Source organism: Sorangium sp. So ce590 (genome assembly GCF_051521365.1).
Taxonomy (GTDB): domain Bacteria; phylum Myxococcota_A; class Polyangia; order Polyangiales; family Polyangiaceae; genus Sorangium.
On the sequence record NZ_CP150346.1, the window covers coordinates 6,695,013 to 6,810,355 of the forward strand.

87 protein-coding genes and 1 tRNA gene (2 of these 88 cut by a window edge) are annotated in these 115,343 nt (G+C 71.3%); 44 read left to right on the top strand and 44 right to left on the bottom strand.

Annotation, left to right across the window (positions count from 1 at the left end):
* The 4 genes from tssM to tssJ form a co-directional block, all read right to left on the bottom strand.
* Positions 1-322, bottom strand: the start of a protein-coding gene (tssM, locus tag WMF28_RS24915) for a type VI secretion system membrane subunit TssM (protein ID WP_437595791.1). Its footprint begins 3,389 nt before the window's first position; only the first 322 of its 3,711 coding nucleotides appear in the window; its start codon is at positions 320-322; the stop codon falls past the left edge of the window.
* A gap of 42 nt (positions 323-364) precedes the next feature.
* Complete coding sequence (locus tag WMF28_RS24920; protein ID WP_437595792.1) at positions 365-1,042, bottom strand: DotU family type IV/VI secretion system protein; 678 nt, start codon at positions 1,040-1,042, stop codon at positions 365-367.
* A 34-nt stretch (positions 1,043-1,076) separates the two neighbouring features.
* The gene (gene tssK / locus WMF28_RS24925; protein ID WP_437595793.1) at positions 1,077-2,438 is read right to left on the bottom strand and encodes a type VI secretion system baseplate subunit TssK; all 1,362 of its coding nucleotides are present in this window, start codon (positions 2,436-2,438) and stop codon (positions 1,077-1,079) included.
* Positions 2,439-2,598: 160 nt separating this feature from the next.
* Positions 2,599-3,387, bottom strand: coding sequence for a type VI secretion system lipoprotein TssJ (gene tssJ / locus WMF28_RS24930; RefSeq protein ID WP_437595794.1), 789 nt, complete (start codon positions 3,385-3,387; stop codon positions 2,599-2,601).
* A 96-nt stretch (positions 3,388-3,483) separates the two neighbouring features.
* Between tssJ and WMF28_RS24935 the strand changes: the two genes are divergently transcribed.
* The 6 genes from WMF28_RS24935 to WMF28_RS24960 all read left to right on the top strand — a co-directional run bounded on the left by WMF28_RS24935 (position 3,484) and on the right by WMF28_RS24960 (position 14,936).
* Positions 3,484-7,299, top strand: a complete 3,816-nt coding sequence (locus WMF28_RS24935) for an RHS repeat-associated core domain-containing protein (protein WP_437595795.1) — start codon at positions 3,484-3,486, stop codon at positions 7,297-7,299.
* Positions 7,296-7,667: a hypothetical protein gene (locus WMF28_RS24940; protein ID WP_437595796.1), complete on the top strand. Its 372-nt coding sequence runs from the start codon at positions 7,296-7,298 to the stop codon at positions 7,665-7,667. Before WMF28_RS24935 ends, WMF28_RS24940 begins: the two co-directional genes overlap by 4 nt.
* 1,483 nt (positions 7,668-9,150) lie before the next feature.
* Entirely contained in the window at positions 9,151-11,457 is a 2,307-nt protein-coding gene (locus tag WMF28_RS24945) for a protein kinase domain-containing protein (RefSeq protein ID WP_437595798.1), read from the top strand.
* A gap of 13 nt (positions 11,458-11,470) precedes the next feature.
* Entirely contained in the window at positions 11,471-12,232 is a 762-nt protein-coding gene (locus WMF28_RS24950; protein ID WP_437595799.1) for a hypothetical protein, read from the top strand.
* A gap of 5 nt (positions 12,233-12,237) precedes the next feature.
* On the top strand, positions 12,238-13,329 hold the full coding sequence (locus tag WMF28_RS24955; RefSeq protein WP_437595800.1) for a hypothetical protein: 1,092 nt from the start codon (positions 12,238-12,240) through the stop codon (positions 13,327-13,329).
* Between the two features lie 62 nt (positions 13,330-13,391).
* Positions 13,392-14,936, top strand: a complete 1,545-nt coding sequence (locus WMF28_RS24960; RefSeq protein WP_437595801.1) for a PGRS family protein — start codon at positions 13,392-13,394, stop codon at positions 14,934-14,936.
* A gap of 451 nt (positions 14,937-15,387) precedes the next feature.
* Here the strand turns inward: WMF28_RS24960 and WMF28_RS24965 are convergent, their stop codons facing one another.
* The 4 genes from WMF28_RS24965 to WMF28_RS24980 are packed head-to-tail and all read right to left on the bottom strand — an operon-like array spanning position 15,388 to position 21,202.
* Positions 15,388-16,194 carry a sigma-70 family RNA polymerase sigma factor gene (locus WMF28_RS24965; RefSeq protein ID WP_437595802.1) on the bottom strand — a complete coding sequence of 269 codons (807 nt, stop codon included), beginning with the start codon at positions 16,192-16,194 and terminating at the stop codon, positions 15,388-15,390.
* Positions 16,191-16,565 carry a hypothetical protein gene (locus WMF28_RS24970; protein ID WP_437595803.1) on the bottom strand — a complete coding sequence of 125 codons (375 nt, stop codon included), beginning with the start codon at positions 16,563-16,565 and terminating at the stop codon, positions 16,191-16,193. The genes WMF28_RS24965 and WMF28_RS24970 overlap by 4 nt, the downstream gene beginning before the upstream one ends.
* Before the next feature lie 43 nt (positions 16,566-16,608).
* A complete protein-coding gene (tssH, locus tag WMF28_RS24975) occupies positions 16,609-19,308 on the bottom strand; it encodes a type VI secretion system ATPase TssH (protein ID WP_437595804.1) in 2,700 nt (899 codons plus the stop codon).
* Between the two features lie 37 nt (positions 19,309-19,345).
* Positions 19,346-21,202, bottom strand: coding sequence for a transglycosylase SLT domain-containing protein (locus WMF28_RS24980; protein WP_437595805.1), 1,857 nt, complete (start codon positions 21,200-21,202; stop codon positions 19,346-19,348).
* 194 nt (positions 21,203-21,396) lie between these two features.
* Between WMF28_RS24980 and WMF28_RS24985 the strand changes: the two genes are divergently transcribed.
* Positions 21,397-22,689, top strand: a complete 1,293-nt coding sequence (locus tag WMF28_RS24985) for a type VI secretion system-associated FHA domain protein (RefSeq protein ID WP_437595806.1) — start codon at positions 21,397-21,399, stop codon at positions 22,687-22,689.
* Between the two features lie 90 nt (positions 22,690-22,779).
* Complete coding sequence (locus tag WMF28_RS24990) at positions 22,780-23,472, top strand: hypothetical protein (protein ID WP_437595807.1); 693 nt, start codon at positions 22,780-22,782, stop codon at positions 23,470-23,472.
* A 96-nt stretch (positions 23,473-23,568) separates the two neighbouring features.
* Here the strand turns inward: WMF28_RS24990 and WMF28_RS24995 are convergent, their stop codons facing one another.
* Both WMF28_RS24995 and WMF28_RS25000 read right to left on the bottom strand, forming a co-directional pair.
* Positions 23,569-24,486, bottom strand: coding sequence for a hypothetical protein (locus WMF28_RS24995; RefSeq protein ID WP_437595808.1), 918 nt, complete (start codon positions 24,484-24,486; stop codon positions 23,569-23,571).
* On the bottom strand, positions 24,483-24,632 hold the full coding sequence (locus WMF28_RS25000) for a hypothetical protein (RefSeq protein ID WP_437595809.1): 150 nt from the start codon (positions 24,630-24,632) through the stop codon (positions 24,483-24,485). Before WMF28_RS25000 ends, WMF28_RS24995 begins: the two co-directional genes overlap by 4 nt.
* 376 nt (positions 24,633-25,008) lie before the next feature.
* Between WMF28_RS25000 and WMF28_RS25005 the strand changes: the two genes are divergently transcribed.
* The 5 genes from WMF28_RS25005 to tssG all read left to right on the top strand — a co-directional run bounded on the left by WMF28_RS25005 (position 25,009) and on the right by tssG (position 29,554).
* Positions 25,009-25,518, top strand: coding sequence for an Hcp family type VI secretion system effector (locus WMF28_RS25005; RefSeq protein ID WP_437595810.1), 510 nt, complete (start codon positions 25,009-25,011; stop codon positions 25,516-25,518).
* Positions 25,519-25,661: 143 nt separating this feature from the next.
* Complete coding sequence (tssD, locus tag WMF28_RS25010; protein ID WP_437595812.1) at positions 25,662-26,147, top strand: type VI secretion system tube protein TssD; 486 nt, start codon at positions 25,662-25,664, stop codon at positions 26,145-26,147.
* 47 nt (positions 26,148-26,194) lie between these two features.
* Complete coding sequence (gene tssE, locus WMF28_RS25015; protein WP_437595813.1) at positions 26,195-26,617, top strand: type VI secretion system baseplate subunit TssE; 423 nt, start codon at positions 26,195-26,197, stop codon at positions 26,615-26,617.
* 34 nt (positions 26,618-26,651) lie between these two features.
* Positions 26,652-28,460, top strand: a complete 1,809-nt coding sequence (tssF, locus tag WMF28_RS25020) for a type VI secretion system baseplate subunit TssF (protein WP_437595814.1) — start codon at positions 26,652-26,654, stop codon at positions 28,458-28,460.
* Positions 28,424-29,554, top strand: coding sequence for a type VI secretion system baseplate subunit TssG (gene tssG / locus WMF28_RS25025; protein WP_437595815.1), 1,131 nt, complete (start codon positions 28,424-28,426; stop codon positions 29,552-29,554). Before tssF ends, tssG begins: the two co-directional genes overlap by 37 nt.
* 92 nt (positions 29,555-29,646) lie before the next feature.
* Here the strand turns inward: tssG and WMF28_RS25030 are convergent, their stop codons facing one another.
* Positions 29,647-30,354 carry a hypothetical protein gene (locus tag WMF28_RS25030; protein WP_437595816.1) on the bottom strand — a complete coding sequence of 236 codons (708 nt, stop codon included), beginning with the start codon at positions 30,352-30,354 and terminating at the stop codon, positions 29,647-29,649.
* A gap of 147 nt (positions 30,355-30,501) precedes the next feature.
* Here WMF28_RS25030 and WMF28_RS25035 point away from each other — a divergent pair, with 147 nt between their 5' ends.
* Both WMF28_RS25035 and WMF28_RS25040 read left to right on the top strand, forming a co-directional pair.
* A complete protein-coding gene (locus tag WMF28_RS25035; protein ID WP_437595817.1) occupies positions 30,502-31,209 on the top strand; it encodes a hypothetical protein in 708 nt (235 codons plus the stop codon).
* An 81-nt stretch (positions 31,210-31,290) separates the two neighbouring features.
* Positions 31,291-32,337 carry a hypothetical protein gene (locus WMF28_RS25040; RefSeq protein WP_437595818.1) on the top strand — a complete coding sequence of 349 codons (1,047 nt, stop codon included), beginning with the start codon at positions 31,291-31,293 and terminating at the stop codon, positions 32,335-32,337.
* Positions 32,338-32,384: 47 nt separating this feature from the next.
* Here WMF28_RS25040 and WMF28_RS25045 read toward each other — a convergent pair whose 3' ends face one another.
* Both WMF28_RS25045 and lon read right to left on the bottom strand, forming a co-directional pair.
* A complete protein-coding gene (locus tag WMF28_RS25045) occupies positions 32,385-33,581 on the bottom strand; it encodes an FHA domain-containing protein (RefSeq protein ID WP_437595819.1) in 1,197 nt (398 codons plus the stop codon).
* Between the two features lie 162 nt (positions 33,582-33,743).
* Positions 33,744-36,197 carry an endopeptidase La gene (gene lon / locus WMF28_RS25050; protein WP_437595820.1) on the bottom strand — a complete coding sequence of 818 codons (2,454 nt, stop codon included), beginning with the start codon at positions 36,195-36,197 and terminating at the stop codon, positions 33,744-33,746.
* Between the two features lie 424 nt (positions 36,198-36,621).
* Between lon and WMF28_RS25055 the strand changes: the two genes are divergently transcribed.
* Both WMF28_RS25055 and fmt read left to right on the top strand, forming a co-directional pair.
* Positions 36,622-37,437: a formylglycine-generating enzyme family protein gene (locus WMF28_RS25055; RefSeq protein ID WP_437595821.1), complete on the top strand. Its 816-nt coding sequence runs from the start codon at positions 36,622-36,624 to the stop codon at positions 37,435-37,437.
* Between the two features lie 87 nt (positions 37,438-37,524).
* A complete protein-coding gene (fmt, locus tag WMF28_RS25060) occupies positions 37,525-38,460 on the top strand; it encodes a methionyl-tRNA formyltransferase (protein WP_437595822.1) in 936 nt (311 codons plus the stop codon).
* Positions 38,461-38,484: 24 nt separating this feature from the next.
* On the opposite strand, the gene WMF28_RS25065 is transcribed toward fmt, so the two are convergent.
* From WMF28_RS25065 to deoC, 3 genes are all read right to left on the bottom strand, one after another.
* Positions 38,485-39,396, bottom strand: a complete 912-nt coding sequence (locus tag WMF28_RS25065; protein ID WP_437595823.1) for an aldehyde dehydrogenase family protein — start codon at positions 39,394-39,396, stop codon at positions 38,485-38,487.
* The gene (locus tag WMF28_RS25070) at positions 39,396-40,934 is read right to left on the bottom strand and encodes an aldehyde dehydrogenase family protein (protein ID WP_437595824.1); all 1,539 of its coding nucleotides are present in this window, start codon (positions 40,932-40,934) and stop codon (positions 39,396-39,398) included. Before WMF28_RS25070 ends, WMF28_RS25065 begins: the two co-directional genes overlap by 1 nt.
* A gap of 84 nt (positions 40,935-41,018) precedes the next feature.
* On the bottom strand, positions 41,019-41,972 hold the full coding sequence (gene deoC / locus WMF28_RS25075) for a deoxyribose-phosphate aldolase (protein ID WP_437595825.1): 954 nt from the start codon (positions 41,970-41,972) through the stop codon (positions 41,019-41,021).
* A 78-nt stretch (positions 41,973-42,050) separates the two neighbouring features.
* Between deoC and WMF28_RS25080 the strand changes: the two genes are divergently transcribed.
* The 4 genes from WMF28_RS25080 (at position 42,051) to WMF28_RS25095 (ending at position 44,778) form a co-directional block, all read left to right on the top strand.
* Positions 42,051-42,815 (top strand): peroxiredoxin, encoded by a 765-nt coding sequence (locus WMF28_RS25080; RefSeq protein ID WP_437595826.1) that lies wholly within the window; start codon positions 42,051-42,053, stop codon positions 42,813-42,815.
* Between the two features lie 75 nt (positions 42,816-42,890).
* Complete coding sequence (locus WMF28_RS25085; protein ID WP_437595827.1) at positions 42,891-43,859, top strand: alpha/beta fold hydrolase; 969 nt, start codon at positions 42,891-42,893, stop codon at positions 43,857-43,859.
* A 48-nt stretch (positions 43,860-43,907) separates the two neighbouring features.
* Positions 43,908-43,979 (top strand) — tRNA-Thr (locus tag WMF28_RS25090).
* Positions 43,980-44,187: 208 nt separating this feature from the next.
* Positions 44,188-44,778 carry a Uma2 family endonuclease gene (locus WMF28_RS25095; RefSeq protein WP_437595828.1) on the top strand — a complete coding sequence of 197 codons (591 nt, stop codon included), beginning with the start codon at positions 44,188-44,190 and terminating at the stop codon, positions 44,776-44,778.
* Positions 44,779-44,941: 163 nt separating this feature from the next.
* On the opposite strand, the gene WMF28_RS25100 is transcribed toward WMF28_RS25095, so the two are convergent.
* Positions 44,942-46,492 carry a serine/threonine-protein kinase gene (locus tag WMF28_RS25100; protein WP_437595829.1) on the bottom strand — a complete coding sequence of 517 codons (1,551 nt, stop codon included), beginning with the start codon at positions 46,490-46,492 and terminating at the stop codon, positions 44,942-44,944.
* Positions 46,493-46,648: 156 nt separating this feature from the next.
* Between WMF28_RS25100 and WMF28_RS25105 the strand changes: the two genes are divergently transcribed.
* Entirely contained in the window at positions 46,649-46,957 is a 309-nt protein-coding gene (locus tag WMF28_RS25105) for a hypothetical protein (RefSeq protein WP_437476568.1), read from the top strand.
* Entirely contained in the window at positions 46,954-47,688 is a 735-nt protein-coding gene (locus tag WMF28_RS25110; RefSeq protein WP_437595830.1) for a sigma-70 family RNA polymerase sigma factor, read from the top strand. Before WMF28_RS25105 ends, WMF28_RS25110 begins: the two co-directional genes overlap by 4 nt.
* Positions 47,689-47,880: 192 nt before the next feature.
* Here the strand turns inward: WMF28_RS25110 and WMF28_RS25115 are convergent, their stop codons facing one another.
* From WMF28_RS25115 to tssI, 6 genes are all read right to left on the bottom strand, one after another.
* On the bottom strand, positions 47,881-48,825 hold the full coding sequence (locus tag WMF28_RS25115) for a hypothetical protein (RefSeq protein ID WP_437595831.1): 945 nt from the start codon (positions 48,823-48,825) through the stop codon (positions 47,881-47,883).
* Between the two features lie 450 nt (positions 48,826-49,275).
* Complete coding sequence (locus tag WMF28_RS25120) at positions 49,276-50,325, bottom strand: synaptic vesicle VAT-1 family membrane protein (protein ID WP_437595832.1); 1,050 nt, start codon at positions 50,323-50,325, stop codon at positions 49,276-49,278.
* A 25-nt stretch (positions 50,326-50,350) separates the two neighbouring features.
* The gene (locus tag WMF28_RS25125) at positions 50,351-50,734 is read right to left on the bottom strand and encodes a hypothetical protein (RefSeq protein ID WP_437595833.1); all 384 of its coding nucleotides are present in this window, start codon (positions 50,732-50,734) and stop codon (positions 50,351-50,353) included.
* Positions 50,731-51,369, bottom strand: a complete 639-nt coding sequence (locus tag WMF28_RS25130) for a DUF6484 domain-containing protein (protein WP_437595834.1) — start codon at positions 51,367-51,369, stop codon at positions 50,731-50,733. The genes WMF28_RS25125 and WMF28_RS25130 overlap by 4 nt, the downstream gene beginning before the upstream one ends.
* A gap of 61 nt (positions 51,370-51,430) precedes the next feature.
* Positions 51,431-51,733, bottom strand: a complete 303-nt coding sequence (locus WMF28_RS25135) for a hypothetical protein (RefSeq protein WP_437595836.1) — start codon at positions 51,731-51,733, stop codon at positions 51,431-51,433.
* A complete protein-coding gene (gene tssI, locus WMF28_RS25140) occupies positions 51,712-52,725 on the bottom strand; it encodes a type VI secretion system tip protein TssI/VgrG (protein ID WP_437595837.1) in 1,014 nt (337 codons plus the stop codon). The genes WMF28_RS25135 and tssI overlap by 22 nt, the downstream gene beginning before the upstream one ends.
* A 301-nt stretch (positions 52,726-53,026) precedes the next feature.
* Between tssI and WMF28_RS25145 the strand changes: the two genes are divergently transcribed.
* From WMF28_RS25145 to WMF28_RS25160, 4 genes are all read left to right on the top strand, one after another.
* Positions 53,027-53,179, top strand: coding sequence for a DUF5615 family PIN-like protein (locus WMF28_RS25145; protein WP_437595838.1), 153 nt, complete (start codon positions 53,027-53,029; stop codon positions 53,177-53,179).
* Positions 53,180-53,371: 192 nt separating this feature from the next.
* Positions 53,372-54,337 (top strand): hypothetical protein, encoded by a 966-nt coding sequence (locus tag WMF28_RS25150; protein ID WP_437595839.1) that lies wholly within the window; start codon positions 53,372-53,374, stop codon positions 54,335-54,337.
* 70 nt (positions 54,338-54,407) lie between these two features.
* Positions 54,408-56,459 (top strand): B12-binding domain-containing radical SAM protein, encoded by a 2,052-nt coding sequence (locus WMF28_RS25155; RefSeq protein WP_437595840.1) that lies wholly within the window; start codon positions 54,408-54,410, stop codon positions 56,457-56,459.
* A 243-nt stretch (positions 56,460-56,702) separates the two neighbouring features.
* Positions 56,703-57,458 (top strand): SDR family NAD(P)-dependent oxidoreductase, encoded by a 756-nt coding sequence (locus tag WMF28_RS25160; protein ID WP_437595841.1) that lies wholly within the window; start codon positions 56,703-56,705, stop codon positions 57,456-57,458.
* 81 nt (positions 57,459-57,539) lie between these two features.
* On the opposite strand, the gene WMF28_RS25165 is transcribed toward WMF28_RS25160, so the two are convergent.
* Positions 57,540-58,847: a DUF362 domain-containing protein gene (locus WMF28_RS25165; RefSeq protein ID WP_437595842.1), complete on the bottom strand. Its 1,308-nt coding sequence runs from the start codon at positions 58,845-58,847 to the stop codon at positions 57,540-57,542.
* A gap of 364 nt (positions 58,848-59,211) precedes the next feature.
* Between WMF28_RS25165 and WMF28_RS25170 the strand changes: the two genes are divergently transcribed.
* The 3 genes from WMF28_RS25170 (at position 59,212) to WMF28_RS25180 (ending at position 64,863) form a co-directional block, all read left to right on the top strand.
* Positions 59,212-59,376, top strand: coding sequence for a DUF1328 domain-containing protein (locus tag WMF28_RS25170; RefSeq protein WP_437595843.1), 165 nt, complete (start codon positions 59,212-59,214; stop codon positions 59,374-59,376).
* Between the two features lie 20 nt (positions 59,377-59,396).
* Positions 59,397-59,681 carry a hypothetical protein gene (locus WMF28_RS25175; RefSeq protein ID WP_437595844.1) on the top strand — a complete coding sequence of 95 codons (285 nt, stop codon included), beginning with the start codon at positions 59,397-59,399 and terminating at the stop codon, positions 59,679-59,681.
* A gap of 256 nt (positions 59,682-59,937) precedes the next feature.
* Positions 59,938-64,863: a translocation/assembly module TamB domain-containing protein gene (locus WMF28_RS25180; RefSeq protein WP_437595845.1), complete on the top strand. Its 4,926-nt coding sequence runs from the start codon at positions 59,938-59,940 to the stop codon at positions 64,861-64,863.
* A gap of 61 nt (positions 64,864-64,924) precedes the next feature.
* On the opposite strand, the gene WMF28_RS25185 is transcribed toward WMF28_RS25180, so the two are convergent.
* The 5 genes from WMF28_RS25185 to WMF28_RS25205 all read right to left on the bottom strand — a co-directional run bounded on the left by WMF28_RS25185 (position 64,925) and on the right by WMF28_RS25205 (position 71,765).
* Complete coding sequence (locus WMF28_RS25185; protein ID WP_437595846.1) at positions 64,925-65,839, bottom strand: hypothetical protein; 915 nt, start codon at positions 65,837-65,839, stop codon at positions 64,925-64,927.
* A 423-nt stretch (positions 65,840-66,262) separates the two neighbouring features.
* Positions 66,263-68,236 (bottom strand): hypothetical protein, encoded by a 1,974-nt coding sequence (locus WMF28_RS25190; RefSeq protein WP_437595847.1) that lies wholly within the window; start codon positions 68,234-68,236, stop codon positions 66,263-66,265.
* 468 nt (positions 68,237-68,704) lie between these two features.
* Positions 68,705-69,850, bottom strand: a complete 1,146-nt coding sequence (locus WMF28_RS25195) for a hypothetical protein (RefSeq protein WP_437595848.1) — start codon at positions 69,848-69,850, stop codon at positions 68,705-68,707.
* On the bottom strand, positions 69,847-70,530 hold the full coding sequence (locus WMF28_RS25200) for an RNA polymerase sigma factor (protein WP_437595849.1): 684 nt from the start codon (positions 70,528-70,530) through the stop codon (positions 69,847-69,849). Before WMF28_RS25200 ends, WMF28_RS25195 begins: the two co-directional genes overlap by 4 nt.
* A gap of 59 nt (positions 70,531-70,589) precedes the next feature.
* Positions 70,590-71,765: a hypothetical protein gene (locus WMF28_RS25205; protein WP_437595850.1), complete on the bottom strand. Its 1,176-nt coding sequence runs from the start codon at positions 71,763-71,765 to the stop codon at positions 70,590-70,592.
* 175 nt (positions 71,766-71,940) lie between these two features.
* On the opposite strand from WMF28_RS25205, the gene WMF28_RS25210 reads away from it, so the two are divergent.
* The 3 genes from WMF28_RS25210 to WMF28_RS25220 all read left to right on the top strand — a co-directional run bounded on the left by WMF28_RS25210 (position 71,941) and on the right by WMF28_RS25220 (position 73,537).
* Positions 71,941-72,318, top strand: coding sequence for a hypothetical protein (locus WMF28_RS25210; protein WP_437476619.1), 378 nt, complete (start codon positions 71,941-71,943; stop codon positions 72,316-72,318).
* Positions 72,319-72,395: 77 nt separating this feature from the next.
* Complete coding sequence (locus tag WMF28_RS25215) at positions 72,396-73,004, top strand: DUF4166 domain-containing protein (protein WP_437595851.1); 609 nt, start codon at positions 72,396-72,398, stop codon at positions 73,002-73,004.
* Complete coding sequence (locus WMF28_RS25220) at positions 73,001-73,537, top strand: hypothetical protein (RefSeq protein WP_437595852.1); 537 nt, start codon at positions 73,001-73,003, stop codon at positions 73,535-73,537. Before WMF28_RS25215 ends, WMF28_RS25220 begins: the two co-directional genes overlap by 4 nt.
* A 28-nt stretch (positions 73,538-73,565) precedes the next feature.
* Here WMF28_RS25220 and WMF28_RS25225 read toward each other — a convergent pair whose 3' ends face one another.
* From WMF28_RS25225 to WMF28_RS25235, 3 genes are all read right to left on the bottom strand, one after another.
* Entirely contained in the window at positions 73,566-74,444 is an 879-nt protein-coding gene (locus tag WMF28_RS25225) for a carbohydrate ABC transporter permease (protein ID WP_437595853.1), read from the bottom strand.
* A gap of 1 nt (position 74,445) precedes the next feature.
* Positions 74,446-75,378: a carbohydrate ABC transporter permease gene (locus WMF28_RS25230; RefSeq protein WP_437595854.1), complete on the bottom strand. Its 933-nt coding sequence runs from the start codon at positions 75,376-75,378 to the stop codon at positions 74,446-74,448.
* Positions 75,379-75,463: 85 nt separating this feature from the next.
* The gene (locus tag WMF28_RS25235) at positions 75,464-76,861 is read right to left on the bottom strand and encodes an ABC transporter substrate-binding protein (protein WP_437595855.1); all 1,398 of its coding nucleotides are present in this window, start codon (positions 76,859-76,861) and stop codon (positions 75,464-75,466) included.
* A gap of 470 nt (positions 76,862-77,331) precedes the next feature.
* Here WMF28_RS25235 and WMF28_RS25240 point away from each other — a divergent pair, with 470 nt between their 5' ends.
* From WMF28_RS25240 to WMF28_RS25250, 3 genes are all read left to right on the top strand, one after another.
* A complete protein-coding gene (locus tag WMF28_RS25240; RefSeq protein ID WP_437595856.1) occupies positions 77,332-78,612 on the top strand; it encodes an isochorismate synthase in 1,281 nt (426 codons plus the stop codon).
* A gap of 82 nt (positions 78,613-78,694) precedes the next feature.
* A complete protein-coding gene (gene pabB / locus WMF28_RS25245) occupies positions 78,695-80,863 on the top strand; it encodes an aminodeoxychorismate synthase component I (RefSeq protein ID WP_437595857.1) in 2,169 nt (722 codons plus the stop codon).
* Between the two features lie 85 nt (positions 80,864-80,948).
* Positions 80,949-83,105: an anthranilate synthase component I gene (locus tag WMF28_RS25250; protein WP_437595858.1), complete on the top strand. Its 2,157-nt coding sequence runs from the start codon at positions 80,949-80,951 to the stop codon at positions 83,103-83,105.
* Between the two features lie 236 nt (positions 83,106-83,341).
* Here WMF28_RS25250 and WMF28_RS25255 read toward each other — a convergent pair whose 3' ends face one another.
* Entirely contained in the window at positions 83,342-83,734 is a 393-nt protein-coding gene (locus tag WMF28_RS25255) for a hypothetical protein (protein ID WP_437595859.1), read from the bottom strand.
* Between the two features lie 280 nt (positions 83,735-84,014).
* On the opposite strand from WMF28_RS25255, the gene argG reads away from it, so the two are divergent.
* The 3 genes from argG to WMF28_RS25270 all read left to right on the top strand — a co-directional run bounded on the left by argG (position 84,015) and on the right by WMF28_RS25270 (position 91,386).
* Positions 84,015-85,367, top strand: a complete 1,353-nt coding sequence (gene argG, locus WMF28_RS25260) for an argininosuccinate synthase (protein ID WP_437595861.1) — start codon at positions 84,015-84,017, stop codon at positions 85,365-85,367.
* 289 nt (positions 85,368-85,656) lie between these two features.
* On the top strand, positions 85,657-86,019 hold the full coding sequence (locus tag WMF28_RS25265; protein WP_437595862.1) for a phage holin family protein: 363 nt from the start codon (positions 85,657-85,659) through the stop codon (positions 86,017-86,019).
* Positions 86,020-86,298: 279 nt separating this feature from the next.
* Positions 86,299-91,386: an AAA family ATPase gene (locus WMF28_RS25270; protein WP_437595863.1), complete on the top strand. Its 5,088-nt coding sequence runs from the start codon at positions 86,299-86,301 to the stop codon at positions 91,384-91,386.
* Between the two features lie 14 nt (positions 91,387-91,400).
* On the opposite strand, the gene WMF28_RS25275 is transcribed toward WMF28_RS25270, so the two are convergent.
* From WMF28_RS25275 to WMF28_RS25285, 3 genes are all read right to left on the bottom strand, one after another.
* Entirely contained in the window at positions 91,401-94,229 is a 2,829-nt protein-coding gene (locus WMF28_RS25275) for a beta-propeller fold lactonase family protein (protein WP_437595864.1), read from the bottom strand.
* Between the two features lie 626 nt (positions 94,230-94,855).
* Entirely contained in the window at positions 94,856-95,839 is a 984-nt protein-coding gene (locus WMF28_RS25280) for an aldo/keto reductase (RefSeq protein WP_437595865.1), read from the bottom strand.
* A 54-nt stretch (positions 95,840-95,893) separates the two neighbouring features.
* Positions 95,894-97,615: a MutS-related protein gene (locus tag WMF28_RS25285; RefSeq protein WP_437595866.1), complete on the bottom strand. Its 1,722-nt coding sequence runs from the start codon at positions 97,613-97,615 to the stop codon at positions 95,894-95,896.
* A 205-nt stretch (positions 97,616-97,820) separates the two neighbouring features.
* Here WMF28_RS25285 and WMF28_RS25290 point away from each other — a divergent pair, with 205 nt between their 5' ends.
* Positions 97,821-98,846, top strand: a complete 1,026-nt coding sequence (locus WMF28_RS25290; RefSeq protein WP_437595867.1) for a BON domain-containing protein — start codon at positions 97,821-97,823, stop codon at positions 98,844-98,846.
* Between the two features lie 266 nt (positions 98,847-99,112).
* Here the strand turns inward: WMF28_RS25290 and WMF28_RS25295 are convergent, their stop codons facing one another.
* From WMF28_RS25295 to WMF28_RS25320, 6 genes are all read right to left on the bottom strand, one after another.
* A complete protein-coding gene (locus WMF28_RS25295; RefSeq protein WP_437595868.1) occupies positions 99,113-100,816 on the bottom strand; it encodes a protein kinase domain-containing protein in 1,704 nt (567 codons plus the stop codon).
* Between the two features lie 540 nt (positions 100,817-101,356).
* Complete coding sequence (locus tag WMF28_RS25300) at positions 101,357-102,166, bottom strand: class I SAM-dependent methyltransferase (RefSeq protein ID WP_437595870.1); 810 nt, start codon at positions 102,164-102,166, stop codon at positions 101,357-101,359.
* A 184-nt stretch (positions 102,167-102,350) separates the two neighbouring features.
* Positions 102,351-103,403, bottom strand: a complete 1,053-nt coding sequence (locus WMF28_RS25305) for a 3-oxoacyl-ACP synthase III family protein (RefSeq protein WP_437595871.1) — start codon at positions 103,401-103,403, stop codon at positions 102,351-102,353.
* A gap of 236 nt (positions 103,404-103,639) precedes the next feature.
* Entirely contained in the window at positions 103,640-104,266 is a 627-nt protein-coding gene (locus WMF28_RS25310; RefSeq protein WP_437595872.1) for an endonuclease III domain-containing protein, read from the bottom strand.
* Positions 104,267-104,274: 8 nt separating this feature from the next.
* Positions 104,275-105,021, bottom strand: coding sequence for a c-type cytochrome (locus WMF28_RS25315; RefSeq protein WP_437595873.1), 747 nt, complete (start codon positions 105,019-105,021; stop codon positions 104,275-104,277).
* Positions 105,018-106,250 carry a YncE family protein gene (locus WMF28_RS25320; RefSeq protein WP_437595875.1) on the bottom strand — a complete coding sequence of 411 codons (1,233 nt, stop codon included), beginning with the start codon at positions 106,248-106,250 and terminating at the stop codon, positions 105,018-105,020. The genes WMF28_RS25315 and WMF28_RS25320 overlap by 4 nt, the downstream gene beginning before the upstream one ends.
* Before the next feature lie 330 nt (positions 106,251-106,580).
* Between WMF28_RS25320 and WMF28_RS25325 the strand changes: the two genes are divergently transcribed.
* Positions 106,581-107,849, top strand: coding sequence for a hypothetical protein (locus tag WMF28_RS25325; RefSeq protein ID WP_437595877.1), 1,269 nt, complete (start codon positions 106,581-106,583; stop codon positions 107,847-107,849).
* Positions 107,750-108,127: a hypothetical protein gene (locus tag WMF28_RS25330; RefSeq protein ID WP_437595878.1), complete on the top strand. Its 378-nt coding sequence runs from the start codon at positions 107,750-107,752 to the stop codon at positions 108,125-108,127. Before WMF28_RS25325 ends, WMF28_RS25330 begins: the two co-directional genes overlap by 100 nt.
* Before the next feature lie 30 nt (positions 108,128-108,157).
* On the opposite strand, the gene WMF28_RS25335 is transcribed toward WMF28_RS25330, so the two are convergent.
* Positions 108,158-108,898 carry a 4'-phosphopantetheinyl transferase family protein gene (locus WMF28_RS25335; RefSeq protein ID WP_437595879.1) on the bottom strand — a complete coding sequence of 247 codons (741 nt, stop codon included), beginning with the start codon at positions 108,896-108,898 and terminating at the stop codon, positions 108,158-108,160.
* A complete protein-coding gene (locus WMF28_RS25340; RefSeq protein ID WP_437595880.1) occupies positions 108,899-109,741 on the bottom strand; it encodes a metallophosphoesterase family protein in 843 nt (280 codons plus the stop codon).
* A gap of 230 nt (positions 109,742-109,971) precedes the next feature.
* On the opposite strand from WMF28_RS25340, the gene gltB reads away from it, so the two are divergent.
* On the top strand, positions 109,972-114,579 hold the full coding sequence (gene gltB / locus WMF28_RS25345) for a glutamate synthase large subunit (RefSeq protein ID WP_437595881.1): 4,608 nt from the start codon (positions 109,972-109,974) through the stop codon (positions 114,577-114,579).
* Positions 114,572-115,343, top strand: the 5' portion of a protein-coding gene (locus tag WMF28_RS25350) for a glutamate synthase subunit beta (protein WP_437595882.1). The gene runs 668 nt beyond the window's last position; the window shows 772 of its 1,440 coding nt (coding positions 1-772); the start codon lies at positions 114,572-114,574; its stop codon lies off the right edge, out of view. Before gltB ends, WMF28_RS25350 begins: the two co-directional genes overlap by 8 nt.

Here is a 115,343-nt window from a genome sequence, read left to right on the forward strand (position 1 = left end):
GCTTCGAGGTCTTGAGCGCGGCGATGCCCTCCTGCATCTGCCGGCTCAGCTCCTGGATCTCCGCGCGCCGCTCCGGCTTCGCGTTGATCACCTGCTCCTGCGCCTGCTGCGCGATCGCCTTCTCGAGCGCCCGCGCCGCCCGCGCGGCCCGGATGCGCCGGTAGACCGCGAGCCCCACGAGCAGCGCGAGGACGGCCACCGTCGCCGCGATCGGGATCTCGATCGGCAACGCCTCGGCCCCCTCCCCTGCCGCGGGGCGCAGCATGAACCACACTCCCCACACGGCGGTGAGGAACAGGGCGCTCAGGATCCACAGCCACATCGGAAGTCTCCCTCGGAAACAGCAGAGAACGGGCGGAGCCGCCTAGGTCCCTGTACTGATCAGCTTCTTGATCTGGTCGGCCACGCCCTCCGCGTCCGAGGCCACGACGAGCCGGAGCACGATGACCACGAGGACGGCCAGCACGAGCAGGCCGAGCGCGATCGCCAGAAAGGGCAGCTCGCGGCGCACCGCGCCGGCGCCCCCGTCCTTGCGCTCCGCGTTCGGCGCGAGGACGTCCCCGCCCCCCTCGGCGACGGCGACGTGGTTGCCTACGCCCTCGATGACCGCGCCGAGGCCCTCCTGCTGCCGGATACGGTATTTCCCCTGGAAGCCGAGGGCCAAGCACAGGAAGTAGATTTGCGCGACGTGGTTCCTGCCGCGCTGGCCGTAGAGGTTGTCGAGGTTCGTGAAGAACCCGTCGCCGGCCGTGTTCAGCTGGAAGAACTGGAACTGCAGCGGGTTCTGGAGCCACTGCGTCCTGCCGGGCCAGTTCGAGCTGAAGATCACCTCGTCGGCGAAGGCCGCGAGCGCGAACTTCGCGTCGATCATGTCCTGCTCGGGGATGCGGGCCTCCCGCCCGTTCTGCATCATCGTGTCGAACAGGCCGAGGACGCGCCGCTGGAGGATGTCCGGCGCCGGAAGGTCGCGCGAGTTCCTGAGCTGCAGGATCAGCGACAGCACGTCGGAGCAAACAAAGTACATCGTCTGCGAGAGGCTCATGGGCTCCTCACCCCGAAGGGACGGCCTGGCACGGTCACTTCGCCGCCGGGACCGCGATCAACCGGAGGTCGACCTTCTGCGGTTCGATCGGCTGGTAGATGGCGATCGTGCCAGAGCCGAGGATGTCGTTCCAGTAATCGCCGGTCTGGTTGACGCGGAGGTAGACGAGCCCCGGCCTGACCGGGATGGCGCCCGGCGGCCGGTACTCGATGGCGACGGCCACGCCGGGCGTCGCGGAGTGCAAGATGTGCCCGATCTGCGTCCACGAGCCGATCTTGAGCAGGCGCGGGAGCCGCTCGCGCAGCGTACCCTCGTCCGCCCCCTTCGCCTCGAGGAACATCTCGTGGCTGCGCGGCAGCTTCGGGTCCTCGAACCTGCCGAGGTACATGCCGTCCTCGCGCTTCTCCAGCGGCACGATGACGAACTGATCCGTGGCGATCCCGCTGATGAGCGTGACCGCCCGGTCGAACATCGGGTCGAAGACGCCCTCCAGCTCGAGGTAGTTGAACTTCGGGAGCGTCGTCGGGTCGCTGTCGGCCGCCGAGAAGGTGCAGAGCTCGCCGATGAGCGAGCCGAGGACGACGAAGCACTGCTCCGGGTGCGCGCCGCCGTGATCGACGAGGTGCGACACGACCGGGATGTACGAGTTCACGGTGTGGAGCAGCCAGAACTTCGTGAGGTCGGAGGCCTGGAAGTCGACCGAGGCCGCGGTGCGCATGCGCCGCCCCTCGACGAGCGACTTCTGCTTGCCGACCAGGGCCGAGAGCACCCGCCGGAGGCCGGACATCATGTGGTCGGACGTGTTGATGCGGAGGACCGACGGGATGAAGCTCTTCCGCAGGACGATGGCGCCGGAGCGGTCGCGGACGAGCTGCGCGACGCGCACGGTCTGGTAGGCGTCGCGCGGCTCGGTGCCGAAGATGAGCCGCAGGTTGGTGCGCGCCCAGGTGACCGACGTGTCGTTGCGCCCGGAGTTCACGTCCGGCACCGTCGTCTGGGCCGCCACGAAGCGCTGGGCGGGCCCCGCCTTGGCCGGGTCGAGGCTGATGTTCGCGGCGGTCTCGCGCAGGTTCGGGATGCCGAGGTGGACGTCGAGCGCCTCCAGCGCGGCCGGGAAGGCGCCCTCGAGCGGCCGCGCCTCGACCTGGTCCTCGCCGCGATCGCCGATGAAGAACGGCGTCCCGTCGGGGAAGATGCCGTGGCATTTGACCACCTTGAACTGCCCGGAGGAGAGCGCGCGCTCATCGAACTGCGCGGACGAGATGCCCCAGTCGTAGCCCACGACCGCGTGGAGGCGCGCGTGGAGCAGCGTCTCGTGGTACTGGTCCGACTGCTGCAGATGCTGAGGGGTCATGAAGAGCCCCTCGGTCCAGACAGGCTTACGCGGGTGGATCATGTCGCCCGTCCACTTCTACCAGATGTGCTGCGCAGCGCGGCGCGAAAGCTGGACGCGCGCGCGGAGCCATGACGCCGCGCGCGTCCAGCTTTCGCGCCGCGCGCGTGTCCTGCGACCGCGCGAGCACAGCATCGAGGACGATCGGGGCGCGCCATGACCGCTACTTCCCCCGAGCGGCTGGCGCCTCCGGCGCGGCCACCTTCTTCGGCAGGCTGAGCCGGCGGACGGCGCTCGCGTTGGGGAACATCGACTCGTCGAACTCGACCCCGTTGTCGATCTTTGTCGAGTCGATGAAGAACGCGACCCGCGGGTCGGCCACGGGCGGCCCCGCGTCGGTCTCGCGCCCGCCGCACTGGGCCTCTCCGGGCGGGAGCGGGAACTCGTAGAACGTCTTCCAGCTGCTGCCCTTCGGGCTGTGGAACAGGGCGGCGCCGACGAGGTGGCTCGCGTCCGGCAGGCGCTCGAACTTCACCTCGACGAGGTCGTTCGGGAAGACCTCGACCTCGTCGACCTTGGCGAGGTCGTCCTCGAGCGTCTCCTTGTCCCGGAGCAGGATCTGATCGTACGTCGCGTTCTCCATGCGCGCGCTGCTCTTCAGCTGGTAGAGCCGCACCACGACGGGCCTCGGGTTCCCGTTCTCGTTGGGGTTGATGTTGTCGGACGCGTAGATCGACAGCGTCACGATCTGCACGTCGCACGGCTCGGGGGCCGCGGGCGGCGGCGCGGCGGACGTGCAGCCCGAGAGCGCGGCCGGCAGGGCGACGCCGAGGAAGGCGGCGAAGGTCGCGGCGGCGAAAGCCGCGGCGACGCGGACCGCGCGCGGTCCGGGGGGAGACGGGGGCTTCCGGCGGCAGCCGGCCGGACACGCCGTTCGCTCCCCGGATGGGGGAGGCGAGCGCGGATCCCCGGCCGCCGTCGAAGCTTGGCGGACCATTTCTAGCGCGACCATGCCCCACCGTTGTAGGCGGAGTCGCGGCGGACGTGCAACTTTCGGGGCGAGCGTGGCGGATTGCAGCGCTGTGAGGGCGCGGGTACCGGTGGTGTCATGGCCCGCACCGCGCCCGCCCCCAACGTCCCCGCGATCCCCGGCATGAATCCCGGCGTCTTCATCCTGGGAGGAGGCGGCGGGGGCGGCGGCAGCGGTGGCCCGGGCGGCGGGGGCGGCGCCGGTGGGCATGGGGCCGGCGGCGGGAGCGGCGGCAGCAGCGCGGGCGGCGGGAGCAAGGCGGCGCCGGATCCGAACAGGTATCCGGAGTGCGGCACGGTCTCGCACCCGATCGATGTCGTCACCGGCCGGGTGTTCACGCACGCGATCACGATCTGCGCCCTGCCCGGCCCGCTGCCGCTCGTCTGGGAGCGATCGTACAGCGCCGCGATGGCGGACCGCGATGCGGGGCTGGGCTACGGCTGGGGCCACAGCCTGGGCTGGGAGCTCGAGGTGCGGAGCCATCGGGTCCGGGTGTGGACGGGGCTGGGCACGGCGGTGGAGCTCCCGAAGCCCGCCGAGGGCGCGGAGGTGCTCGGCAAGTGGGGCTATTCGCTGTGCCGCGAGGCGGAGGGGTGGGTCGTCGATACCGGCGACGGGGTGAAGCGGCGTTTCTCGTGCTTGCAGGACGGCGGACGACGCGCGCGGCTCACGGCCGTGGAGGACCGCAACGGCAACCGGATCGCGCTGGCCTATGACGAGAAGGATGGCCGGCTGGTCGAGGTGACGGACAGCGGGGGGCGGCGGATACGGCTCCGCGACAGTACCTCGGGCGAGCAGCGGGTCACGACGATCGAGGTGCAGCTCGATCGGGAGCGTGGCGAGTGGCTCGCGCTCGGCGCGCTGACGTGCGACGGCCGCGGCGACCTCGTGGCCGCGACGGACGCGGACGGCCACGCGTGGCGGTATGCCTATGAAGAACGCCACCTCCTTGTCGAGGACACTGACCGCAAAGGGCTGACGTGGCACTTCGTCTTCGACGGCCAGCGCCGCGGCATCGAGGCATGGGGCGACTACCCCGGCGAGGTGGATCCGAGCCTGGCCGGCGAGCCGCCGAAGGTTCTTCACGACGAAGAGACCCGGTGGAAGGGGATCCATCACTGCAAGGTCAACTACTGGGACATCGGCTTCACCGAGGTGGCCGACTTCAGCCAGACGCAGCGGTTCCACGGCAACGAGCACGGCACGCTCGACAAGCAGGTGATCGGTGGCGCCGTCGTGACGGCGACGTACCGCGAGGACGGCTGGATGACCTCGCGCAACAACGAGCGCAACGGGACCGAGCTGTTTGAACGCAATGCTCGGGGGAGCGTCGTGCGATACACCGACCCGCTCGGGCATGTCACGTCGATCGAGCGCGACGCCAACGACCTGCCGGTCGAGATCGTCGACGCGAAAGGCGGCGTGCACCGGTTCGAGCGCGACGCGCGTGGGAACGTCACGGTGTACGTCGACCCCACGGGCGCGGCGACCTCTCGGCGATATGACGCGCGCGGGCTCGTCATCGAGGAGATCTCGCCGAACGGCGAGCGAACGGCGTTCTCCTACGACGCGCACGGCGACTGCACCGAGGTGACGTTGGCCAGCGGCGCCACGTGGCGCTTCCGGCACGATGGGCTCGGCCGGCGCATCGCGGTGATCGACCCGTTCGGCGCGGAGACGCGCTACCGCTGGTCGGCGCGAGGCGATCTGCGCGAGGTCATCGACCCGACCGGCGCGACGACGCGCTACGCCTACGACGGCGAGCATCACCTGATCGAGATCGTCGACGCGAACGGCGGCGTCACCACCTTCCTCTGGGGCGGCTATCACAAGCTCTGCCTGCGCCGCGACGCGAACGGCCACGAGGTCCGCCTCGGCTACAACCCGGAAGGCGAGCTCATCGAGGTGCGCAACGAGACGGGCGAGGTGTACACGCTCAAGCGCGACGGCAGCGGCAAGGTGCGCGAGGAGGTCACCTTCGACGGTCGGACGTTCCGTTACAACTACGACGCAGCGGGCGACCTGACACGGCGGTCGCACGGCGAGCGGGACCAGGTGCGCCTCGCGTACGACCTCAGCGGCAGGGTGATCCAGCGGGAGTACTGGGATGATACGGCCGAGCTCTTCGAGTACGACGAGCTCGGCGATTGGGTCAGCGCGACGTGGCCGGGGGGCGAGATCCGGCTCGACCGCGACGCAACTGGACGCGTGGTGCGGGAGAGCCAGATCGTCGACGGCGTGGAGCATCGGGTCGAGAGCGCCTATGACCGGGAGGGCGAGCGTGTCCTGCGCAAGACGTCGCTGAGGCACACCGAGGCGATCGAGCGCGGGCTGTTCGGCGCGCGGCGGCGGACGGTGCTCGACGGGCACGTCGTCGTCGAGCACGCGAGCGATCTGCTGGGGCGCGAGGTGGCGCGCGCACTGCCGGGCGGCGGGCGCGTCGAGAGCTCCTATGACCTGCTGGGCCGGATCGAGCGGCGGCGCGCGGTGGGCCTGCCGCGCGAGGTGCGCGTGGGGCCCGGCGAGCCCGCGTGGGTCGGGCCGCGGCCGGAGAACGTCACCGTGGACATGGCGTATCGCTATGATCCTGTGGGCGAGCTGAGCGCCTCCTGGGACCAGCGGCGAGGGTGGACTTCGTATCAGTACGACCCTGTGGGCCAGCTGCTCGCCAGGGTGCCGGAGCAGGCCCGGGCCGAGGTGTTCCGGGTTGATCCGGCAGGCAATAGCTATGAGGGCGGGCCGGATGCGGCGCCGCGGGAGTACGGGCACGGAAACCGGCTCGTCCGCAAGGGGAACACGCATTACCGGTGGAATGCCGAGGGGCGGCTCGCGGAGAAGTGGGTGGAGGACCCGGCCACCGGCGCGCGGCGAGCCTGGAAGTACACGTGGAACCTCGCGGGGCTCCTGGAGAGCGTGACCACACCGGAGGGCGAGCGGATCGAGTTTCGGTACGACCCCTTCGGCCGGCGCGTGGAGAAGCGTGTGGGCGAGGCGCCGGCGTCGTTCCTGCAGGCCTTCAGGCCGCACACGGTGACGCGGTTCGTGTGGGATGGCGACGTGCTCGTCCACGAGATCTCCCGGCGGATGCAGGCGAACGGCGAGCCGGTGGTGCAGGTCAAGACCTACTGCTTCGAGGATGATGGGTTCGCGCCGGTCGCCCATTGCGATGACGGCGGGTGGTTCCACTATGTGAACGACCCCATCGGGACGCCGGAGCGGCTCGTCGACGAGCGCGGCGAGGTGGCGTGCGAGCTCCGGCGCGAGGCGTGGGGGCGCACGGAAACGGCGCCGGGGCCGAGGACCACGACGGCGATCAGGTTCCAGGGACAGTACGAGGACCCGGAGACGGGGCTTTGCTACAACAGGTTCAGGTACTACGATCCGGAGGCGGGGAGGTTCATCAGCAGCGATCCAATTGGGCTCGATGGCGGGACAAACTACTGGACGTATGCTCCAAATCCCTTCGGTTGGATTGATGCACTAGGACTAATTTCCGCAGATCACGATCGAATTTCTCACAGTGGTTATTACACACGCAAAGCCAAACGAAGGGCGGCGTACACAGCGAAAGTAGCGACATACCCGAAGCACAAGAAAGCGAGGAGCTGCACGGAAGCCGCCCAGATGAGTGAGGGCGGAGGGCCGGCGCAGTTCGACCCGTCCGTTGATGCCGACGCGCTGACTCGCGAAGCGCTCCGGCGGGGCACGATTACTCGAGGCAACCCAATCCACGACCCGAACTTCCATACACTGCACCGATTCGACGAGCCCATTGGCTATGCCGATGGTGAACCGACCCGCTGGCTCCGAGCGGAGTACGCCGGCCGCGAGATCCATGGCCATCCGAGACCCTTGAGCGAAGTACGCAAAAAGATTCCAAAGGCCAAACCATGAATTCGACACCCCCTGGACCTCTCCGCTCGCTGCGCATTCCTTCGGGCTGGTGCGTTCGCACCAATGGACTTCACGAGATCGATCCGGCGTCCCTCACCGACGACGATCCTCGATGGGAGTACTTTGAGGAGGATCTTCTGGTGATCGCCCACGCGCACGAGCAAGCGACGCTGGATCTTGGTTGGTACCCAGCGATGCAGGCCGCAGGGCAGTACCGCGCCGAGCTGATTGTGGGAGAAGACTGGAAAAACCCTGTGACTACGCGGTCAACGAGGAACCTGGACGAGATTGTCGCGTGGATTGAAGAACAACTGGCTCAAGCCCATAGGCTCAACCCGCCGCTTCGCAAGTGGCGCCCCAAGTGGTGAGCGAACGGTCGTCCAGAAGCTCGATCCCATCGCTCCGGCGGATCTCGGGCCTTTGCTCGGCCTGACGACGGTCCACGACCCGAGCGCGCGCGACTCTCGCCGCGCCTCGATCCGGAGCAGATCGCGCGGCTGCGCAAGGCGCTGCGCGGCTACACCGGCATCCTGGACGACGTGGCGGCGCTGCTCGAGGAGGACGCGGGCGCGCTCAACCTACCGGACGTCACCCCCGAGGCGCTGCTCGAGACGCAGGCCGAGCAGAAGTACCTCAGCCGCGCGCGAGGCCGTCGCGCACGCCGTCTACCCGCCCTGCCGTCCGCTTCCCGGGACGGTGCACGCGTAGGCGGAGTCGTCTCGCGCATGCAGCAACCCGAAGAGGGTGCGCGGGAGGCCGCCGAGGCTTGCGCAGGAGGACACCGAGTCTGCGCAGGCGTCGACCAATGGTAACATAGGACACCAACATGGGTGCACAGGAGGGCGCTGGGGCTGCGCAGGAGGGGTACCGGCGCTGCTCAGGAGGGGTGCCGGCGCTGCTCAGGAGGGGTGCCGGCGCTGCTCAGGAGGGGTGCCGGGGCGCGCAGGAGGGGTGCCGGGGCTGCGCAGGAGGGGTGCCGGCGCTGCTCAGAAGAGGCGCCTGGGCCGCGCAGGAGGGCGCTGGGGCCGCGCAGGAGGGCGCCGGAGCTGCGCAGGCGAGGCGTCGGCGCTGCTCAGGAGGGTGCCGGGGCCGCACAGGAGGGTGCCGGGGCTGCGCAGGAGAGGCGGCGGCGCTGCTCAGGAGGCGCGCCGGGGCCGCGCAGGAGTGTGCCGGGGCCGCGCAGGAGGGCGCCGGGGCTGCGCAGGCGAGGCGGCGGCGCTGCTCAGGAGGCGCGCCGGGGCCGCGCAGGAGTGTGCCGGGGCCGCGCAGGAGGGCGCCGGGGCTGCGCAGGCGAGGCGGCGGCGCTGCTCAGGAGGCGCGCCGGGGCCGCGCAGGAGGGCGCCGGGGCCGCGCAGGAGGGTGCCGTGGCTGCGCAGGAGGGACGGCGGCGCTGCTCAGGAGGCGCGCCGGGGCCGCGCAGGAGGGCGCCGGGACTGCGCAGGAGAGGCGGCGGCGCTGCTCAGGAGGCGCGCCGGGGCCGCGCAGGAGGGCGCGGGCGCCGCGCCGCCGGCGCGAAGCGCGCGCGGGGCGCCGGGCAGCCGCCTTCGCGGCGCGCTCTCCGCCCCGCGCCGTCCCCTCCCCTGTCGCCCGCGGTCCCCTCCCCCGCGCCCGCCGTCCCCTCTCCCCCGCGCCCCGCCGGCCTTTCGACCGGCGCCGGTTCATTTTCTTGAGCCGATCCGCTCCCTGGGACCGATTGATCTCACAGGGGCTGCTGCACACGTCGCCCGGCGAGAGATCCGTGCCCACTGCGCTGAACATCCAACCAGAACTGGACCCGAGGGGACCGAGGGCACGTCGCGCGCCGCGCTCCATTGACCCGCAACGAGCGCGCTGCCTAGAAGGCGGGCTGCCATGAGCCGAGCGGAGGGGACCCCCTCGGAAGCACCGCCGCCGCCTTCCGGCGACCGGGCCTACGCGACCGGCGACCGCTGCGAGAAGTACCGCATCGTGAAGCTCCTCGGCGAGGGCGGCATGGGGCAGGTCTACGTCGCGGAGGACGATTACCTGAGGCGGCGCGTCGCGCTCAAGGTCGTGCGGCGGAAGTACATGCAGGGCGGCAGCTTCGCGCAGGGCCAGCGCAAGGAGGCTCGGGTCCTGGCGGAGCTCGACCACCCGAACATCGTCAAGGTCTACGACGCCGGGATCACGCGCGGCGGCGTGATGTACATCGTGATGGAGCTCATCGACGGGATCTCGCTCCGGGAGCTGATCCGGCGCCTCGGGGCGCTGGACGTCCCGAGCGCGCTCTCGATCACCGCGCAGATCGCGGACGCCGTCCGCGTGGCCCACCGCGCGGGCATCGTGCACCGCGATCTCAAGCCCGAGAACGCCCTCGTCACGCGCGCCGGGCAGGTCAAGGTCGTCGACTTCGGCATCGCCAAGCGGATCCGGCGGCACCCGGAGGGGCCCACGTCGACCGATCCGTTCGCGAACATCGGGACGGTGCACTACATGGCGCCCGAGCAGGCGCTCGGGGACGGCGCCACCAAGGCGTCCGACGTCTATGCCATCGGCATGATCCTGTACGAGCTGATCGCCGGCAGGCACACGTTCGCGGCGTCGTCGCGCGAGATGCCGACCCGGGGCGAGGTGATGCTCCACCAGGTCCACGCCGTCCCGAGGCCGCTCGTGGAGGCCGTGCCGGGGTTCGATGCCCGCGAGATCAGCGACCTCGTCGAGAGGATGCTCTCCAAGATCCCGCGCGAGCGACCCCGGGCGGCGGAGGTGCAGCGCGCGCTGGGGCGGGAGGTCCGCCGCCGGCGGGAGGAGCATCCCTACGAAGAGGCGCGCTTCTCGCTCGCGCCGCAGCACCGGCGCGACGCGCCGATCGCGCCGCTGCCCCGGGGCGGCCGGGCGAGCATGGCGGAGCTGGGCGCGGGCGCAGGCGACGGTCCGGAGAGCGGCAGCGGGCGCGCCGCGTGGCCGGGGTCGGACGAAGCGCCGCCCGGGCCGCAGCTCGTGACGGCGCCGCTCGACGGCGCGTTCCGGCCGCCGGAGGCGGCGCTGCCGTTCCAGCCCACGGGCGCCGCCCCGCCCGTGCTCCGGGGCCGCGGCTGGACGATGCGGATGCACGGCGCGCCGGGTGGGCCAGGGCCGGCGGCGACAACGGCCGCTGGGGCGCCGCTGCCGTCCGAGGGCGCGGCGGGGCTCCCCGCGGCCCGGTCTCCGCTGAACCCGCGGCAGGTCATCACGCAAAGGATGCTGCCGGTGGCCGTGCCTCCCGCGACGGCGCCGCTCGCCGGCCACAACGGGGTTCCCGCGAGCGCGGCAGGGCCCGCGACACAGGCCGGGCCGGCGACAGCGCCGCTGGGGGGCTACGCGGGCGCGCGAGCGAGCGGGCCGCCTTCGCTCGCGGCCCCGGCGGGTTCGAGTGCGTCGCGACCGGCCGGGCTCGACCCGCCGCCGGCCGCGTCGATGCGACCGGCCGAGCTCGCCGTGCCGTCGAGCGCGTCGACGCCGCCGATCGGGTTCGGCCCGCCGCCGGACGCGGGGCCGCGAGCGGTAGGGATCGGCCTGCCGCGAGGCACGGCGCTGCGCCCGGTGGGGCTCGGTCCACGGCCCGCCGGCCGGCGCATGAGGGCGTGGCAGTGGCTGGCCGTCTCCGTCGCGTCGTTGCTGACGTCGGGGCTCGCGACGGCGATCGTGCTCGCCTGGTGGTCGTCTCGCGACGCCGCGACGCCGGAGACCGCTGTGCTCGGTCCCCTGCCGGCGGAGAGAGAGACAGCGGACCCGCCGGGCGCGGCCGCGAGCGCGGACCTCTCGGCGGCCGGCGCGAGCGCCCCGGCGGCGGTCAGCGCGAGCGCTTCGGCGGCGGCCGGCGCGAGCGCTTCGGCGGCGGTCAGCGCGAGCGCTTCGGCGGCACCGATCCCGGAGCCGGGCTCGCCGGAGGAGCCCGCGCCGCCGTCGGCCGCGGTGCCTGTACTCGCCGGGGTGCCGGACCCCGCCTCGGCAGCCAGCACGCGCTCGGCTGTGGCGGCGCAGACGCCGCGTCCCGCCGCAGCGGCGCCGAAGCCGCGAGCGACGGAGACGTCCGGTTCGCCATGGGACAAGCCGATCTTCTCGGACGAGGACGACGACTTCTATGGCATGCCAGCGCCTGACCGGCGGCGCGCGGTCCCGGCGCCCTCTGCACGCAAGGCTCCTTCACGCCCGTTCTGATCGAGGTCCCCGCATGAGCCAAGACGTCAAGAAGTACCTGCCCAACGACGAGACGTTGCGCCGCGTCGCGGATCAGGACGCGTCGGACGAGAACATGCGTCGCGCGCTCGAGAACCCGCGCCTCCGGGAGGCGCTGGCACAGCCGGAGGCGTCGCGCGACGCGCGTCCCCCGGCCGGGACCAAGCCCGCGGCGGGGTCCGCGGCTCGGCCGCCGGGGAGCGCCGCCGCCGTCGCTGCCCCGGAGCGTCCCTCCGCGCGCAAGTGGATCGGGTACGTGGTATGGGCCGCGCTCGCCGTGCTGATCCCGACGACGCTCGCCTTCGCGCTCGGGAGGCGGAGCGGCCTGAAGGAGGGCGCGGCCGCCTCGCCGGCGCTCTCTGGAGCGCTGCCCGCAGGGGCGCTCCCGGGCGCCGCGAGCGCGGTCCGCCACGCCGCTCCGGCATCGGCCCCTTCCACCGCCGCGAGCGCGCCGGCATCGGCCCCTGCCGCCCCGAGCGCTTCGATCTCGGCCTCTGCCGCCCCGAGCGCGCCGCCCCTGGCCCCCGCCGCCCCGAGCGCCCCGGCCTCGGCCCCGGCCACCGCCGCGAGCGCGCCGGCATCGGCACGTGCCCCCGCGAGCGCGCCGACCGCAACACCGCGCGGCGGCGCGCCTCCGGCGCTGCCGAACGCGCGGCGCGCTCCGGCGCCGCGCTCCGCCGCGTCGACCGCGCCCGCCCCGGCGGCGACCGCGCCCGTGCACGCCCCTCTTCCCTTCGGAAATAAGCCGGAGTTCTAACGCCCATGAAGACCCATCGATCGATCGCCGCCCCGCTCCTCGCCGCCCTCGTGCTGTCGCCCGCAGCAGGGAGCGCCGCCCCGCCCGCGCCGCCGCAGGCCCCTTCGCCCGCGCCGCCGCAGGCCACCTCGCCGGCGCCGCCGCAAGTCGACGCCATGTCGCGGGCGGCGCGCGACCTGTTCGCGAAGGGCGAGGAGGCGTGGATGCAGGGGAAGTACGACCAGTGCCACGCGTGGTTCCTCGCGGCGTGGAGCCTCCGGCCGCACCGGCAGATCGCGGGCAACCTGGCGGCCTGCGAGATCAAGGTCGGGCGCTACAGGGACGCCGCCGAACACCTGGCGTTCCTGATGCGGCCGACCCCCGACGGCAAGACGGCCCCGCTGAGCCAGGAGCACCGCGCCCTGCTCGACAACGCGCTGGCGAAGATCGCGGTGGTCCAGATCGAAGCCGAGCCCGGCACGACGGTGGTCCTCGACGGCAAGATCGTGGGGCAGGCGCCGCTCTCGACGCCGCTGTACCTGGTGCCGGGCGAGCACACGCTCGAGGGGCGGTCGGCCTCGGGCCCCGTGGAGAAGCACTCGACGCGGTTCGACCCGGGGACGCAGCGGACCATCGCGCTGCAGCCGCGGGCGCCGCGGGCGGCGGCACCGCCCCAGGCGGCACCGCCGCCGGTCGCGCCGGTCGCGCCGCCGCCGCCGGACACGCGGGTGCGCGACGGCGTGGTGATCGGCGGCCTCGCGCTCGGGGGCGCGGCGATCGCGGCGGGCGTGGTGCTGGCGATCGTGTCGAGCAGTAAGAGCGAAGACGCGAACGACGCGCGCCATTCGATCGCGAAGGACGGCGGCATCAACGCGTGCAACGATCCGGCGTTCAGGGCGCGCTGCGACGCGCTCACCGACGCGAAATTCGCCGAGCGGACGACGAGGAACCTCGCGGTCGCCAGCTTCGTGACCGCGAGCGCCGCGCTGGGCGGCGCGGCGATCGCATCCGTGCTGTGGCCGGTCGGGACGCCGCGGGCAGAAGCTTCACGCGGCGTGCACATCGCCCCGGCGGTCACAGCGCAGAGCGCTGGGCTCACGATTGGAGGTGCGTTTTGAGTGAGCACGCGGCGGAGCGAGAGACGACTCGGCATGGCCAAAGGAAGAGGGTGATGCGACGCATGAACTGGAACGGTGTCGTTGTCGCGCTGGCTGGCCTCGCTGCCGCCGCCGGCGCAGGGTGCTTGACGCCGTCGGAGGGCTGCTTGGACGAGCTGCGGTGCGGCTTTGGGGAAGCAGGCGGGGGCGGTGGTGGAGGGAGCACGCCGGCAGGGTGCGTGCCGAACAAGAGCAGGGGGGCGGTGGACGAGGCGTGCGGGGTGTTCGTCGCGGCCAGCGGGGACGACGCCGCGCCGGGGACGAAGGGGGCGCCCGTCAAGACGATCCAGCAGGCCGTCGCGCGGGCGCAGCAGGACGGCGCCACGCGGCGGGTGTACGCGTGCGCGGAGGAGATCGAGGGCGCGATCGAGCTGCCCGGCAGCGTCGCCCTCTTCGGAGGGCTCGACTGCACCAACGGGTGGGGCTGGATCGGCGAGACCAAGAAGACGGAGATCACCGCAGCAGAAGGGGAGATCCCGCTCGTGATGCGCGGCGGCGACGGCTCGGTGCGCGTCGAGGATGTCCATGTTTCCGCGCGCGCCATCGACCCGAGCAACGCGGCGGCGCGGGGGATGTCGTCCATCGCCGCTCTCGCGGAGAGCGTCGCCGTCGAGATGGCGCGCTGCACGCTCGAGGCGGGCGATGCCGCCGACGGCGTCGACGGCGAGCCGTACGCAGAACCGGCGCTCGCCGGCGAGACGGGCAACCCGGGCATGGAGGCGTGCTCGGCGGAAATCGTCGTGCCCGGCGGTGTCAAGCGGAATGAGTGCGGCACGCCGGACGACCCGAGCGACGATTCCACGGGCGGAACCGGAGGCATCGGGCAGCTGACCGAAGGTGGAGCTGGTTCGCCTGGTAAACCAATCGGTGCCGGCGGTCTGGGTGGCATGGGTGAGAGTCCACTGGAGTGCACCGCCGGCACCGCTGGCGATCCTGGCGCCGCGGGCGAGCCCGGCGCTGGCGCCACCGGCCTCGGCGCGCTCTCCTCCTCCGGCTACGCCGGTGTCTCCGGCACCCCCGGCACCCCCGGCACCCCCGCGCAAGGCGGGGGCGGCGGCGGCGGCGCCAAGGGCGGCACCGCCGCGAATCAGTGCATGCCCGAGTCCGCCGGCGGCGCCAGCGGCGGCTCCGGCGGACCCGGCGGCTGTGGCGGCAAGGGCGGAAGTCCCGGCGGTCCCGGCGGCGCCAGCATCGCCCTCGTCAGCCTCGACACCGAGCTCACCTTCGACGACGTCTCCCTCAAGACAGGCCGCGGCGGCCGCGGCGGCAACGGTGCGCCCGGCCAAGACGGCGGCCCCGGCGGCCTCGGCGGGCCGGGCGGCACCGTGCCGGATGGCATCGACCTCCTCAAGGCCGGCTGCTCCGGCGGACCGGGGGGCAACGGCGGCAGCGGCGGCCTCGGCGGCGGCGGCCTCGGTGGCCACTCCCTCGGCATCGCCTTCCGCGGCACACCGCCGCCCGCCGGCGGCTTCACCATCGCCACCGGCGAGGCCGGTCCCGGCGGCAACGGCGCCGGCGACAGCGGTGCCGCCGGGGTCACGGCGGATACGCAGGCGTTTGCGCAGTAGCGTCCCGGCAGCCCGATAAAAACTCACCCACCCTCAACAAAATCAGGCAATGAACGACGCCTATCCGGAATGACTCCTGGTGCGGAGATTTCGCTCGTGGACAGCCGTATCGGTCTTCCCTCCTCTCGTTCACAGCGGCAGGTCCTTCCCTGCACCCTGCGTGCAGAAGGTCGCACTCCACGCGAATGCGACTCGGCGGGTCAGCCGGCAGCCCTGATGCCGGTTGGTGGCCGATGGGCAGCCGGAGCAACTCTCCACCCACGGAAGTGGCCCGAGACCGGCTCAGCCCCGACATCATCACATCAACGTCGCGTTCACCGCGCGGACCGGAGCCGCCCTTCCCTCACGCGCACGACACAGGAGCTCCTGGACCGCGCAGCTCACGATGATGCCAGCGACCGCGCGCCGCCCGGCGCGCCACGAGGGCGCCGGCGGATCCCCCTCGCAGCGGCTATGCCTCCTCCAGCGGCCAAGACAGCTCCGCCGCCGGCGGAGACGAGATCCCCCTCGCGGCGAGCACCTTCTGCAGGCGATCGAGCATTTCCCGGCACCGGCGCTTGACCGTGGCCTCGCTCAACGACACGTGGGCCGCGGCCTCAGCGATCGTCAGCCCCTGCTCGTAACGCAGATCGAGCAGCAGCCGCCACTCCGGAGATAGCGTCGCGCGCGCCTCGTCGAGCGCGCGGATCGCGCGCACGTAGTCCTCCCGCCGGATCAGCGCCTCCTCCCCCGAAGTCGCTCCGCCGCCGCCCAGCGCGACGGCCATGCCGGTCGCCACGTCGTCGCACGTATCACCCAGACGCCGGTCGACGTCGCTGTCCGCGTCGGCGAACACGTCGGTCTCGTCACGCAACGTCGCCGCCAGATCGAAGCCGGCCTTGCGCATCGCCTCGACGAGCGAGCGCGCGGAGGGACGCACCTGCCGCGCACAGTCGATCATCGCCCCGAAGACGCGCCGCCATGCATACGTCGTGAACCGCTCTCCCAGGCGCGCATCGTACGACTGGACCGTCAGCACGAGCGCCTCGTAACCGGCAGAGCGCAGCTCATCGCGCATCCCCGGAAACCGCCGAAGCGCGAGCGCCCAGGCGAGGCGATTCACCATCGGAATCGCGCCCTCGACGAGCTTGCGCTGGCGCGGCGTCAGCGGAGTAGACGGCGCCGTTGGCGCCCTCGCCCCCTCGGCGCTCGCCGTCCCCTCGGCGCTCGCCGTCCCCTCGGCACACGACGCGCTCGGCTGCCCGAGCCCGTCCGTCATGCGGCTCCCCTGCCCGAACGCGCCCCCTTCGCAACCGCAGGCTCGGCACGCCCGCCTTCCTCGACAGGCACCGCCTCGCCGCCCGCCGAGGAGGCACGACGGGCGGACGATGGACGCGCGCCGCTCCGCTCGACGCGCGCCGACCGGCGCAACCTGTCGACCATCGGCCGGACCTCGGGATGCGTCGTGAGCACCACGAACAAGAGGTCGTCCATGGCCGCGATCGCCTCGGCCGGGAGCAGGTCGCGGTACGGCGACAGCGCGCGCTCGATGTGCCGCACCACCACCGGATCGTCGAGCAACGCCTCGTCGTCCTCGGCCTCGAGGCCAACCTCCTCGAGGTAAACCTCCTCCTCGAGCTCATCGGCCATCGAGCCACCTCCCGAGCTGGCAACGATCTGCGGCGCGCGTCGTTCAGTCCGAGAACGAGACCGTGAAGTTCTTCTCGGCGTCGACCCCGATCTGGAGCCGCTTGGGGAGCGCCCCCTCCGCCATCTTCTCCAGCACGGCGACCGAGAGCTGCGGCAGGAGCGACGCCCGGAGGATGTGATCGATGTTGCGCGCCCCCGTGTCGACCTCGGTGCAGCGCGCCGCGATCGTCTCGACGAGCGCGTCCGAGTACGACGCCTCGATCCGCTGGCTCTTGCGCAGGCGGTCGACGAGCGCGTCGAGCTTGAGCCGCGTGATCTCGCCGAGCGCGTCGGGCGAGATCGGCAGGTACGGCACCGTCGTCATGCGGGCGAGCAACGCCGGCTTGAAATGCGCGGAGAGCGTCGGCTTGATGGCCTCGACGATCTCCTTGATGAACCCGCCGTCCGCGTCGAGCTGCCGCGCCGGGTCCTCCTCGCGCGCCGCGATCGTCATGTTCGTGATCTTGTCGGTCGCGAGGTTGCTCGTCAGGATGATGACCGTGTTCTTGAAGTCGACGAGCCGCCCCTCGCCGTCGCTGAGCATGCCCTTGTCGAACACCTGGTAGAACAGGTTCAGCACGTCGGGATCGGCCTTCTCGACCTCGTCGAGGAGCACGACCGTGTAGGGCCGCTGGCGCACGGCCTCGGTGAGCATGCCGCCCTCGCCGTAGCCGACGTAGCCGGGGGGCGAGCCGATGAGCCGGGAGACGGTGTGCTTCTCCTGGAACTCGGACATGTTGATGACCGTCATCATCCGCTCGCCGCCGAACATGAGGTCGGCGATCCCGAGCGCGGTCTCCGTCTTGCCGACGCCGCTCGGCCCGACGAGCAGGAACACGCCCTGCGGCGTGCTCAGCGGCTTCAGGCCCGCCCGCGCGCTCCGGAGCTCCTTGGAGATGGTCACGATGCCGTTCGTCTGCCCCTTGATCCGCCGGGTCAGCCGGCCCTCCATCTCGAGGAGCGCCTTCACGTCGTCCTGGACCATCTTGCCGACGGGGATGCCCGTCCACGCCGCCACGACGCTCGCGACCATGGCCTCGTCGACGTCCGGCCGGATCAGCGGCACCTCGCCCTGGCTCTGCTTGAGCTCGTCGAGGGCCTTCACCACCTCGCGGCGCTCGGCGTCCCGCTCCTCGCTCGTCTTCGCCTCGTCCATCTTCTTGCGGGCGTCGATGACCCGCTGCGTGCCGGCCGTCTCCTTCGCGTAGGCGGCGCGCACCGTCTCGAGCTCGGTCTTCGCCTTGACGAGCCTGTCCTTCAGCTGGGCGACCCGCTCGCCGTCGACGTGCACGCCCTTGTCCCGGTCGCGCTCGAGCGCCGCGAGCTCGGCCTCGGTGTTCACGATGAGGATCTCGGCGTCCTCGACCGCGGCGGGGCGCTGCTGCAGCGCGACCTTCACCCGGGCCGAGCAGGTGTCGAGCAGGTCGACCGCCTTGTCCGGCAGCTGCCTGCCGGTCAGATAGCGCGCCGAGAGCCGCACGGCGGCGGTCACCGCCTCGTCCTGGATGACGACGTTGTGGGCCTGCTCGAACTTCGGCCGGAGCCCGCGGAGCATCACGACGGCCGCCGGCTCGCTCGGCTCGTCGACCTTGACGGGCTGGAAGCGCCGCTCCAGCGCCGCGTCCTTCTCGATGTACTTCTTGTATTCGCTCCACGTCGTGGCCGCGATCGTCCGGAGCTCGCCGCGGGCGAGCGCTGGCTTGAGCAGGTTGGCCGCGTCGCCGCCGCCCTGCTGGCCGCCCGCGCCGATCAGCGTGTGCGCCTCGTCGATGAAGAGGATGATCGGCTTCGACGACCCCTTCACCTCGGCGATCACCTGCTTCATCCGGTTCTCGAACTCGCCCTTCACGCCGGCGCCTGCCTGGAGCAGCCCCATGTCGAGCCCGAGGATGTCGACCCCTTGCAGGAGCGGCGGCACCTTCGGGTTCTCCGGCGTGCTCTCGACGATGAGCAGCGCGAGCCCCTCGACGAGCGCCGTCTTCCCGACGCCCGCGTCGCCGACGATGATCGGGTTATTCTTGCGCCGCCGCGCGAGGATGTCGATCACCTGCCGGATCTCCCGCTCGCGGCCGAAGATCGGATCGATCTGCCCCGCGCGCGCCTTCCCCGTGTAGTCGACGCAGAACTTCGCCAGGGCCGAGTCGGCTCCGGCGCTCGCCATCCCTGCCGGCAGCTTCCCCGCCCCGGGCGCGCCCGCGGACGCCGCGGCGGCCTCGGCCTCTTCCTTCGAGCCGGAGACGATCTTGGAGAGGTTGGTCTTGAGATCGTCTTTCGAGATGCCCTCGAGGTAAGCGCCGATGCCGCTCACCGAGTACCGGGTCGGCTGCTGGACGAGGCGCTGGAAGAGCACGCCGCTCCGCACCCGCTGGTAGCCGTACTCCATGGATCCGACGAGATACGCGTCCTGCATCCACTCGAGCATCGTCGGCGAGAGCACTGGCCTCCCGGCGTTGCCCTTCCTCAGCTCTTCCAGGCTGCGCTGGAGCGCGGCGCGGAGGTGCGACGGGTCGAGATCATAGTGGGATACGAGAAACGCGATGTCGGAGTTCGCGTCGTCGAGCAGCGCGAGGAGCAGGTGCTCGAGCGTGACCTCGTAGTGGCGCGCGTTGACACACTGGCCAATCGCCGCCTCGAGGGCAGAGGTGCAGTTCTTTGTGAGTCGCTTGACGATGGCCTTGGTGTCGACGAGCTGCATGCGAGGCATGCTAACCGAGGCGCGCCCTCGTCCGGAAGCGCCGTCGTCAGCCTCGCCCCTTGGGCTTCTTCGCCGCGGCCTCGGGGGCGCGGCCCTCGGCTCCGCCGGCCTCCCGCGCGAGCGGCTTGGCTCCGCCGCGGGCCGCCTCACCGCGCGGCGCCGCGCCACCCGATGCCGGCGCCGCGGCGTCTTGGGCCTTGTTGTCCGTTGCCTGCGCGACGAGCGCCTCGCTCGAGGCGATGCGGTCCACCATGTCGGGCCGTATTCGCAGCTTCAACAGGGCGCCGACGCGGAGCTTCTGGTCCGGATCGATCCTGTTATCTCGCGCGACATCCTCGACGTCTATGACGAATTGCCGCGCCACGCCGATCAGCGTATCGCCGGGCCCGACGCGGTAGAGCATCACCTCACGCGCAGGCCTCGCCGCCAGGCCGCGCGCGGGCTGCGATCGCGGCGGGGCGTACTGCGCGTCGTCGTCGGACGGGCCCTCCGCGTCGCCGTCGAGCGAGGCGACGGGGTCGCGCATCGAGCGCCGCTTGCTGATCCCGGGTCGGTCGTCGTCGTCCACCGTGTCCACCGCCCGCTTCCGCTTGGGCTTCGGGAGGAGCGAGAGCAGGCTCCCGTCCTCGCGGCCCCCCCGCCGCGGCCTGAAGTCGCGTCCGCCGAGCAGGTCGACCGGATCGAGGACCGACGCGTCGTCCGGGGCGAGCTGCTCCGCGGAGAGCATCGCGGGCAGGGCCGCCTGCGCCCGCGCGAGCGTATCGGGCGGGAGCATCACGATGAAGTCTCCCCGCCCCGGCGGCACGCGCTCACCGAGGATGTCGGGGTTCAGCGTCCGGAGCGTCGACGTCGCGACGCCCGCCGCCTTCGCCAGCGTCTTGAGCGGCGTCCCCGGGGGCGCCGCGATCTCGGCGGCGTCGACCGGCCGGTTCACCTCGACCTGATCGAACCCGAACCGCTCCAGGTTGTTCGCCACGATCGCCGCCGCCCCGATCTTCGGCACGTAGGCGGCCGTCTCCGAGGGGATCGCCTCCTGGCGTGCCAGCTCGTTGAAGTCGGACGTGCCGTACCGATCGATGCGGTCGAGCAGCTGCTCATAGCCCATGTTGTAGGCCGCGAGCGCGAGGTCCCAGCTGTTGAAGCGCATGTAGAGATCGCGCAGGTGGTGGGCCGCGGCCTGCGTGGCGAGGCGCGGGTTCTTCCGCTGGTCGAGGTGCCGCGTCTTCTGGAGCCCGTAGACCTCCCCGGTGGCGGGCATGAACTGCCAGAGCCCCACGGCGCCCGCCGGCGATTTCGCCCTCGGGTCGAAGCCGCTCTCGATCATGGCGACCCAGATGAGATCTTCCGGCAGCCGCCTGTCCCTGAGCTCGGCCTGGATCATCTCCTGGTACCGCCCGCTCCGCTTCAGCCACGTCTCGAACATGTGCCGCCCGCGGTCGGTGCGCGTGAAGAAGCGGACGTACTTGAGGGTGCGGCGCGACACGGCGAGCCGGAGGTCCGGCAGCTGCAGCTTCGAGAGCGCCTCGGCGCCGGCCGAGTCGAGGTCGTCCACGTCGTCGGAGGTGCGGCCCTCGGCGGAGAACGTGCGCGGCGGCTGCGAGAAGCTCGGCCGATCCAGCTCGCAGGCGGCGCCCTCCCGCGCCTCGCGCCCGGCGACGTCGCGCAGCCGGACGAGCTCCCGCGACTCCCCCCCAGGCGGCAGCGCCGGCGCGGCGAGCCCGCGCGCCGGCGGCGCGTACGGCCCCGGCGCGGCGGCCACCGGCACGGCGGCCAGGGCCGTGATCGGCGCCGCGGTCTGCGCTCCGCCCAGCTGGTAGGTCGACACCGCGGAATGGACCGACGAGATCGCCGCCTGGGGCGCCGCCATCCCGACCCCGTAGCCGAACGCCAGGGCCGAGACCATGGGAGGGATCTTATGGACGAGGCTCATGTGTGGTTTAAGGTCGCACCATGTAGGCAAACAGGTCAAGAAAGCGACCGGCCCGCTGGAGCCGTGCGCTGCGGGCTCTCGGGTGGACCGCGCATCGAGGGGCCACCTGGTGCGGATGGGGCGTCAGGCACTCCCGTGCGGCGGAGAGGGTCTGCTAGTCTGCCCCCATGCCGGCGGCGCTCTCGGCCCGCGTGTCCGACACCCAGGCCAACCAAAGCTTCGACGTTTCGTTCGAGCGCTTCCCTGTCCGGATCGGCAGGAACCAGCTGAACGACCTTCACATCGACCGGCCGTACATCTCCCAGTTCCATGCGGCGGTGGACGTCCGCGATCGCCGGATCCTCGTCCGCGACCTCGGCTCGACCAACGGGACGATGTTCGCCGGGCACCGGCTGGCGCGCGACACCTCGGTGGACGTGAGCAGCCAGCCGGAGATCACGATCGGCCCGATCCAGATCCGGCTCGCGATCATCGAGGCGCCGCTGAAGTCGGAGAGCCCGAACGACGGCACGCTGCTCGGCACGGGCGGCGAGAACCTCAACGCGCTGCTCAACCCGCAGAAGCGCGCCGCTCACGGCGGCGAGGACCCGTACCTGCGTCAGGTGGTCCCGTACCTGGAGGCGTACCGGACCGCGTGGGCGGCGGTCTACCGGATGATCTGGGATCACCTCGCGCGCCTCCCGCCCGACGCGCGCCAGAGCTACCTGCGCCGGCTGGGCGAGGAGCACCCGAGCGTCCTTGGGGAGCGGGACTTCCAGAAGATCGCCCAGTACTACGGCGTCGACTACCGCACGCTCGGCGAGCTGGCGCCGGCGAACGCCGCGTTCACGGCGCTCTCCGAGCTGGCGGGGGCCCTCGCGCCCGGCACGAAGGCGCCGGACGACGTGGCGGGCATCGTCAACTTCGCGCGGCGGCTCCGCGACACGATGGAGGTCTTCCTGAAGTGCTTCGTGAGCTTGCGCGACGGCTACCAGGAGTTCGAGGCCGAGGTGCTGGCCCGCGATCGCTCTGCGGAGACGGACAAGGTCGCGAACGCGCAGGACGCGAAGGAGCTCGGCACCGTCCTGCTCACGCCGGTCGGGGGTCCGGACGCCGCGCGGCACCTCCACGAGATCTTCGTCGACGTCATGAGCCACCAGCTCGCGCTCCTGAACGGCGTGATGGGGGGCGTGAGGTCGCTGCTCGTGAAGCTCGCGCCGAAGACGCTCGAAGAGAAGCTCGAGCGCGATGGCAAGAAAGGCGGGCTGTTCTCCAGCAAGTACGAGGAGCTCTGGAAGCTCTACGAGCGCCGCCACGGCGACTATTCGGGGGAGGACAAGGAGACGTTTCGGGAAATATTTGGCGAGCAGTTCTCTCGGGCGTACGCTGCGACCGCCGCAGAGGACGATGGGTCATCCGGCGAGTCGGGAGGCAGGAGCATCGTCCGCTTCCCCGTCTCTGGGAATCCGAACAAACGGTAGCGCCCCTCAACGGCTGGGCTTCGCGCGGTGCGCCGCGCATCGGGCTCGCCGATCTCCGCCGGTGGCGCGGCCGAACGCGAGGCGCGGTTCATGCGAATCAGGGAGAAAGTCGTAGCAGCAGGTTGTCTGGCGGTCGCCGCGTGCGTCCTCGCCCCGGGCGAGGCGGCCGCGCAGACGAGGGTCGAACGCGATAAAGGCTGGGCCACGGTCTCGGACGTGGGCCTCGTGCTGGGCTCCTCGGTCGTCTTCCTGATGCCGCGCGTTTATTACAGCGATCCGGAGTCCACGGTCGGCTGGAAGGGGCGCTGGCATTTCTCGGTCCTGGCGCCCGCCATGACGATGACCGCGCTGACGCTGCTCGTGGATCTGCCGATCAAGGACGCGATCGAGTCGACCCGCCCCGGCTGCGGGATCGAGGCGACGAAGACGGCCCTGGCCGACTCGGGCTGCGAGTCCTTCGGCGGCCCGTCGACGCACGCGTTCGCCTCGTGGGGGGCGACGGGCGCGGGCACCGGCATCTTCGTTGTCGACACGTTCCGTTACTCGTCTGGCCGCTTCAATGCCGGCGGCTTCATCGGCCATGTCGCCGTCCCCCTGACGGCCTCGGTCGTGACCACGATCGCCCGCGGCGTCGCCACGGACGGCACGCGGCCGCACGAGAACGCCGGTCAGATCGCGATCGGCGGCGTCACCGGCTTCCTGAGCGGCCTCGCCGTCGGCACCGCGTACGCGATGTTCCAGCCCCCGAACTGCGGTTACGGCAACGCGCTGTTCTGCTGGTAGCCACACGCTCGCCGGCGAGCGTCCCTCGCCGGCGAGCCCCCCGCCCGCCCCCTCTCCGGCCCCCCGGCGCTCCCCTCTCCGGCCGCCGCTGCAGCGCTAGTCCTGTCCGACGACGCGCTCCCAGAGCGGATCATTCGACGAGAAGATCGTATCCCGCTCCACCCGGAGGAAGCGCTGGAATTCGACACGGCGGAGCTCGCGGTCGCTGTCGCGGTTGCTGTCGTCGTACTTCACGATCTTCACGCGCACCTGCTCGAGCAGCTGGATGCCGTTCGGTTTGTAGGAGACGTCTGTGCGCAGCACGTAGCGCGCGTAGAGCCCGCGCTCCGTGACGGAGGGGACCACCGCGGTCCGCTCCAGGTCGACGGAGGCGGCCTCGATCAGCCGCCCCCGGCGCGCCAGGTAGAAGTGGGCCCGTTGCCGGCAGTCGTCGGGATCCGGGCAGCTCTTCGTCTCGGCGACGACGAGGTTGTCGTTGCCGAGGCGTACCGGGGACAGCTTCGTCCCCTTCGCGGGCGCGCGAAAGCTGCCGACACCATAGACGTCCGCCCGGTCGCCCGATGCGCGCACGAGCGCGACGAGGCCGCCCTCGTCGCCGTTCTCGAACGTGAGGACACGCACCCAGATGGCGCGCAGCCCTTCCGGCCCGGAGCGGACCTCGACCTCGTCCGGGTCGAGCTTGCGTGGCCAGCCGGACCTGGAGATGCCGCCGCGCAGCGTCTCGTTGGCGAATACGTAGTGGCCGGTGCAGTCGACGTCGGTCGGCCCGAGCCCGCGCTCCTCGCTGTAGCCGGGGACGACGACCCCCAGCCACTGGTCGGGATCGAGGGTTCGGACGGCCGCCTTGTCGCCAGCCGCGCGCCGCGCGGGCGGGAGCTGGGTCGTGCATACCGGAATCGGGTTCTGCTTGCGTGTCTGCAGCTCACCGTGCGGCTGCTCGGGGTACGATCCGCAGCCCGCGAGGGTGGCGGCGAGCCCCAGGCCGACGACGTAGCCGAAACGAACGATGCTCACGCGTCCTTCGTACCATGCAAGGCCTCGCCGAGGCGAGTTCGCGACCTAACGCTCTGGCCGGCCCCGTTGGCCGGCCAGCCCGGTTGGCCGGCCAGCACGTTGGCCGGCCAGGCCACCTCGTTCTCCATGTCGGCGGTCTTGCTCACGCCGGGATCGAGCCGCCGGGCCGCGCATCGTCACGTCGCCCACAACATCCACAACGCGCATGACACACCTGCGCCGCCTTATCGAAGCGATGGCCGATGGCCCGGCGACGGAATATTGCGCACCTCAGGAACTGAGGTGCGGGACCGGAAGACGGACCAGAAAGCCCGCGCTGCCCTGGGACACAAAAGTCTTGACGCTCCCATATAGGGAGTTACCTTCTGGGCTCCCTGCGATGAACAGGGATAGAGATACGGTGAGAGTCTTATCTCTAGGCATCTAGACTCCTACTCCCGACGGGACGAACCGTCTGCCAGCGCGCAATGGGGCGTAGACTGAGCCCAGGCGGCGAGACCTCGAAGGAAGAGGCATTTGATCATGGCGTTGCAAGCTCATCTCAAGTTGAAGGGTGTTACTCAGGGCGCCATCGACGGCTCGGTCACCCAGAAGGGTCGCGAGAAGACCATCGCAATCATCGCGGTGCAGCACACGGTCGTGAGCCCGCGTGACCCGGCGACCGGGATGCCCAGCGGGAAGCGCCAGCACAAGCCCTTCGTGATCACGAAGGAGCTCGACAAGGCAACCCCCCTTATTTACAACGCCCTGGTCAACAACGAGAGCATCTCGGAGTGGGAGCTCAAGTTCTACACGCCGGGCACCGCGGCGTCGAAGAACGTCGGCAAGGAGCAGAACCACTACACGGTCAGGCTCACGAACGCGACGGTCGCCAGCGTGGACTTCCACATGGAGAACACCCGCCGCCCCGACGCCAGGGAGATCCCCGAGTACGAGAAGGTCTCCTTCACGTACCAGAAGATCGAGTGGTCGTACGACGACGGCGACGGCGCCCGCCAGGCGGACGACGACTGGGAGTCGCCGAACCAGTAGCCCCTAGCTCCTAGCTTCGGGTCTCGTCGCGCCGGGCGGCCTTCGGGTCGCCCGGTCGCGTTTGTCGTCCTGGAGTCGAGCTGGCCGGGAAGTCGCTCGAATTCAGGCATGGCGATACTGCGTCCTACGATCAGAATGTTGGCATGCCCCTCAACGCCTACCTCAGACTCGTCGGCGAAAGACAGGGCGAAGTCAGGGGTTCCGTCACCCAGAAGGGGCGAGAAGGTAGCATTCTGGTCACCGAGGTATTCCACTCGCTGGTGGGACCTCGCGACCCGGTGACCGGGCGCCCGACCGGCAAGCGGATGCACAAGCCCTTCATCGTCACGAAGGACCTCGATCGATCGACCCCGCTCCTCCTCAGCATGCTCAGCCACAACGAGGGCATCCCCCGCTGGGAGCTCCAGTTCTACCGGTCGGCAGCGATCGGCGTCGAGAAGCCGGTCTTCACGGTCCAGCTCACGAACGCGAACATCTCGAGCATCCAGTTCCACATGCTCAACGTGAGGAACCCGTCGCTAGCGCGCGTGCCCGAGCAGGAGGAGGTCGCGTTCACGTACCAGAAGGTCCTCTGGCTCTGGAACGACGGGGGCATCTCGGCGGCGGACGACTGGCTCACCCCGCGCTGAAACACCGGACTTCCGCTCGAGGCGCGAGCTGAGCTACGATCCGCCCCGTGGCCGGCGCATCGCTCCTTACCCGAATCATGCACGCGGCCGACCCGCACTCGACGGAGCGGCACACCTACCGGGATCACGACCTCGAGTCGGCCATCCTGACGCACCTCGGGCACATGCTGAACACCCGCCAGGGCAGCTCGCTGACCTGCCCGGACTACGGCCTGATGGAGGTGTCCGAGGTGCTGCACGAGTTCCCCGAGGCGATCGGCCTGGTGCAGCGCTCGCTCAAGAACTGCATCCAGGCCTACGAGCCGCGGCTGAAGAACGTCCAGGTCCGGCACCTGCGCAGCGACTCGCTGCTGCAGTCGATGGTCCTCGAGTTCGAGATCACCGCGCAGATCCAGTTCCCCGACGGCCGGCGCCAGGCGCTCCGGCTCGGCGCTGCGGTCGACCAGAGCGGCAACGTCCGGATGACGTAGCTTCTGTCCTGCGGCCGGGCTCACGGCGGTTGACATGCTTCGGCCCCGGCGGTCGACTGGCGGTGGCGAGAGGATGTTCAACAAGTACTACCAGGACGAGCTCACCTACCTGAGGGATCTGGGGCGGGAGTTCGCCGCCGCCTACCCCGGGATCGCGCCCATGCTCGCCGAGCGCGGCGGCGACCCCGACGTCGAGCGCCTGCTCGAGGGCGTCGCCTTCCTGACGGGCAAGATCCGCCAGAAGCTCGACGACGAGCTCCCCGAGGTGATCCACTCGGTCGCGTCGCTGCTCTTTCCGCACTACCTCCGTCAGATCCCGGCCACCTCGATCATCGAGTTCACGCCGCTCCCGAACGTCGTGCGCGAGAAGCTCGTCGTGGCCCGGCACGCGGAGGTCGGGTCGGTGCCGGTCGACGGCGTCTCGTGCCGGTTCCGCACGACCCAGGACGTCGAGCTCGTCCCGCTCGCGGTGGAGGACGTGCGCGTCGACACGGGCGCGCAGCTCGCGCAGACGCTCCGCATCGAGCTCCGCCTCACCGGCGGGGCCGCGCTCTCGGGCCTGTCGCTCTCCTCGCTCCGCTTCTACATCCACGGCGAGCGCAGGCTCCAGGACGACCTCCGCCTCTGGGTCGGCGCGCACGTCGATACCGTCGCGCTCGCCGCGGTGGACGCCGCCGGTCGCGACACGACGATCGCGTCGCTCCCGGCGCGCGCCGTGCGGCTCACCGGCTTCACCGATGAGGAGGCGCTGATCCCGTACCCGAAGACGGTCTACCCGGGCTTCCGGCTCCTGCAGGAGTTCTTCACGCTCCCGCAGAAGTTCGCGTTCTTCGAGGTGACCGGCCTCCAGGCGCTCTCGACGGAGCGGATCTCCGACAGGTTCGCGATCCTGCTGCAGTTCAAGGACGGGCTCCCGCCGGGGACCCGGGTCGGCAGGGAGAACCTCCGGCTGTTCTGCTCGCCGGTCGTGAACCTGTTCGAGCACACGAGCGATCCGATCAAGCCCGAGGCCACAAAGCACGAGTACCTCTGCCGCCCGGCGGGCGCGACGCCCGCGGCCTTCGAGATCCACAGCATCGACAAGGTCGTCGGGATCGCCAGGCGCACGAGCCAGCGCGTCGAGATCCCCTCGTTCTTCAGCTTCCAGCACGAGCTCGATCCGGAGGCCGCCGCGCGGACGATCTTCTACCAGGCGCACCTCCGCCCGGCCGCGATCGGCGACGGGATCGACATGTACCTGTCGTTCGGCTCCCCGCAGGACGCGGGGGCGCTCCCCGAGTTCGACGTGATCAGCATCGAGGCGACGAGCACGAACCGCCGCCTGCCGGCGCAGCTGAAGCTCGGCGATCTGCGCGTGCCGACGGCGACCTCCCCCGCGGTCGCGAGCTTCACCAACCTCACCGGCGTCACCGCGCCGCTCCCGCCGCCGATCGGGCGCGAGCTGCAGTGGCGCGTGCTGGCCCACATGGCGATGAGCTACCGCTCGATCACCGAGCTCGAGGTGCTCCGGGCGACCGTCGATCTCTACAATTTCCAGGCGATCGTCGACCGCCAGGCCGCGCGCGCGAGCCAGCTCCGCCTGGCCGCGATCAAGTCGATCCGGGTGCGGCCGACCGATCGGCTGTACCGAGGCGCGCCGGTCCGCGGCGTCGCGGTCGACATCGAGCTCGACGAGGGCGGGTTCGTCGGCGAGGGGGAGATGTACCTGTTCGCGAGCATCCTGAACGAGATCCTCGGGTCCTACGTCTCGTTGAACTCGTTCACGCAGCTGACGGTCACCGGCACGAACACACGCGTGGTGCACAAATGGGACCCGAAGAGCGGCAGCCTGACGCTGATCTGAGGGCAGCGCCGAGGGGCGCCGCGACCGCCGACCCCGTCGCGCTGGCGACGCTGCGGGGCTTCGCGGAGGCCGCGCCGCGCTTCTCGTACTACCGCCTCGTCTACCTGCTCGAGCGGCTCTTCCCCGCCGCGCCGCCGGTGGGCCAGCTCGGGCCCGTGCAGGACGAGCGCATCCGGCTGCGCGGCGACCCGTCCCTCATCTTCGCGTCGAGCGACGTGAGCGAGCTCGCGGTGGTCAAGTCCCCGGACGCGATCCAGCGGGCGCGCGTCTCGACCACGTTCCTCGGCCTGTACGGCTCGGTGTCGCCGCTGCCGGCGTACTTCATCGAGCAGATCGCGCTGGCCGACTACCAGGGCGGGCCGCAGCCGATCCGCGAGCTCCTCGACGTCTTCCACCACCGGCTCCTGTCGCTGCTCTACCGCGCCTGGACCAAGTACCGGCTGCCCGTCACGTACCGCAAGCAGGGCGCCGATCCGTTCTCGCGCCGGATGCTCTGCGCGGTCGGGCTCGACGGGTTCCGCGACTACGGGACCCCGCTCGATCGCTTCTTCTTCCTCCGCTACGCGCCGATCCTCGCCTCGAAGTCGCGCTCGGCGCGGAACCTCGAGACGGTGCTGTCCGAGATGCTCGGGCAGATCGACGTGCGGATCGAGCAGTTCGTCGGCCACTGGACGAAGATCGAGAAGCCGTTCAGGAACAAGCTCGGCGTGATGAACCATCAGCTCGGCGAGAGCCTGACCCTGGGGCGCTACGTGTTCGACGGCTCCGGCCGCTACAAGGTCGTGCTCGGCCCGGTCGGCTACGACGAGTACCTCTCGTTCTTGCCCGGCGGCCGGCGTCAGGAGCTCGTCCGCGGCATCATCGAGACGTTCACGCCGGGCATCCACGACGTGATGCTCGAGATCCACGTGGACACGGAGGAGGCGCCCCGGTTCCAGCTCGGCTCACCGCGCGCCGCGACGCTCAAGCGCACCGCGTGGATCGGAGGATCTGCGGCGGAGCGGCTCGTGATCACGATCCCCCTCGACGACAAGCACCTCGCCGGCGGCGACGATGAGGACGATGAGGATCGGGGCGAGCCCCCGCCGATGTGAGCGAGGCGGGCGGCGCCGCGGCGGCCTCTCGGGATCGAGGCGGGTGGCGACGGCCCTGGCGCGGCGGGCGCCGGTCAGGGCGCGGCGGGCGCTCAGTACACCGTGAGGCTCTGCAGCGCGGCCGTGATCTCGTCGGCGTTCGCGTCGATGTTCTCGTGGTGCACGATCTGCACGAGCAGGACGCGGCGCGAGCTCCGGACGAGGATCTCGTGGGCGAAGGCCTCGGAGACGGGCTTCGAGGGGATCTTCGCCTTGACGAGGTAGCTGCGCCCCTGCGTGTTCGCGGTCGCCACGGGCGCGCGGCCGGAGAGGATCTCCGCGCCTTGCTCGTCGAGGTCGGCCTCGTAGCGCTTGAGCACGTCGGGCCACGGGTCCTCGGGGCTGTCGATGCGCTCGTAGATCGAGAACAGGAACTGGCGCGGCGACTGGTACGTGATGAAGCGGCGCTCGGGCGTGTAGTCGGCGCCGCCGACGTTCCAGTCCATCGGGCGGCTGATGCGGACGTCGCCGTTCATGAGGCCCACGCCGATCCGGCGCGGCACCCGCTCGGTGGCCGGGGCGTCGAGCGGCGGGAAATGCACCTCGAAGCTCGACTCCTTGCTCAGGAGCCCGCTGGCGCCGTGGAGATAGAAGACATCGTCCTGCCTGGGGGCGGTGGGCGACCCGCCGCAGCCGGCGAGCAGCGCGATCGCGGCCGCGGCGGCGCAGGCCGCTCCGGCGCGCCCAGCTGCGGCCGCGGGCCGACGCCGGGCGCGGAGGGCGGAGACGTGCGCGAGCATCGGCATTCCGAGGTGCCTCATCGGGCCAACTCTAGGCCAGCGGGGGCGCGCCAGCCAAATGTTCGCAGAGGAGTTTGCCCTCGGGGCGTCCGGCATTGAATGATTGCCCGGCCCGGGCAGCGCTGCGCCCACCGATCGAGGCGGTGCCCCAGGTGCCGCGAGAGAGCCATGTCGAACGAAAGCAAACCGAGCCGCAAGGGCGCGTCCGCCGGAGCACCGGCGGCGAGCGCGCCGAGCCCCCCCTGCAGCATGAGCCCCGACCGCGGGCGTCCGGCGCCGAGCCGCCGCAGGCCCCGACGCCCCGCGCTCGCGGCGACCTTCGCGCTTGCGCTGGGGGCCCCGGCGTGCAGCGGCATCGACGCCGGCGTGGCGTACCCGAACGACCTGCCCGAGGTCGATCGCTACCTCTTGACGCCCGAGAACGGCCCCGAGCCGCCGCTCGCGCTGGGCGAGTTCAAGGTCGGCCCCGAGACGTGCAAGGGCGTCGACACGCACCCGGTCACGCAGAAGCTCGCGCCCGATGACCTCAGCCGCTTCCTGTCGGCCCAGGGCGCCGGGAGCATCGCCCCGAAGCAGGCGAGGTCGAACCTGTACTGGTTCGATTTCCCCGCGAGCGACAAGTCGTTCGTCCGGCTGCGGCTCGCGGTGCTCGAGGACGCGAAGCACGCGACGCAGGATCTCCACGACGCGGTGTTGCAGCACGGGCCGGGCTGGTGGGGCGTCCGCCGCTCGAACCTCGCCGTGCTCGCGCCGAAGGCCAGCCTGCGGGAGGCGATGGCGTTCGCCATCAAGTACAAGCTCGTCTGCTGGGGGGTGTTCACGTACGCGGGCAACGACGACGCGTACGTGGTCCCCGGGCCCTACACCGAGCTGTGAGCCGAGCCGGCCGCGCGCGGCCAGTCGGGTCGACCTCTGCGAAGCTGGCCCACGTGCGGGGAGAACGCGTAGACTGCGCCCATGCGCCGTCACGTCTTGCTCGCCGCCGCCGCCGTCGCTCCGATCCTCGCCGTGACCGCAGCCGTCTCTGTGCCAGGTTGCGGCGAGGAGTTCGAGAACGTCTGCGCGTTTCTCAAGGATCCGGACAGTTGTTACCGGACGTTCCACGTCGAGACCGACGCCCGGTGCGCGGTGCCGCGCGAGGGGGACGCGCCGACAGGCAGATTCGCCAGCCGGGAGACTCTCGACGTCTGCTTCCTGACCAGCGGCGGTCAGGTCGTCTTCGATCCGCCGCTCGATCTCGCGGCGTTCCCTCCGAAGAGCCTCACGTTCAAGCGCCTCGACGCCCAGGCGCAGGAATGTGGCTCATTCACGTTCTCGGGGGACTTCAACTATTCGGTCTCGATTGCCTGCAACCAGGACGACGTGGACGCCGGCATCGCGAGCTGCCCTGACGCCGGTCCCGCGGAGGACGGAACGGTCGCGGTGCGCGGGACGGTAGCCGCCACGACACCTGAGGGCCGCGACACGCTCGACGTGAGCTGCGCAGACGGCACGTCACACCACTTCAATCGGATCGACGCCGAAAGGAAGTGCCCGGAATACGCGCAGCTGCTTCCGAGGGCAGTGCTCAGGACGAGCCTGGGCAACCAACCGCCTCCGAACGCCGGCCCGGCGGCCCCAGACGGCTTTGAGGGCTTCATCTCCTTCAGCGTCCATTACCCGCCGCGCGGTGCTACCCCGAATGCCGAGGGGGAGCTTGACGCGGACACCGCGGCTGAGGTGGTGGAGTATTTCTACTGCGAGTTCCCGCCACCTCCGGCGCTCTGCTTCAACGGCATCAAGGACGGCCCGGAGACGGACATCGACTGTGGCGGAACGCTCTGCGAAGGGCGGTGCGGTGATGGCCAGGCGTGCGTCGACGAAAGTGACTGCGCCGAGGAGCTGGAGTGCCGCCTCGTGGACGGCTTCTCCAAGTGCAAGGCCCCGGAGCCGGAGGACGGCGGCGCGGGCGGCGCAGGCGGCGCGGGCGGCGCAGGCGGCGCAGGCGGCGCGGGCGGACAGTAAGCTCCGCAGGACCGGGACCTGTCACGCAGCGTCCCGCCCGCCTGAGCTCACGCCACCAGCACCTTCACCACGAACGTCGTGCTCCCGAGCCGCAGCCTGTCGTTGTCGCGCAGCTGCCGGCGCTCGCCCTGCCCGAGGCGCTGCTCGTTGACGAAGGTGCCGTTGCGCGAGCCGTCGTCCTCGATGAAGACCTGGCCCGTCGTCGGGTCCGCATGGACCGACGCGTGCCGCGACGAGGCGCTCGCGTCGGCGAGCCCGATCTCCGTCGCCGGATCCGCCCCGGCGCGCCCTACCTGAGTGCGGCCGCTGTAGATCGGCCAGAAGCTGCCCCCAGGGTCGTTCTGGAACGTCACGATGAAGCCCACGAGCACGCGCGACGGCTGCGCCGTGAGCGGCTGCACCACGCCCGGCACCGCCCCCTGAACGATCGGCGGCGCGACGATCGCCGGCGCCCTGCCCTGCGCCGCCGCAGGCACCCCGCCCTGCATCAGCGGCGGCGCGACCCCTCCGCCCTGCACCATCGGCGGCGGCGCGACCAGCCCCGGCGTCCCCGCCGGCACGGCCGCAGGCACCCCGCCCTGCACCATCGGCGGCGGCGCGACCGCTCCGCCCTGCACCATCGGCGGCGGCGCGACCAGCCCCGGCGTCCCCGCCGGCACGACCATCGGCGGAGGCGCGACCCTCTGCGGAGGCGCGCCGAACATGGGCGACGGCGATCCGGCCTGCTGCCCCATCGCGCCGCCCAGGGCAGCGCCGGGCACCATGCCCTGGATCGGCGACCCGAGCGGCGGCTGGGCGGGCGTGACGCCCGGCGCGTTCATCGGAGGAGACGCGGGTTGCGACGTGAGCCCCGCCGACGGTGCCGCTCGCGCCCAGGGAGAGACAGGGAAGGCAGCGTCCGCGCCGCTCGAAAAGGGGACGCCGCCTCCCGGCGACGCAGACGCCGGGTGACCGCCGCCCATCCCGACCTGCGGAGGCGGAGGCGGATAGGCACCCTGCCCGCCGCCCATCGCGCCGTAACCCGGGGATACCGGCGGCGCCGCGCCGCCGTAGCCGGAGCCGACCGGCTGGCCCGGATAGCCCGGCGGGCCGGGCGGAGCATAGGCGCCAGCCCCCCCTTGCATCGGCGGCGGCGACGCAACCGCGGAAACTGAAGGCGCTGCGCCGGCCACGCTCGCGCCGCACATCGTGCACGCAGCGTCGGTCTCCTTGAGCATCCACGCGCAGTTCGGACACGGCCTCATGCGGTGACGAGGCTACCGATTCGCTTGACTTCCGTCGAGACGAAAGGCCGACGGCGGAAGCGTGGCGGCCCGCCGCCGCGCGCCCCTCATGACGAAAAAGGCGCCGCGCGTTCAAGCCGCGCGGCGCCCTGGAGACAGATCGCTCAGCGATCGATCCGTGGATCAGTTGCTGGCGATCGAGCTCTTATCCGACTTCTCGAGCTCCTTCTTCTCACCGTCCTTCGACTCCTCGGTCACGGGCGCGGGCTCGGGCAGCCGCTCGAGCGCGGCCTCCAGGACCTGCTCCATCCGGCTGACGAAGAAGAACTGCAGCTCGTCCACGACCTCCTTCGGGACCTCCTCGAGATCCGCCCGGTTGCGCTCGGGGACGATGATGCGCTTGATGCCGGCGCGGTGCGCCGCCAGCACCTTCTCCTTCAGGCCGCCGATCGGGAGCACCCGACCGCGGAGCGTGATCTCGCCCGTCATCGCGACGTCGTGGCGGACCTTGATCCCGGTGAGGAGCGAGACGAGCGCGGTGAACATCGTCACGCCCGCGCTCGGCCCGTCCTTGGGCATCGCGCCGGCGGGGATGTGGATGTGCAGGTCGCTCTTCTCCAGGAAGTCCTTCGCGATGCTGAACCTCGACGCGTTGCTGCGCACGAAGGACAGCGCCGCCTGCGCGGACTCCTTCATCACGTCGCCGAGCTGGCCGGTCAGCTGGAGCTTGCCCGTGCCGTACATCCGCGTCGCCTCGATGAAGAGGATCTCGCCGCCGACGCTCGTCCACGCGAGGCCCGTCGCGACGCCGCTCTCGGCGGTGCGCTCGGCGACCTCGCTCGTGTACTTGGCCGCGCCGAGGAACTCGTGCAGGTCGTCCTCGTTGTCGACGCGCCGCTTCTGCGTGTCGCCCTCCGCGACCTTCACCGCCACGCCGCGGATGACGCCCGCGATCTGCCGCTCGAGCGAGCGGACGCCGGCCTCGCGCGTGTAGTGATCGATGATCTCCTCCAGCGCCTTGTCGGTGACCTCGAGCTGCTCGGTCGTGAGCCCGTGCTCGGACAGCTGCTTCGGGAGCAGGTGCTGCCGCGCGATCGCGAGCTTCTCCTTCCGCGTGTAGCCGGGGATCTCCAGGATCTCCATGCGGTCGCGGAGGGGCGGCGGGATCGGATCGGCCACGTTCGCGGTCGCGACGAACATCACGTGCGACAGGTCGTACGGGATCTCCAGGTAGTGATCCGCGAACGTGTTGTTCTGCTCCGGGTCGAGCACCTCGAGCAGCGCCGCCGAGGGGTCGCCCCGGAAGTCGTGCCCGATCTTGTCGACCTCATCCATCATGAAGACCGGGTTGATCATCCCCGACTTCTTCATGCCCTGGATGATCTGGCCCGGGAGCGCGCCGACGTAGGTCCGCCGGTGGCCGCGGATCGCCGCCTCGTCGTGCACGCCGCCGAGCGAGACGCGGTGGAACTTGCGGCCGAGGGCGCGCGCGATGCTCCTGCCGAGCGACGTCTTGCCGACGCCGGGCGGCCCGAGCAGGCAGAGGATCGGGCCCTTCTTGTCCTGCTTCAGCTTCCGGACCGCGAGGTACTCGAGGATGCGCTTCTTGACCTTCTCCAGGCCGTAGTGATCCTCGTCGAGCACCTTGCGGACGCTCCCGATGTCGAGGTTGTCCTGCGTCGACTGCGTCCAGGGCACGTCGAGGATCCAGTCGAGGTACGTCCGCACCACGGTGTACTCGGCCGACCCGACCTGCATCGTCCGCAGCCGCTTCAGCTGCTTCTTCGCGACGGTCTCCGCCTCGGTCGGCAGGTTCGCCTTCGCGATGCGATCCTCGAGCCCGTCGAGGTCGCCTTGATCGCCGTCGTCCTCGCCGAGCTCCTCCTTGATGGCCTTGAGCTGCTGGCGGAGCACGTACTCGCGCTGGTTCTTGCCCATCTCCTCCTTGATCTGGGAGTTGATGCGCTCGCGCATCTTCAGGATCTCCAGCTGCCGCGTGAGCAGCCGGAGCACCTTGCGGATGCGCTCCTTGACGTCGATCGTCTCGATGAGCTGCGCCTTCTCCTCGACCGGCGCGTCGAGGTTCGCCGCGACGAGATCGGCGAGCGCCCCGGGCGCCTGGATCGAGTCGATGAGCGAGCCCGCCTCGCGCGGGAGCTCGGGCATCAGCTGGATGACCTGCTTCGCGATGTCGCGCAGGCTCATCGCGAGCGCCTCCGCCTCGACGTCCTCCGTCACCGGCTCGTCCATGCGGCGGATCTTGGCGCGCAGGTACGGCGCGTGGGCCGTGACGGTGTCGAGCCGGATCCTCGTGAGGCCTTGCAGGATCAGCGAGTAGTTGCCGGAGCTGTGCTTGAGCGCCTTCAGCACGCGCGCGGCGCAGCCCACCGGGTAGAGGTCCTCGGCGCCGGGATCGTCGGTCGACGGATCGCGCTGGGCAAAGATCGCGATGACCGGTCCGGGGAGGTTGTCGACATCCTCGACCAGCGCGACCGACTTCTCGCGGCCGACATCGAAGGGCGCAACGGCGCCCGGGAACAGGACCGCATTGCGGATCGGCAGGACCGGCAGCTCGTCGCCGAAGACGACCTCTTCGTCGGAGCGCGGCGGCATCGGCGGGTTCTTTTTCTCGGACATGGCGATCTCCTCTAGGCACCCGACCGGGGGAGGTAAATCCCTTGATCAACCTGCGGCCGGTCCGCGCGGTCGACGCGTGCCCCGGTCATCCTGGCTTGCATCCAGACGGATGCGGATGGTGCGACGCGGAGCCCTGCTGGCAGCTCTGTTGGAAGACAGCCCGCGAGGCTACTGGAGCTCACCATAGACACGGCGCATGCCGCATGCCACAGCCCTGGCCATTTTTTTGAATGAGGTTACTCTGCGGGTCAGCTCCGACCTGCAGCGCTCGCCTGTCAGGCGACATGACGGCGCGGCGCAGCGTCCCCCGCGGTGGAGGAGAGGCAGCAGCGCCAGCCTCGCCCTCGCGCCGCCGAGTCGCGCCGCCTCCGGCCTGGCCGCGGCGGCGACCGGCGCGGAGCGACACCGGAGCCCTCGCTGAACGATGATCGATCCCCTGCTCGGCCTCGGCGCCCTCGCGCTCGCGATGCTCAGCCTGCCAGCGGCGCCGTCCCTCGATCCAGGGCCCAGCCCGGCGTGCCCGGCGGACATGCGGCTCGTCACCGGCACCCACCATGACGACGTCCAGCACGTCTGCGTCGAGCCGGTCAAGAACGGCAAGGCCACCCACTGCTTCGCGTACTGGGAGGGCATCACCGCGGAGGAGGGGCCGACCACCGAGATCTCGACGTGCATGGACCAGTTCGAGGCGCCGAACCAGCGGGGGGCGAAGCCGCTCGTCATGCAGTCGTTCGAGATGGCGACCGCGTGGTGCGCGGCGCGCGGCAAGCGGGTGTGCGCCGAGCAGGAGTGGGAGCTCGCGTGCGAGGGCCCCGAGCGGCGCCCCCTCGTCTACGGCTGGCGCGTGGACAGGGCGGTCTGCAACAGCGGCAAGGCGTGGCGGCCGGTCGACGAGCGGAAGCTCGGCGCCTCCGGCGAGGTGGCGCGGCGCGAGGTGGAGCGGCTCTGGCAGGGCGCCCCGAGCGGCTCGTACCCCGGGTGCGCTTCGTCCTTCGGCGTCTTCGACATGATGGGCAACGTCGAGGAGTGGGTCGCCTCGCGCCGCGGCCGCCGGTGGTCGGGCGCGCTCATGGGCGGCTTCTGGGCCAAGCCCTGGACAGGCTGCCGCGGGACGAACGACGCGCACGATCCGAAGTTCGTGTTCTACGAGACCGGCTTCCGCTGCTGCGCCGATCCGCGCGGCGCGGCGGCGCGCGCGGGGTCGGACGAGCGCAGCGGGCCGCCGGCGCCTCCGCCCTGAGCCCGCCGCGGCGGAGCTCGCGGCGACCGCAGGAGGAAGAACGAAGAAGGCGCCGTGCCGGGGCGCAGCTCCTGCTAGAGCTAGCGCGTGCGCGCGCTCTTCTTCGGTACCCCCGCCATCGCCGTGCCCTCGCTCGAGGCGCTCGCGTCGATCGCGGACGTCGTCGGCGTCGTCTGCCAGCCGGACCGGCCAGCCGGCCGCGGGCTCGAGCTGAAGGCGCCGCCGGTGAAGGTGAAGGCGAGCGAGCTCGGTCTGCCGGTCGTGCAGCCCGAGAAGATCCGCACGCCCGAGTTCGCCGCGTGGGTGAAGGACGCCGCGGCGGACGTCGCGCTCGTGATCGCCTACGGGCGCATCCTGCCGAAGGCGGTGCTCGAGGCGCCGCGGCGCGGCTGCATGAACCTGCACGCGTCGATCCTGCCGCGCTACCGCGGCGCGGCGCCGATCACCTGGGCGATCGCCGGGGGCGAGGCCGAGACGGGCATCTCGCTGATGCAGATGGACGAGGGCATGGACACAGGCCCGGTCTTCACGATCCACCCGACGCCGATCGGCCCCGACACGACCGCCGACGAGCTCGCGATCGAGCTCGGGGCGCTCGCCGCGCGCGTCGTGCGCGAGGACCTCCGCCGCGCGGTGGGCGGCGAGCTCGTGGCGACGCCGCAGGACCACGGGGCGGCGACGCACGCGCCGCTCCTGAAGAAGGAGGATGGGCGCGTCCGGTGGGATCGGAGCGCCCGGCAGATCCACGACCACATCCGGGGGATGACCTCGTGGCCGGGCGCCTTCACGACCCTCGAGGGCAAGACGCTCAAGGTGCTCGCTGCGCGCGTGGAGAGCGAGACCGACAGCGGCGGGGCGCCGCCGGGCACCGTGGTGATGGCGGGCCGCAGCGTCGTGATCGTCGCCTGCGGCGGAGGCGCGATCCAGATCCTGCGGGCGCAGGCCGAGGGGCGGAAGCCGCTCGCGGCGGCGGACCTCGTCGCCGGGCGGACGCTGCAGACCGGGATGGTGCTCGGCCGCTGAGCGGCGCGCGGCCCGACGCCGGCGCTACGGCCCGACCGGGTGCCAGATCGTCTTCATCTCGATGAACCGCTCGATCCAGCGGGGAGACGTCGTCGCCGCATCGTCGAACCACTCCGCCTCGCCGAGCGAGCGGGCGCGCACCCGCTTGACGCTCGCCGCGGCCGCCTCCTCGAGGCGCTTCGCCAGGGCCGCGTCCACGCCGTGCAGATCGAGCGCGGCGACCTCCATGTGCGCGGCGAGGTGCGGCAGCACCTCCGCGAGCTGGCCGGTGAGGAGGTTGACGACGCCGCCCGGGAGGTCGCTCGTGGCGAGCGCCTCGCCGAGGACGAGGGCGGTGCGCGGATCCGCCTCGCTGGCGAGCACGACGCAGGTGTTTCCGGCGGTGATCACCGGCAGGAGAGCGCCCGCGAGGCCGAGGAGCGCCGGGCGCGGCGGCGCCGCGATGACGACGACCCCCATCGGCTCGGGCACCGTGAAGGTGAAGTGCGGGCCGGACACGGGGTTCAGGCTCGAGAAGAGGCTCTGGTACTTGTCGGCCCAGCCCGCGTAGGCGACCGCGCGATCGATCGCCGACACGACCTCGCGCTCCGCGGCGCCGGCGTCGCGACCGCCGCGCTCGAGCGAGGCCGCGAGCTCCGCGCGCCGCGCCTCGAGCATCTCGGCGAGGCGGTAGAGGATCTGCCCGCGGTTGTACGCCGAGCGCGACGACCAGCCGCCGAGCGCGCCGGCCGCCGCGAGCACCGCGTCGCGCCCGTCCTTGCGCGAGGCGCGCGGGATGTTCTCGACCGCGCCCGCGCCGCTGTGATCGCGCACCTGCGTGTACCTCCCGGACTCCGAGCGCACGAACGCGCCGCCCACGAACATCTTGTACGCCTTGCGCACGCCGACGCGCGCGCGCGCCTCGTCGCCGCCGCTGTCCTGGTCTCCGGGCGCCATCAGTCCACCTCGAGGTAGGCGAGCAGCCCCTGGCGCCCGCCCTCGCGGCCGAAGCCGCTCTCCTTGTAGCCGCCGAACGGGGAGCTGGGGTCGAACTTGTTGAAGGTGTTCGCCCAGACGACGCCGGCGCGGAGGCGCTGCGCGACCCAGAAGCTCTTCGAGCCCTTGCTGGTCCAGACGCCGGCCGACAGCCCGTACATCGTGTTGTTCGCCTTCTCGATCGCCTCCTCGGGCGTGCGGAAGGTCAGGATCGAGAGCACCGGGCCGAAGATCTCCTCGCGCGCGATCCGGTGCGACTGCGCGACGCCCGTGAAGAGCGTCGGCGCGAACCAGTAGCCGCGCTGCGGGAGCGCGCAGCTCACCGAGAAGCGCGCGGCCCCCTCGCGCTCCCCCGCCGCCACGAGCTCCTGGATCTTCTCGAGCTGCGCCCGCGAGTTGATGGCGCCGACGTCCGTGTTCTTGTCGAGCGGATCGCCGACGCGCAGGGTCGCCATGCGCTCGCGCAGCTTGAGGAGGAGTGCGTCGTGGACGCTCTCCTCGACGAGGAGGCGCGAGCCCGCGCAGCAGACGTGGCCCTGGTTGAAGAAGATGCCGCCGATGATCCCCTCGACCGCCTGATCGAGCGGCGCGTCCTCGAACACGATGTTCGCGGCCTTGCCGCCGAGCTCGAGCGTCAGCCGCTTGCCGGTGCCGGCGAGCGCGCGCTGGATGCGCTTGCCGACCTCGGTCGAGCCGGTGAAGGCGACCTTGTCGACGCCGGGGTGGCCGACGACCGCCGCGCCCGTCGCGCCCGCGCCCGTGACGACGTTGACGACGCCGGGCGGCAGGTCCGCCTCCTCGATGATCTTCGCGAGGAGCAGCGACGTGAGCGGCGTCGTCTCGGCGGGCTTGAGGACGCACGTGTTGCCCGCGGCGAGCGCCGGGGCGAGCTTCCACGCCGCCATGAGGAGCGGGAAGTTCCACGGGATCACCTGGCCCGCGACGCCGAGCGGCCGCGGGTCGCGCCCCGGGAAGGCGTGATCGAGCTTGTCGGCCCAGCCCGCGTAGTAGAAGAAGTGCGCGGCCGCGAGCGGGAGATCGACGTCGCGGGACTCCTTGATGGGCTTGCCGCCGTCGAGCGACTCGACGACGGCGAGCTCGCGCGACTTCTCCTGGAGGGCCCGGGCGATGCGGTAGATGTACTTGCCGCGCTCGAGCGGGCGCAGGCGCGACCAGTGCCTCTCGTACGCGACCCGGGCCGCCTGCACGGCGAGGTCGACGTCCCGCTCGGAGGCCTCGGCGAACTCGCAGAGCTTCTCCTCGGTCGACGGGCTGATGCTGTCGAGGTAGCGGCCCGACGCCGGGGCGCGCCACGCGCCGCCGATGAAGAGGTCGTACCGCGGCGCGATCTTCACGTGATCGCGCCCCTCGGGCGCCGGCGCGTAGCGCCACGCGTCGCCGAACACGACGGCCGCGTCGGCGGCCGTGTCGCGCGCCGCGCTCGGTTGCCGGGGCGAGCCCCCGTCGCCGCCTGCCGCGGCGGTGCCCTTGTCGCTCATGCGGCGCACTTTACGCCGGCGGCGCCGGGTTGAACATGCGAGCGCGCCGGGGCCCGCGCCGCGCGCGGGACCGGCCGCGCGCGGTCAGTCCTTGCTGAAATAGTCGCCGCCCTGGTAGGCGCCGGTCCGCTCCTTCTCGAGCTGCATGAGCACGTCGTTGAGGAGCGTCGACGCGCCGAAGCGGAAGAGGTCGCTCGTGAGCCAGGCGTCGCCGAGGGTCTCCTTGACCATCACGAGGTAGTGGAGCGCCTGCTTCGCCGTCCGGATGCCGCCGGCCGGCTTCATCCCGATGCGCCGGCCGGTCGCGTGCGCGTGATCGCGGATCGCCTCCAGCATCACAAGCGTCACCGGGGGCGTCGCCGCCGGGGTGACCTTCCCTGTCGACGTCTTGATGAAGTCGGCGCCGGCGAGGATCGCGATGCGGCTCGCCTTGCGGACGCGGTCGTAGCTCCCGAGCTCGCCGGTCTCCAGGATCACCTTGAGGTGCGCGTGCCCGCACGCCTCCTTTGTCGCGGCGATCTCGTCGTACACGGCGCGGTACTCGCCGGCGAGCATCGCGCCGCGGTCGATCACCATGTCGATCTCGTCGGCGCCGAGCTCGACCGCCTGGCGCACGTCGGCGAGCTTGACCTCGAGCGTGGACAGCCCGCTCGGGAAGGCGGTCGCCACACTCGCCACCTTGACGGTCGAGCCCTCGACCGCTCGCTTCGCGACCGGCACGAGCTTCGGATAAACGCACACCGCCGCACACGGAGGGATGTCCGCGCGCTCGTGGGGGCGAAGCGCCTTCTGACAGAGCTGTTGGACTTTTCCCGGGGAATCTTTTCCCTCGAGGGTGGTGAGGTCCATCATGGAGATCGCGAGCTTGAGGCCTGCGATCTTGGCCGGGCCCTTGATGCTTCGTTTGCCGAGCCCGGCTGCGCGCTCTTCGACCATGACCTTATCCACGGTGGGCGAAGAGAAATCGGGGTAGGTGATTCCCCTGCCCTGGCCCACCGCGCCGGGGGTGGCGCCGCTGCCGTTTCCGAAGGTCGCCATCGGTCTCGTCTCCAGGCGGCGCAAGGTATCAGAAGCGTCGGATCGATCCTACCGAGTGCGTGCTAACGTGGCGCCCTGATGAAGAGACGCTTCCCGACTGCCCTCGTTTTTGTCGTTGTTGCTGTCGTCTTTGCCTTTGTCTCGCTGCTCGCGTGTGGCGCGGCCCAGCGACCCGACGGTGGACAGGGGCTACTTCCGGTCGGCGCGCCGGCGCCCGACGTGTTCGCCGCCGACCAGCACGGCGCGATCCAGCGGCTGTCCGACCAGCGGGGTCGGGCCGTCGTCGTGTACTTCTATCCGAAGGACGGGACGCCGGGCTGCACGGAGGAGGCGTGCGCGTTCCGCGACGCGTGGGATCGCTTCAAGCAGGCGAACGTGCAGATCCTCGGCGTCTCCGCCGACACGCGCGAGTCGCACGAGGCGTTCGCGACCGAGCACAGGCTGCCGTTCCCCATCCTCGTCGACACCGATCACACGTGGTCCAACGCGTTCGGCGTGCCGATGCGGCTCGGGACGGTGGCGCGCGTGACCTTCCTGATCGATCCCGACGGCAAGGTCGCGAAGGTCTACCCGGACGTCGATCCCGGCGTGCACGCGGACGAGGTGCTGAAGGACGCCGCGCAGCTCACGGGCGCCGCGCTCCCGGTGGCGCCTGCGGCGCCTGCGGCGCCGGCGAGCGCCGCGCCGACCGGGCCCGACACGGCGGCGCCGGGTGGTGCGGCCGCGCCGGGTGCTGCGGGCGCGGCGCCTGCGGGCGCGGCGGCGCCGGGCGCGGCGGTGCCGGTGGCGACGGGGGTGGTGCTGCCCCCGGCGGCTCCTGCGGCCCCGCCCGCGAGGAGGTGACGGTGCCGGGCGCGCGGAGCACGCGGAGCGCGCGGGGGGTTGACGGGAGCACCGGCACGCGAGAGCACGCGCGTGGTGCGTAGGACGTCGGACCCCTGGAAGGCCAACGGGCTGGAGCTGTGCGTCCATCGCTTCCGCGACGACGGCGCGCGGCCGACCGGCCTCACGTTGCTGCTGCTCCACGGCTTCCTCGACGCCGGCAGCACGTGGGACCTCGTGGCGGAGCCGCTCGCGCGGGCAGGGCACGACGTTGTCGCGCCCGACCTGCGCGGCTTCGGCCGGAGCGCCCGCGTGGCCGCGGGCAGCTACTACTACTTCCCCGACTACATCGCCGACGTCGCGGCGCTCGTCGACGCGCTCGCGCCGGCGCGGCTCGGCGTGGTGGGCCACTCGATGGGCGGCGCGGTCGCGGTGTACTACGCGGGCGCGTGCCCCGATCGCGTCGAGCGCCTGGCGCTGCTCGAGGGCATGGGGCCGCCGTCGCACGGGCCCGAGGTCGCCGTCGCGCGCATGGAGGCGTGGCTGCGCGCGATGAAGGGGCTCGAGCGGACGCCGCGGAGGCTCGCGTCGATGCAGGACGCGATCGCGCGGCTCGTGGCGCACCACCCGCGCGTGCCGCGCGACGTGCTGGCGACGCGCGCGCCGCTGCTCACGCGCGAGGAGCCGGGCGGCGGGCTCGCGTGGGCGTACGATCCGATGCACCGCACGACGTCGCCGCTGGCGTTCCAGGCGGAGGCGTTCGCGGCGTTCCTGGAGCGCATCGCGTGCCCGACGCTTGTCGTGAGCGGCGGGCCCACCGGATGGCATCCCCCGGATGAGGCGGCGCGGGTGGCGAAGCTCGCGCGCGCGGAGCACGTCGAGCTGCCCGACGCCGGTCACATGATGCACTGGTCGGCGGCGAGCGAGCTGGCGGAGCGGCTGGACGAGTTCTTCGCCGGCGGGGATGCCGGCGACGCGGCGGGCCAGGGGAGCGGGGAATCACAGAAGGCAGCGGAGGCAGCGGCAGGCGCCGGGCTGGCCGGGGGCGCGAATAAAAGAGCTTGACTCGGCGGGGCGAGTGGGTAATCTGCGCGCCTCCTCAACGAGAGGCGTGCCACCTTAGCTCAGTGGTAGAGCAACGGTTTCGTAAACCGTAGGTCTCGAGTTCAAGTCTCGAAGGTGGCTCAAAGGAACAGATTGCCGGCGTGTTCGCTCGCCTGTGGGTGAGCAGGAGACACGCTGGCGTCTAGCGGGACGCGCGGTACGCGGTGAGCGGGCAGCGCTTTCGCTCGCGAAGCGGGAGCTTCGGTTGAGGAAACCGCTGCTCTGCTGAGCTGCGCTCTGGAGCGCCGCCGCTGCTGGTCGTGCGGCTGCAGCCGCCTTACGTTGCCCCATGTCGAGCGCCGCCCCTGGACGCCGCCTTGCGACGGTGGAGGACCTCCTCGCCCTTCCCGAGGCGGAGCGCTTCCATGAGCTCGTCGATGGCGAGCTCGTCCAGAAGGCGATGCCGAGCCCCCGCCACGGCGCGGCGCAGGCCGAGCTCACCGCGGAGATCGCCGGGGCTTACGGACCGCGCGCCCGGGGGCGCGGGCCGGGGGGCTGGGTCTTCGCGACCGAGGTCGAGATCTTCTTCGAGGAGCCGCAGGTCTATCGCCCCGAGGTGTCCGGATGGCGGCGCGAGCGGCTCCCTCGGCTGCCGGACCAGAGTCCCATCGCGCTCCGGCCGGACTGGGTCTGCGAGATCCTCTCGCCCTCGAACAAGCAGAACGACCTGTTCAAGAAGCTGCGCACGTACCAGCGATGCCAGGTGCCTCATTACTGGATCCTCGATCCGGAGGTCGAGGTGCTCGCGGTTTATCGCTGGACGGCGGAGGGCTACCTCCTCGTGCTGACGGCGGAAGGCCACGAGAGCATCCGGGCCGAGCCGTTCGATGCGGTCGAGTTCTCGGTGCACAGCCTGTTCGCAGGAGAGGAGGGCGAGTGAGGGGCGTAATCATCTGACATCGCCTGTCCCAGCGTCGCCCAGAGCTCTCTCTGTTTCTCGTAGGTGGGCGGGCGGAGAGCACGGTGGGAGGCGTCTGTACGAGCGCACGGCATGGGAGCGTGCTGCACTGGCCCGCGAAGCCGCAAATGGACCCTGGCGGCGATTATCTCCTTACGAGCGCAACGACAAGAACGGCAAGAACCACCACAAGACCGAGCACCAGCACCACGACAAGCCCCCAGCTCCTCCGAGAGGACGCCGCGCTCTTCGCCATCACGCCAGCGCCAACCTTCGCCTGCTCCCAGGGTTCTGTCCTCGCCAACCGCTCTCTGGGTGCCATTCCCGCCATGGCAGCGGCCGCCCCTCGCCACTTCTCCGTGCTCGCCAGCGTGCCCTCCCCCGGCCGAGCTGCCACCGCCCCGTCCCACGTCTCCGTGCTCGTCCCCAGCACGCCCGCCGCCGCTGCCCCCGCGCCCTGCCCCTCGGCCTCGACCCCCGCTCCCCCGCCCTCCATCTGGAGCGCCGGCACAGGCAACCGCTCCCCGGCCGCTTCGCCTCCGGTCCCGGTCTCCTTCCCCGCGCTCGCCCCACCCAGCCCCCACGCCGGCTCCACCCGGAACCGCTGCGCCATCGCCAGCCTGCGCCGCGCGTCCGCCCCCGCCGCCGCGCCGCCCTCCGCCGCTTCCCCCACCGGCAGCCCCGCCACCAGCTGCACCGCCTTCGCCGCATCCTCCCCCTCTCCCCGCGGCGTCCCCCCGCGCTCGCGGATCGCCCGCTCGCGCGCCGCATCCCCCGCCTCGCTCAGGAGCTGCCGCCCGCTCGCGTCCTCCAGCGCGCTCTCCGCCGGCAGCGCCGTCCGCGCCACCTCGCGCAGCGCCGCCGCGAGCTCCGCGGCCCGCGCAAACCGCTCCTCCGGCCGCTTCGCGAGGCACCTGGCCACCGCCCGCCACAGCGCCTCCGGGCACCCCGGCAGCACCTCCGGCAAGGGCGTCGCCGAGAGGTGCACGTGCGCCGCCAGGATCTCGGTCTCCCCGATCCCCGACGCCCCGTCGAGCACCGCATACGGGTGCGCCCCCGCCAGCATCTCGTACGTCACCACGCCGAGCGCATACAGATCCGCGCGCCCGTCCACGGCGCGCCCGGCGATCTGCTCCGGCGCCATGTAGCGCAGCGTCCCCACCACGCTCCCCTGCCCCGTCAGCCCCGGGCCGCGCGCGTCCTTCGCCACGCCGAAGTCGAGCAGCCGCGCGCGCACGCCGCCGCTCACCAGGATGTTCTCGGGCTTCACGTCGCGGTGCACGAGCTCGGCCTCGTGCGCCGTCGAGAGCGCGTCCGCGATCTGGATCGCGTAGTGGAGCGCGCGCACCACGTCGAGCCGCGCGCCGCCGGCGAGCATCTCGCGCAGCGGGACGCCAAATACGCGCTCCATCACCATGAAGAGCCGCCCGTCCGCCGTCGCGCCGGCGTCGTACAGCCGCACGAGGTTCGGGTGCGCGACCCGCGCGACGAGCTTCGTCTCCCGCAGAAAGCGCGCCGCGTAGCGCGCCTCCCCCGCGAGCGCGCGGTGGACGATCTTGATCGCCACCGGCCGCTCCAGCGCCGTGTCGAGCGCGGCCCAGACCTCGCCCATCCCCCCGCGCCCGAGGAGGCGGTCGATCAGGAAGCGCCCCTGGAACAGCGCCCCGGGGCCCGGCAGATCATCGACGCTCGTCACCTCGCGACACCCCACCTCCCAGCACGCCACGCCGCAACGCGCCGGCCTTCCTCGCTCTCTACCCTTGTTGACCCTCCCGGGGAAAGGTAGCTTCGAGGGGCGCCATCGCGCGCCCGGCGCACGCAGCGCCGGCGAGCAGCGCGCCCCCTTCGCCTCATGTCGAGCACGCGCCCCGAACCCGATGACGGCGATCCGATCCTCGAGGCCCGCGTCGCGCACGCCGTCGCGCCGTACGCCGACCTCCTGCCCGCGGAGGATCTCGAGGCGCTGCGCGCGCTGACGGCGCGGTTCCTCGCGACGCACCCCGTCGCCGCCCCGCTCGTCGACCGGCTCCGCCCGCGCGCGCCGCCCGCGTCGAGCGGCGAGGTCGACCGGCGCGATCCCGCGGCGCTGGCCGAGGCGGCGCGGCGGCTCGCCGCGAAGGCGAGCGCTGCCCGGGGGCGCCCTCGCGGGGGCGGTCGATGAAGGGCGGCGATCGAACGCTGCGGGCCCTGAGCCCCGACCAGCAGGCGCTCGTCGCGCAGGCCGTGCCGCTCGCCGAGCGGCTCTGCGACCACTTCCTCCGGCGCACGCGGGCGCACTACGTGGCCGACGATCTCCGCTCGGCCGCGTTCCAGGCGCTCCACGAGGCCGCGCTCGGTTACGACCCCGCCCGCGGCGTCCCCTTCCCGGCCTACGCGTGGCGGCGCGTCGACGGCGCGCTCTCGGACACCCTGCGGCAGGAGTCGAAGCACTGGCGCGCCGCCCGCGACGACGGGTACGACGCCGCCGAGGCGGTGCAGGACACGAGCGACCTCCTCGCCGACGGCGACGCCGAGACGACCGCGCAGGTCGATGGGATGGGCGACGAGGTCGCCGCCGCCGCGGTGCTCGGCCTTGTGGGCCGCGCGCTGCGAGCGCCGGGCGAGGAGGGCGAGCGGCTCCGCGCCACGTACGGCCGCGCGATCCGGGCGGTGGAGGCCGCGCTGTCGCGGCTCCTGGACGAGGAGCGGCGCGTCCTCGTGCTCCACCACGTCGAGGAGCGGACCTGGCAGGCGATCGGCGCGGCGCTCGGCTGCTCGGAGCGGACCGCGAAGCGACGCGGGGCGGAGGCCCGGAAGCGGCTCGCCGCCGCCCTGCGGGTGGAGCGGGAATGCGCGCGGGACGGCGCGAGCGCGCCGGAACCGGCGGGGCTCTCCGGCGCGAGATCCGGATGAGCTCCGGAGCTCCGGAGCTCCCGGGGCGGCTCGATGGCGGCCCGATGGCGGCTCGATGGGGCCCGCTCCTGCTACGCTGGAGCGATCGGGGAGGCCATGGCGGACCAGCGCCCGCTCGAGCGCGTCACCGCCCAGCCGGATGAAGCCCCGAGCCGGTGCTCGGAGCGCGCAGGGCGGCGCACGCGCTCCGGCTCAGGTGGGGCTCTCGGTCACGAGCTCCGGGACGGCCGTCACCGCCGGCGCCTCCCCACCGGCGCTCCCGCCGCCGCCCCCCTCCCCGGCTCCGTCCGCCTCACCCGCCTTCGGCGCCTCTTTCCTCGAGCGGCCCCCGTTCGGCCGGCCCACAGCGAACAGCGACGGGAACCGCGCCTGCACACGCGCGTTCTTCCGCCACAGCCACAGCCCTGCCGCCCGCACCTCGTCGTAGCGCCGGCAGAGCAGCGTCCAGACCCGCACGTACAGGTCGAAGGCCTCCCGCGCCTTCGGCGTCATCGCCGTCGAGAGCCCCTGGATCATCACCCCCGCCAGCTCCCGCGCGCGCGCCGCGTCGCCCGCCCGGTACAGCTTCCGGTCCGCCTTCACCACGTCGGCGCGCAGCTCGTAGATCCGCGCGTAGCCGAGCAGATCGTTCGCGAGATCCCGGTGCCCGGTGCCCGGCCGCAGACGGTCGAGCTCCGGCTTGATCGCCGGGTCGTCCGACAGGTGGTACTCGCACAGCGCCTGCATGCGCCCCTCGACCTCCATCGCCTCGGTCACGAGCTCCGCCGGCAGCCGCGCGTCCGTCGTGAGCGCGCCGGCGGCGCGGGCCTCCGCGAGCGCGTGGAGCGCGGCGAAGCACGCGAGCTCCAGCTCGTCGACCTGCGTGATGTCGAACTCCTCCCGGGGCAGCCGCGCGAAGCGCGCGCGCACGTCGGGCGAGGACACGAATCCGACGACGCCGAGGGCCGCATACGTGGCGGCCTCGACATCCATCCTCACGGTCACGAGCTCGGCCTCGGCGAGGCGCTCGAGCTCCGGGGCAAGCGCCGCGATCGCCTTCTTGCCGGCCGCGGGATCGTAGATGGGCGGAGCGTACGACGGCTCTCCAGAGGCCGCGGCGATCACGGAGCACTTCGTCGACTTGGTCACAGCAGGCATATCTCTTCTCCTGAAGTCTCCTCGAAAAGGGAGGCTGTGGGTTGCGTTCGACCCGAACCATCGCCACCCCGCGCAGGCAGCGCGAGCGAACGATGGACAAGGGCCACCGGGACCGAGCGCGTCGCGCGAAGGGGATCCATCGCCCGGCGTCCTGCCGTCCCGTCGAGGAAATGAATCGGGAGCGCGACCCCGATCGGGTCACGGAAATCGACAAGAGCCTGTCGCTTTCTTTGTGACCTGTCCGGCACGCGCCCTGCGGGATCCGGGGATCCGTCGACGCGAGAAAATGACGCCGGGAGGGCTGTCGAGAGGCTCCGGCCAGAGTTTCAACTCTCCCGACGGCTCTCGACAGCCTCCGGTCAGAGTTTCAACTCTCCCGGCGGCTCTCGACAGCCTCCGGCCAGAGTTTCAACTCTCCCCGGAGCCTCCAGACAGCCTCCGGTCAGAGTTTCAACTCTCCGCGGCGCCCTGCATCGTCAGCACGAGCTTGCCCACCGTGCTGCCCGACTCGATCGCGCGGTGCGCGTCCGCGACCCGCTCCAGCGGGAACGTCGTCACCGGCGGCGCCGAGAGGCGCCCCTCGTCCACCCAGCCCACGAGCCGGTCCATCGCCTCGCGCAGCATTTCCGTCTTGTTGAACAGGTACGAGAGGTTGAAGGCCAGCACGCTCTTGTTGTCGTTGCAGAGATCGAGCGGGTTGAAGCGGGGCATGCGGAGGAAGTCGAGCGCGAGCTTCGGGTAGCTCGGGCGGCCGCCCTGCCGCGGGAGCATCGTGTGGAAGCCGTACACGACGAGCTTCCCCGCAGGCGCCAGGTGCCGGTAGCTCTGCCGCAGCGTCTCGACCCCGTTCGCGTCGAGGACCACGTCGTAGCCCTCGGGCGCGAGCCGCTCCGCCGCCGCCCAGAGCGGCTCGCTGCTCTTGTCGATCACCGCGTCGGCGCCGAGGCGCCTCGCCGTCTCGACCTTGTGCGCCGCGCCCACCACGCCGATCACCCGACAGCCGGCGATCTTGCCGAGCTGCACAAGCGCGCTGCCGACGCCGCCGGCGGCCGAATGCACCAGAAGGGCCATGCCCGGTCGCAGCCGCAGGAGCTCGAAGAGCGCGTAATACGCCGTCATGAACACCGCCGGGAAGCCGGCCGCCTGCTCCAGCGTGAGCCGCGCCGGGAGCGGGAAGACCTGGTGGCGCGGGACGACGACGCGCGAGGCGTAGCCGCCAAAGCGGACCACGCCGAAGACGGGCGCCTCCGGGGCGAGGTCGGAGACGCCCTCGCCGAGCGCGGCGACCGTGCCGGAGAGCTCGAAGCCGGGCGTGATGGGCCAGCCGACGTACTTCTTCGCCGACTCGTAGAGGCCCATGCGGACGACGCAATCCGCGTAGTTGACGCCCGCCGCCTGCACGTCGACGAGCACCTCGCCGCGCCCGGGGACCGGGTCGGGGTGCTCCTCGACGCGGAGCTTGTCGTGGCTGCCGGGCTCGTGGACGACGATCTTGCGCATGGGTACCTGCTGGGCTGTCGTGGCCTCACCACAGAACCACGGTTCGAGATGGCGACGGAGACGGCGGCTGTCGTAGTACACCGATCGGAATAGGAAAGAAAACGCGCTCCGGAGGCGCTCCGGACGCGCCCGAGACGCGCCCGAGACGCGCCCCGGAGCAGCCTGTCCCGCTCTCCCGGTTCGGCTTGACAGGGAAGGGCACCTGGCTCTCCTGGCCGATGGCCACGTCGCGTGCGCCCGCCCAGGCGAACCCTTGAGCCACATGCTCCTCGCTTCCTTCCACGAGCCGCTCGAGCTGCGCTCGGTGCTCGGCATGACCGACCCGCGCGACAGCCTCGTCGTACGACCACAAGAACGCCGCGTCGGAGGCGTGCTCCTCGAAGATGTCTGCCTCGATCGTCGAGATCAATTGATCTGCACCGAGCCGCCCTGGATCCGGTTCACCCCGGAGGACCTCGTGAGCAAATAGGCGCCACGAATCAGGATCTTGCCAGCCCGCGTCAGCGTGATGCTGGCCTTCCCGCACTGGAGCACGATCTCCTTCTCCGCGGTGAGCACCAGCCGCTCGCCATCCGCCGTCGCCGTCGAGTCAGCGCGCTTCACGCTCGCGCCCTCCCCCGCCACGTGCATCCGCCCCATCACCACCGGCCTGTCGCGCCGCCCCCCCTCGAACAGGAGCGCGACCTCCCGCCCCGCGTCCTCCGGCCCTAGCGCCGTCATCGACCGCGCAGGAATACCCCCGCGCGCGCCGTCCCCCAGGACAGCCGCCTCGACGAGCGGATCGCCGTCGTGCCCGAATCCCACGATCCGACCCACAACGACCCCCTCGATCGGACCGGCCTTCGCCGCCTCCGCCGCGACGCGCTCCTCGTGTGCCGCCACCACCAGCTCGATCAGCCCCTCCGCGCCCTCGATCGCGCCCGCCTCTCCCTCCGCGCCGTCCACGCCCTCCCCGCCGGCAACCGCCGACTCGCCTTCCCCCTCCTCGATCAGAATCACCTCGCCGCCCAGCTCCGCCGCCGGCGCACGCCCATCGTCCCTCATCGCCCTGCTCCTCTGGTCCCGCTCGCCCCCGAAACGCCCGTATCCCCCCTCCCGCGTCAGTTCACCCCCACATTGCTCCCCTCGACTTCACGCTCCCCGAAGCCTCGACGTTCACCGACCCCTCGCTCTTCACGTCGAGCTTCTTCCCCTCGACCCGGACCGGCCCCTCGCCCTTCACCGTGATCTTCTTCCCCTGCACGGTCACGTTCCCGTTCTTCTCGATCGTGATCGTGGCGTCCCCGCACTGGATCGCGAGCTTCTCGCCGATGATCATCGTCTTCTTCTCCTTCACCTCCTCCTTCGCGCTCTTCCCGATGGTCACCGTCATGTCCTTGCCCACCGTCAACGTGTAGCCCTCGTCCACGCTCGTGGACTTGCCCTTGGAGACGCTCTCCGAGCTCGATCCCCCCACGGACTCGCTCGCGACGTCACCTTCCCCGACCGCACCCGCTCGGTGTACCGGAAACGGGAGACGTGCTCGCCCTGGACCAGGGCGCCGAGCTGCGGCCGGAACACGAGGGTGCTCTCCCCCGCGATCGACGCGTGCGCAGAGGGGCTGTCGGCAAACACGAGCACGTGGCCGCCCTCGTCGTGCTCGAAGTAATAAGAGATGCCCTCCTCCTCCATCAGCCGCGACAGGAAGGCGAAATCGCTCTCCCGGTACTGCACGCAGTACTCCCGCGCGCGGTAAACCCCGCTCAGCAAGGAGCGGTAACCATTGCTCGGGATCCCGGCCGCGCGCAGCTCCTTCTCGATGATCTCCGGGGTGGAGAGCGCCTGGAAGATCCGGCTGTTCCGGCGGTGCTTGAGGCGCGCGACGTCGGGCACGACCGTGGCGTGGTAGGCCGTGAGCCGCTTGCCCTCCTCGTCCTGCTCGAAGCTCGCGACCACGCCGTGGAGGAACCGGGGCTGCTCGCCGACCTGCCAGGTGAGCAGCGCCGTCTTGCCCACGACGTCCGTGAGGGTGATGTCCTTCTCCGACGAGGCGACGGGGACATCGAAGTGGAAGAGCTCGGAGATGCCCTCGCGCCCCTCGAACCGCGTCACACGGAGCTCGTGCTCCAGTCCGTCGACCTGAAACGGCAGCTCCGCATGGCCGGTCGCCACGACGCCGCACGAATCGAGGTACGGCGCGAGATCGCCCGCGGCCTGGAGCCACTGGCCGGAGGGATCGCGCTGCTCCTCCGGCGCGATGGGGTCCGGCGCGACGACCGACATGCGCCCCTCGGGGACGAGCGCAAACGTCGCCTTCACGACGACCGTGACATGCAGCCGGCCGCGCTGGAGCCAGGTGACCGTCGCGGCGACGGCCGGACCGAGGGGGGTAACCGCGACGTGCTGCGTGGATGGAATCATCGAAGCCGGGACATCATGCCTCACGGCCATCCCGGCATCTAGCAGGTCCGGCGGGAGGCGCTCGAGGCGGGACGCTTGCCTTGTCCGCGAGCTCGTGCGCGCCTCGCCTGATCGGGATTGAAAAAGGAGGGACAATTGTCCTCGCCATCAAGGATGGCGAAGGCGGCGAGCGCAGCGGCGAGGCGAGCTACCTGGCCGACGACCTCCGCTCCGCCGCGCTCCACGCGCTCCACAAGGCCGCGCTCGGCTGCTCGGAGCGCACCGCGAAGCGGCGCGGGGCGAGCCTAAGGAAGCGATCTGCGTGCGATTTCTGGTGGATGAGTGCACCGGGCCGCGCGTGGCACGCTGGCTGCACGACCAGCAGCATGATGTCGTCCCAATCTACGAGGATGCCCGCGGGCTCGATGATGCCGACGTGCTTGCGATGGCCGTCCGCGAGGATCGGATCCCATGAGAATTCTGGCCGTATCATCGGAATGCGCAACAAACTCTGCACGATCGCTCCACGTTGTTCCCTGTGTCGCTGAACCTCTCCGGCGCGTGATAGGGACAGGCTGTGCGTCCGACCCCCGTGGGCTCGTTCGCACGCAGATGCCCCCTGCTTCTCCCGTCCGCCAGCGAATCTCACACGCAAGGAGCCGGCTGCATGAGCACCAAGAAGCCTCGGAAGCCCCCGCCTAAGACCGGCAAGGCGCTCTCGGACCGTGGCAGCGCTGCGGCAAAGACCGCCGCGCGCGCTCGCCGGCCCGCGACGAGCGACCGTCCGGAGCCGCTCCCGCCCGACGCCGAGAGCTGGCCGCTCGTTCGCGCGGTTGCGCCGGTCCCGGACATCTGGCGCGCGACGGGCCTCGGCACGGCGGGCGTCGTGCGCCGCCGGCCGGACGGCCGGCTCGCCTGCGCATTCTTCACGATCCATCTCCTCGCTGGCGGCCTTCAGCTTGCGTTCGGCAAGCTCGACGGGACGCCACAAGAGACCGACGAGCTCGTCGACGGGATCCGCGGCCAGATCCCGCCGATGGCGGAGAGCCCGATCGAGCAGGCAGCGCTCCATGCCTGGGGCGCCTTCGCGCTGAGCGAGCTCGACGGCCCACCCTTCCCGCCCGAGATGCGCGAGCAGTACCTCGCCCTCATGCCGAGGCCGACAGGCTCGATGCGCGCGCTGCGCGACGCCCTCATCGGCCCCGGCGGCCCGACGCCCACGGACCTCATGGAGTTCATCGCCGCCCACCCGATGTCCCACGATGTGCCAGAGGACCAGGAGATCCTCATCCTCACGGAGATGACGTTCGATGTCTCATCCCCTCGGTCCGCCGCGGCCAGGCTCCGCTCCGCGGAGCCGACGTTCACCCGGCAGGACGACGGCGAGTTCGTCTGGACACGCCCCTATCCGAAGGGGCACTGGAGCCCGTTCGCGTCGCTCGGCGCTCGCCAGGTCCTCGGCTCCGTGCACATCGTCGGCGACGCGCTCGTCGCGGAGGCGAAGGCCCTGTCGATGGCGGCGAAGCTCGCGGCGACCCTGAAGGACCTGCTCGGCGATTCGATCCGACTCCGGAGCACGCGATGGACGGGCGCATCGGATCTCCTGCGCAAGCCGAGGTCGTCGAGGTCGTGAGCGCGTGCCCCGGGGATGCGCGGCCGGGCGGCCACACGCTCCGCCCCGGGTGTGCTAGACCGGCGCCCGAATGCGCATCGCGCTCGTCTATCCGCCGACCTGCGACCCCACGGCCCCGTACCTCGCGGTGCCGATGCTGACCGGCTTCCTCCGCGCGAACGGCGTGGAGGTGCTGCCCGTCGACGCGAACGTCGAGGCGTTCGACGCGCTCCTCACGCCGGAGCGCATGGCAGGGCTCCTCGATCGTCTCGAGGCGCGCCTCGGCGAGCTCGATCGACGCGCGGCGCTCCCGCACGCCGAGCAGCTCGAGTACCTGGCGCTCGCCCGCGCGCGCGGCGACGCGCACGCCGTCCCGGGCGCGGTCGACGCCGCCAAGGCCACGCTCCGCTCCGCCGACGGCTTCTACGACCCGGAGGCCTACGCGCGCGCGGTCTCGACGATCGAGGCGGCGCTCGGCGTCGTCTCCGCCACGCACCACCCGCTCAAGCTCGACTTCACGGCGTACCGGACGCCGTTCGGCCTGATGTCGATGGACGAGATCGCCCGGTCGAGCCGCCCGGAGCACGATCCGTTCGACGCCTGGGTGCAGCAGACGCTCGTGCCCCGGCTCCGCGACGCGCGCGCCGACATCGTCGGACTCTCGGTGTGCTTCCCGGGCCAGCTCCAGCCCGCATACGCGTTCGCGCGCAAGATCAAGGAGGCGTTGCCCGGCGTGCACGTCACGTGCGGCGGCCCCGGCGTCACGCAGCTGCTCCTCCGGCTGTCGGGCGAGCGGCTCGCGCGCGCGCTCGGCCCGTTCGACTCGGCGTGCCTCTTCGAGGGCGAGCACACCCTGCTCGCGCTCGCGCGCGCGCTCGACGAGGGCCGGCCCCTGCGCGACGTGCCGAACGTGGTGGTGCGCGACCGGCTGATGGGCGCGCGCTTCACGTCCGGCCACGGCATGGAAGACCTCCGCGCCCTCCCGCCGCCCGACTTCGACGGGCTCCCGCTCGGCGCCTACCTCGCGCCGGCCCTCGTGCTCCCCTACGACCCCACGCGGGGCTGCTACTGGGGCAAATGCACCTTCTGCCATTACGGCCTCGCGGAGGTCGGTACCGCCGCGTACCGAGAGCGCGCCGTGGAGACCATCGTGGCGCACCTCTCGGCGCTCGCCGAGCGGTACGGCACGCGCCACTTCTACCTGTCGCAGGACTCTGTCGCGCCGAAGACGCTCGTGAAGATGGCGCAGGCGATCCTCGACGCCGGCCTCGACGTGCGGTGGGCGACCGACCTCAAGCCGGAGAAGTACCTGACCCAGGAGCGCGCGGACCTGCTGCGCCGCGCCGGCGCCGTCGCGTGCGCGCTCGGCGTCGAGTCCGCGTCGCCGCGCGTCCTCGGCCTCATCGACAAGGGCGCGCCCGTCGAGGTCGTCTCCGACGTGATCGACCACCTCGCGTCCGCGGGCGTGGCCGCCGAGGCGATGTGCTTCACGGAGTTCCCCACCGAGACGCACGCCGAGGCCGTCGAGACGCTCGACTTCCTGCGCGCGCGGCGGGAGGCGCTCGCGGTCTACATCGTCGGCGAGTTCGGGCTGACCCACGGCTCGCTCGTCGCGCAGACGCCGGAGCGCTTCGGGATCGACGAGGTGTTCGAGCTCGAGGGCGACGAGCTCGGGCTCGGCCTGTTCTTCGTCCCGCGCACGCCGTGGAAGACCGACGCCGAGCGGGCCGACGTCGACGAGCGGCTCGCCGACCTGTCGCGCGGCTGGACCCTGCGCACGTATCCGTGGGCCGGCGCCGTGTCGACGGCGCACACGATCCTCCAGTACGACCGCTTCGGGCCCGGCGTCTTCCGCGATCGGGCGGCGCGCCGCCCCGAGGACGGCGTGCCCGGCGCGACCGCCCTCGAGCGAGGGCTGCGCTTCGATCCGCGCGCGGCCGCGCTCGCGGAGGGGCGCGAGGCGGAGATCTGGGCGACCCTCGTCCACGAGGAGCGGCGCGTGGGGCGCGACGCCTACGAGGCGCTCGCGCGATCGCTGCCGCCGCTCCGGCCGAAGCCGGTGCGCGTCAGGTTCACCGCGGGCGCGGCGCCGACCGTGACGTCGGGGCGGCGGCCGTCGCACGCGACGAGCGCGGCGCGCTGAGCAATCCCTGAGGGGCCATCTCCGCCGCCCGCCATCCCGGGCGCGGCGGGGGCGCGATCGCGGCCGGCTGCGCGCCGCGCCTGTCCCACCAATCTTGCCCAGGCCGCCCCGGTCGAGCGTCAATGGTCTCGGACGGGGAGCATGACGCGTGGCACGAACCGCGAATCGCTCGCGCTCGGGCGCCGCGCGCACAAGCGCCACAGGGCCTGTGGACCCTCGGGATCACGTCCGGGAGCAGATCACATGAAACGATTGCAGGACAAAGTCGCGCTCATCACGGGCGGCAATGCAGGGATTGGCAAGGCCGCAGCGCTCCTGTTCGCCCAGGAGGGCGCCAGGGTGGTCGTCGCCGCTCGCCGGGAGGACGAGGGCGCACAGACGGTCGCGGAGATCATCGCCCAGGGAGGCGAAGCCATGTTCGTCCGGGCCGACGTATCGAGCTCGGCCGACTGCGCCGCCATGGTGACAGCCACCGTGAAGAGGTACGGCCGGCTCGATGTCGCGTTCAACAACGCGGGCGTCGTGCAGTACGGAAAGACGGTGATCGAGCTCGAGGAAGAGGAGTGGGATCGCGTGCTCGCCATCAACCTGAAGGGCGTCTTCCTGTCGATGAAGCACGAGATCCCCGAGATGCTCAAGACGGGCGGGGGAGCCATCGTCAACAACTCCTCGATCGGGGGCCTCGTCGTGATCCCGGGCATGTCCGCGTACCAGTCGTCGAAGCATGGCCTCATCGGGCTGACCAAGGTCGCGGCCCTCGAGTTCGCCGCGCGCAACGTGCGGGTGAACGCGATCTGCCCGGCGGGCACGGAGACGCCGATGATCGCCGGCTGGACGGCGGATCCGGAGCTGAAGCAGCGCCTCGTCGCGACCCACCCCATCGGTCGCCTGGCGGACCCGATCGAGCCGGCGCGGGCGGCCCTCTTCCTGGCGAGCGACGAGGCGTCGTTCATCACCGGGGTCGCCCTGCCCGTCGACGGCGGCAGTATCCTGCCCTGACGCGGTCGGTCCCGGGGGCCGGCGAGGCCACCTGGGGTGGCCTGCGGGCGCCCCTCGACGCCCGCAGCCGCTCCCCGCCTCTTAGACCGCCGCCGACCCGCCCCCGCCGGCCGCCTGCGCGCGCGCCCGCTTGCGGACCTGGATCTCCGGCGACTCGGCGACCGCCATCCCCACGAGGCGCATGCCCTCCAGGAAGTGCCGCGCCCCGGTCCGGACGAGCTCGTGGCTCGCCTCCCCGACCTCTGGATAGCCGCGCCCCTCCGCGTCGGGCTGCACCTTGCCCCAGTTCGCGAACAGCCGCCCCCACGGGCTCTCCAGCACGGGCGCCATCTTCTCCTTGGCGTAGCGCGGGTACCAGAACATGTCGTGGTACGTGACCGACGCGACGTAGGCCCACGGCGCGAGCCAGGTCTTGAGCGACCACTCCACCGGCTTCTTCAGGGGCCCCCAGTAGATGCGGTGCTGGTTGCGCGAGGCGAACGTCATCTCCTTGAAGGGTCCCTCGAAGTTCCACGGCTCGTTCGCCGCGTCCACGTCGCCCACGAGCTCGATGTCGCGCACGTCGCCCGTCCCGAGGCCGAGGTCGTGCGCGAGCCGCACGAACTTGAGGTCGCGCAGCGGGTCGAACCCCATCAGCTTCGCCGCCACCGCGTCGATCGCCACCTGATCCGACGACGCGAGCAGGACGTTCTTCACGTGCGGCACCATGCAGCGCGGCCCCGGGCCGTCGCCCGCGAAGGTGCCATCCATCACCGCGAAGACCCCGCGGTGGATCTTCTTCTGGATCATCAGCAGGTCCACGAGCGTCTCGTGGATCACCGGGTGCGTCCAGTGCCGGTGCTCGTTCAGCAGGCCGCCGAACGCGTTCTTCATCGCGCCCGTGGTCGTCGTGAAGATGTGGGTCTTCACCGTGGGCAGGTGGATGATGTTCTCCCCGATGAAGCGCTTCGGGATCGAGAACCCCTTCGGATACACGTCGTTCAGACAGAGGAACTTCTTCCGCAGATCCCCGACCGCGTCCCCGATCGGGATCCACGCCTCGCCCTCGTAGAGGTGGACGTTGCGCAGGCCGTGCGCCTGCACGACGTCGATCTGCTTGTTCTCGCGCTCGCCGAGGTGGGCGTCGATGACCACCGTACGGTTGTGGCACGCGTGGATCAGGTCCTTCGAGTACCCGTCCTGCGTCATCGCCCGGATGACGCCCTCCAGCTGCCAGGGCGTCGTGGATGAGCTCGGGTAGAAGAAGTGCCAGGAGATGTTCACCTTGAGCGCCGTGTCGGCGTCCCTGGCGATCACATCCTGATAACCGGCCAGGTTCATCAGCCGGTGGTAGTCCGAGAGCACCGTCGCAGGGGACGTGCGGATCACAGCAACCTTCGATTTCGGCATGGCCGGGTCCTTATATCCCGTCCCGAGTTGCCCGATCCGGGAAGTTGCGGGGGATCCGTGTGGAGCCTCCGTGCAGCGCGGCCATCCGCACAGGTCCACCCTGTCACGATCGGGGCATCCTGCCCCAGGGAAGAGGCCGCCGCGCGCGCCCCCGGACGGAAGCGACGACGCCGAGCTCGACGCCGCGCCGCCGCGCGGGCGCAGATGATTGGAGAACGCACCGGCCGCCGGCCTCTGCCGCCCTGTCGGCACGGGGGGTGCAATCAGGTGCAATCAGCTGCGAACAGACAGCTAACAGAATCACGTTGAGGTCGTCTCCCGCGAAGACAACGGATCGACCCCTGAGCCCCCCTTGGAGGACATCATGCTCGGCTGGACTGTCACCTTCTTCATCATTGCGATCATCGCTGCCGTCTTCGGGTTCGGCGGTATCGCCGCGAGCGCCGCGTCCATCGCGAAGATCCTGTTCGTCGCGTTCCTGGTGCTCGCCGTGATCTCGTTCGCGCTCGGGCGCCGCGTCCCGACGTGACCCAAGGAACAGGTGAAGCCATGAAGAACGCGTCGCAACAAGGGAACGGCGAGCCCGGGAGGCCCGGGGTGCCGCAGCCGAGGATGAGCCCTCCCGGCGAGCCGCCGGAAAATCCCGGCTCGCCCCCGGGTACGTCGCCGGATCGTGAGATCCAGCTCCCGGGGACCGAGCGGCCCGGCGAGGAGCCGGCGCCGGGGAAGCGCCAACCCGAGGTGCCGGCGCCCCCGCACACGCACGAGATCCCCGACCCGTCGCCCTACGAGGTCCCACGCCACGACTTCCCGCGCGCGCAGGGCGAGCAATAACAGGCCGGTGCGCCAGGGCCTGCGCGCCGCGAACTCGGGTGGTGGGGGCGTTTGCCCAGAGAGGTGTCACATGAAGGCAGGAAGGCGGGAAAATCATTGATGATTTTCTTCCCGCCTTCTCGCCTTCATGTTCAAATGACACCACCACCACCCGAACTCGGGGAGATCTGCATGAGGCCGTCGGGTCTGCCCGGATTCGTCGATCCGTCGGCCTCCCCGGAGCTGCGGTCCCGCTCTCTGTCCCTAGCTGATCCCCATGCCTGAAGATCCCGCCCACCCTCCCGCGCCCAGCACAGCCATCGCGCACGGGCGGGGCCGCTTCCGCCGGGCGCTCGCCCGCGCGGCCGGCGTGACGGCCAGCGTGATCGGCCTGGGAGGCGTCTTCGTCGCCGCGGCGGGGGTCGGCGCGGTCGTTCACCTGAACACCGCCTCGACGCGCAACCTGACAAGGCAGCTCGTCAACGACATCCTGCGCTCCAGCCTGCAGGGAGAGATCGAGATCGCGCGGATCGACCGTCTCGGCCTCTTCACCACCGACGTCTCCGCGGTGACGGTGCGCCACCCGAGCGGAGCGGAGCTCCTCCGCGTCAGCGGCGTCCACGCCGAGTTCAACGCGCTCTCGATCGTGCGAGAGCTCGTCCTCGGCGACGGCGATCTCGCCATCACGATCCCGCTCGTCCGGGTCGCCGACGCGGACGTCCTGCTCGAGCAGGACCCGCAAGGCGCGCTCACCCTCGCCGAGGCGTTCACGCCGAAGCCGTCCGAGGAGCCGCCCGCCGAGGGGGGCCGGCCGCTCCGCCTCGAGCTGTCGCGCGTCGTCCTCGATCACGCCGCGGTCCACGGCACGGTCGCCCCCGGGAGCCCCATCGACGCGACGATCGAGGACGTCGCCGGCGGCATCGTCGTCGCGGACCGGAGCCAGTACGCGCTCGAGCGCTTGCGCATCACCGAGCGGCGCCTCCTGCCGGTCCCTGTCGAGGTCACCCGCGTCTCCGGCAACGTGAGCGTCCCCGCGGACGCGCCGATGGAGCTCACCGCGAAGCTCGAGGGGAGCGTCGGGGCGATCCCGCTCACGGCCGAGGGGACCCTGAAGGACGAGCGCCTCTCGGCGCGGATCTCGTCGGCGCGCGTGACGCCCGAGGCGGCCCTCGCGATCCACCCCAGCGCGCCGCTGGCGCGGCCGCTCTCGGTCCTGGTCACGGCCGACGGGGAGCTCTCGGACCTCACCGTCACGGCGCGCGTCGCGGTCCTCGATCCGCTCGTCACCGACGACGCCGTGACCGGCGAGATCACCGCCCGCGCCCGGCTGAACGCCCTCGATCCGAGGCGCATCACGGCCGAGGTCCGGATCGCCGAGCTCGACCCGCGCACCTTCGCCGGGACGGCGCCGGCCGCGCGGGTGAGCGCGGAGGCCCGCGGGGAGATCCACCTCGACGCGGAGGGCGGGCCGCGCATCGTCGGCGAGGCGAAGACGGAGCCGTTCGTCGTCGTGGGGCAGCGCGTGCCGGCGCTCGATGCGCGCGCGACGTTCGAGCGCGGAGCGCTGCGCGCCGCCGCGACGATCCACGAGCCCGGCGCGCCCATCGAGGCCACCGTCGCCCTCTCCAGAGAGGGGGAGATCCAGTTCGAGGCGCAGAGCGAGATCCCGTCCCTCAGCGCGGTGCAGCACGTCCCGAGCGGCATCCACGGCAGCGCCGCGCTCCACGTCGAGGGCGCGCTCAAGAACGACGCGCTCGACGCGAGGGCGACCGTGCGCATCGCCGGGCTCCGCGTCGGGTCGGAGCTGCGGCTCGGGCGCGGCGAGCTCCGGGCCAGCGCCACGGGGCCCCTCGACAAGCTCGCGATCGAGGGCGCTTTCCGGGGCGCGGATCTCCGCGCGCAGCAATACGCGTTCAGCCGCGTCGCGGCGAGCGCCGCAGGGCCGGCCACCGCGCCGCGCGTCCGCGTGTCGCTGGCCAGCGCGGAGCGCCGGATCGCGGCCTCGGCCGACCTCGACATCGCGCGGAGCGAGGCGCGGCGGATCCGCGTGGAGGTGGCGCGCGGAGAGGACGAGATGACCGCGCAGGCGGCCCGCGTCGCGTGGGGCCGCGGGATCGCCCTCCGCGGGCTCGAGCTGCGCGGCGACGGCGTGGGCGAGCTCCAGGGGAACCTGTCGCTCGCCGGGAACGAGGTCGAGGGCGACCTCCGCGGCACCGCCATCCACCTCGAGCGCATCGCCGACATCGCCGGGGTGCCGCTCGGGGTCGGGGGCCTCGCGAACCTCGACGTGTCGATGCACGGCCGGGGGAAGCGGCGCGCCGGGCACGTGCAGGTCGAGCTCGAGGACGGCTCCATCCCGGGCGTGGCGCCGCGGCTGTCGATGAACATGACGGCGCGCGTCGACGGCGAGGCGCTGAAGGCCGACGGCCTGGTCCGGCTGATCGCGCCGCCCGAGCCGCCGCCGGCCCGATCGCGGGAGGCCGAGCGCCAGGGTGCGACGCCGGGCGAGCCGTCGGCCACGATCGGCGACCTGGCGAGGCGCCAGACGCCGCCGCCGCCGCCGGTGTGCCAGGGCGCGATCGCGCGCGTCCTTGTCGACGGGAGCGCGGCGCAGCTGCGCGGGCCGCTCCTCTCCGGGCGCACCTGGCAGACCGTCACCGGCGCGGCGCGCCTGGACGCCGACGCCTGGCAGCTCGGGTGCCTGGCCCAGGCCTCGCCGGTCCCGCTCGCCCTGAGCGAGCTCGCGGGCCGGCTGACCGCGCGCCTCGCGGTGGTGCGCGAGGCGGGAGAGCGGCTCCCGTCGGTGCGGAGCCTCCTGGTCCGCACCGAGGGCCTGCGCGCGGCGGGGCCGGTCGACGAGGAGACGGGCGCGCCGGCGTGGGTGTCGAGGAAGCTCGACGCGCGGCTCGCCGGCGATCTCGACGCGAAGACGGGCGACGCCCACGTCACGCTGTCGGTGTTCGACCGCCAGCTCGTGGCGGAGCTCTCGGCCGCCCTCGACGCCGATCTTCCGGCGCTCCTGGCCGATCCGGCCGCGGCGCTCCCGCGGATGCCGATCGCGGCGCACCTCCGCGTGCCGCGCCGCCGGCTCGACGATCTCGCCGAGCTGGCCGCCCTCGGAAAGAGGACCCCGGTGCTCTCCGGCGCCGCGGGGCTCGACGTGTACTTCGCGGGGACGATGGCCGAGCCCAGGCTCGTGGCCCGCGCGATGGCGGCGAACGTGGGCGGCGCGGGGGGCCCCTCGCCGCTCGGCAAGCTCCGGCTCGACACGCTGCTCGTGTACGACGGGCGCGACGCGGCGCTCGACGCCTATGCGTTCCGCGGCCCGCGCACCTACATGACGGCGACGGCGAAGCTCGGCGCGAACGCCGCCGCCCTCCTCGGCGGTGCCCGGGGCGGTCCGGTCCTCACCAGGGGCAGCCTCGAGGCGAAGATCGTGGACCTGCCGCTCGCCGAGGTCCCCGTCCTCGCCGACATGCAGATCAGCGGCCAGGCGCGCGGCGAGATCGCCGTGCGGGGCCTGTTCGAGCCCGCCCCCGAGGTCGTGGCGCGCCTCGAGCTCCCGGGCCTCACGCTCGGCCCCGACGTGGCGTACGAGACCGCCGAGGTCTCGTTCAACATCGCGCCGCCGGGCGACGCCGGGCGCACCGCGGCGGTGGCCAACGTGCGGCTGGTGGGGCGCGACGGCGGCCGGCTCGAGGCCAAGGCGGAGGCGCCGGTCGTGTGGGAGGCGAACGCGATCCCGACGCTCACGGACGACCAGAACGCCGAGGTGTCGCTCGCGGTCGATCGCTTCCGCCTGGCGGCGCTGGAGCCGTTCCTCCAGGGCTCGGTGAACCGGCTCGACGGCACGCTCGACGGCGAGGTGCGGCTCGGGCTCGGCGCGCAGGCGGGCTTCTCCGGCCAGATGCGCCTCACCGGCGGCCTGATCCACGTGGCCACGATCGGCCAGCCGCTCGAGAACGCGTCGTTCCGCGTGACGGCGAGCCCCTCCGGCGAGCTGCGCATCGACGACATCCGCGCCGAGGCCGGCAGCGGCCAGGTCCGCGGCAAGGCGACCCTCCAGATGGAGGGGTTCACGTTCCGGAGCGCCCGCGCCGAGCTGGAGATCCCGGAGGGCCGGGATCTCCCGATCGCGCTGGAGGGCGTCCCCATGGGCGACGTGCGCGGCAGGGTGGTGCTCGCGGCGGAGAGCCGGGACGAGCAGGTCGCCGTGCGCGTGGATGTGCCCACGCTCCACGTCACGCTGCCGCCCACGATCGGGCGGAGCGTGCAGCCGCTCGACGAGAACGAGGACATCACCACGTCGGCGCCGCTCAGCCGGGAAGAGTACGAGACGCGGCGGGCGCCGGCCGAGCCGACGGACCAGGCGAAGCGGAGCGCGGGCGGCACGCCGCTCGTCATGGATGTCCACCTCGGCAGGATCGGCATCGAGGGCGACATGGTGCAGGCCTCGCTGTCCGGCGATCCGGCGCACCCCCTCCGCATCCAGGTCGCGGAGGAGACCCGGATCGAGGGCAACGTGAACATCCTCTCGGGCAAGCTCGAGGTGATCGGCAAGGAGTTCGAGATCGAGCCGGGCCTCGTCGCGCTGCAGGGGGATCCCTCGAATCCGTACCTGAACGTGAAGGCGTTCCACGACACGCCGGAGGGGACCCGCATCTTCATCGATTATGTGGGGGAGCTCAACCCGATCACCGAGGAGAAGATCACCTTCCGTTCGGAGCCCCCGCGCCCGGAGAACGAGGTGATCGCCGAGCTCCTGCTCGGCAAGCAGTACGCGGAGGGGACGCTGGCGGGCGGCACGTCCACCGAGGCGCCTGGCGGCGGCGGCAACGCGGCCGGTGGGGTCGCGGCCGGCGTGGGCACGGGGCTCGCGTCCGCGCAGATCAACATGATCCTCCAGAGCATCGGTCCGCTCCGGAATTTCGAGACGAAGCTGGGCACGACCGAGGCGGGCGCGCTGAAGACCACCGTGGGCTACCAGCTCGGGGAGCAGGTGACCGCGAGCGCGAGCTACGAGGCGGGGACCACGGGGCAGGGGCAGGGGGCCGGTTCCCCGAGCAGCCCCGCCGCGGCCCGGGCCCGCACCGAGGTGAGCCTGGAGTGGCGGTTCCGCCGGGACTGGTCCGTGCGGGCCGGGATGGCGACGGGCGAGAGCCCGGGGACGACGCTCGACCTGCTCTGGAAGCACCGGTACTGAGCGCGCTCCGACGGCGGGGGGCGCGCTCTTCGTGAGGACGGCGCGCCTCCTGCGCACCGGCTCAACGCTTCACGCAGATGCCGCCGCAGTCCGCGCCGATCTCCGGATCGCAGTCGTCGCCCGGGTCGTCGATGCACTCCAGCCCCTCGGGGCACGGGCGCGCCGTGATGCCGCCGCACCCCTCCGGCGCCGGCTCGGGCGCCACGCAGATGCCTCCGCAGTCCGCCCCGCCGCGCTTCGGGTCGCAGTCGTCGGACGGGTCATCGATGCACTCCCGCCCCTCGGGGCACTCGATCCCCGCGAAGCCTCCGCACTCCGGCCCCCCCGGCGTCGGCTCCACGCAGATGCCGCCGCAGTCCGCCCCGCCGTGCTTCGGGTCGCAGTCGTCCGACGGGTCATCGATGCACTCCCGCCCCTCGGGGCACTCGATCCCCGCGAAGCCCCCGCACTCCGGCCCCCCAGGCGTCGTCGGCTCCACGCAGATGCCGCCGCAGTCCGCCCCGCCGTGCTTCGGGTCGCAGTCGTCCGACGGGTCGTCGATGCACTCCCGCCCTTCGGGGCACTCCAGCCCCAGGAACCCTCCGCACTCCGGCCCATCCGGCGGCGGCGGCTCCACGCAGATGCCGCCGCAGTCCGCCCCGCCGTGCTCCGGGTCGCAGTCGTCCGACGGGTCATCGATGCACTCCCGCCCTTCGGGGCACTCGATCCCAGCGAAGCCCCCGCACTCCGGTCCCCCCGGCAGCGTCGGCTCCACGCAGATGCCACCGCAGTCCGCCCCGCCGCGCTCCGGGTCGCAGTCGTCGGCCGGATCATCGATGCACTCGAGCCCGTCGGGACAGCCCGTCCCGAGGAGCCCGCCGCACGTCTGAGCTCCGGGCGGCTCCTGCGGTCCTCCGCCCCCGCCGCCGTCTTCCTCTTCGTCGCAGCCCACGAGCCCGATCACGATAAACAAGAGAGCCAGTCCTTTGTGACGCATCAGAACCTCCGCGTTGTGGTTGTCCGAACCCCGACGCGGCCACCGGACCGGCGACCGCGCGGCGAGCCTTTCGCGCGGGCGCCGCCGAGACGACGCCTCCGGCGCGACCGCCCAGACCGCCAGCAGCGCTGCTGTGGTCTGCGCTCTTTAGCAGAGCGTCCTTCGAGGGGCCGCGTCCCACCATCGGCCCGCCATGAAGCAGCTTCGGTGCCACTGAAAATCGCTGCGATTGGCGCGGAGCTCACGGTGTCGAGCTCGGTCACCGCGATCGCGATGTCTTGCTGTATCTCGATTGTGCCAGCGGCTTGACCGTAGGGTCCGCGGGCCTCCTCGGCGGAGGCCCTCCCCGTGTGCGCGCCCGGGCGACGCCTGGCGGCGCTCGCGTGAGAGGGCACGGGCCGCGAAGCGCGGCCGCTACCGCCGTCAGAGCGACGCGTCGAGCCGGTCGAGCACCGCCCGGATGACCGGCGTGTAACCGTAGTCGCCGTTGTCGCTGAGCGGATCGCTCGTCTGCGCCGGGCAGATCGAGCCCGTGATCCCCTGGTTCCCGAGGCTCCGGAGCAGCTGCAGCTCGCGGATGCCCGGGTACGCCTTGGCCTTGTACTGCGTCGTCGTCCGCGGGAGCGGCGCCGCCAGATCGTTCATGTCCTCCGGCACGCACAGCGGATTGTCGATGGTCTGGCCCCCGACCTGTATGCAATCGCAGCTCTGGTTCGTTCCCTCGCAGCTGCGCTCCTCGACGTCGAAGAGGCAAGCGTACTGGAGATCGCCGGCGCCATCCGGCAGGATCGTGTACTCGCGGCCGTTGATCGCGTTCCATCCCGTGGCGTTCGGCGGGACGATCGGGTCGCCGGTGATCGGGTTCGTGCCCGAGCGCGGCGTTGCCGACTCGATCATGAACGGGTCCGCGGGCGGGACGTGGTTCGCCGGATCGCCGAGGATGATGTCCCAGGTGTTTTTGGAGCTGCCGGTCACCCGCGCGTTGAGCTCGGCGGCGCTCTTGAGCCCGCCGACCGGATTGCCCTGATCGTCGAGGCCCTGCGAGAGATCGGGGGCGCCGCTTGCGTCCTGGCGCGCGAGGTCCTGCCACGGCACCCCGAGGATGCCGGTGAAGATGACGTGCTGCGGCCCCCGGGTCAGCGCGCTGCCGCCCTCGAGATCCGTAAAGAGCGGGTTCGGCACGAGCTCTCCGGTGCGCGACGGCACGAGCGGCGACGAGAGCGCCTCGAAGTACCGCTCGATCGGATAGAGGAAGTCGAACCCGAAGCGGCGCTTCTGGTCCCAGCACCGGCTGTTCACCGGGTCCTCAGCCACGGAGAGCCTGGCGGGGTAGCCATCGGAGCCCGTGCAGGCCGGTTCCAGGGGGCAGCCTGTCTGGTCCTGGCTGCAGGACCTGCAGCATTCGTGGTTCGGGTCGATGGCGCACTCGCTCCGCGGCCGCCACATCCTGAAGCCCCCGGTCTCGGCGACGACGTAGTTCCTGCCTTCGTCCCTGATCGAGCAGTCGTTCTCGTCGGAGAGCATCACGATGAGCACGAGCGAGTCCGGCCGGAGAAAGGCCCTTCGTTGGTCCAGGAGCGTCTGGTCGACCCCTATCGGCGTCGCGACCTTGCTGTCCCTCGCGATCTCGAGCCTCTCGTACGGCTCGGGGTCGGCAAGGAAGCGATACATGCTCTCCAGCGGCGCCTCGAAGCCGCACCCCGCCTGCCCGACTCCATCCACGATGGCGCCGAGCTTGCTGTGGAGCGTCGCGACATCGGAGTCTCCTGCCGGGTCGTGACTTCCGGCCGGGTCCCACACGAGGAAGCCCTTGTCCTGGTAGGTCGGCAGATCGTTCGTTCCGCTCCCGTCATGGGAGCGCGCGAGGAGGTGGGCCATGTCGACGTTCGAAGTGGACGTCGACGCAGGGCAGGCGCCCGATCCGTGGCCGCCGAGGCTGCTGCTGATGACGCCGATGTGCATGTCGTGCACCGGGTTGCGCACGCGCGAGGAGCCGGCCGGGCATGTGTCGAACCCTGTCGCGGGCTGCTCCGACTCGCCCACCGGCTCGCCGGTCGGGGACACGCAGACGGGGTTGACGATATTGAACACGAGGTCGGCGGTCGCCAGCCGCAACATCTCCTGCTTGTCCGCCATCGAGCCGGAGTTATCGACAACGAAGAGGACGTCGACCTTGTCCGGCGTGAACTCCGGCCAATCCCAGCCTCCTGCGCCTGTGCTGCTGCCGCCGCTTGTGCTTGTGCTTGTGCTGGCGGGGAAGTCAGAGCCGCCGGTGCCATCGCCGCCGCTGCCGCCGGCTCCCGAGCCCGACGTCGAGCTGGTGTTCGCGTCGCCGAGCGAGATATCCACTTGACATGCGGCGAGCGACACGGCGCTCCCGACGAGAATTGGCGACATGGTTCGTAGTAGCTTCGATGACATGGCTCCTCCATGAGCGGCGCCGAGAGCCGCCTGCGAAGACCTGCTGTGACCCAGCATGAAGGGACGCTCGCCCGCTTCCCCATTTCAAAAAATTCATCTCCGCTAACGAATCCCCGAGCCCCGCCGTCTCCCTCGCATCCCGCCCAGCCCCCAAGACGCGCCTCTCCCCCGCCGCCCGCTCTCAATCTCTTCCGCCCCGCTCTGGTACCGCGGGCCAGAACTCCTGCCAGGGCTCTGCCTCGCGAGCGAAAAGAGATTTCAACGCAAAGGCGCAAAGGCGCAAAGGCGCAAAGGCGCAAAGGCGCAAAGGCGCAAAGGCGCAAAGGCGCAAAGGCGCAAAGGCGCAAAAGAACAAATCTCGTTCATTTTTGCGTCTTTGCGCTCTTGGCGTCTTTGCGTTGAAATCTCTCTCCGGATCCCTGGCCGGACTCCTGGTGGGTGGAACTAGTGGGTGAAGGAGTGGAGGCGAGAGACGTGGGGGCTGGACGGGTAGGCGCGGAGGAAGGCCGAGGCGCGCTGCGCCGCGGCCGCGCGCTGGCCGCTGTGCCAGAGCGCCTCGATGGTGAGCGCCTCCCGCTCCTGCGCCAGCGCGCCGCCCGGGAAGCGGAGCCGCGCTTGCTCGGCGATCATCAGCGCGCCGGCGGCGTTGCCGCGCCGGAGCGCCGCGCGCGCGTCGGCGAGGAGCGTCAGCTCCTCGCCGAGCCGGCTCTCTCGAAGGGCCGGCGGGCTGGGCGCGCCGTCCGCGAGGGCAGCGCCTGCGGATTCCACCGCGGGCGCTGCCTCGGCGACCTCCGCCTCGTCTGCGGGCGGCGCGCTCGCGGCGTGCTCCTGCCGCGGCGCCTCCGGCTTCGGGGGTGCCGCGGTCGTACGGGGCCTGGCCGGTGTGATCCGCCTGGCCGGCAGCGGCACCGCGACCGGCGGGGCCACCTGGACCGGTACAGGCGCCTCGGCCGGCGGCGCCGCCTCGGTGGGCGAGCGCGCTTCGGCCGGCGGCGCCGCCTCGGCGTACGCCGCCGTCTTCTGCGCCGGCGCCGCTGCGGGCGCGGAGGCCGGCGGCGCGACGGCCGGCGCGACCTCGACGACCTGAGCCGGCGGCGCCGCGCTCGGCGGGGCCACGACGGCATAGCTGACGAGGAACAGGACCCCGCAGGCGGCGCCGAGGAGCATCGACTTCACGATGCCCGCAGCGCCCGCGGCTGCGGCGACCGCTGCCGCCGCGCTGGCGGCACCGGCGGCGCCCGCACCGGCGGCGCCCGCACCGGCGGCGCCGAAGCCTGCGGCCGATGCCACCTTGCCCATGGACGCCGCGGCGGCCACCTTGCCCGCGGACGCCGCGGCGGCGGCCTCGCCGGCGCCGCCCGCGGCAGCGCTCGCCGCGCCGCCCGCGTTCGCGGAGAGCGCCCCTCCTCCCGCGCCCTGGATCCCGCCGAGGGCGGCTGTTCCGGCGAGGCCGAGCTGCGCGGCCATCGCGGCCCACACCTGCTCCTGCGCGCCGTCGGGTGGGTCCGCCGACGGAGCAGCACGGAGGAGATCGCGCTCCGTCTCGAGCGCGCTCACCTCGGCATCGAGCCAGCGCACAGGATCGCTCATCGCTCCCCTCCCGCGCGCTTCCAGATGGATCGCTGCTCGACCCCCGGCAGCGGGACGAGCAGCGAGGAGGGCCCTGGCGGCGCCGGCCCCCGCTCCAGGGCCGGGAGCCCGGCGTCGGCGGCCGCCGCCTTCAGCACGGGCTGCGACTTCGTGGCCGGAGACCCGCCCACGTGGAACCGGTCGCGCGCGTTCAGGCGCGTGACGGCGCGGCGGAACGCGTCGCGCGCGAGGCGGAGGCGCGAGTAGACGGTCCCCAGCGGGACGTCGAGCAGCTCGGCGACCTCGTCGCCGCCCATGCCGTCGAGCTCGAAGAGCGTGAACACGGCGCGTTGCTCGAGGGGCAGCTCGTCGAGGAGGGTCTCCAGCAGCGCGATCGCCTGGCGCCGCTCCGCCTCCGCGCCGACGTCGGCCCGGTCGTCGGCGCAGTCGAGCAGCGGCTCGTCGTCGTGAGCGCGCCGCCTCATGTGAGCGAGCTTGCGCCGGTCGCGGGCGACGTGAAAGCAGATGCTGTACAGCCAGGTCGTGATCTTCGACCTACCTTCGAATTCGGGCAACCGACGGTGGACGACGAGGAAGACGTCCTGGACCGCGTCGGCGGCGTCGCTCTCGGGCACGCCGAGGCGCCGCAGCGACCGCCACACGAACCGGAAGTGCTGCGCATAGACCTCTCCGAAGGTCATTCTGTCCTGCCGCTCTTCGCCATGCTCACCCCGTCTGTGGAGGGTCTCCGGCCTCGCCATCAGAAAATCGACACGCGGGCGCTCAGGCCGACGAGCAACCCCACCGGGGAGGGGTCGAGCGCGGGGTCCTCGATCACGGCGGCGCCGGCGTCGGTGCCCGAGCGGCGCTCGACCGTGATGCGCGCCCGCACGACCGGCGCGAGGAGCGTGGCGCGCGCGGCCCAGCCGAGCGCGTGCGTGCGCGTGCCACCGAAGAGGGTCCCTTCCGCGATGGCCGAGCCGCCGACGGCGAGCCAGGGCGCGGAGGCCTCGCGATCCTGGACGAACCCCTTGCCCGTGCCGTGGACGGCGCCGAACAGCGAGACCGCGCAGGCCGAGAGCCGGGTGCCGTCGAGCTCGCCGAGGATCCTCGCGCAACCGCGCGCGGTCGCGGCGACGAGCCCGACGGAGACTGCGCCCGACGTGAGCTCGATGTCCTGGCGCGGCAGCCACACCGCGCCGAGGCCGGCGGACCAGGCGCTGCGCCGCAGGGAGATGTCGGCCGTCGCGGCCGGCCGGAACGGATCGAGCATGCCCACGGTCCCCGCGGCGCCGAGCTCCAGCGAGACGTCCCCGCGCGGTGCCTGACGCGGCGGGCGCGGCGACGAGGGCGCGACCGGGGCCGGCGCGGGGGCGGGGGCGGCCGGGGCCGGCGCGGGTGGAGGCGCCGGCTTGCTGTCGAGCAGGATGGCGACGGTCAGCGCCACCGCTCCGACGAGCTCGTCGCAGGTCGCTCCCGCTTCGGACGAGAGCTGCCGGGCGCGGCCTCCCGCCTGGAGGACAGCGGTGTACGTGGAATCGGCGCGGAGAAAGTGGACCTCGAACTCGGGAGCAACGCCGGAGCTCGCGGAGGCGCCTTCCGGGGCGCTGCCAGCGCCTTCCGGGGCGCTGCCAGCGCCTTCCGGGGCGCTGCCAGCGCCTTCCGGGGCGCTGCCAGCGCCTTCCGGGGCGCCGCCGGCGCCTTCCGGGGCGCCGCCGGCGCTCGCAGGCTCCAGGGCGCGCCGGTTCATCACCTGTTCGACCGCAGCGGCGAGCGACGGCGCGTCGGGGCAATCGGTCGCCGAGGGCGTCCGGTGGACGGCGAGCCGAGGGAGCGGCGGGGCGGCCGATACCACGCGCGGCGAGCCGAGGGGAAAGGCACACAGGGCCAGGACGACGCAGAGCGCGCCCCGACGCGAGAGACGAAGGCAGGTCACGGGCCTCCCATTAGCGCAAGGAACGGCGCAAGCGGAGTTAGGACGCGCCGGCCCCGGCCATCTTGGGCCGGCGCGTTGCGATCTCGCGCGATGACGCGGCCGGCCCGATCCGCCCTGGCCAGGCCGACGCGGGTCGCGAGCACCGCGCGCGCAGGATCGGATAGAGTGGCGCCCCATGAACTCCTACGATCTGGTTACGTGCACGAGCTGCTACGGCGAAGGCGAGATCAACACCGACTCCGGCCCCTTTCTGTGCAAGGACTGCAACGGCAACGGCCGCATCTTTCCGACCGGAGAGCAGATCGAGGAGCGCATCCGCGAGATCGAGGTCGAGCTGGAGCGTCACCCGCTGGAGGCGCGGCCGGAGACCCGGTGGCTCGTCTTCGAGCTGCGGCGCACGCGCAAGCTGCTCTGGCAGATCCGGTCGCTCTGCGAGGAGACCGACGGCGACGCAGAGAGCGCGCTCATCGTCAAGGTCCGCGATCTGGCCGACGCGGCCGTCGCCCCGAGGAGCCCCGCGCTGCCGCGCGAGATGCTCCCGGAGGACGGCTGACGGCCGATCCCGCCGGGGAGCCGAGCCTCGGCGAGGCGTCCTCACGCACCTGTCCGGTCGCGACGCGCGGTGTCCTGATGCTTGCTCTTTACCCTGCCCTCCTCGGCCCCGCGTGGGCTGCGCTCGCGCCGCCGGTCCAGGACCTCCACGCGGGCGGCGCGCGCGCCCGCGGCCGCTTCCGCGTGCGTCGCGGCCGCGGGCTCGCGGCGCGCCTGATCGCCGCCCTGCTGCGCATGCCGGAGGCGGCGGAGGACGTGGCCGTGACGCTCGCGGTCGAGCCGGTGGGCGACGGCGAGCGGTGGATCCGCACCTTCGGGGGCCGCCTGCTCTGCTCGTCGCAATGGCGCTCGGGGGATCTGCTGGTGGAGGCGATCGGCCTCATCCAGTGCTGGTTCCGGCTCCGCGCCGAGGGCGGAGCGCTCGTGTTCGAGCAGGCCCGGTCGACGTTCGGGCTCGGCGGCTTCGGGCTGCCGCTGCCCCGGTGGCTCGCCCCGCGGGTCGAGGCGCGGGCCGAGCCCCTGCGCGGTGAGGTCCGCGTCGACGTACGGATCTTCGCGCCGATCGCCGGCCTGCTCGTCGCGTACGACGGGCGCGTGGCCGGCGAGAAGCGCGGCGCGACCCCCTCCGCGCGCGCCGGCGCGCCGCCGCCGGGGGCCGGAGCGCCATCGCCGGAGCCCCGCGCGTGATCACGGCGCTCGTGCTCCTCGCCGTGCAGGGCGCGCTCGGCGCGTTCGACACGCTCTACTACCACGAGTGGCGCGCGCGCCTGCCCGGCGGCGTGCCCGGCACCGCGCCCGAGCTCGTCCTCCACGGCGCCCGCGATCTCGTGTATGCGGTGCTCTTCGCCTCCCTGCCCTTCGTGCGCTGGGAGGGGCTCGCCGCCTGGCTGCTCGCGGCGCTCCTCCTCGTCGAGATCGCGATCACGCTCCGCGACTTCGTCATCGAGGACACGGTCCGCAGGCCGCTCGGGGGCGTCTATCCGGGAGAGCGGGTGATGCACGCCGTGATGGGCATCGTCTACGGCGCCGCCCTCGCGCACCTCCTCCCCGAGCTCCGGCGCTGGTCGCTCGGCGCCACCGGTTTTTCCCGCTGGGAAGCGCCGCTCGCCCTCCGCGTGATCCTGCCGCTCATGGCCGCCGGCGTGCTGCTCTCGGGGCTGCGCGACCTCGGCGCCGTCTACGGGCCTCGCTGGCTCCGCTTCCCCTGGGGGCGCGCGTGATCCGGGCGCCCGCGCCGCGCGGGCCCCTTCAGCCCTTCACCGCGCCCGCCGTGAGGCCCGCCAGGATCCGCCGCTGGAAGACCAGCGTCAGCACGACAAGCGGCACGGTCACGACGATGGACGCCGCCATGGTCTGCCCCCAGGGGATCTCGTAGAGCCCGCTCGTCGTCGTCGAGAACGCCTGGATCGCGTAGGTCACCGTGCGCTTGTCCGGCGTCTGGGTGAACGAGAGCGCGAACAGGAACTCGTTCCAGGCGGCGATGAAGGCGAGGATGCCGGTCGTCGCCATCCCCGGGACCGAGAGCGGCAGCATGATCTTGGTGAACACCTGCCACGGCGTCGCGCCGTCGACGTAGGCCGCTTCCTCGATCTCGCGCGGGATCGCCTTCAAGAAGCCGGTGAGCACCCACACCGTGAAGGGGAGCGTGAAGATGAGGTACGTCAGGACCAGCGCGGGGAGCTGGTTGTAGAGGTTGAAGAAGTTGATCATCTCGAACAGGGCGCCGAGGACGGCGATCTGCGGGAAGATGGTCATCGCCAGGACGATGTAGAGCACGGCGCTGCGCCCGCGGAACCGGAACCGCCCGAGCGCGTAGGCGGCCAGGGAGCCGATGGCGAGCGAGACCGCCGTGACCGAGACGGCGACGATCACGCTGTTCATGAGCGCCGTCTGGAACTCGCCGTTCTCCAGGACGAGGCGGTAGTTGTCGAGCGTCGCGCGGCCGGGCCAGTAGCGGACCGGGGTCGTGAAGAGCTCGTCGTCGGGCTTGATGGAGGAGACGAACGCCCAGACGAACGGGAAGATGGTGAACCCGACGACCGCGGCGACGAGCAGGTAGAACAGGGCCCGCAAGGCGCCCTGTCCCGGCGAGCGCCGCCCCCCGGAGTCCCGCGAAGAGCCCTTCATCTCACGCCTCCTCGGTGCGGAACACCGCGAGATAGATCATGATGAACACGGCGATGATCATGAACAGGGCGACGGAGATCGCCGAGCCGTATCCGATGTTCGAGATGCTGACCAGCGTCTGCTGGGCGTACGTCGCCATGGTCTGCATGTCCGGCCGGTTGCCGAACATGACGAAGAAGATGTCGAACACCCGGAGCGCGTCGAGCGTGCGGAAGATGAGCGCGACGAGCATCGAGGGCTTGAGGAGCGGCAGGGTGATCCGGGTGAACTGCTGGAGCGCCGTCGCGCCGTCGACCCGCGCGGCCTCGTAGAGATCGCTCGGGATGAGCTGCAGCCCGGCGAGCAGGAGGAGCGCCATGAACGGCGTCGTCTTCCAGACGTCGATGACCGCGACCGCCCAGAAGGACACGTCGGGATCGGCGACGAAGGCGATGTTGCGATCCAGGACGCCGAGCCGGTTGACGAGGAGATCGTTGAAGACGCCGTAAACGTCGTTGTACATCCACTTCCACATCTGGGCGGAGATCACGGTCGGTATGGCCCAGGGGATGAGCATGGCCGCGCGCACCGCCGAGCGCCCCTTGAACTGGGAGTTGACGAGGAGCGCCACGCCGAGCCCGAGGGTGAGCTCGCTCAGCACGGTGACGACCGTGAAGAGGACCGTGAGCAGGACCGCGTCGTGGAAGTAGCTGTCCTGCGCGAGATCGACGTAGTTCTGCGCCCCGACGAACCTGGCCGGCTCCCCCGTGCCGAGGCGCGCGTTCGTGAAGCTCAGGTAGAACGTCTCGGCCAGGGGGTAGAGGGCGACGAAGGCGACGACCACGAGCGTCGGCAGGAGGAACAGCCAGGCGCGCCGCTGCCGCCGCTTCTCGAACGACGCGCTCGCCGCGCGGGGCGCCGCGCTCGTGGCCTCTGGGTTCTCCGGCGTGCTCATGGGGTGATCCGTTCTCGCGGGGTGGTGTGGCCGGGAGATCTCGTGCGCGGCGCGCCGCACCCAAGATCGACGCGATGGAGCCGTGTCAGCGCAGCGCGCGCGTGATGCGCTGCTCCACCTGCCCGAGCACCTCCTTCGGCTCCTTGCCCTGCAGGACCTGGCTCACCCCCTGGAAGAACGCGATCGACGCCTCGTTGTACCGGGCGCCGGTGCTGTTCGAGGGGCGCGCCACGAGCGTGATGTCCTTCGCGTTCGCCAGGAAGGGCAGCGACTTCACCACCTCCGGATCCTGCTGCACCGACGGGATCGTCGGGATGAACGAGCCCGCGGTCGCGCGGAATTTCTGCACCTCGGGGCTCGTCATGTAGCGGACGAGCTCGATCGCCGCGTCCTTGTTCGGCGAGAACTTCGAGACGGCGAGCTGCCACCCGCCGACGGTGCCCACGCTCTTCTGGCCGGGCTCGTGCGGCAGCGGGCCCGCCCCGAACTTGCCCTTGATCGGCGACTTCTCGGCGTTGCCCGCCGCGTAGGCATAGGGCCAGTTGCGCATGAAGGCGGCGTTCCCGCCCTGGAACGTGTTGCGGGCGTCCTCCTCCTCGTAGCTCGTCACGCCGGCGGAGGAGATCGAGCCCACCCAGCCCTTGGCGCGCGCGAGCGCCTTCTGGGCGCCCGGGTTGTTCACGGTGATCTTGCCGTCCTCGATGATCGCGCCGCCGCCGTGCGAGGCGATCCACTCCAGCGCGTTGCAGGTCAGCCCCTCGTAGGCCTTGCCCTGCCAGACGAAGCCGAGGAAGTTCGGATTGCTCGCCCGCTCCCCGTCCTGGATCTTCTTCGCCATCTGCTCGAGCTCGTCCCACGTCTCCGGCGGCTTCTTGTAGCCGTATTTCTCCAGCAGATCGGTGCGGTGGTAGAGCAGCCCGAAGTCGGTGAACCAGGGCATCGCCACGAGCTTGCCGTCGACCGTGTTGTTCCGCACGATGCCCTCGATGTGCGGCTTGGCCGCCTCGCCGAGCTTCTCGTTCAGGTCGACGAGGTTCTGCGCGAAGGCGCCGGGCCAGATGACGTCGAGCATCAGGACGTCGACGTCCCCGGACTGCGCCTGGAAGAGGCGCTGATAGACGGCGTAGGTCTCGGTCGCGTCCTTGGGCCTCGGGATGATGGTCACCTCGATGCCTGTGTCCTGCTGGAACTGCTTGATCATCACCCTGTCGAGCTCGGCGCCCACGCCCAGCGGCTCGCTGTAATACTTGAGCTTGCTGCCGGCGTATTTCTTCGCCTCGGCGGCGTTCGGCACCGCGGGGGGCTGCGCCTTGATCGCGCTGTCGCCCGGCGCCGCTGCGACCGCGGTCGTGGCGGCGGCGGGAGGGCGGCTATCGCCCGCGGGCGGGCTCTTGTCGCCGCGGCAGGCGCACAGTCCGACGACGAAGAGAAGGAGCGCTGTGGCTCGCCACGCGCGGAGGTCATGCTGCCGAGTGAGGTCCATCGCAGGATCCCTTCTGAGCTCAGTTGTGAGGAGTTTCCACATGTACGAGGCCGGAGCTGTCGTGACGCGCCGCTCACGAGCGCCGCGAAGGTGAAGCCCGCGGCAGCATCGAACGATCGCGCGCTCCGAGGCAAGGGTTCGCACCGCATCGGTGCGTCAACACCGCGGGCGAGAGCCCACGGATCACAGATGGGACGGAGCACGGCGCGCTGCTGGCGATGGCGCGCCGGATGACCGACCGCGCGGCCGCGACACGGCGCTTGGCGAGCGCGACAGGAGGTGACGACGCGCACGGGCGCGCGCGCGGGCGCGGGCTGCTTTGCGCTTGCGGAGCCTTTCCGGAGGCGGTAGAGCCGATGCTGCGCGGCCGGCGCTCGCGATCCGGCATGGTGCCGCGGGCTCTCGGCCTGCTGTTCCAGGCGGGTCCTGCCGAGCAGGGCGAGCTCAAACCGGTCTGCGCACGGCGGTGCATGACCCCCCTGACGCTCTCCTCTCCGGCCGATGCCCCTCGCCTTGCGGCGCGGCTCGTCGCCCGCACCATCCGGCTCGATGCTGACACGCTCGCGAGGATGCCCGGCGGCATCTCGTCGCTCGCGGGAGACAGCGCGCGCGTCTGGCTGCACCCCAGCGCGCAGCTGATCGCGCACGGGGTCGCCGCCCGCCTGGAGCTGCCGCAGGGCATCGAGGGCGGCGTGGCGTGGGTCCAGGAGGCGCTCTCGTCGGTCGCCACCTCCGACGCCGTGGGCCGCCCCGGCTGCGGCCCGGTGGCGCTCGGCGCCCTGCCGTTCGACCGGACGGAGCCCGCCGCGCTCATCGTGCCGGCCCAGGTCGTCGGCGTGGCGCCCGACGGGACCGCGTGGGTCACCACCATCGGCGAGGGCGCCGCCCCCGCGCCGCGCCTTTTGCCGGCCGAGGGCCACCGGCGCTCGCCCGACAGCTTCACGCTCAAATCGGCGCTCCCGCACGACGAGTGGTGCGGGCGCATCGCGCGCGCGGTGGCCGACATCCAGCACGGGGATCTCTCCAAGGTCGTTGTGGCGCGCGCGGTCGACGTCGAGGCGAACCGGCCCATCGTCGTCGAGGAAGTCCTGCGCCGCCTCACCGCGCTCTACCCCTCGTGCGCGATCTTCCACTTCGACGGTTTCCTCGGCGCGAGCCCGGAGCTCCTGCTCTCGCGCCGCGCGCGCGCCGTCTCGTCGCACCCGCTCGCCGGCACCTACGCCGTCTCGGCCGACGTCGACGCCGACCGCCGGTTCGCCGAGGTCCTCCGGAGGTCGGCCAAGGACCAGCGCGAGCACCGCTTCGTGGTGGAGGCCGTGGCCGCGGCGCTCGCGCCGGAGTGCGCGTCGCTCGACGTCCCGAGCGAGCCGTCGATCCTGAGCCTCCGCAACGTGATGCACCTCGGCACGTCGATCCACGGCGACCTCAGGGAGACGGCGCCGGACGCGCTCACGCTCGCCGCGCGGCTGCACCCGACGCCGGCCGTGTGCGGCACCCCGCGCGACGCGGCGGAGGCCTGGCTGGCCGCGCACGAGGGCATCCGCCGCGGGCTCTACGCGGGGCTCGTCGGCTGGGTCGACGCCCGCGGCGACGGCGACTGGTTCATCGGCATCCGGAGCGCCACGGTCGACGGCGCGCGCGCGCGCATGGTCGCGGGCGTCGGGGTCGTCGCCGGCTCGAGCCCGGAGGCCGAGCTTGTCGAGACGCAGCTCAAGCTCCAGGCCATGCTCGCCGCCATCATCCGCCCCTGATGCCAGGGCCGCCCGGGCCCCTCACCCGCGCCGCCGGGGCCGCGCTGACGGGCTCCGCGCGGGCCCGAAGGGGAGCTTCGCCGTGAAGACACTCCTCATCGACAACTACGACTCGTACACCCACATCCTCGGTCAGTACCTCTGGGAGGTGAACGGCGAGGAGCCGATCATCGCCAGGAACGACAGCCTCTCGCTCGCCGAGATCAGGGACCTGGCGGTCGACAGCATCGTCATCTCGCCCGGCCCTGGCCGCCCCGAGCGCCGGGCCGATTTCGGCGTCTGCATGGAGGTGATCGAGGCGCTCGCCGACACGCCGATCCTCGGGGTCTGCCTCGGCCACCAGGGGCTCGCCGCGCGCTTCGGCGGGCGCGTCCAGCACGCCCCGCGGGTGATGCACGGCAAGGTCACGGAGGTCGAGCACGACGGCACCGGCCTGTTCGAGGGCGTGCCCAGCCCGTTCGAGGTGGTGCGTTACCACTCGCTGATCGTCGGCGACGACGCGCTCCCGGCGGAGATCGAGGTGACCGCCCGGACGCGCGGCGACGGGCTCATCATGGCCCTCAAGATCAAGGACCGGCCGTTCCACGGCGTGCAGTTCCACCCCGAGTCGATCGGCACGGAGCACGGCAGGAAAATTATCAGCAATTTCCGTGATATAGCCGCACGCGCGGCGCGCGACCGGAGGGCTCCGGCGCCCGGCGGGCGCGCTCGCGCGCTGGGCGCACGCGCGCAGGCGGGTGCGCCGGAACGCGGCCGCGTGCGTCACCTCCGGCTCCCCTGGGTCGACCCCGAGCGGGCCTTCGCCGGGCTCTTTGCCGCGGCCCCGTGCGCGTTCTGGCTCGACTCGAGCGCGCCCGGCCGCGACGGGCGCTTCTCGTTCATGGGGAGCGCGACCGAGGCCATCGAGAGCCACGGCGCCGCGGTGACGCGATGGAGCGCCGGCTGCCCGGGGGGCCTCCTCACCCCGGCCCTGTCCGAGGGGAGCCCGTTCGCGGCGCTCCGGCGGGAGCTCGCGTCGGTGGCGCTCGAGCCGAGCGGCTTGCCCTTCCATTTCACCGGCGGCCTCGTCGGCTACCTCGGCTACGAGCTCAAGGAGCACCTCGGCTTCGGCGCGTCCGCCCACCCGCGCCGCGCGCTCCCGGACAGCGCGATGATGATCGCGCGGCGGCTCCTCGCCTTCGACCACGTCGAGCGCGCGGTGTACGCGTGCGCGATCGGCGCGCCCGGCGCGGACGAGCCCTCGCCTCCCTCGCCTCCCTCGGCAGACGCGTGGCTCGACGAGATCGCGGCGCGCCTCAAGGGCCTCCCGGCCCTCCCGGAGCCGGTCCTCCCGCCCGTCCCGGAGGGCTTCGCCGATCGCGTCGCGCTCTCCCAGCGCCTCTCGCGCAGGGAGCACCTCGACGCCGTCGCGGCCATCCTCGGCGAGATCCACGAGGGCGAGACGTACGAGGTGTGCCTCACCAACGAGTTCCATGCGCGGACCTCGCTGGACCCGTTCGCCCTCTACCGCGTCCTGCGCCGCACGAACCCCGCGCCGTTCTCGGCCTACCTCAAGCTGCCGGACGGCGCGGTGCTGTCGTCCTCGCCGGAGCGGTTCCTTTCGGTGGACCGGGAGCGGCGCGTGCGCAGCGAGCCCATCAAGGGGACGCGGCCGAAGGGCGCCACCGAGGAGGAGACCCTGGCCCTGCGCCGCGATCTCGCGACCAGCGAGAAGGACCGCTCCGAGCTCCTCATGATCATCGACCTCGTCCGCAACGACCTCAGCCGGGTCTGCGCCATGGGCTCGATCGAGGTCGAGGAGCTCCTGCGGATCACGGAGCATGCGACCCTGCTCCAGCTCTCCTCGGTCATCACGGGCGCCCTGCGCGAGGGCCGGGGCGCCCTCGACGCGCTCGAGGCGTGCTTCCCCGGCGGCTCGATCACCGGGGCGCCGAAGCGCCGGACGATCGCGATCATCGACGCGCTGGAGCGGCGTACGCGGGGCGTGTACACGGGCAGCATCGGGTACCTCGCCCACGAGGGCCCCATGGACATGAACATCGCCATCCGGACCCTCGTCGCCGACCGCGAGGGGGTCAGCTTCGGCAGCGGCGGCGCGGTCGTCGCGGAGTCGAGCGCGGAGGCCGAGTACGAGGAGGTCCTCGTCAAGAGCTTCCCCCTGCTCCGCGCCATCTACCTCGCGGAGCGCGTCGCGGACGCCGGCCGAGCGTCCGCGCGGTGCGCCCAGGCGACGGGCGCGCCGCGCCGATGACGTGCCCGGCGGACACGCGCGGGCGGCGAAGAAGCGAGTGCGGCGCGCATGCCGCACCGCGTATACTCGCCGCGCAGAAGGAGACGTGGCCTTGAAACGAGACAGCAACATCACGCAGAGGGGGGTCACGGTGCGTCGAGAGGTCGAGGACCTCGTCGTCGACGGCGCGATCCAGCCCATCGTCGAGGCGCTCGACAGCCACCTCGGCGTGGTCCTGGCGTCGAGCTACGAGGTGCCCGGCCGGTACACACGCTGGGACATCGGCTTCATCAATCCCCCGCTCGTGCTCGTCTCCCGGGGCCGCGACTTCCGGTTCACCGCGCTGAACGAGCGCGGGCGGGTGATCCTGCCGGCCATCGACGAGGCGCTCCGGAATTTCGACGCGGTCGCGGCCGTCGAGCGCCGCGCGGACGAGGTGATCGGCGCGGTCCGGCAGCCGGGCGAGCGGGTGCCGGAGGAGCTGCGCAGCCGGCAGCCGTCCATCTTCTCGGTGCTGCGGCGGATGATCGAGCTCTTCGGGGTCCCGGGCGACTCGCTCTTCGGGCTCTACGGCGCGTTCGCGTACGATCTCGCCTTCCAGTTCGAGCCCATCCGGCTCCGCCTCGAGCGCCCGGCGGATCAGCGGGATCTCGTGCTCTACCTCCCCGACGAGATCATCGCCGTCGACCATCGCCGCGAGCGGGCGACGCGCACGCGCTACGAGCTCAAGTTCGGCGATCGCTCGACCGACGGGCTGCCGCGCGAGGGCGCGGCGCGCGCCTACGTCGGCGCCGATCGCGCGCCGCCGAACGAGTACGCGCCGGGCGAGTACGCCGAGCTCGTCCGGGTCGCGCGGGAGTCGTTCAAGCGGGGCGATCTCTTCGAGGTCGTCCCGGGCCAGACGCTCTACGAGCCGTGCCCCGTCGCGCCCACCGAGCTGTTCCACCGGCTTCGCGAGCGCAACCCGGCGCCCTACGGCTTCCTGATGAACCTCGGCGAGTCCGAGTACCTGATCGGCGCCTCGCCGGAGATGTACGTGCGCGTCGAGGGCAACCGCGTCGAGACGTGCCCCATCTCGGGCACGATCCCGCGCGGCAGCGACCCGATCGCCGACGCGGCGCAGATCGCCCGCCTGCTCGCCTCCGCCAAGGACGAGTCGGAGCTCACGATGTGCACGGACGTCGATCGCAACGACAAGTCCCGCATCTGCGTGCCGGGGAGCGTCCGCGTGATCGGGCGCCGGCAGATCGAGATGTACTCGCGGCTGATCCACACGGTCGATCACATCGAGGGGCGGCTGCGCGAGGGGTTCGACGCGCTCGACGCGTTCCTCGCGCACACGTGGGCGGTCACGGTCACGGGGGCGCCGAAGGCCTGGGCCATGCAGTTCATCGAGGATCACGAGCGCTCGCCGCGCGCGTGGTACGGGGCCGCGGTCGGGATCGTCGGCTTCGACGGCACCATGAACACGGGGCTCACGCTGCGCACGATCCGCCTCAAGGACGGCGTGGCGCAGGTCCGGGTGGGCGCGACGCTGCTCTACGACTCCGATCCCGACGAGGAGGAGCGCGAGACGCACGTGAAGGCGTCGGCGCTCATCGACGCGATCCGGAGGCCGCGCGGGGTCCCCACGACGGCTCCGGCGGCGATCAACCCGGTGCCGGGGGGCGGCCTCAAGGTGCTGCTCGTGGATCACCAGGACTCGTTCGTGCACACGCTGGCCAACTACCTCCGGCAGACGGGCGCCGAGGTGATGACGCTCCGCGCCGGCTTCCCGCACAAGGAGCTCGACGCCTACGCTCCCGATCTCGTGGTGCTCTCGCCCGGCCCTGGGACGCCGAGCGATTTCGATCTCTCGGGGACGCTCTCGGCGCTGATCGAGCGGCGGCTGCCCGTCTTCGGCGTCTGCCTGGGCCTTCAGGGGATGGTCGAGCACTTCGGGGGCAAGCTCGGCGTGCTCGACTACCCGATGCACGGCAAGGCCTCGAAGGTGCGCGTGCTGGGCGGGCGCCTCTTCGAGGGGCTGCCGCGCGAGTTCCACGCGGGGCGCTATCACTCGCTCTATGCGCTGCGCGACGCGCTCCCCTCTTCGCTGAAGATCACGGCCGAGACCGAGGACGGGGTCGTCATGGCGATCGAGCACACGGAGCTGCCGATGGCGGCGGTCCAGTTCCACCCCGAGTCGATCCTCTCGCAGCACGACAACGTCGGGCTGCGGCTCGTGTGGAACGCGGTCGCGGATCTGCGCCGGGAGCGGCGCTGAGAGCCTGAACCGATTCAGACCACAAAATGAAAAAGCGCCGCCGGGGCCTCGGGGGGGGAGAGGCCACGCCAGCGACGCTGGGCTGCCTGAGAGCATCAGGCGTGCCATGCGTGATTCCGTCGTAGTCGCGCACTTCGCATGGATGTCCAGGGCGGTCGTTTCGCTTCTGCAAGCGCAGCGCTGCACACCTGCAAAGGCAGGGCGCCACGACGGCCCTGCGCGGCGCCCAGGAATGCTCAGGCCGGCGCCTGCGGGCTCTCGCTACGCCGCACAAAAACACCCTTGCTGTATGCCATGAAGAACCCGAGCCTCATGGCGTTGCGCTCCGTGGCGATACCGGGACTGGCGCTGATGCACGCCAGGTGGCGACCTCGCTCGCGCACCCGCTCCAGGCGGCGGACGATGAGCGCCTGCTGGACGATGAGCGCCTGCTGGATGCCGCGCTCGCGGAACCGGGGGAGCACCGAGGCGCCGAAGAGCGCGGCGCCGTCGCCGGCGATCTCCATGCTGCCGCCGCCGGCGGATGGGCTCGGCGCAGGCGACCACGGACGAGGTGCCGAGGCCAGCCGGCGCTCCTCGAGCCGGGCGATCTCGGCGTACGACAGCCTCGACACCGGCCTGCTCGTCATCGGAATCGGAATCGGAATCGGAATCGGAGAGAGGCGCTCGCGCGACATGGTGTTCTCCATCCTAGTCCCCTAGTCCGCCGAGCGCGCCTCGTGCGGTCGTGCAGACGAGCACGAGCGCGCCGCCGGCGCCGCGACCAAGGGGCGGCGCCGCCGGGCGGAGACCGCGCGCCCGACCCGTCCCTGGGGAGCGCGCTCGGCTGCCGCCGGCGCCGTCCGGGGCTGCGCCGCCCCACGATCTCCGCTCGCGCGGCCGCGGGCGTTGCGGCTATGCTGCGCCGCCATGAGTAGGATCTTCCGTTCACTTCCCCCGGCCGGCACCCAGCTCGGCATCGCGTTCTCGGGCGGGCTCGACACGCGCTGTGCGGTGGCGTGGCTCGCGCGCAACGGGCTCAAGGTGCACGCGTACACGGCCGATCTGGCGCAGCCGGACGAGGACTCCCCCGGCGACATCCCGCCGATCGCCCTGCAGCACGGCGCCGTCTCCGCCAGGCTCGTGGACTGTCGCGACGCGCTCGTCCGCGAGGGAATCCTCGCCATCCAGTGCGGCGCCTTCCACCTCTCGACGGGCGGCAAGAAGTACTTCAACACCACGCCGCTCGGCCGCGCGGTGACCACGACCGCGATCGTGCGCGCGATGCGCGACGACGACGTCCACGTCTTCGGCGACGGCAGCACGCACAAGGGCAACGACATCCAGCGGTTCTATCGCTATGGCATCTTCGTCGACCCCTCGCTCAGGATCTACAAGCCCTGGCTCGATCCGAAGTTCGTGGGCGAGCTCGGCGGGCGCAAGGAGATGAGCGAGTACCTCGAGCGCCACGGGCTGCCCTACCGCATGGGGACGGAGAAGGCCTACAGCACCGACGCCAACGTGCTCGGCGCGACGCACGAGGCGAAGGATCTCGAGCACCTGAACACCGGCATCAAGATCGTCCAGCCGATCATGGGGGTCGCCTCGTTCCGGCCGGAGGTCGCCATCGAGGCCGAGACGATCACCCTCGGGTTCGAGCGCGGCGTCCCGACGACCATCAACGGCAAGCGCTTCGGCTCCCTGTTCGAGCTGTTCGTCGAGTGCAACCGGATCGGCGGGCGTCACGGGCTCGGCATGAGCGATCAGATCGAGAACCGGGTGATCGACGCGAAGAGCCGCGGCATCTACGAGGCGCCGGGCATGGCCCTCCTCCACGCCGTCTACGAGCGGCTCCTGTCCGCCATTCACAACGAGAACACCCTCGACGTGTACTTCACCCAGGGCCGGCGCCTCGGGCGTCTGCTCTACGAGGGCAAGTGGTACGACCCCGAGGCCATGATGCTGAAGGACGCGCTCTCGCGCTGGATCGCGCCCGGCGTGACCGGCGAGGTGACGCTCGAGCTGCGCCGCGGCGACGACTACAGCCTCCTCGACACGCGCGCCGACTACATGGCCTACGCGCCCGACAAGCTCTCGATGGAGAAGGTCGAGGAGGCCTATTTCACCCCCGAGGATCGCATCGGCGCGCTCGAGCTCCAGAACCTCTCGGTGACGGACAACCGCCAGTTCCTCATCCACCTCATCGAGAGCACGCAGGCCCTCGGCCCGGGCGGCGCCCCCGCCATCGGCGAGCTGCTCGGCGGCGACAAGCCGAAGCAATGAGCCGAGACGAGCGGAAACGATAGCTGAGCGGAGGCGGCGCGCCGCGGTGGTGGCCGGATTTGAACGTGAAGGCGGGAAGGCGGGAAGAAAAGATCAATGATCTTCTCGCCTTCCCGCCTTCCCGCCTTCATGTGAATCTCTCCGGGGCAAACTAGGCCACCACCCGCGCCGCGCTCTGACCGCGGCGCTCGCCCCCCGGCCCGCCAAGGTTGCGCCCGGCGCGCGCCTGGGTCACCAAGAACGTCCAGACCCGGCCCGCCAGGAGCGGCGCCGGCCCAGGGAGGTGGTCATGTTCAAGCAGTTCATCGTCCAGGCGCTCGCCGCAGGCCTCGCGGTCGTCGTCGGCGCCAAGCTCATGCCCGGCGTCCGCATCCGCAAGATCCAGACGGCGCTGGTCGTCGCCGGCGTCTTCGCGCTCCTCAACCTCCTGCTCGGCTGGCTCGTGAGCTTCCTCGTCGCCGTGGCGCTCCTGCCCGCCGCCATCGTCACGCTCGGCCTGGCCTATCTCTTCTTCGGCCTCGTCGTGAACTCGGTGCTGCTCTACGCGACCGATAAGCTCATCGACGATTTCGAGATCCGGGGGTTCGGGCCGCTCTTCGGGACGGCCGCCCTCATCTCGATCGCCGGGTGGCTCTTGCCGCGCCTCCTGTGACGCGCCCGGCTCAGCGCGAAGGTTGATCGACGCGAGCGCTGCCCAGAAATCGAAGACCGGGCCGTAACCGGGCTGTAGAAGGCCGGCGACCGAACCGCCGGTCGGCCCGCGTCGCTTCGCGCGTGGGTAATGCATCGCGCCATTCTTGCTCCCCGGGCGACCCAAATGACGAGGGCGCACGCGCGGCGGGACAACTGCACCATGCCTCATGGTGGGTTAAGACTCTTGACATACTCAACTTGGTGAGCTCCCATGCTTTGAACCAAAGGAGGGGCATTGGTGGAGCTGCCGCACTACACGCTGCGGGACAAGCTGTACGACAGCGCCGGACGGGTGCTGTACCGTGGCATTCGCGACGAGGATGGCATCCCCGTCGTCATCAAGTTCCTCAAGGACGAGCACGCGAACCCGCGCGAGCTGGCCAAGCTGCGACACGAGTTCAGCGTCCTGCGAGAGATCGACTGGCCAGGGGTCATCAAGGCGCACGCGCTCGAGGTGCATGAACAGAGCGCCGGGCTCGTCCTCGAGGACGTCGGCGAGACGCCGCTGAGCGGGCACCTGCGCGGCCGCGGGCTCGATCTCGCGCAGGCGCTCCACGTCGCTCGCGCGCTGGCGACGATCCTCGACGGCGTCCACGCGCACGGCGTGATCCACAAGGACATCAAGCCGGCGAACATCGTCGTGGACGACAGGTTGCAGAGCGTCCACCTGATCGACTTCAGCATCGCCACGCGCCTCTCGCAGGAGGCGCAGACGGCCCTGCGCCCCGACACGCTCGAAGGTACCCTCGCCTATATCTCGCCCGAGCAGACGGGGCGGATGAATCGAGTCGTCGACTACCGGACAGACTTCTATTCGCTCGGTGTCACCTTCTACGAGATGCTCACCGGGGTCCTCCCGTTCGACTGCACCGATCCCATGGAGATGGTCCACAGCCACATCGCGAGGACGCCGCTCGCGCCGCACGAGCGCGATCCGACGATCCCCGAGATGGCGTCGATGATCGCGATGAAGCTGCTCGCCAAGGCGGCGGAGGACAGGTACCAGCGGGCAGAGGGGCTGGCAGCGGATCTCGAGCGGTGCCTCTCCGAATGGCAGCAGACGGGGAGGATCGCGCCGTTCGAGCTGGGGCGGCGGGACATCAGCGAAAGGCTCCAGATCCCCCAGAAGCTCTACGGGCGAGCGGCGGAGCTCGAGGCCCTGGTCTCGGCGTTCGATCGCGTGAGCGACGGGGCCGCGGAGCTCGTGCTCGTGACGGGGGCGGGCGGGATCGGCAAGTCGGCGCTGGTCCACGAGCTGCACAAGCACGTCGCCCGGCGCCATGGAAGCTTCGTCGCCGGCAAGTTCGATCAGCTCCATCGCGAGGTCCCCTTCGCCGCCTTCACGCAGGCCTTTCGGGCGCTCATCTCGCACCTGCTCGGGGAGTCGTCCGTCAAGCTCGCGGCGTGGAGGTCCGCGCTGGTCGAGGCGCTGGGCGCGAACGGGCAGCTGCTCGTCGATCTGATCCCCGAGCTTGAGCTGATCGTCGGCCCGCAGCCCGTGGCCGTCGCCCTCGGGCCCTCGGAGTCCCAGAGCCGCCTCAGCCTCTTGATGCAGAACTTCGTCCGTGTGTTCTGCTCGCCGTCGCACCCCCTCGTGCTCTTCTTCGACGATCTGCAATGGGCCGACGCGGCGTCGCTCTGGCTCTTGCGCCAGCTGCTCTCTGGGCCCGGGCGTGGGCACCTGCTCGTCGTGGGGGCCTATCGGGACAGCGAGGTGGACGGGGCCCACCCCCTGCGCGCCGCGCTGGAGGAGCTGCGCAAGCAGGGACTCGAGCCGTCCGAGATCGGGCTCCGCCCGCTCGATCTGCCGAGCGTGCGGCTGCTCCTCGCGGAGACGTTCAAGGAGAGCGAGGTCGAGCGCGTGGAATGGCTCGCCGCTCAGGCGATCGCGAAGACCGAGGGCAATCCGTTCTTTCTCTCCCAGTTCTTGATCGGGCTCCACGGCGCGAAGCTCGTGCGGCTCGATCGGGCCACGGGGCGCTGGGTCTGGGACGAGGCGACGATCGCGTCGGCGCCGGTGACCGACAACGTCGTCGATTTCATGGCCACGCGAATACAGGCGCTGGAGCCGAGCACGCGGCGCGTGCTCTCGCTCGCCGCGTGTATCGGCCACCAGCTCGACCTGACGACGCTGGCGACGATCGCGGAGCTGCCGCATGCCCAGACGGCGGTGGCGCTCTGGCCATCCCTGCGGGACGGGCTGCTCTTGCCGATCGGCGGAGACTACCGGCTGCTTCCTGTGGTGAACGATCCGGACGACCTCGATCCGGGCGCGCTGGCCAAGCTGGACGCGTCCTACCGGTTCCTGCACGATCGCGTGCAGCAGGCGGCGTACTCCCTCATCCCGGCGGAGGAGCGGGAAGATGTCCACCTCCGCATCGGGCGGTGCTTGCGCAGGACGCTCCCGGACGAGCCGCGGGCCGAGCTCGCCTTCGAGCTGGTCCGGCACCTCAACCTCGGCGCCGCGCGGATGCGCGACAGGGAGGAGCGCGCCGATCTCGCGCGGCAGAACCTCGCGGCCGGCCGCATGGCGAAGGCGGCGACGGCGTTCGCGTCGGCGGCCGGCCTCTACGCCGCGGGGATCACGGCCCTCGACGGGGGGAGCTGGGGAGAGCGCTACGATCTCACGTTCGCGCTGCACCGCGAGCGCGCCGAGTGCGAGTACATGGCGGGTCGCCTCGACGAGGCCGAGGCGCACCTGGACGGGCTGCTCGCCCACGTGCGCCACAGCGGGCAGCGCGGAGGGATCTTCGGGCTGCGGGTCACGCTCTACCTCGCCCAGGCGCGCTTCGCCGAGGCGCTCGCCGCGGGGCGCCAGGGCCTCGCGCTCTTCGGCATCGACGCGCCCGGGACGAGCGAGGAGACCCAGGCGGCCTGCGACGAGCTGCTCGCGACGATCGATGAGCTCCTCGCCGGCCGAGCGATCGAGTCGCTCCTCGACGCGCCCACGGTGTCCGACCCGGATCTCCAGACCTGCCTTCAGCTGCTCGCCGAGCTCAAGGTGCCGGCCTATTTCGTCGAGCCGGGCCTGTACTCGTACGTCGTGCTCAAGGCGGTTCATCTCTCGCTGTTGCATGGCAATTGTCGCTCGGCCGCGGACATCTTCGTCACGTTCGGGTTCTTTCTCTCTGGCAGCCTGGCCCGCTACGCGGAGAGCGTCCGTTTCGGCAAGCTCGCCCTCGATCTCACCGAGAGGTTCGGCGCGACGAGCGCCTCTCACAGGGTCTTCTATGTGCTCGGGTACCTGATGCCCTACGGGGAGCCCTTGCGCGCGGCGCTCACCTATTTCGAGCGCGCCAAGCAGCTCGGCCTCGAGTGCGGGGATCTCGTCCACGGCTCCGCGGCGATCGGGGAGCTCGTCGCCGCGACGCTCCGCGTGGGCGAGCCGCTCGGCAGGGTTCGCGAGGAGATCCAGCGCGGTTTCCTGGTCACGCGGCGCACGCAGGTCGTGCTGGCCAACGAGATGCTCACGCTCCTGCAGCAGGTCGTCGCCTGCCTGGAGGGCCGCACGGCGTCGCCAACATCGCTCAGCGACGACGTCGTCGAGGAGGAGGCCTGGGTCGCGCGCCTCGCCAGCCTCGGGATGAACCACCTCCGGTTCTACCATCTCCTCACCAAGATGCAGCTCCTGTTCCTCCATGGCGACGCCGCCGGGGCGTTCGCCATGATCGAGGCCGCAGAGCAATTGCGCACGGGCGCGTTCGGGCAGCACTGGCCGACGGAGCTCCCGTTCTACGCGGGGCTCATCCTCGCGGCGGTCTATCCCACCGCGCCCGCGGAGGAGCAGCCGCGCTTGCGCGAGGCGCTGGCCCGCCAGCAAGAGCGACTCGCGATCTTCGCGGACGCCTGTCCGGCGAACGCGCGGCACCAGCAGAAGCTCGTCGCCGCGGAGGTCGCCCGGGTCGAGGGCCGCCCCTCCGACGCGATCGACGCCTATGAGCAGGCCATCCAGCTCTCGCGCCAGCATGGCTTTCCCCATCACGAGGCGCTGGCCAACGAGCTCTGTGCCGGGTTCTTCATGGCGCGCGGACAGACCAGGGTCGCTCACGTCTACATGTCCGAAGCGCTCGGCGGTTACGCGCGCTGGGGCGCCGCCGTGAAGGTCGCCCAGCTCAGGGAGCGGTACCCCTCCATGGTCCCGGCCCCGACGATGCTGCCGTCGAGCGCGTCGGCCGTGACGGCGGGGAGCACGACGAACGGGACGACCGGCGCCCAGCTGCTCGACGTCACCGCCGCGCTCCGCGCGGCGCAGGCCATCGCCAGCGAGATCGTGCTGAGCAGGGTGGTTCATCGGGTCATGCGCATCGTGCTGGCGAACGCCGGAGCCGAGCGCGGCTTCTTGATCCTGAATCAAGGCGCGTATCTGCGGGTGGAGGCGTTCCTGCAGATCGGCCCGGACACCGTGCAGGTGGGGCTCAACACCCCGCTCGAGTCGCGCACGGATCTGGCGCAATCCGTGGTCCAGCTCGTCGCCCGCACGCTCGATCCGGTGGTGCTGAGCGACGCCCGGTACGACCTCCGGTTCGCCGGCGACCCCTACATCATCGCCGCCCAGCCGAGGTCCCTCCTGTGCATCCCGCTGACGCACCAGGGGCGGCTGCGGGGCGTCCTCTACCTGGAGAACAACGTCGCCCAGGCCGCCTTCACCGAAGGCCGGATCGAGCTCTTGCAGATGCTCTGCGCTCAGGCGGCGATCGCCGTGGAAAACTCGCTGCTCTATGCCCATGTTCAGGAGGTGAGCGCGCAGCTCCAGGAGGCGAACCGAAGTCTGGAGAGGCAGGTCACCGAGCGCACGGAGGAGCTGCGCGACGCCAATCAGCACCTGCAGCATCAGACGGAGCAGCTCCACGTCGCCAATGAGCGCTTGCAGCACGAGCTGGCGGAGCGGGAGAAGGCCGAGCGCTCGCGCGCTGCCTTGCAGGGAGAGGTCATCCGCATGCAGAGCGATCTGCTGGAGGAGCTGTCCACGCCCCTCATCCCGATCACGAACCAGCTCATGGTGCTGCCCCTGATCGGCACGGTGGACAGGCGGCGCGCCGAGCGGATGCTGCACACGATCTTGCAAGGCGTCGAGCGCCACCAGGCGCGCGTCGTGATCATCGACGTCACGGGGCTGAAGCAGATCGACGTTCAGGTCGCCGAGACGCTGATCCGCGCCACGTCGGCGCTTCGCCTGCTCGGCGCGAAGGCGGTCATCACGGGGATGCGGCCGGAGGTGGCGCGGCTGCTCGTGGAGCTCGGCGTGGATCTGAGCCGCGTGGAGACCCGCGGCACGCTGCAGAGCGGGATCGCGCGCGCGATCGGCGGCGTCGGGCCGCGCAGCTGAGCGGGGAAGTCAGATCACGGATGGTCGGTCGGGTCGGCCGGGTCGGTGTGATGGTCCTCCTCATCGCCGTCCCGGAAGCCATCCTCATCGCGGTCGAGACCGATGCGCACCCCTGAACCAGGCGGTACACAGGTGTACGTCAGCTCCCTGTCTGCGGCGAGCGAGAGCTGCCGGAGCAGCGCATCGGCGATCGGCGGGAGGGCCACGCGGTTGCTGATGAACTTGCCGTTACGGTAGAGGAAGCCGAGGTCGGCGTGGAGGACGCGCGCCTTGGCCACCAGATCGCACTCGCCGACGTCCGCCCGCGCGATCAGGAGGTCGATGCGCGGCCCGACCGCCGCCGCGTTGCTGCTCGTGAGCGTCACCTGCTGGCCCACGATCGGCGCCATGTTGCTGGCGAAGACGAGCAGGTAGGCCTCCACCGCCCGGCGCAGGGGGTTGCCTGGCGGGCCGTCCGGGAAGGCGCCCGAGGCGAACCCGAAGGGGCTCGCCTGGCTGAAGCCGAGGTTCGTGTGGAAGCGGAACATCGTGTCCGTGCTTCCATCATGCACGAACCCGAAGCCGCGGACCTGATCGCCCATGTGCTCGTGATCGATGAAGTTGAAGTTCGGGTGAGGCGCGAAGCCGAACATGCCGACCTTCTGGTAGAGGTTGCGGAGGTGGGGGATCTTGAACCCCTCTGTCGCGGCGTCGAAGTTCCGCCGGCCGTCCGTCCCGAAGAAGCCCGGGATGGCAACGCCGAACTCGGCGTTGGCCGTGGGATCGAGGACGTGGCAACGCGAGCAGGGGAACTCTCCGGGCTCCGAAGGTGAGTTCTCGAAGAAGTCCCGGCCGATGTCCTGCTCCGGCGTGAGGGAGTTGTCCAGGGCGCGGATCGGGTTCGGCGGATAGGTGATCTGCAGGGCGAAGTCGGTGAACGCCTGCATGTCCTCGTCGGGGATGGGCTCGCTCCGCCCGAGGAGACCCGTGAAGGCCACGCTGAACTCCTTGAACGCGGTGACCTCGTCGAAGATGCCGCTGTCCGGCTGGACGCTGGGCCCCTCATCGCCGCCGGTGCGGTCGCCCCGCCAGTGCATCGGACCGTGGTTGGCGAGCCCGCGGAGGCTCTGCGTCGTCATCGGGCCCTTCATGGAATGGAAATCGTCGTTGAACCCGAAGTCCGACGGCCTGAGCACGAACAGCCCTTCATCCGTCCTCACCACGTCGTCCGGGTTGCCGAGGTTCCACGCGAGGCTGTCGAAATCGCCGAAGACGTGGCAGCTCCCGCACGACGAGTCGCCGTGGCTCGAGCTGAAGGCGGCGTCGTAGAGGAAGCGGCGGCCGCGGACGATGCTCTCCGGCTCGGGGCTATACATCGGGACGTGCGCCACCTCGGTGTTCGTCGTCGTGTTGATCACCGAGATCGAGTTGTCGAACCGGGTGAGCACGTAGAGCTTCTTGCGTGGCTCGTCCAGGACCAGGCCCGTCGGCCCGCCGCCGCTCACGGGGATCTGGTTCGCCGCGCTCGGGACGAACGTGTCGCTCTCGAGCTGAGACGTGCTGAAGACGCCGATCTTGCTCGATCCAAAGGCCGAGACGTACAGCTTGGCGCCGTTCTTGGTGATCGCCATCCCGAGCGGCGTGGCGAGGCTCTTCGCGTTCTCGGCGTTCGGGATCGGGGCGCAGCACGCGCTGTAATCGATGTGCTTGTTCAGGTGGCGCGGCGCGACGCCGGCGCCGCTGAGGACGGTGATCCGGCTCTCGTGCAGGTGTCCCCGGACGGTCTGTCCGCCAAAGAGGCCGGGGCCCTCGAAGCGCTTGTCATTCAACGCCTCGGTGTTTGTGACGTAGATCTTCCCGTTCACCGGGTTGACGGCCATGTTGTAGAGGATGGTGCCGACGCCCTGGAAGTAGCCGGCGGGGCCGGCGACCTGCGAGGGAGGGCTGGCCATCGCATCGATGACGAAGACGTCCTTGTCGGGCAGGGAGAACTTCACCTTGTCGTCCCACACCCGGCCGAGCTCATCGACCCAGTGGGTCCCGTCGAACTTGGCGATGAGGCTCGTCTCGGGGCGCGGGACGCCCTCGAAGTTCGTGGCGGGTCCGGGGATGCCGCCGGCGGCCTCACCGCCGTCGGGGACGTGGTTCTCGTGGATGCTCGTGGTGCGGTTCCCCGAGTGGAATGCCGCGGCGTACACCCGCTTGCCGTCGGGCGTCACCTCCAGCGCGCGAGGCGTGTCGCCGAAGAGCGCGACGATGCTCAGGGGATTGCCGCCGAGCGTGCTGCCGAGATTGCCGGCGTCGAAGACCCAGACGTCGGCGCGGCCCACGCCGGGGGTCGTGAGCTGCGGATCGTTCGGGCTGTTCTGGCCGCGGTGCGCCGTGGTGATGAAGGCGCGGCGCCGGCCCGGGCCGGCGAAGACGATGTCGCGGGGCTCGTCGCCGACGAGCAGGGTGCGGACGACCCGGCTCCTCCGCGGGTCCTTGACGTTCACGACGCTGACGCTGTCCGAGAGGTGATTGACCACCCAGACCTCATGGTTATTGCGCGCGGCGACGGACACCGGCTCGAGGCCGACGGACACCGACGCGCGATGCGTGAGGCCATGCGGACCGATGTCGAAGATCTCGAGGCGATTGTCAGGCGTGTTGACGGCGAAGAGCCGCGATCTGTCGGGCGAGAGCGCCAGCGGGCGAACCTGTCCGCTCTCGAAGAGCGTGAACGATCGCGGCGCGCTCTCGACGCGCTCCTGACTGCTTGCGATGGCCGGAGCGTCGGCGGCCGAGTCAGGCTCGGTGTCATCCTGAGAAGGCGAGCAGGAAGAGATCAAACAGACCGTGCACAGGTAGGCGACTCTTCTCATGGGGCATCTCCTTGAATATCGGGCATGATCGCTGACCGATCGTAGGGATGGGAAAGGGCATCTTGATGATGTACAAACTCCGGCGCGATGGGCATCGGGTGCGCCGGACAACGGCTACCATGTCGAATGCAGCCTCGCGGCGGCAAGCCAAGCTGTTGCCGAGAGAGCATCTATGAGAAATGCAACAATGAACTAATTCGCGCTCGAGATGACGACGATGTGCGCGGCTGTACGGGGCTGGCGATCGCCCCTTCGAGCCCTTGTACCGCCGGCTGGTCGATCGGCTGCGCCGCGAACTCGGCGCGGCGCAACCGGCGCGTTCGGCGCCCGCACGCGCGCGCGCGGGGAGTTGGGCGCACTCGCCCCCCCGCGCAGCGGCTTCCTTAATTCCCCTTGAATGTAATCCCGCCCAACTTAGATCTAACAATCTAGCACGAGCGTGACAAATCGAAAAATCGAAAAGGCGGCTACGCAATCCAAAATGGCAGCGCGGCAGCGATCCGGCCCAAGTTGGCGGCGCAGCGTGGGTTGCGTGACAACGGCTATCCAGCCTGGGTCGGGTGACGGCGATGCCCTCGCCGACGCGCCGTGGCTCCAGCCTGCCGCGGCGCGTCCTCGTCGAGGCTCTACCAGAGCTGGTGAACGGCAGGCCGCAGCCGGCGATCGTAGATCTCGCGGATCTTCGCCATCGTCTCCTGCGGCAGGGCGGGCAGGTCCGCCGCGCTCGCGTTCTCGTCCACCTGATCAGGGCGCTTCGCGCCGGGGATCACGCACGTGACCGCGTCCTGCATGAGGATCCAGCGCATCGTCCACGCGCCCATGCTCACGCCGGCAGGCACGAGCGGGCGGAGCTCCTCGACCACCTCGAGGCCCAGATTGTAGTCGACCCCCGAGAACGTCTCGCCCTTGTCGAACGCGGCGCCCTCGCGGTTGAAGTTGCGGTGATCGTCGGCCGCGAACTTCGTCGCGGCGCTCATCTTCCCGGTGAGCAGCCCCGATGAGAGCGGCAGCCGCGCCAGGATCCCCACCTGCCGGCGCTTCGCCTCGACGAAGAACAGGTCGGCCGGGCGCTGCCGGAGGACGTTGTAGATGATCTGCACCGACTGCACACCGGGGTATTCGATGGCCTTGAGCGCCTCTTCCACCCGCTCGACGCTGACCCCGTAGAAGCGGATCTTGCCCGCCTTCACCAGCCGATCGAGGACGTCGAACGCCTCGGGCCGATAGTAGACGTCCGTCGGCGGGCAGTGCAGCTGGACCAGGTCGAGCGCGTCCGCCTCGAGGTTCTTCAGGCTGCGGTCGATGAAGGCCGTGAGGTTCTCGGCGCTGTAGCCGGCCGCGGTGTGCGGGCTCAGCCGCCGGCCCGCCTTCGTCGCGATGACGATCTCCTCGCGCCGCTCCCGCCGGAGGCGCGCGAGCAGCCGCTCGCTCCGGCCGTCGCCGTACACGTCCGCCGTGTCGAAGAAGTTCACCCCGCGATCGACGGCCCGGTGCAACGCCGCGAGCGACTCCGTGTCGTCGACGTCGCCCCAGGTGCCCCCGATCGCCCAGGCACCGAAGCTCACCGAGGAGACACGGAGCCCCGTCCTGCCAAGTGGTCGATATTCCATGGCGGCGAATACAACCAGATTTCATCGGCCACGGCGAGCGCGCCGTGGGCGCGCTCAGGCGGGCTCGACCCCGCGGCGGCGGTGCGCGCGCTTGCTGCGCTCGACGAGCGCGACGAGCTCCTCCCGCGTGACCCCGAGCCGCGCCGCGGTCCGATGCGCGAGCGACGTCCGGGCGACCCCGTCCACGAACTGGTACGTCGGCCACTGCTGCGCGTCGAGCTCGACCTGCAGGAACACGAGCCGATCGACCGGCCGGTCGCGCTCGAGCCGCGCCGCGAGCTCCAGGAAATGGGTCGTGATGAAGGCCTGAGGGCGGAGCTCCGCGAGGAGCGAGATCACGAGCTGGAAGATCTCCTCTCCTTCCGACGGGTTCGTGCCAGAGCAGAGCTCGTCGAGCACCACCATGTCGCCGACCTGCATCGCCTCGAAGAGCGACCGGATGCGCAGGAGCTCCATCCCGAGTCGGCCCTCGCTCTGGTCGGCCTGCGCCTGCTCGATCAGCGACACGAAGAGCCCGTGGCACGGCGACAGGCGGGCCTCCGCGGCCGGCACGAAGAAGCCCGCCTGCCCGAGCATCTGGGCGAGCGAGAGCGCCTCGAGCAGCCGCGTCTTTCCCCCCGAGTTCGGCCCGGTCACGATGACGGTCGCGTCGTGAGGGTCGGTCGCGATGTCGCACGCGACGACGCGCGACGAGCTCGCGAGCAGGATCGGATTGAAGAGCCCCTTGAGCGCCCGCCCGGGGGCCTCGTCGCGCGCGCCGCCTGGCCGGGCGAGCTCGGGGCCGCTTGGCCAGGCGAGCTCGGGAAGGCAGACGGAGAGCCCGGCCGCGCGGGCGCGCTCGCGCAGCGCGAGGCCGGCGAGGTAGAACTCGAGATCTCCGAGCAGCTGGATGAGCGCGACGAGCTCGTCCTCGATGCCCTCGAACACGCTGTTGACGTAGCGGGTGAGCAGCTCCTCGTCGCTGAACCGGTATCCCCGCCACAGCATCACGAGCTTCGTGAAGACGCGCCCGATCGGCGACTGGTAGAAGCGGTTCTCGCTGTTCTCGCGGATCGACAGGGCGCGGAGGTCGCGGACGTGGCCGTCGGAGCCGACGCGGATCCGGACATCCAGCGTCGCGAGCTCCTCGTCGTACGCGAGCAGGTCCGCGAGGCGGCGGTACGCCTCGGTCTCGCGCACGGCCGCGCCGAACGCGGAGAGCCGCGCGAGACCGGAGCGGGCGCCCGAGAACCCGTCGGCGAGCGCGTCGAACGCCCCCTTCGCGGCGACGAGGATGTCCAGCCGGCGCCGGCTGCCCTCACGGCGCGAGATGGAGATCGTCTCCAGCTGGCCCACCCAGCGGCGCAGCGCCGCGTAGGCGCGCGCGAGGTCGCGGCGCTGCGCCTCCGAGCCGGCGAGCTCGCGGAAGATCTCGCGCCGGAGCTCGACTGTATCGCGGTCGCTCGGCGGCCGGGAGAGCGCGCGGCCGAGCAGCGCCGGGCTCGGGATGTACGTGCGCCCCTCGCTCGTGAAGTGGAGGCAGCCCACGATGAGCTCCTGCAGAAAGACGTGCTGCGCGAAGCGGGCCGGATCCCAGGTCGACGCGGGCAGCGACGCGGAATCGATGTGCCGGTCGAACGCCCCGCCGGGCGCGCCGCCCGCGAACGCGAACGTCAGCGACTCCTTGACGGCCCGCGCGTCGACCCGGAGCGCCGGCCGGTGCGAGAGGAGGTCGGGCGCGGAGCGCTGCCCGGGCGGGGCGTCTGGCAGGACGGGTTCCGGCGACGCCGCGCTCACGACCTCGAGCCTACGCTGTCTCAGGCCGGAGCGCTCGTCCGGTGTCCGCTGCCACCTCTGCGCGGTGGCCAGGGAAGGTCTCGACATGGTCGTCCCGACACGCGCGCCGCGCGGTTGTTCCCGAGCGGCCGGGAGCGACCGCGTTCATGGCACGACGCCTGCCTCGGTGACCGGTCGGAGATGCACCATGAGCTATCGCTGCACGATGAGCAGAATACGTTGGTTCTCCGGCCCAACCGTCCTCGCGCTCGCCCTCGTCGGCACGGCCTGCAGGAGCGAGAGCGAGAGAGCGGAAGGAGCGGTCCGCGAGCCGGTGGACCAGACCAAGGGCGACAGGAGCGCGCCGCCCGAAGGCCAGAACCGGAAGCCCGGCCAGGAGGAGGCGCGCGAGCAGGCCGAGCGCGCGAGTGAGAAGGCCGAGCAGCTCGCCCAGAAGGGCCAGGAGCTCGGCCGGGAGGCGCGCGAGCAGGCCGAGCGCGTGGGCGAGAAGGCCGAGCAGCTCGCCGAGCGAGGGCGCGAGGTGGGCCGCGAGGTGAACGACCAGATGAACCGGGCCGGCGAGCAGACCGGCGCCCTCAAGGACGACCGGGGCTCGGGCGCGCGCGACCAGGCCGCGCCCCCCGCGGCTCCCAAGGATCAGGGCGCGCAGCAAGGCCGGGAGGCGCACGGCGCGCAGCAGGGCCGGGAGGCGCAGGGCGCGCAGCAGGGCCGGGAGGCGCAGGGCGTGCAGCAGGGCCGGGAGGCCCACGGCGCGCAGCAAGGCCGGGAGGCGCAGGGCGCGCAGCAAGGCCGGGAGGCCCACGGCGCGCAGCAAGGCCGGGAGGCCCACGGCGCGCAGCAAGGCCGGGAGGCGCAGGGCCAGGCCGGCGGCGCCAAGGACAAAGATCAGGCTGGAAGCACCGCCGCGAGCGCGCGCGATGTCTGGACGCAGGCGGCAAAGGACAACGATTATAAGGTCAGCTTCAACCGCGACGGTGCGGTCGTCGCCACCAAGGAGGCGAAGGGCACGGGCCAGCGCCCGCCCGACGAGACGCTCCGGAACGCGGTGGGCGGCAAGCTCGCTGATAGCGACCACGAAGGAGTGAAGAAGCTGACCGTGACGGTGCGCGACGGGGTGGTCACCCTGCAGGGCAACGTCTCCAGCATGAAGGAGGCGACCGAGGCGGTGAAGGACGCCCTGGAGGCCGATGGCGTCACCAAGGTGATCTCCTACATCCGTCACGGGTCATGACCGTGACCTCTTCTCTCCAGCTGCCGTCACGATCGATCGATGGGTGCCCAGGACAGGACCTCCGCCCCCCGTCGATCCCAGCAGCCCGGTGCAAACGCGCGGCCCCGCCCCGCCGGGCGGCAGGTTCTTCTCGCTAGAGCACCGAGCGCGCTGAAGAGCAGAACCCCAGAGACACAGAGCTCCTTCGTCCTCTGCTCTGTGTCTCTGGGCTTCCTTCTCTCATGAGGCCAAAGACGAGCTTGGGCGGCGCGGTACCCGTCAGCGCGCTAGGGAGCGCCTCCGGCCGTGGAGGGCCGGCTGGACCCGGCAGCGAAGTTCGTGGGCCGCAGCTTGACGGAACGCTCGACCGCCTCCGCAGGGGTGAGCGTCAGCATGAGCGTCTCATCGAAGCAGTCGGACCTGGACACGACCACGACCTGCGTGCCCACGGGCAGCTCGGTCTTGAGCGGCGTCTTGCCGAGCATCTTCCCCTTCCAGCTCACGGTGGCGTCGGGCGGGTCGCTCGCGATCACCACGCTCACCTTGGGGCCTTCGTCGGGCTTCTTCTCGACAGCCCCCCCGGCCTCCGCGCCGCGCGCAGCGGCGGCAGCCACCGGAGGCTCGGCCACGGGCGCGCGCTTGCTCGCGACATGCAGCGCGCCACCGGCCACCGCGATCAGCGCGGCCAGGCCGGTCGCTCCGATCAGGTAGCTGCGCCTCGAGGTGGACGCGGGCACCGTCGTGGTGGCGCGCAGGCTCACGGAGTCGCTCACCGGGGTCCTCGGCCGCCCGAGGCCCGAGCCCCGCTCGAGGCCCGAAGCTCCTGCGAGACCCGAAGCGCGATCGAGGCCGGAGCTGCTCGGCTCGCCGACATAGGGGAGCCTGCTGCCCGAGCGCGAGCTCGAGGGACCCGCCGCGAGGCCGATACCGCTCAGCGTCACCGGGCCGGGGGCCTCGCTCATGAGCAACGAGCTCGTCACCCGCTCGATCTGCGCCTTGATCTGCTGGCGGATGGTGGCCCTGTTCTCCGAGAAAATGCCGCGCATGCAGGCGCCGAGGAACTCGCTGCGGATGTCCTCGCCCGACCACTGCAGGTAGCTCTCGAGCACGTCGCACATCTCCTGCGCCGTCGCGAAGCGCTTCGACGGCTCGCGCTCCAGGGCCTTCGCGGCGATCTGGTCGAGCGCGATCGGGATCCCCGGGACGACGGTCGAGAGCCGGGGGATCTTCCCCAGCAGGAGCTGGTGCATCACGCTGATCTGGTCGCCCTCGAACAGCCGCCGCCCGGCGAGGAGCTCCCAGAACACGACGCCCACGGCGAAGATGTCTGCCCGGCGATCCGCCGTCTTGCCCGCCGTGACCTGCTCGGGCGCCATATAGGTGAGCTTGCCCTTGAAGGTCCCGCTCTCGGTGTTGGAGGAGTTGACGGCGGCCTTGGCCACGCCGAAGTCCACGAGCTTCACCGCGCCGTCGTACGTGACGAAGATGTTGTGCGGAGAGACGTCGCGATGCACGATCCCGAGCGGCTTGCCATCGAAGTCGCAGAGCTCGTGCGCGTAATGGAGGCCGCGCAGCACCTCGGCGACGATCCGGATCCACGTGCCGCGGACGAGCCCCCCGGTGCCGGACGCCCGATCGACGGCCGCCTTGATGACGCGCTTCAACGGCTGGCCGTCCAGGTACTCCATCACGATGAAGTACCCTTCCTGGTCGCTGCCGACCTCGTAGGTCTGGACGACATTGGGGTGGTTCATGCGCGCCGAGAGCTTGGCCTCGTCCATGAACATGAGGACCTGGCGGTCCTCCTCATCCGCGAAGCTGCGAAGGCGCTTGACGACGACCAGCTTGTTCACGGAGGCCGGCCCGTGAGCCATGGCCAGGAAGACGTCGGCCATCCCGCCGCGGCCGAGCTTCGCAATGGGACGATATCGCCCGAGCCCAAGCTGGGTCGGCGTGTCTCTCAGGATCGACGCTCCGTGTTCTCCGATCACACCCACCTCAGTATGCAAAATTCATTAATTGTGCGTCCAAGTCAATACGAAGAGTTTGCGTTGTCGTCATTGAGGTAACACTACCCCAGTGAAGTGAAAACCCGGAACTGTGTGAGCGAGATAGACATACGACGACATCCGAACACAGGCGCCCACGCGCGTTTTGACATCGCTCCCCGCGTCCGCGTGCGCTGACCATTGGCCATTGCCATTGGCCGTTTGATCGCCGCGTGCTCGCGGTCGCTTCGCGCTTCGTTCGACGGACGCTGGCCGGAGGGGTGCCGATGCAGCTGAGCCGGTGACGTGGCTCCCCTGCCGGTTGGGCCGGTGCCCGGTTGACCGCGCTGCCGACGCGGGGTTCGCCGCAGGCGGTGATGTGAACGTAACAAAGGCAACGCCGCGTGCAACACGCCACAGCGCGCTTGGTCGAAAATCCAGCGGCCCTCCACGCCGAGCGCGACAGCACGCCAGGCGCCACCGCCGCACCGCGATGGCGCCACCGCCGCACCGCGATGGCGCCACCGCCGCACCGCGATGGCGCTACCGCCGCACCGCGATAATGCCCGCGAGCTCGAAATCGAGCGGGATGCCGTCAGGCTCCCGGTACGCCTCCAGCCGGGTCGCGAACTCGTCACAGAGCGGCTGGAGCACCTCCGGAGGGAACTCCCGCAGCGCGGCGTGGGTCACGAACCCGCTCTCCTGAAGCCAGCTCGCCACCTGCGCGCCGGAGCCGAACCACAGCCGGAACCGGTGGGTCCACGCCTCCACGGTGCGGAGACCGCCGCGCTGGAGCTCCTCGCTGACCTGCCCGGCGCTGTCCGGGACCGGCAGCTCCACCCTGCCAAGGTTGAGCTCGTCGGCCATCCGGCAATAGACCGCGTACGCCTGCGGCGTGCTGCTCGAGAGGTTCGTGAGGATCCCCGCGCGACCGTCGGACCGGAGCATGCGCCCGAGGCACGGCAATGCTGACCGCCAGTTCAGGTAGGCGAGACAGAAGCGGAGGGTGACGACATCGAAGCTCGACGCCGCCGCGCGCCGGATGAAGAGCTCGCCCTCCGCGCGCCTCGTCGAGAGCTGCAGCCCCGCGTCCGCGGCCCGGGCCCTGGCGGCCCGGAGCATCTCCTCGGAGCAGTCGACGCCGACGACCTCGCCGGGCGCGACCTGCCTGAGCATCTCCACGGTCTCGATCCCCGTGCCGCACCCGATATCGGCGCACCGCGCGCCGGGAACGAGCGCGAGCCCCGCCGTGAGCCGGTCCTGAGGCTGCCTCATGTGGCGCCCCCACCGGTCGTCGTACCGCTCGGCGATCCGGTCGTACACCGACCGCACCAGCTGTTCTGCGCTGTGCACCCCCGCCGCGCTCCTTCCTGCTCAGGCGGCCGAGGCGCGCGGAATCAGACGAACCGACGAACCGACGAATCCGACGGTTCGGACGGTCCGACCGGCGCACCCCTCCGCCGGCCCGCAGGCGAAGCGAGAACGGTGCCAGGCCCAGCAGGGAGTCGGGCCGGCGATTTATGTACAGCGGCTCAGATCAGAGCTTCCAGAGCGCGCAGCCCCAGTGGACGCCGGTCCCGAGCGCGAGCACCATGGCGAGCTGCCCTTTCTTCAGCCTGCCGGCGCGCATCTCCTCGTCGACGAGGATGGGCACGGTGGCGCCGCTCGTGTTGCCGAATCGCTCGATGTTGCTCGGGAGCTTCTCGACGGGCACGCCGAGATCCTTGCGGATGTGCTCGTTGATGCGGCCGTTCGCCTGGTGCGCCAGGAACACGTCGATCTCCTCGATCGTGACGCCCTGAGAGGCGCAGAGCTCCCGCACCGTCGCCGGGAGCTTGGTCACCGCGAACTTGAAGAGCTCGCGACCATCCATGCGGGGGATGTGGGCGTCGTCCTCGAACGACGTCTCCTTCCAGTAAGGCCGCGAGCGGAAGCCGCCGCCGGGCACGAAGAGGAGCTCGGCGAAGCGCCCGTCAGAGCAGATCTTGTTGCCGCGAAGGCCCGCGTCACGATCCGTCGCACGGAGGACGAGCGCGCCCGATCCGTCCCCGAACAGGACAGCGAGGTTCCGGTGGCGGTCAGCGCGCGCCCGCGCCTCCGGCGTCGCGGACCGGCCGTTCTTCGGGTCGAGCGCTCCCCAGTCCTCCCAGGGCATGAAGCCGGCGTGCGCCTCGGCGCCCACGAACAGGATGGTCTTGGCGGCCCCCGTCTGGACGAGCCCGTCGATCGTCTGAAGGCCGAACAGCATCGCAGCGCACTGCTGCCGGATGTCGAGCGCAGGGACGCCGGGGATGCCCAGCTTCGCGCCGAGCACCGCCCCGGAGCCGGGAAAGATGTAGTCCGGCGTCATCGTGGCAAAGAGGATGTAATCGATCTCCGATGGTGATATTCGCGCGGACTCGATGGCGCGCTTCGCCGCCTCGCACGCGAGGTCGCTCACCCCCGTGCCGTCCGGCGCGTAGTGCCGCTGGCGGATACCGGAGCGCTGGTAGATCCACTCGTCGGAGGTCGTGATCACCCGCGCGAGGTCGTCGTTGGTGACAGGTTCGCCGGGCACGTAGTGCCCCGTCCCGATGATCTCAAATCCCATCTTTGACACAGACCTGCCTTACTCGAACCGCACGCCCGCGGCGACCGGGAACCGCACGAGGCCGCGCCCGAGCGCCTCACGCCGCGACGGGGCGATCCGCGCATTCCCGCGATCGCCCTCATGACGCCGCCCGAGCGGTGCGCCCTGCTTGACGGCCGCCGGCGCTCCGGATAGCCTGTCGCCTCCCCGGGCGCCATGGGTCCGCCGCTGCCGCGGGCCCGCCGACCGCCCCAGCCTCAGCGCCGGCGCGCGGCCCAGCTGCAGATGGGGCAGCCGGCCATGTCGTGGCGCAGCGCCGGGCAGTGCTCGCGGCCGAAGTAGATGAGCTGCAGGTGGAGCTTGTTCCACCGCTCGGGGGGGAACGCGCGCTTGAGGTCGCGCTCCGTCTCGACGACGTCCTTTCCGGACGACAGCCCCCAGCGGAACGCGAGCCGATGAATGTGGGTGTCGACCGGGAAGGCGGGATGGCCGAAGGCCTGCGCCATGACCACCGAGGCCGTCTTGTGACCGACCCCGGGCAGCGACTCAAGGGCCTCGAACGAGGCGGGGACGACGCCGCCGTGCTCGATCGCGATCCGCTCGCTCAGCGCCTTCAGGCGCCTCGCCTTCGTCGGCGCGAACCCGATCCTCCGGATGAGCCCGGCGATCTCCTCGGCCGGCACCGCCGCCATCTCCGCGGGCGTCCGGGCGCGCGCGAGGAGCGCCGGCATCACGGCGTTGACCATCTTGTCCGTCGTCTGCGCGCTGAGCATCACCGCCACGAGCAGCGAATACGGATCCTCGTGGAACAGCGGAATGGCCGGCTGCGGGTACAACCGGTCGAGGACCTCGCCGATCCTCGCGGCTTTCTCGGCGCGCTTCACGGTGGGTGTCAGAGCAGCCCGTAGAACGACAGGAGATCGCCGAGCTCCTCGTCGGAGAGGACCTCGGCGGAGAACGGCGGCATCTGCCCGCCGTAGCCGACGAAGGAGCCGTGCCGGACCTTCTCGACGAAGACCATCAGCCGCTCGCGCTCCGTGTACTCGCCGAACGGGTGCTCCTCGAGCGTCTGATCCGGCAGCGCCGGGGCCCGCTCGACGAGCCGCCCTTCCCCCGAACGAACGCGCCCGTGGCACGAGGCGCAGGCGCGATCGTGGATGGGCCCGCCCCGCCCCGGGTCGCCGGGCGGCGGCTCGCTCAACGTGTAGATCGGCGTGAACGGGACGGCCTCGGCCGCGTCGCCGTCGCTGGGCAGCGACTCCAGGTAGGCGTACATGGCCCGTGCAGCGGGGTCGTCCGCGGTCCAGGGCAGATCCTTGGTCATGAAGAAATAGAGGCAATGGTTGATCGCGCCGAGGAGATCGACCTCCTGCCCGCCCCAGTAATGCGGGCGCGCGACGGCGCCGGCGAGCGGGGCGCCGGGGAGCATGGCGCTCCCCGCCTCGCCGGCGATCGCCTCATGGCACGTCGAGCATGCATAGCGATTGAAGCGCGTCTCCGCGATCGAGGGATCCCGGAAGAGCGCCGCGCCGTGCTCCACGGCCGTCGCGTCGATGATCTTCGTCTCGGGATCGCCCGTGCAACCGCAGAGGAGCGCGGCGCAGGCGAGCGCGGCCGGCGCGCCGGAGAGCGCCTTCATCGCGCCCCCGCGGCGACGCGCGCGAACGCGTCGGGATAGAGGCCCACCTCGGCGTCGCTGCGCGTCTCCAGCGTCTCGGGATCGAGCCGGAGCACCCTGCCGGGGGTCTCGGTCTGATCCCCCTCGCAGACGAGGAAGAGCCCGTGCTCCTCGTCGAGGTCCGCAAGGTGCGGCCTGAAGCATTCCCCGGAGAGCTCCCGTGAGACGATGTCGTCGTCGCCCGGGGCCACGCCGATCAGCGCGATCGCGTCGGGCACCTGCGTCGGCAGGTAGATGCGGCTCCCGTCGGGGGTCCACGCGACGAAGTAGGGCACGCCGATCACGGGGATCGTGCGGGACTCGTCGAACGTCTCCGACGCGACATCGAAGAAGCGCACGTCTCTCGTCTCTATGTTGCTCACGGCGATGGTCTTCTGATCGGGCGACATGACGGCGGCGTAGGGCCCGTAGGTGGGGTCGGCGATGCGCGGGCTCGGTCCGACGGGGACGCGCTTCACCTCGGCGTCCGGGTCCGTCAGATCGACGATCGCGAGGACGTCCTCGCCATAACAGGCGACGTAGGCGCGGGCGGCGTCCGGGCGCGAGAGGACGATGCCGTGCGCGGCCATGCAGACGGGGATGAGCCTCGGCGCGGCCGAGCCCGAGGGCAGGACGGCGTCGGCATCGATCACCGCGAGGGACGAGCGCGCCGCCTCGATGTCCCTCGGATTGTCGAGCACGCGCTTGAGATCGTAATGAGAGACGACGACGCGGCTGCCATCCTCGGAGATCACGATGTCGCCCGGATTGGGCTCGACGCGCACCTGCCCGAGGACGCGCATGTCGTCGAGCGCGAGCTTCTGGACATAGCCGGCCATCGCGCTCGATCCGTGGGTCGCGTGGGGGCCGATCGCGCCGGCGAGGACAGGGTACGACAGCGCGACATAGAGCGCGTTTCCCGGGGCGTCCACGGCGACATGATGAGGCCCGTCGAGCGTCACCGGATCGCGGCCCACAGGGTAAACACCGAATCGCTCTCCCGTCGCGAGCGCGATGAGGGAGAGCGTGTCGGAGCGGCTATCGGTGACCACACCCATTCCCCCCTCCGGAACCACGATCTCCGGACGCCGGTCCGGATAGGCGTCCCCCTCGTAAGCTCCGTAATGGGTCTCGATGATGGGATCGGGCTCGCCGCAGCCCACCAGCGCCGCCGCCGCGAGCGCGCAGCCCAGGAATCGCGAAATGACCATGGATGACCTCGAGAGGGGCGCCCGGAGCCCGGACGCGCCGCATCGTAGCAGCAGCCGGCGCGCTGGCCGCGGCTCCGCCCTACCATGGTTCAGTCCGCCCGTGCTCATCAACGTGACGCTCCGCGGCGACACCCGGAACACGTGGGATGGTTAACCATCATTCCGGAAACTCTCGTTTCTTTGCCGATGCCGGCCGTCAGCAAGGACGATACCGCCTGAATGAACATTTCTTGATCAGACGCTGCTGTCTTGTCATGTAAGGAAGCGATGAGCCAGACACGAGCAGTGGGTACGAGAACGGCGGAGCCCGGCCGCTCGTTCGGCGCGCGTATGCGCAGGGGTCGCCCCGCGGCGGTCTTCCTCCTTGCGCTCGCGGCCTGCGCGGCGGAGGAGTCCGTCGATCCCGCGCCCCTGCCTGCACCGACGCCGCTGCCGGCGCTCGCGGGCGCGCCGCCGCTGACGACCGAGCGCACCCTCGTGCCGCGCGCCGCCGTGATCGATCCGCCGGCCAGGAACCCCGCGGTGCCGGTGGAGATCGAGCAGATGCTCGCCGAGGGCTACGGCGAGCTCGAGATCGGGCCAGGACTGCCGCTCGCGCCGGCGACGCTCGACGGCACGCCCCCGCCGCCGCGCGGCCCGCGCCCGAAGCTGCTGACGCGGTTCGTGCACCTCGCCGACACCCAGCTCGCCGACGACGAGTCGCCCGCGCGGCTCGCGATCTTCGACGGGCCCGGCCCCTTCGCGTCGGCGTTCCGCCCGCAGGAAGGGCACGAGTGCCGGATCCTCAACGCCGCCGTGCGCACCATCAACGCGTTCCACCGGAGCACGCCGCTCGACTTCGTCCTGCTCGGCGGCGACAACGCCGACAGCGCGCAAACGAACGAGATCGCGTGGTTCACGGCCATCCTCGACGGCGCCGAGCGCGTCGAGTGCGACTCGGGCGACGACGACGATCCCGTCCAGGGCCCGGACAACGATCCCAAGGACCCGTTCTTCGCCGAGGGGCTGCTCATGCCGTGGCGCTGGGTGACCGGCAACCACGATGTCCTGCACCAGGGGAACTTCCCGGTCGACACCCGCGCCGAGCTCGTGACGGGGAGCCTCTCGGACGGCGGGACACGCGACTGGTCGCTCCCCGGCGGTCCGGTGGTCACCGGCGAGGTCGTGCCCGATCCGAGGCGAGCGCTCCTGAGCCGCCCCGCGCTGCTCGATCAGCTGGCGGCGACGGGCGATGGGCACGGGATCGGGCCCGACGAGCAGGCGTACGGGAAGGCGTTCTACGAGTTCGACGTGAAGGACACGCCCCTCCGCGTCCTCGTGCTCGACACGGCCGCCGAGACCGGAGGCCCGAACGGCGTGATCTCGAGGACGACGTCGAGCGGTTCATCCGCCCGGCGCTCGACCGAGCGCAGCGCGATCGCAGGTGGGTCGTCCTCGCGTCCCACCACGCGTCGCGCCTGCTCGGGGATGGCTCCTTCGCCGCGACGGGCACCCCCGCCGTGCCCGGCGCGCTCGGCGTCGAGGCGTGGCAGGCGCTCGTCGGCGGCTACGACAACGTGCTGCTCCACCTCGCGGGCCACACGCACGTGCACCGGGTGACCCCGGTGACGCCGAGCGGCGGGCACGCCTACTGGGAGGTCGAGACCTCCGCGCTCTCCGATTACCCCCACCAGGTCCGCGTCATCGAGATCTGGGACGAGGACAACGGCTTCGCCGCCATCCGGGGGGTCGCCCTCGACTACGCCGTCGACGACGACCCGGTCGCCGCCGAGGGGCGCCGCCGGGCCGTCGTCGACGTCACCTCCGGCTTCGGCCGCGACGGCAGCGGCGCGCCGTCGTGGCGCAACGTCGAGCTCTCGATCGAGCGGCCGGACTGACCGCGCCGCGCGGGCGGCCCGCGCCGCCGCTCATCCGCCGTCGCGCAGCGGCACCGTCTCCCGGAGCTCGATCGACAGCGGAGGCTCGCCTCGCGTGCGGATGGCGGCGGCCATCCTGTGCCGCGCCGAGGGCTGGTAGAGCGCGAACTGCCAGGCCGAGGGATCGTCGCCGAGCCGCGGATCGAAGGAGATGCCGATCGCCGGCCCGTCGTCGAGGTGGAACGAGAACTGGTCGAGCGGGATCGCGAGCCCCATCCCGCGCGCCTTGATGTACGACTCCTTGAGCGTCCAGTACGCGAAGAAGCGCGCGCGCTGCGTCTCCTTCGGCAGGGCGCGCAGCGCGCGCACCTCGGCGGGCGAGAAGAAGCGGTCGGCGATGTCCACCGCGCTGCTCGATCGCTCGGTGTCCTCGACGTCGACCCCCACGTCGCGGTCCAGCGCGACAAGGCAGGCGATGAGCCCCCGCGTGTTGGACAGGTTGAACCGGAGCGGCGGCACGCCCGGCGGCCCCGCGATCTGCGGCCGACCAAATTCGTTTCGGACGAACGTCCATGCCTCGGGCGCGACGTCCGCGTACTTCGAGAGGACCGTGCGCGCGAGCGCGCGGGTGAGCAGGTACTCGTGCCGGTTCTCGGCGAACAGGAAGCGCGCCTGCTGCGCCGCCTCGTCCGGCGCCATCAGCCGGTGGTACGCCGCGAGCAGCGCCTCGTCGCAGACCGGTTCGGAGAAGACGTACCAGAGGTGCGCGGTGCCGGGACCGATCTCGAGCATCTACATCATCTCCAGCGGAGCCGCGCCTGCGGCCCCGGGCAGGATCTCCCGCAGGCAGCTGTCGAGGGTGAGCCCGGCGGGCCGCTGGCGCGGGTAGCCGAACGACACCTCCTCGAAACGGACACCGTCGATCCAGTCGGTGCGGGGGATGTGGAGGTGCCCTGAGACGACCACCCGCGCGCGGAACCGCGTGTGCCAATCGTGCGTGCGCCGCGTCCCGCACCAGATCGAGAAGCGCGGGATGCGCCACAGGCGCACGAGCTCTTCTCGCAGCGGGAAGTGGTTGACGAGCACCGTGGGGAGCTCTTCGATCGCGGCGAGTCGGGCCTCTGTCTCGGCGAGGCGGGCCCGGCACCACGCAGGCCGGCTCGCGTAGGGGGCCGGGTCGAGCAGCTCCTCGTCCGTGCAGAGGATGCCGCTCTCCATCGCCCACGCCACCGCCTCGCGCTCGGCCACGCCGGCCGGCCGGAAGCTGTAGTCATAGAGCAGGAACATCGGCGCCAGCACGTGCGGCCCGCCCTCGCCCTCCCAAAGCACGTAGGGATCCTCCGGCGTAATCACCCCGCGGCTCCGGCATAGCTCGACCAGCCGATCGTAGCGGGCCCGGCCGCGCAGCCCGCCGTGATCACCCGGCATCGCATAGAGCTCGTGGTTGCCCGGCGTCCACACGAGCTGCTTGAACCGCGGGCCCAGGGTGTCGAGCACGTAGAGCAGGTGCTGCTCCGTCTCCCCGAGGTCGCCAGCGAGGATGAGCCAGTCGCTCGGCCGCGGCGTCATGCGCTCGATGGCCGACCGGTTCTCCGCATAGCCGACGTGGAGATCACTGAGTGCGAAGAGCTTCATCCGAATGACGCGTCGCCGGTGGACGGGCCAGCAAGCCGGCCAGCCCCACCCACACCACGGGCGGCGACGGGCGTCCACTGCCGAGCGCCGCCCCCCCGGCCCATCCGGGCCGCGGAGAGGGGGGACCGCTCCCCCATTTTTGCGCCCGATTCGGCGGGGATTGGCGCGCCGCATTAACTAGGGCTCCAATCCTTGTGCCACATGTGCTACGCGCGTGTGAAGTCAGCACCATGCCTCTGCCCCAACCACAAGGTCTTTACGATCCGGCTTTCGAACACGACGCATGCGGTCTCGGATTCGTCGCCACGCTCCGCCGTGAAGCGACGCACGAGGTCGTTTGCCAAGCGCTCGAGATCCTCGAAAATCTAACCCATCGCGGCGCCGCTGGCTGCGACCCCTGCACCGGCGACGGCGCGGGCGTCCTCCTCCAGATCCCGCACGAGCTGTACGCCGCATCCCTGGCCGCCGTGGGCATCGCGCTGCCTCCTCCCGGCGACTACGCCGTCGCGACGGTGTTCTTCTCGCAGAGCCCGTCCCGGCGCCGCCAGTGCGAGGCGATCCTCGAGGCCGCGGTCGTGCACCACGGCCAGCGCGTCCTCGGCTGGCGCGACGTCCCGATCGACGACGCGGCGATCGGCCCGGTCGCCCGCGACTCGCGCCCCGCGATCCGCCAGCTGTTCATCGGCCGGGTCGCGCCTCGCCAGTCCTTCGAGCAGGTCCTCTATGCGATCCGCAAGCGCGCCGGCCGCATCGCCGACTCCGAGGACTTCTACATCGCCTCCTGTTCATCGCGGACGGTCGTCTACAAGGGCCTGATGCTCGCGGAGCAGGTCGCGGCGTTCTACCCCGAGCTGTCGGACAAGCGCGCCGTGTCGCGGCTCGCGATGGTGCACTCGCGCTTCTCGACGAACACCTTCCCGACGTGGGAGCGCGCGCACCCGTACCGGGTCATCGCGCACAACGGCGAGATCAACACGGTGCGCGGCAACACCGCGTGGATGTCGGCGCGCGAGGCGCTGCTCAAGAGCGATGTGTTCGCGAACGCGATCGAGGACTTCAAGCCGATCATCCGCGCCGGCGGGTCCGACTCGTCCGCGCTCGACAACGTCGTCGACTTCCTGCTCGCGAGCGGCCGCTCGCTGCCGCACGTGATGATGATGCTCGTGCCGGAGGCCTGGGCGCACGACCCGGACATGTCGGCCGAGAAGAAGGCGTTCTACGAGTACCACGGCTGCCTCATCGAGCCCTGGGACGGCCCCGCGGCGCTGTGCTTCACCGACGGCCAGCTGATCGGCGCGACGCTCGATCGCAACGGGCTGCGCCCGGCGAAGTACGTCGTGACGAGCGACGGGCTCGTCGTGCTCGCGAGCGAGTTCGGCGTGCTCGACATCGAGCCGGCGCGCGTCATCCAGAAGGGGCGCCTCCAGCCGGGCAAGATGTTCCTCGTCGACACGAGCGAGGGGCGCGTCGTCAGCGACGACGAGATCAAGCGGCGGGTCGCGACGCAGAAGCCGTACGCGGCGTGGGTCGCCGAGAACAAGATCGACCTGCGCGCCCTCGAGGACGTGCCGAGCCTCTACACCATCCCGCACGCGGACCTCCGGTCCCTGCAGCAGACGTTCGGCTACACCGAGGAGGACCTGCGGATGATCCTCGCGTCGATGGCCACCCTCGGCGAGGAGCCGGTGGGCTCGATGGGCATCGACATCCCGCTCGCCGTCCTCTCCGAGAAGCCCCAGCTGCTCTTCCGCTACTTCAAGCAGCTGTTCGCGCAGGTCACCAACCCGCCGGTCGATCCGCTCCGCGAGGAGATCGTGATGTCGCTCGTGAGCTGCGTCGGCGGCGAGGGCAACCTCCTCGAGGAGACGCCCCGCCAGTGCCGGATGCTCGAGCTGCCGCACCCGATCCTCACGCAGGACGATCTGTCGAAGCTGCGCAAGAACGTCTTCCCCGACTTCCGCGCGGCCACGCTGCCGATGTACTTCTCGGTCGACGGTGACCCGGAGGACAACCTGCGCAACGCGCTCGCCAAGCTCTGCAAGGACGCGAGCCGCGCGATCGCCGACGGCGCGAGCATCCTCATCCTGAGCGACCGCGGCATCGACGAGACGCTCGCCCCCATCCCGAGCCTGCTCGCGACGGGCGCCGTGCACCACCACCTCATCGACGAGGGGACGCGCACGCGCGCCGGCATCATCGTCGAGACCGGCGAGGCGCGCGAGGTCGGCCACATGGCGCTGCTCATCGGCTACGGCGCGGGCGCGGTGAACCCGTACCTCGCGTTCGAGTCGATCGCGGCGATGTGCCGCGACAAGACCCTCGGCCCCGACCTGTCGCCCCCGGCGGCGAGCTCGCGGTACGTGAAGGCGCTCAAGAAGGGCATCCTGAAGATCATGTCGAAGATGGGGATCAGCGCGCTCTCCAGCTACCAGGGCGCGCAGATCTTCGAGGCGATCGGCGTCGACCAGCTCGTCATCGACGCGTACTTCACCGGCACGGCGTCGCGCGTCCGCGGCGTCGGGCTGCGCGAGATCGCGGAGGAGACGCTCGCCCGCCACCAGGCGGCGTACGGCGAGCGGGCGCGCGCGCACCTCGACGTCGGCGGCCACCACCACTTCCGCGTGTCCGGCGAGCGGCACCTCTGGACGCCGCAGTCGGTCTCGACGCTCCAGCGGGCGGTCCGCCTCGACGACGCGAAGAGCTACGCCGAGTACTCCGCGGTCATCAACGAGCAGCACGAGCACCCGATGTCGCTCCGCGGGCTGTGGGACTTCAAGCCCGCCGGCCCGCCGGTGCCGATCGAGGAGGTCGAGCCCGCCACCTCGCTCGTCAGGCGCTTCGCCACGGGCGCCATGTCCTTCGGCAGCATCTCGAAGGAGGCCCACGAGACCCTCGCCGTCGCGATGAACCGCATCGGCGCGCGGTCGAACACCGGCGAGGGCGGCGAGGACCCGGGGCGCTTCCTCCGGCTGCCGAACGGCGACTCGAAGCGGAGCGCGGTGAAGCAGGTCGCGTCGGGGCGGTTCGGCGTCACGGCCCAGTACCTCGTCAACGCCGACGAGCTGCAGATCAAGATGGCGCAGGGGGCCAAGCCCGGCGAGGGCGGCCAGCTCCCGGGCCACAAGGTCGACGCGGTGATCGCGAAGGTGCGCCACTCGACCGCCGGCGTGACGCTGATCTCGCCGCCGCCGCACCACGACATCTACTCGATCGAGGATCTCGCGCAGCTCATCTTCGACCTGAAGAACATCAACTCGAAGGCGCGCATCAGCGTGAAGCTCGTCGCCGAGGCGGGCGTCGGCACCATCGCCGCGGGCGTCGTGAAGGCGCACGCCGACGTGGTGCTGATCAGCGGCGACTCGGGCGGCACCGGCGCCTCCCCGCTCACGTCGATCCACCACGCGGGCGTGCCGTGGGAGCTCGGGCTCGCCGAGGCGCACCAGGTGCTCGTGATGAACGGGCTCCGCGGCCGCGCCATCGTGCAGACCGACGGCAAGCTGATGACCGGCCGGGACGTGGCGTTCGCCGCCTTGCTCGGCGCCGAGGAGTTCGGCTTCTCCACGGCGCCGCTCGTCGCGGCGGGCTGCATCATGATGCGCAAGTGCCACCTCAACACCTGCCCCGTCGGCATCGCCACGCAGGACCCGGAGCTCCGCAAGAAGTTCACGGGCGCGCCGGAGCACGTCATCAACTTCTTCTTCTACGTGGCGGAGGAGCTCCGGCAGATCATGGCGAGCCTGGGCTTCCGCACCCTGAGCGAGATGGTCGGGCGCTCCGACTGCATCGTGCAGCGGCGCACCGGGCTCCACGCGAAGGCGAGGAAGATCGACTGCTCCGAGGTGCTCTACCGCCCGAAGGAGGCCCTCACGAGCCCGAACCACTGCGTCGAGCCGCAGGACCACAAGCTCGACCGGGTGCTCGACCTCAGGCTGATCGAGCAGGCGCGCGCCACGATCGACGGCGGGTCGCCCGTCATCATCGAGACCCGCGTGCGGAACTCGGACCGGACGCTCGGCGCCATGCTGAGCGGTGAGATCGCGCGCCGCCACGGCGGCGACGGGCTGCCCGAGGACAGCATCGTGGTGAAGTGCACCGGCAGCTCCGGCCAGAGCTTCGGCGCCTTCGCCTCGCGGGGCATGACGCTCGAGCTCGAGGGCGACGCGAACGACTACGTCGGCAAGGGCCTCTCGGGCGGCGTCGTGGCGGTGCGCCCGCCGCGCGAGGCGCCGTTCAAGCCGGACGACCAGGTCATCGTCGGCAACGTCGTGCTCTACGGCGCGACGAGCGGCCGCGCGTTCTTCAACGGCCGCGCCGGCGAGCGCTTCGCGGTCAGGAACAGCGGGGCCACCACCGTCGTCGAGGGCGTGGGCGACCACGGCTGCGAGTACATGACGGGCGGCACCGTGATCATCCTCGGCACCACCGGCCGCAACTTCGGGGCCGGCATGAGCGGCGGGCTCGCCTATGTCTTCGACGAGGACGCGCTCTTCGAGGCGCGCTGCAACAAGGAGATGGTGCAGCTCGAGACGATGACCGCGGCCGACGCCGAGTCGGTGCGGGCGCTGCTCGAGGAGCACGTACGGCGCACGGGCAGCCGGAAGGCGACCGAGCTGCTCGACTCCTGGCAGGCCGTCCTGTCGAAGTTCGTGAAGGTCGTCCCGAGCGAGTACCGGCGCGCCCTCGAGGCCGCGGCGTCGCCCGCGACGAACGGGGCGGACGCGACGGACGGGATCGTGTCCCTCCTTTCGCCCTCCACCCCCTACGTTTCCACTGGACGTTACATCCCCGCCAACGCGGGCCCCGCGAGCACGGGAGAGAGGTCGGCCGCCCATGGGTAAGGTACGAGGCTTCCTCGAGATCCAGCGGGTCGACATCAAGAAGCGACCCGTCTCCGAGCGTTTGAACGACTGGCAGGAGTTCGAGCTCCCGGTCCCCGATCCCGAGCTGCGCGATCAGGCGGCGCGGTGCATGGACTGCGGCATCCCGTTCTGTCACGACGGCTGTCCGCTCGGGAACCTGATCCCCGACTGGAACGATCACATGTTCCGCGAGCGCCTCCCCGAGGCGATCGCGGCGCTCGACGCGACGAACAACTTCCCCGAGTTCACCGGGCGCGTGTGCCCGGCGCCCTGCGAGGCGGCGTGCGTGCTGAACATCGAGGGCAAGCCGGTCACGATCAAGAACGTCGAGCGCGGCGTCGCCGATCGCGCCTTCGAGCGGAACCTTGTCGTGCCGGTCATCGCGAAGCAGCGCACGGGCAAGAAGGTCGCGGTGATCGGGTCGGGGCCGGCCGGCCTCGCCGCCGCGCAGCAACTCGCGCGCAAGGGGCACGACGTGACGCTCTTCGAGCGCGACGACCGCATCGGCGGCCTGCTCCGTTACGGCATCCCCGACTTCAAGATGGAGAAGCACCTCATCGACCGCCGCATGGAGCAGATGCAGGCCGAGGGGGTGACCTTCCGCACGGGCGTCCACTGCGGCGTCGACATCACCGGCGACGCGCTGCGCGAGCAGTACGACGCCATCGTGCTCTGCGGCGGAGCGCGCCGGCCGCGCGACCTGGCGGTGCCGGGCCGGGAGCTGAAGGGCGTCCACTTCGCGA

Excerpts from the sequence above, each read along its gene's own strand:
- WMF28_RS24920 (WP_437595792.1), bottom strand. The coding sequence starts at position 1,042 with ATGAGCCTCTCGCAGACGATGTACTTTGTTTGCTCCGACGTGCTGTCG.
- tssK (WP_437595793.1), bottom strand. The coding sequence starts at position 2,438 with ATGATCCACCCGCGTAAGCCTGTCTGGACCGAGGGGCTCTTCATGACC.
- tssJ (WP_437595794.1), bottom strand. The coding sequence starts at position 3,387 with ATGGTCGCGCTAGAAATGGTCCGCCAAGCTTCGACGGCGGCCGGGGAT.
- WMF28_RS24935 (WP_437595795.1), top strand. The coding sequence starts at position 3,484 with ATGGCCCGCACCGCGCCCGCCCCCAACGTCCCCGCGATCCCCGGCATG.
- WMF28_RS24940 (WP_437595796.1), top strand. The coding sequence starts at position 7,296 with ATGAATTCGACACCCCCTGGACCTCTCCGCTCGCTGCGCATTCCTTCG.
- WMF28_RS24945 (WP_437595798.1), top strand. The coding sequence starts at position 9,151 with ATGAGCCGAGCGGAGGGGACCCCCTCGGAAGCACCGCCGCCGCCTTCC.
- WMF28_RS24950 (WP_437595799.1), top strand. The coding sequence starts at position 11,471 with ATGAGCCAAGACGTCAAGAAGTACCTGCCCAACGACGAGACGTTGCGC.
- WMF28_RS24955 (WP_437595800.1), top strand. The coding sequence starts at position 12,238 with ATGAAGACCCATCGATCGATCGCCGCCCCGCTCCTCGCCGCCCTCGTG.
- WMF28_RS24960 (WP_437595801.1), top strand. The coding sequence starts at position 13,392 with ATGAACTGGAACGGTGTCGTTGTCGCGCTGGCTGGCCTCGCTGCCGCC.
- WMF28_RS24965 (WP_437595802.1), bottom strand. The coding sequence starts at position 16,194 with ATGACGGACGGGCTCGGGCAGCCGAGCGCGTCGTGTGCCGAGGGGACG.
- WMF28_RS24970 (WP_437595803.1), bottom strand. The coding sequence starts at position 16,565 with ATGGCCGATGAGCTCGAGGAGGAGGTTTACCTCGAGGAGGTTGGCCTC.
- tssH (WP_437595804.1), bottom strand. The coding sequence starts at position 19,308 with ATGCCTCGCATGCAGCTCGTCGACACCAAGGCCATCGTCAAGCGACTC.
- WMF28_RS24980 (WP_437595805.1), bottom strand. The coding sequence starts at position 21,202 with ATGGTCTCGGCCCTGGCGTTCGGCTACGGGGTCGGGATGGCGGCGCCC.
- WMF28_RS24985 (WP_437595806.1), top strand. The coding sequence starts at position 21,397 with ATGCCGGCGGCGCTCTCGGCCCGCGTGTCCGACACCCAGGCCAACCAA.
- WMF28_RS24990 (WP_437595807.1), top strand. The coding sequence starts at position 22,780 with ATGCGAATCAGGGAGAAAGTCGTAGCAGCAGGTTGTCTGGCGGTCGCC.
- WMF28_RS25005 (WP_437595810.1), top strand. The coding sequence starts at position 25,009 with ATGGCGTTGCAAGCTCATCTCAAGTTGAAGGGTGTTACTCAGGGCGCC.
- tssD (WP_437595812.1), top strand. The coding sequence starts at position 25,662 with ATGCCCCTCAACGCCTACCTCAGACTCGTCGGCGAAAGACAGGGCGAA.
- tssF (WP_437595814.1), top strand. The coding sequence starts at position 26,652 with ATGCTTCGGCCCCGGCGGTCGACTGGCGGTGGCGAGAGGATGTTCAAC.
- tssG (WP_437595815.1), top strand. The coding sequence starts at position 28,424 with ATGGGACCCGAAGAGCGGCAGCCTGACGCTGATCTGAGGGCAGCGCCG.
- WMF28_RS25030 (WP_437595816.1), bottom strand. The coding sequence starts at position 30,354 with ATGAGGCACCTCGGAATGCCGATGCTCGCGCACGTCTCCGCCCTCCGC.
- WMF28_RS25035 (WP_437595817.1), top strand. The coding sequence starts at position 30,502 with ATGTCGAACGAAAGCAAACCGAGCCGCAAGGGCGCGTCCGCCGGAGCA.
- WMF28_RS25040 (WP_437595818.1), top strand. The coding sequence starts at position 31,291 with ATGCGCCGTCACGTCTTGCTCGCCGCCGCCGCCGTCGCTCCGATCCTC.
- WMF28_RS25045 (WP_437595819.1), bottom strand. The coding sequence starts at position 33,581 with ATGAGGCCGTGTCCGAACTGCGCGTGGATGCTCAAGGAGACCGACGCT.
- lon (WP_437595820.1), bottom strand. The coding sequence starts at position 36,197 with ATGTCCGAGAAAAAGAACCCGCCGATGCCGCCGCGCTCCGACGAAGAG.
- WMF28_RS25055 (WP_437595821.1), top strand. The coding sequence starts at position 36,622 with ATGATCGATCCCCTGCTCGGCCTCGGCGCCCTCGCGCTCGCGATGCTC.
- WMF28_RS25065 (WP_437595823.1), bottom strand. The coding sequence starts at position 39,396 with ATGGCGCCCGGAGACCAGGACAGCGGCGGCGACGAGGCGCGCGCGCGC.
- WMF28_RS25070 (WP_437595824.1), bottom strand. The coding sequence starts at position 40,934 with ATGAGCGACAAGGGCACCGCCGCGGCAGGCGGCGACGGGGGCTCGCCC.
- deoC (WP_437595825.1), bottom strand. The coding sequence starts at position 41,972 with ATGGCGACCTTCGGAAACGGCAGCGGCGCCACCCCCGGCGCGGTGGGC.
- WMF28_RS25080 (WP_437595826.1), top strand. The coding sequence starts at position 42,051 with ATGAAGAGACGCTTCCCGACTGCCCTCGTTTTTGTCGTTGTTGCTGTC.
- WMF28_RS25095 (WP_437595828.1), top strand. The coding sequence starts at position 44,188 with ATGTCGAGCGCCGCCCCTGGACGCCGCCTTGCGACGGTGGAGGACCTC.
- WMF28_RS25105 (WP_437476568.1), top strand. The coding sequence starts at position 46,649 with ATGTCGAGCACGCGCCCCGAACCCGATGACGGCGATCCGATCCTCGAG.
- WMF28_RS25110 (WP_437595830.1), top strand. The coding sequence starts at position 46,954 with ATGAAGGGCGGCGATCGAACGCTGCGGGCCCTGAGCCCCGACCAGCAG.
- WMF28_RS25115 (WP_437595831.1), bottom strand. The coding sequence starts at position 48,825 with ATGCCTGCTGTGACCAAGTCGACGAAGTGCTCCGTGATCGCCGCGGCC.
- WMF28_RS25120 (WP_437595832.1), bottom strand. The coding sequence starts at position 50,325 with ATGCGCAAGATCGTCGTCCACGAGCCCGGCAGCCACGACAAGCTCCGC.
- WMF28_RS25130 (WP_437595834.1), bottom strand. The coding sequence starts at position 51,369 with ATGAGGGACGATGGGCGTGCGCCGGCGGCGGAGCTGGGCGGCGAGGTG.
- tssI (WP_437595837.1), bottom strand. The coding sequence starts at position 52,725 with ATGATTCCATCCACGCAGCACGTCGCGGTTACCCCCCTCGGTCCGGCC.
- WMF28_RS25150 (WP_437595839.1), top strand. The coding sequence starts at position 53,372 with ATGAGCACCAAGAAGCCTCGGAAGCCCCCGCCTAAGACCGGCAAGGCG.
- WMF28_RS25155 (WP_437595840.1), top strand. The coding sequence starts at position 54,408 with ATGCGCATCGCGCTCGTCTATCCGCCGACCTGCGACCCCACGGCCCCG.
- WMF28_RS25160 (WP_437595841.1), top strand. The coding sequence starts at position 56,703 with ATGAAACGATTGCAGGACAAAGTCGCGCTCATCACGGGCGGCAATGCA.
- WMF28_RS25165 (WP_437595842.1), bottom strand. The coding sequence starts at position 58,847 with ATGCCGAAATCGAAGGTTGCTGTGATCCGCACGTCCCCTGCGACGGTG.
- WMF28_RS25170 (WP_437595843.1), top strand. The coding sequence starts at position 59,212 with ATGCTCGGCTGGACTGTCACCTTCTTCATCATTGCGATCATCGCTGCC.
- WMF28_RS25175 (WP_437595844.1), top strand. The coding sequence starts at position 59,397 with ATGAAGAACGCGTCGCAACAAGGGAACGGCGAGCCCGGGAGGCCCGGG.
- WMF28_RS25180 (WP_437595845.1), top strand. The coding sequence starts at position 59,938 with ATGCCTGAAGATCCCGCCCACCCTCCCGCGCCCAGCACAGCCATCGCG.
- WMF28_RS25185 (WP_437595846.1), bottom strand. The coding sequence starts at position 65,839 with ATGCGTCACAAAGGACTGGCTCTCTTGTTTATCGTGATCGGGCTCGTG.
- WMF28_RS25190 (WP_437595847.1), bottom strand. The coding sequence starts at position 68,236 with ATGTCGCCAATTCTCGTCGGGAGCGCCGTGTCGCTCGCCGCATGTCAA.
- WMF28_RS25195 (WP_437595848.1), bottom strand. The coding sequence starts at position 69,850 with ATGAGCGATCCTGTGCGCTGGCTCGATGCCGAGGTGAGCGCGCTCGAG.
- WMF28_RS25200 (WP_437595849.1), bottom strand. The coding sequence starts at position 70,530 with ATGACCTTCGGAGAGGTCTATGCGCAGCACTTCCGGTTCGTGTGGCGG.
- WMF28_RS25210 (WP_437476619.1), top strand. The coding sequence starts at position 71,941 with ATGAACTCCTACGATCTGGTTACGTGCACGAGCTGCTACGGCGAAGGC.
- WMF28_RS25215 (WP_437595851.1), top strand. The coding sequence starts at position 72,396 with ATGCTTGCTCTTTACCCTGCCCTCCTCGGCCCCGCGTGGGCTGCGCTC.
- WMF28_RS25225 (WP_437595853.1), bottom strand. The coding sequence starts at position 74,444 with ATGAAGGGCTCTTCGCGGGACTCCGGGGGGCGGCGCTCGCCGGGACAG.
- WMF28_RS25230 (WP_437595854.1), bottom strand. The coding sequence starts at position 75,378 with ATGAGCACGCCGGAGAACCCAGAGGCCACGAGCGCGGCGCCCCGCGCG.
- WMF28_RS25235 (WP_437595855.1), bottom strand. The coding sequence starts at position 76,861 with ATGGACCTCACTCGGCAGCATGACCTCCGCGCGTGGCGAGCCACAGCG.
- WMF28_RS25240 (WP_437595856.1), top strand. The coding sequence starts at position 77,332 with ATGACCCCCCTGACGCTCTCCTCTCCGGCCGATGCCCCTCGCCTTGCG.
- WMF28_RS25255 (WP_437595859.1), bottom strand. The coding sequence starts at position 83,734 with ATGACGAGCAGGCCGGTGTCGAGGCTGTCGTACGCCGAGATCGCCCGG.
- argG (WP_437595861.1), top strand. The coding sequence starts at position 84,015 with ATGAGTAGGATCTTCCGTTCACTTCCCCCGGCCGGCACCCAGCTCGGC.
- WMF28_RS25265 (WP_437595862.1), top strand. The coding sequence starts at position 85,657 with ATGTTCAAGCAGTTCATCGTCCAGGCGCTCGCCGCAGGCCTCGCGGTC.
- WMF28_RS25275 (WP_437595864.1), bottom strand. The coding sequence starts at position 94,229 with ATGAGAAGAGTCGCCTACCTGTGCACGGTCTGTTTGATCTCTTCCTGC.
- WMF28_RS25280 (WP_437595865.1), bottom strand. The coding sequence starts at position 95,839 with ATGGAATATCGACCACTTGGCAGGACGGGGCTCCGTGTCTCCTCGGTG.
- WMF28_RS25290 (WP_437595867.1), top strand. The coding sequence starts at position 97,821 with ATGAGCAGAATACGTTGGTTCTCCGGCCCAACCGTCCTCGCGCTCGCC.
- WMF28_RS25305 (WP_437595871.1), bottom strand. The coding sequence starts at position 103,403 with ATGGGATTTGAGATCATCGGGACGGGGCACTACGTGCCCGGCGAACCT.
- WMF28_RS25315 (WP_437595873.1), bottom strand. The coding sequence starts at position 105,021 with ATGAAGGCGCTCTCCGGCGCGCCGGCCGCGCTCGCCTGCGCCGCGCTC.
- WMF28_RS25320 (WP_437595875.1), bottom strand. The coding sequence starts at position 106,250 with ATGGTCATTTCGCGATTCCTGGGCTGCGCGCTCGCGGCGGCGGCGCTG.
- WMF28_RS25325 (WP_437595877.1), top strand. The coding sequence starts at position 106,581 with ATGCGCAGGGGTCGCCCCGCGGCGGTCTTCCTCCTTGCGCTCGCGGCC.
- WMF28_RS25335 (WP_437595879.1), bottom strand. The coding sequence starts at position 108,898 with ATGCTCGAGATCGGTCCCGGCACCGCGCACCTCTGGTACGTCTTCTCC.
- WMF28_RS25340 (WP_437595880.1), bottom strand. The coding sequence starts at position 109,741 with ATGAAGCTCTTCGCACTCAGTGATCTCCACGTCGGCTATGCGGAGAAC.
- gltB (WP_437595881.1), top strand. The coding sequence starts at position 109,972 with ATGCCTCTGCCCCAACCACAAGGTCTTTACGATCCGGCTTTCGAACAC.